The sequence below is a fragment of the Microbacterium sp. BH-3-3-3 genome (genome assembly GCF_007679045.1).
In the GTDB taxonomy this organism is placed as follows: domain Bacteria; phylum Actinomycetota; class Actinomycetes; order Actinomycetales; family Microbacteriaceae; genus Microbacterium; species Microbacterium algihabitans.
This window is the reverse complement of the sequence record NZ_VEFS01000004.1, coordinates 56138-167562: the sequence shown is the minus strand read 5'-3', so window position 1 is coordinate 167562 and position 111425 is coordinate 56138. Positions and strand designations below refer to the sequence as shown.

General features: G+C 69.9%; 116 protein-coding genes, 2 tRNA genes and 1 pseudogene (2 of these 119 running past the window's edge). 40 read left to right on the top strand and 79 right to left on the bottom strand.

Going from position 1 to position 111425, the window contains the following annotated elements; genetic code table 11:
• From FS769_RS13085 to FS769_RS12930, 33 genes are all read right to left on the bottom strand, one after another.
• Positions 1–1320, bottom strand: the 5' portion of a protein-coding gene (locus FS769_RS13085) for a hypothetical protein (RefSeq protein ID WP_144834108.1). 780 nt of this gene lie to the left of the window's left edge; the window shows 1320 of its 2100 coding nt (coding positions 1–1320); the start codon lies at positions 1318–1320; its stop codon lies beyond the left edge, outside the window.
• A gap of 356 nt (positions 1321–1676) precedes the next feature.
• On the bottom strand, positions 1677–1961 hold the full coding sequence (locus tag FS769_RS13080; protein WP_144834106.1) for a hypothetical protein: 285 nt from the start codon (positions 1959–1961) through the stop codon (positions 1677–1679).
• A gap of 86 nt (positions 1962–2047) precedes the next feature.
• Positions 2048–2593, bottom strand: coding sequence for a hypothetical protein (locus tag FS769_RS13075; RefSeq protein WP_144834104.1), 546 nt, complete (start codon positions 2591–2593; stop codon positions 2048–2050).
• Positions 2594–2662: 69 nt separating this feature from the next.
• Positions 2663–3061 carry a hypothetical protein gene (locus tag FS769_RS13070; RefSeq protein WP_144834102.1) on the bottom strand — a complete coding sequence of 133 codons (399 nt, stop codon included), beginning with the start codon at positions 3059–3061 and terminating at the stop codon, positions 2663–2665.
• Complete coding sequence (locus FS769_RS13065; protein WP_144834100.1) at positions 3048–3326, bottom strand: hypothetical protein; 279 nt, start codon at positions 3324–3326, stop codon at positions 3048–3050. The genes FS769_RS13070 and FS769_RS13065 overlap by 14 nt, the downstream gene beginning before the upstream one ends.
• On the bottom strand, positions 3326–3631 hold the full coding sequence (locus FS769_RS13060; RefSeq protein WP_144834099.1) for a hypothetical protein: 306 nt from the start codon (positions 3629–3631) through the stop codon (positions 3326–3328). The genes FS769_RS13065 and FS769_RS13060 overlap by 1 nt, the downstream gene beginning before the upstream one ends.
• A complete protein-coding gene (locus FS769_RS13055) occupies positions 3628–4215 on the bottom strand; it encodes a hypothetical protein (RefSeq protein ID WP_144834097.1) in 588 nt (195 codons plus the stop codon). The genes FS769_RS13060 and FS769_RS13055 overlap by 4 nt, the downstream gene beginning before the upstream one ends.
• Before the next feature lie 28 nt (positions 4216–4243).
• Positions 4244–5491, bottom strand: coding sequence for a hypothetical protein (locus tag FS769_RS13050; protein WP_144834095.1), 1248 nt, complete (start codon positions 5489–5491; stop codon positions 4244–4246).
• Between the two features lie 60 nt (positions 5492–5551).
• Entirely contained in the window at positions 5552–6100 is a 549-nt protein-coding gene (locus FS769_RS13045) for a hypothetical protein (RefSeq protein WP_144834093.1), read from the bottom strand.
• Positions 6101–6173: 73 nt separating this feature from the next.
• A complete protein-coding gene (locus tag FS769_RS13040) occupies positions 6174–7013 on the bottom strand; it encodes a hypothetical protein (protein WP_144834091.1) in 840 nt (279 codons plus the stop codon).
• A complete protein-coding gene (locus FS769_RS13035) occupies positions 6994–8334 on the bottom strand; it encodes a phage portal protein (protein WP_186325548.1) in 1341 nt (446 codons plus the stop codon). The genes FS769_RS13040 and FS769_RS13035 overlap by 20 nt, the downstream gene beginning before the upstream one ends.
• Before the next feature lie 10 nt (positions 8335–8344).
• Complete coding sequence (locus FS769_RS16875; protein ID WP_186325547.1) at positions 8345–10033, bottom strand: terminase; 1689 nt, start codon at positions 10031–10033, stop codon at positions 8345–8347.
• Positions 10033–10530, bottom strand: a complete 498-nt coding sequence (locus tag FS769_RS13030; protein ID WP_186325546.1) for a hypothetical protein — start codon at positions 10528–10530, stop codon at positions 10033–10035. The genes FS769_RS16875 and FS769_RS13030 overlap by 1 nt, the downstream gene beginning before the upstream one ends.
• A 936-nt stretch (positions 10531–11466) precedes the next feature.
• A complete protein-coding gene (locus FS769_RS13025; protein WP_144834087.1) occupies positions 11467–11784 on the bottom strand; it encodes a hypothetical protein in 318 nt (105 codons plus the stop codon).
• 778 nt (positions 11785–12562) lie between these two features.
• Positions 12563–13402, bottom strand: a complete 840-nt coding sequence (locus FS769_RS13020; RefSeq protein WP_144834085.1) for a helix-turn-helix domain-containing protein — start codon at positions 13400–13402, stop codon at positions 12563–12565.
• Positions 13395–13709 carry a hypothetical protein gene (locus FS769_RS13015; protein ID WP_144834083.1) on the bottom strand — a complete coding sequence of 105 codons (315 nt, stop codon included), beginning with the start codon at positions 13707–13709 and terminating at the stop codon, positions 13395–13397. The genes FS769_RS13020 and FS769_RS13015 overlap by 8 nt, the downstream gene beginning before the upstream one ends.
• Positions 13687–14241 carry a single-stranded DNA-binding protein gene (gene ssb, locus FS769_RS13010; protein ID WP_260979761.1) on the bottom strand — a complete coding sequence of 185 codons (555 nt, stop codon included), beginning with the start codon at positions 14239–14241 and terminating at the stop codon, positions 13687–13689. The genes FS769_RS13015 and ssb overlap by 23 nt, the downstream gene beginning before the upstream one ends.
• Before the next feature lie 388 nt (positions 14242–14629).
• Complete coding sequence (locus tag FS769_RS13005) at positions 14630–14821, bottom strand: hypothetical protein (protein ID WP_144834081.1); 192 nt, start codon at positions 14819–14821, stop codon at positions 14630–14632.
• Positions 14822–14927: 106 nt separating this feature from the next.
• Entirely contained in the window at positions 14928–15518 is a 591-nt protein-coding gene (locus tag FS769_RS13000; protein ID WP_144834079.1) for a hypothetical protein, read from the bottom strand.
• Positions 15519–15908: 390 nt separating this feature from the next.
• The gene (locus FS769_RS12995) at positions 15909–16625 is read right to left on the bottom strand and encodes a hypothetical protein (protein WP_222123938.1); all 717 of its coding nucleotides are present in this window, start codon (positions 16623–16625) and stop codon (positions 15909–15911) included.
• The gene (locus FS769_RS12990; RefSeq protein WP_144834075.1) at positions 16622–17032 is read right to left on the bottom strand and encodes a hypothetical protein; all 411 of its coding nucleotides are present in this window, start codon (positions 17030–17032) and stop codon (positions 16622–16624) included. Before FS769_RS12990 ends, FS769_RS12995 begins: the two co-directional genes overlap by 4 nt.
• Positions 17029–17988: a site-specific DNA-methyltransferase gene (locus FS769_RS12985; protein ID WP_144834073.1), complete on the bottom strand. Its 960-nt coding sequence runs from the start codon at positions 17986–17988 to the stop codon at positions 17029–17031. Before FS769_RS12985 ends, FS769_RS12990 begins: the two co-directional genes overlap by 4 nt.
• Positions 17985–18635: a hypothetical protein gene (locus tag FS769_RS12980; protein ID WP_144834071.1), complete on the bottom strand. Its 651-nt coding sequence runs from the start codon at positions 18633–18635 to the stop codon at positions 17985–17987. Before FS769_RS12980 ends, FS769_RS12985 begins: the two co-directional genes overlap by 4 nt.
• Positions 18632–19489, bottom strand: coding sequence for a PD-(D/E)XK nuclease-like domain-containing protein (locus FS769_RS12975; RefSeq protein WP_260979766.1), 858 nt, complete (start codon positions 19487–19489; stop codon positions 18632–18634). Before FS769_RS12975 ends, FS769_RS12980 begins: the two co-directional genes overlap by 4 nt.
• Positions 19489–19683, bottom strand: coding sequence for a hypothetical protein (locus FS769_RS12970; protein ID WP_144834067.1), 195 nt, complete (start codon positions 19681–19683; stop codon positions 19489–19491). Before FS769_RS12970 ends, FS769_RS12975 begins: the two co-directional genes overlap by 1 nt.
• Entirely contained in the window at positions 19680–20030 is a 351-nt protein-coding gene (locus FS769_RS12965) for a hypothetical protein (protein ID WP_144834065.1), read from the bottom strand. The genes FS769_RS12970 and FS769_RS12965 overlap by 4 nt, the downstream gene beginning before the upstream one ends.
• Positions 20027–20536, bottom strand: a complete 510-nt coding sequence (locus FS769_RS12960) for a hypothetical protein (RefSeq protein WP_144834063.1) — start codon at positions 20534–20536, stop codon at positions 20027–20029. The genes FS769_RS12965 and FS769_RS12960 overlap by 4 nt, the downstream gene beginning before the upstream one ends.
• Positions 20533–20949 (bottom strand): hypothetical protein, encoded by a 417-nt coding sequence (locus FS769_RS12955; RefSeq protein WP_144834061.1) that lies wholly within the window; start codon positions 20947–20949, stop codon positions 20533–20535. Before FS769_RS12955 ends, FS769_RS12960 begins: the two co-directional genes overlap by 4 nt.
• Before the next feature lie 54 nt (positions 20950–21003).
• A complete protein-coding gene (locus FS769_RS12950; RefSeq protein ID WP_144834059.1) occupies positions 21004–21207 on the bottom strand; it encodes a hypothetical protein in 204 nt (67 codons plus the stop codon).
• Positions 21204–21776, bottom strand: coding sequence for a hypothetical protein (locus FS769_RS12945; protein ID WP_144834057.1), 573 nt, complete (start codon positions 21774–21776; stop codon positions 21204–21206). Before FS769_RS12945 ends, FS769_RS12950 begins: the two co-directional genes overlap by 4 nt.
• A complete protein-coding gene (locus tag FS769_RS12940) occupies positions 21773–22537 on the bottom strand; it encodes a phage antirepressor KilAC domain-containing protein (protein ID WP_144834055.1) in 765 nt (254 codons plus the stop codon). Before FS769_RS12940 ends, FS769_RS12945 begins: the two co-directional genes overlap by 4 nt.
• Positions 22537–22770 carry an AlpA family transcriptional regulator gene (locus FS769_RS12935; RefSeq protein WP_144834054.1) on the bottom strand — a complete coding sequence of 78 codons (234 nt, stop codon included), beginning with the start codon at positions 22768–22770 and terminating at the stop codon, positions 22537–22539. The genes FS769_RS12940 and FS769_RS12935 overlap by 1 nt, the downstream gene beginning before the upstream one ends.
• A complete protein-coding gene (locus FS769_RS12930) occupies positions 22767–23045 on the bottom strand; it encodes a helix-turn-helix transcriptional regulator (RefSeq protein WP_144834052.1) in 279 nt (92 codons plus the stop codon). Before FS769_RS12930 ends, FS769_RS12935 begins: the two co-directional genes overlap by 4 nt.
• 137 nt (positions 23046–23182) lie before the next feature.
• Between FS769_RS12930 and FS769_RS12925 the strand changes: the two genes are divergently transcribed.
• Genes FS769_RS12925 through FS769_RS12915 form a run of 3 tightly spaced genes read left to right on the top strand, consistent with a single transcriptional unit; the run spans position 23183 to position 25417 of the window.
• Positions 23183–23842 carry a helix-turn-helix transcriptional regulator gene (locus FS769_RS12925; protein WP_144834050.1) on the top strand — a complete coding sequence of 220 codons (660 nt, stop codon included), beginning with the start codon at positions 23183–23185 and terminating at the stop codon, positions 23840–23842.
• Between the two features lie 56 nt (positions 23843–23898).
• The gene (locus FS769_RS12920; RefSeq protein ID WP_186325544.1) at positions 23899–24294 is read left to right on the top strand and encodes an ImmA/IrrE family metallo-endopeptidase; all 396 of its coding nucleotides are present in this window, start codon (positions 23899–23901) and stop codon (positions 24292–24294) included.
• Positions 24295–24304: 10 nt separating this feature from the next.
• Positions 24305–25417: a site-specific integrase gene (locus FS769_RS12915; protein ID WP_144834047.1), complete on the top strand. Its 1113-nt coding sequence runs from the start codon at positions 24305–24307 to the stop codon at positions 25415–25417.
• Positions 25418–25734: 317 nt separating this feature from the next.
• Here FS769_RS12915 and nrdF read toward each other — a convergent pair whose 3' ends face one another.
• Genes nrdF through nrdH form a run of 4 tightly spaced genes read right to left on the bottom strand, consistent with a single transcriptional unit; the run spans position 25735 to position 29588 of the window.
• The gene (nrdF, locus tag FS769_RS12910) at positions 25735–26709 is read right to left on the bottom strand and encodes a class 1b ribonucleoside-diphosphate reductase subunit beta (protein ID WP_144834045.1); all 975 of its coding nucleotides are present in this window, start codon (positions 26707–26709) and stop codon (positions 25735–25737) included.
• A 38-nt stretch (positions 26710–26747) separates the two neighbouring features.
• Positions 26748–28904: a class 1b ribonucleoside-diphosphate reductase subunit alpha gene (gene nrdE / locus FS769_RS12905; RefSeq protein ID WP_144834043.1), complete on the bottom strand. Its 2157-nt coding sequence runs from the start codon at positions 28902–28904 to the stop codon at positions 26748–26750.
• Entirely contained in the window at positions 28886–29326 is a 441-nt protein-coding gene (nrdI, locus tag FS769_RS12900; protein ID WP_186325543.1) for a class Ib ribonucleoside-diphosphate reductase assembly flavoprotein NrdI, read from the bottom strand. Before nrdI ends, nrdE begins: the two co-directional genes overlap by 19 nt.
• 28 nt (positions 29327–29354) lie before the next feature.
• On the bottom strand, positions 29355–29588 hold the full coding sequence (nrdH, locus tag FS769_RS12895) for a glutaredoxin-like protein NrdH (protein WP_055838040.1): 234 nt from the start codon (positions 29586–29588) through the stop codon (positions 29355–29357).
• Positions 29589–29974: 386 nt separating this feature from the next.
• Here nrdH and FS769_RS12890 point away from each other — a divergent pair, with 386 nt between their 5' ends.
• Complete coding sequence (locus FS769_RS12890) at positions 29975–31180, top strand: MFS transporter (protein WP_144834041.1); 1206 nt, start codon at positions 29975–29977, stop codon at positions 31178–31180.
• A gap of 48 nt (positions 31181–31228) precedes the next feature.
• Here FS769_RS12890 and FS769_RS12885 read toward each other — a convergent pair whose 3' ends face one another.
• The gene (locus tag FS769_RS12885) at positions 31229–31633 is read right to left on the bottom strand and encodes a pilus assembly protein CpaE (protein WP_144834324.1); all 405 of its coding nucleotides are present in this window, start codon (positions 31631–31633) and stop codon (positions 31229–31231) included.
• 112 nt (positions 31634–31745) lie between these two features.
• Here FS769_RS12885 and FS769_RS12880 point away from each other — a divergent pair, with 112 nt between their 5' ends.
• From FS769_RS12880 to FS769_RS12860, 5 genes are all read left to right on the top strand, one after another.
• Positions 31746–32906 (top strand): acyl-CoA dehydrogenase family protein, encoded by a 1161-nt coding sequence (locus FS769_RS12880; protein WP_144834039.1) that lies wholly within the window; start codon positions 31746–31748, stop codon positions 32904–32906.
• Positions 32906–34180: a DUF445 domain-containing protein gene (locus FS769_RS12875; RefSeq protein WP_144834037.1), complete on the top strand. Its 1275-nt coding sequence runs from the start codon at positions 32906–32908 to the stop codon at positions 34178–34180. The genes FS769_RS12880 and FS769_RS12875 overlap by 1 nt, the downstream gene beginning before the upstream one ends.
• Before the next feature lie 77 nt (positions 34181–34257).
• Positions 34258–34623, top strand: coding sequence for a gamma-glutamylcyclotransferase family protein (locus FS769_RS12870; protein WP_144834036.1), 366 nt, complete (start codon positions 34258–34260; stop codon positions 34621–34623).
• Complete coding sequence (locus tag FS769_RS12865) at positions 34620–35525, top strand: arginase family protein (protein WP_144834033.1); 906 nt, start codon at positions 34620–34622, stop codon at positions 35523–35525. The genes FS769_RS12870 and FS769_RS12865 overlap by 4 nt, the downstream gene beginning before the upstream one ends.
• Entirely contained in the window at positions 35522–35986 is a 465-nt protein-coding gene (locus FS769_RS12860) for a histidine phosphatase family protein (RefSeq protein WP_144834032.1), read from the top strand. Before FS769_RS12865 ends, FS769_RS12860 begins: the two co-directional genes overlap by 4 nt.
• 337 nt (positions 35987–36323) lie before the next feature.
• Here FS769_RS12860 and hutI read toward each other — a convergent pair whose 3' ends face one another.
• The 3 genes from hutI to hutH are packed head-to-tail and all read right to left on the bottom strand — an operon-like array spanning position 36324 to position 40956.
• Complete coding sequence (gene hutI, locus FS769_RS12855; protein WP_260979759.1) at positions 36324–37511, bottom strand: imidazolonepropionase; 1188 nt, start codon at positions 37509–37511, stop codon at positions 36324–36326.
• Entirely contained in the window at positions 37505–39358 is a 1854-nt protein-coding gene (locus tag FS769_RS12850) for a urocanate hydratase (RefSeq protein WP_144834030.1), read from the bottom strand. The genes hutI and FS769_RS12850 overlap by 7 nt, the downstream gene beginning before the upstream one ends.
• Before the next feature lie 29 nt (positions 39359–39387).
• Positions 39388–40956, bottom strand: a complete 1569-nt coding sequence (gene hutH / locus FS769_RS12845) for a histidine ammonia-lyase (RefSeq protein WP_144834028.1) — start codon at positions 40954–40956, stop codon at positions 39388–39390.
• 61 nt (positions 40957–41017) lie between these two features.
• On the opposite strand from hutH, the gene FS769_RS12840 reads away from it, so the two are divergent.
• Positions 41018–41791, top strand: a complete 774-nt coding sequence (locus FS769_RS12840) for an IclR family transcriptional regulator (RefSeq protein ID WP_144834026.1) — start codon at positions 41018–41020, stop codon at positions 41789–41791.
• A gap of 104 nt (positions 41792–41895) precedes the next feature.
• Here the strand turns inward: FS769_RS12840 and FS769_RS12835 are convergent, their stop codons facing one another.
• The gene (locus FS769_RS12835) at positions 41896–42894 is read right to left on the bottom strand and encodes a LacI family DNA-binding transcriptional regulator (RefSeq protein WP_144834024.1); all 999 of its coding nucleotides are present in this window, start codon (positions 42892–42894) and stop codon (positions 41896–41898) included.
• A 245-nt stretch (positions 42895–43139) separates the two neighbouring features.
• Between FS769_RS12835 and FS769_RS12830 the strand changes: the two genes are divergently transcribed.
• The 4 genes from FS769_RS12830 (at position 43140) to FS769_RS12815 (ending at position 48350) form a co-directional block, all read left to right on the top strand.
• Complete coding sequence (locus FS769_RS12830; protein WP_144834022.1) at positions 43140–44378, top strand: extracellular solute-binding protein; 1239 nt, start codon at positions 43140–43142, stop codon at positions 44376–44378.
• A gap of 2 nt (positions 44379–44380) precedes the next feature.
• A complete protein-coding gene (locus tag FS769_RS12825) occupies positions 44381–45490 on the top strand; it encodes a carbohydrate ABC transporter permease (protein WP_144834020.1) in 1110 nt (369 codons plus the stop codon).
• A gap of 77 nt (positions 45491–45567) precedes the next feature.
• Complete coding sequence (locus FS769_RS12820; protein ID WP_396652424.1) at positions 45568–46401, top strand: carbohydrate ABC transporter permease; 834 nt, start codon at positions 45568–45570, stop codon at positions 46399–46401.
• Positions 46398–48350 carry a glycogen debranching N-terminal domain-containing protein gene (locus FS769_RS12815; RefSeq protein WP_144834016.1) on the top strand — a complete coding sequence of 651 codons (1953 nt, stop codon included), beginning with the start codon at positions 46398–46400 and terminating at the stop codon, positions 48348–48350. The genes FS769_RS12820 and FS769_RS12815 overlap by 4 nt, the downstream gene beginning before the upstream one ends.
• 528 nt (positions 48351–48878) lie before the next feature.
• Here FS769_RS12815 and FS769_RS12810 read toward each other — a convergent pair.
• On the bottom strand, positions 48879–49355 hold the full coding sequence (locus FS769_RS12810) for a YbaK/EbsC family protein (protein ID WP_144834014.1): 477 nt from the start codon (positions 49353–49355) through the stop codon (positions 48879–48881).
• A 172-nt stretch (positions 49356–49527) separates the two neighbouring features.
• Between FS769_RS12810 and FS769_RS12805 the strand changes: the two genes are divergently transcribed.
• Complete coding sequence (locus tag FS769_RS12805; RefSeq protein ID WP_144834012.1) at positions 49528–50601, top strand: Glu/Leu/Phe/Val dehydrogenase family protein; 1074 nt, start codon at positions 49528–49530, stop codon at positions 50599–50601.
• A 90-nt stretch (positions 50602–50691) separates the two neighbouring features.
• On the opposite strand, the gene FS769_RS12800 is transcribed toward FS769_RS12805, so the two are convergent.
• Positions 50692–51030: an Lsr2 family protein gene (locus FS769_RS12800; RefSeq protein ID WP_144834010.1), complete on the bottom strand. Its 339-nt coding sequence runs from the start codon at positions 51028–51030 to the stop codon at positions 50692–50694.
• 220 nt (positions 51031–51250) lie between these two features.
• The gene (locus FS769_RS12795; protein WP_308071721.1) at positions 51251–51592 is read right to left on the bottom strand and encodes an Lsr2 family protein; all 342 of its coding nucleotides are present in this window, start codon (positions 51590–51592) and stop codon (positions 51251–51253) included.
• 179 nt (positions 51593–51771) lie between these two features.
• On the opposite strand from FS769_RS12795, the gene FS769_RS12790 reads away from it, so the two are divergent.
• Positions 51772–53271 (top strand): amino acid permease, encoded by a 1500-nt coding sequence (locus FS769_RS12790; protein ID WP_144834006.1) that lies wholly within the window; start codon positions 51772–51774, stop codon positions 53269–53271.
• 65 nt (positions 53272–53336) lie between these two features.
• Here FS769_RS12790 and FS769_RS12785 read toward each other — a convergent pair whose 3' ends face one another.
• A complete protein-coding gene (locus tag FS769_RS12785) occupies positions 53337–54182 on the bottom strand; it encodes a helix-turn-helix transcriptional regulator (RefSeq protein WP_144834004.1) in 846 nt (281 codons plus the stop codon).
• Between the two features lie 100 nt (positions 54183–54282).
• Here FS769_RS12785 and FS769_RS12780 point away from each other — a divergent pair, with 100 nt between their 5' ends.
• The 10 genes and pseudogenes from FS769_RS12780 to FS769_RS12735 all read left to right on the top strand — a co-directional run bounded on the left by FS769_RS12780 (position 54283) and on the right by FS769_RS12735 (position 63161).
• Entirely contained in the window at positions 54283–55041 is a 759-nt protein-coding gene (locus FS769_RS12780) for an SDR family oxidoreductase (RefSeq protein WP_144834002.1), read from the top strand.
• Positions 55042–55176: 135 nt separating this feature from the next.
• Entirely contained in the window at positions 55177–56196 is a 1020-nt protein-coding gene (locus FS769_RS12775) for an efflux RND transporter periplasmic adaptor subunit (protein WP_144834000.1), read from the top strand.
• Positions 56193–57011 (top strand): ABC transporter ATP-binding protein, encoded by an 819-nt coding sequence (locus FS769_RS12770; RefSeq protein WP_144833998.1) that lies wholly within the window; start codon positions 56193–56195, stop codon positions 57009–57011. The genes FS769_RS12775 and FS769_RS12770 overlap by 4 nt, the downstream gene beginning before the upstream one ends.
• Positions 57011–58300: an ABC transporter permease gene (locus FS769_RS12765; RefSeq protein ID WP_144833996.1), complete on the top strand. Its 1290-nt coding sequence runs from the start codon at positions 57011–57013 to the stop codon at positions 58298–58300. Before FS769_RS12770 ends, FS769_RS12765 begins: the two co-directional genes overlap by 1 nt.
• 157 nt (positions 58301–58457) lie before the next feature.
• The gene (locus tag FS769_RS12760; protein WP_144834321.1) at positions 58458–59201 is read left to right on the top strand and encodes an ABC transporter ATP-binding protein; all 744 of its coding nucleotides are present in this window, start codon (positions 58458–58460) and stop codon (positions 59199–59201) included.
• Positions 59183–60769, top strand: coding sequence for a hypothetical protein (locus FS769_RS12755; protein ID WP_144833994.1), 1587 nt, complete (start codon positions 59183–59185; stop codon positions 60767–60769). The genes FS769_RS12760 and FS769_RS12755 overlap by 19 nt, the downstream gene beginning before the upstream one ends.
• A gap of 173 nt (positions 60770–60942) precedes the next feature.
• Positions 60943–61326 (top strand): VOC family protein, encoded by a 384-nt coding sequence (locus FS769_RS12750; RefSeq protein ID WP_144834319.1) that lies wholly within the window; start codon positions 60943–60945, stop codon positions 61324–61326.
• A 225-nt stretch (positions 61327–61551) separates the two neighbouring features.
• On the top strand, positions 61552–62187 hold the full coding sequence (locus FS769_RS12745) for a DedA family protein (RefSeq protein ID WP_144834318.1): 636 nt from the start codon (positions 61552–61554) through the stop codon (positions 62185–62187).
• Positions 62188–62245: 58 nt separating this feature from the next.
• Positions 62246–62365 (top strand): annotated as a pseudogene (locus FS769_RS17245) (LysR family transcriptional regulator); the annotation flags it as partial.
• A 46-nt stretch (positions 62366–62411) separates the two neighbouring features.
• Positions 62412–63161: a LysR substrate-binding domain-containing protein gene (locus tag FS769_RS12735; RefSeq protein ID WP_144833992.1), complete on the top strand. Its 750-nt coding sequence runs from the start codon at positions 62412–62414 to the stop codon at positions 63159–63161.
• Positions 63162–63215: 54 nt separating this feature from the next.
• Here FS769_RS12735 and FS769_RS12730 read toward each other — a convergent pair.
• From FS769_RS12730 to galU, 4 genes are all read right to left on the bottom strand, one after another.
• A tRNA-Ala gene (locus FS769_RS12730) sits at positions 63216–63288 on the bottom strand.
• A 157-nt stretch (positions 63289–63445) separates the two neighbouring features.
• Positions 63446–64510: a large exoprotein gene (locus FS769_RS12725; protein ID WP_144833990.1), complete on the bottom strand. Its 1065-nt coding sequence runs from the start codon at positions 64508–64510 to the stop codon at positions 63446–63448.
• 99 nt (positions 64511–64609) lie between these two features.
• Positions 64610–65233 (bottom strand): GNAT family N-acetyltransferase, encoded by a 624-nt coding sequence (locus tag FS769_RS12720; protein ID WP_144833988.1) that lies wholly within the window; start codon positions 65231–65233, stop codon positions 64610–64612.
• Between the two features lie 14 nt (positions 65234–65247).
• On the bottom strand, positions 65248–66141 hold the full coding sequence (gene galU / locus FS769_RS12715) for a UTP--glucose-1-phosphate uridylyltransferase GalU (protein WP_144833987.1): 894 nt from the start codon (positions 66139–66141) through the stop codon (positions 65248–65250).
• A gap of 62 nt (positions 66142–66203) precedes the next feature.
• On the opposite strand from galU, the gene FS769_RS12710 reads away from it, so the two are divergent.
• The 3 genes from FS769_RS12710 to mscL are packed head-to-tail and all read left to right on the top strand — an operon-like array spanning position 66204 to position 67544.
• The gene (locus tag FS769_RS12710; RefSeq protein WP_144833985.1) at positions 66204–66800 is read left to right on the top strand and encodes a 5-formyltetrahydrofolate cyclo-ligase; all 597 of its coding nucleotides are present in this window, start codon (positions 66204–66206) and stop codon (positions 66798–66800) included.
• Positions 66801–66817: 17 nt separating this feature from the next.
• A complete protein-coding gene (locus tag FS769_RS12705) occupies positions 66818–67087 on the top strand; it encodes an FmdB family zinc ribbon protein (RefSeq protein ID WP_144833983.1) in 270 nt (89 codons plus the stop codon).
• 34 nt (positions 67088–67121) lie between these two features.
• Complete coding sequence (mscL, locus tag FS769_RS12700; protein WP_144833981.1) at positions 67122–67544, top strand: large conductance mechanosensitive channel protein MscL; 423 nt, start codon at positions 67122–67124, stop codon at positions 67542–67544.
• Between the two features lie 68 nt (positions 67545–67612).
• On the opposite strand, the gene FS769_RS12695 is transcribed toward mscL, so the two are convergent.
• Positions 67613–67846, bottom strand: coding sequence for a hypothetical protein (locus FS769_RS12695; RefSeq protein ID WP_144833979.1), 234 nt, complete (start codon positions 67844–67846; stop codon positions 67613–67615).
• A 202-nt stretch (positions 67847–68048) separates the two neighbouring features.
• Complete coding sequence (locus tag FS769_RS12690; RefSeq protein WP_186325542.1) at positions 68049–71768, bottom strand: AAA family ATPase; 3720 nt, start codon at positions 71766–71768, stop codon at positions 68049–68051.
• 199 nt (positions 71769–71967) lie between these two features.
• Between FS769_RS12690 and FS769_RS12685 the strand changes: the two genes are divergently transcribed.
• Complete coding sequence (locus FS769_RS12685) at positions 71968–72519, top strand: methylated-DNA--[protein]-cysteine S-methyltransferase (protein WP_144833977.1); 552 nt, start codon at positions 71968–71970, stop codon at positions 72517–72519.
• A 140-nt stretch (positions 72520–72659) separates the two neighbouring features.
• On the opposite strand, the gene FS769_RS12680 is transcribed toward FS769_RS12685, so the two are convergent.
• Entirely contained in the window at positions 72660–74276 is a 1617-nt protein-coding gene (locus tag FS769_RS12680; RefSeq protein WP_186325541.1) for a cation acetate symporter, read from the bottom strand.
• On the bottom strand, positions 74273–74626 hold the full coding sequence (locus FS769_RS12675) for a DUF485 domain-containing protein (RefSeq protein WP_144833975.1): 354 nt from the start codon (positions 74624–74626) through the stop codon (positions 74273–74275). Before FS769_RS12675 ends, FS769_RS12680 begins: the two co-directional genes overlap by 4 nt.
• A 139-nt stretch (positions 74627–74765) precedes the next feature.
• On the opposite strand from FS769_RS12675, the gene FS769_RS12670 reads away from it, so the two are divergent.
• Both FS769_RS12670 and FS769_RS12665 read left to right on the top strand, forming a co-directional pair.
• Positions 74766–75617, top strand: coding sequence for a LuxR C-terminal-related transcriptional regulator (locus FS769_RS12670; protein ID WP_144833973.1), 852 nt, complete (start codon positions 74766–74768; stop codon positions 75615–75617).
• Between the two features lie 113 nt (positions 75618–75730).
• The gene (locus FS769_RS12665; protein WP_144833972.1) at positions 75731–76018 is read left to right on the top strand and encodes a Fe-S cluster assembly protein HesB; all 288 of its coding nucleotides are present in this window, start codon (positions 75731–75733) and stop codon (positions 76016–76018) included.
• A gap of 262 nt (positions 76019–76280) precedes the next feature.
• On the opposite strand, the gene FS769_RS12660 is transcribed toward FS769_RS12665, so the two are convergent.
• The 7 genes from FS769_RS12660 to paaA form a co-directional block, all read right to left on the bottom strand.
• Complete coding sequence (locus FS769_RS12660; protein WP_144833970.1) at positions 76281–77018, bottom strand: hypothetical protein; 738 nt, start codon at positions 77016–77018, stop codon at positions 76281–76283.
• Between the two features lie 70 nt (positions 77019–77088).
• On the bottom strand, positions 77089–77859 hold the full coding sequence (locus tag FS769_RS12655; RefSeq protein WP_144834313.1) for an enoyl-CoA hydratase/isomerase family protein: 771 nt from the start codon (positions 77857–77859) through the stop codon (positions 77089–77091).
• Positions 77860–77864: 5 nt separating this feature from the next.
• On the bottom strand, positions 77865–79001 hold the full coding sequence (paaE, locus tag FS769_RS12650; RefSeq protein ID WP_144785650.1) for a 1,2-phenylacetyl-CoA epoxidase subunit PaaE: 1137 nt from the start codon (positions 78999–79001) through the stop codon (positions 77865–77867).
• Positions 79001–79483: a 1,2-phenylacetyl-CoA epoxidase subunit PaaD gene (gene paaD / locus FS769_RS12645; RefSeq protein WP_144833969.1), complete on the bottom strand. Its 483-nt coding sequence runs from the start codon at positions 79481–79483 to the stop codon at positions 79001–79003. The genes paaE and paaD overlap by 1 nt, the downstream gene beginning before the upstream one ends.
• Positions 79480–80307, bottom strand: a complete 828-nt coding sequence (gene paaC, locus FS769_RS12640; RefSeq protein WP_144833966.1) for a 1,2-phenylacetyl-CoA epoxidase subunit PaaC — start codon at positions 80305–80307, stop codon at positions 79480–79482. The genes paaD and paaC overlap by 4 nt, the downstream gene beginning before the upstream one ends.
• A gap of 191 nt (positions 80308–80498) precedes the next feature.
• Positions 80499–80804, bottom strand: a complete 306-nt coding sequence (gene paaB, locus FS769_RS12635) for a 1,2-phenylacetyl-CoA epoxidase subunit PaaB (protein ID WP_055838158.1) — start codon at positions 80802–80804, stop codon at positions 80499–80501.
• Positions 80804–81775, bottom strand: a complete 972-nt coding sequence (gene paaA, locus FS769_RS12630; protein WP_144833965.1) for a 1,2-phenylacetyl-CoA epoxidase subunit PaaA — start codon at positions 81773–81775, stop codon at positions 80804–80806. The genes paaB and paaA overlap by 1 nt, the downstream gene beginning before the upstream one ends.
• A 104-nt stretch (positions 81776–81879) precedes the next feature.
• Here paaA and FS769_RS12625 point away from each other — a divergent pair, with 104 nt between their 5' ends.
• Entirely contained in the window at positions 81880–82542 is a 663-nt protein-coding gene (locus tag FS769_RS12625; protein ID WP_144833963.1) for an HAD family hydrolase, read from the top strand.
• Positions 82543–82869: 327 nt separating this feature from the next.
• Here the strand turns inward: FS769_RS12625 and FS769_RS12620 are convergent, their stop codons facing one another.
• The 8 genes from FS769_RS12620 to FS769_RS12585 form a co-directional block, all read right to left on the bottom strand.
• Entirely contained in the window at positions 82870–84180 is a 1311-nt protein-coding gene (locus tag FS769_RS12620; RefSeq protein WP_144833961.1) for an AMP-binding protein, read from the bottom strand.
• Positions 84177–84863 (bottom strand): hydroxyphenylacetyl-CoA thioesterase PaaI, encoded by a 687-nt coding sequence (gene paaI / locus FS769_RS17185; protein WP_144833959.1) that lies wholly within the window; start codon positions 84861–84863, stop codon positions 84177–84179. The genes FS769_RS12620 and paaI overlap by 4 nt, the downstream gene beginning before the upstream one ends.
• Complete coding sequence (paaZ, locus tag FS769_RS12610; RefSeq protein ID WP_144833957.1) at positions 84860–86905, bottom strand: phenylacetic acid degradation bifunctional protein PaaZ; 2046 nt, start codon at positions 86903–86905, stop codon at positions 84860–84862. The genes paaI and paaZ overlap by 4 nt, the downstream gene beginning before the upstream one ends.
• Positions 86902–87822: a 3-hydroxyacyl-CoA dehydrogenase family protein gene (locus tag FS769_RS12605; protein ID WP_396652422.1), complete on the bottom strand. Its 921-nt coding sequence runs from the start codon at positions 87820–87822 to the stop codon at positions 86902–86904. Before FS769_RS12605 ends, paaZ begins: the two co-directional genes overlap by 4 nt.
• Positions 87819–88538: an enoyl-CoA hydratase/isomerase family protein gene (locus FS769_RS12600; RefSeq protein ID WP_144834309.1), complete on the bottom strand. Its 720-nt coding sequence runs from the start codon at positions 88536–88538 to the stop codon at positions 87819–87821. The genes FS769_RS12605 and FS769_RS12600 overlap by 4 nt, the downstream gene beginning before the upstream one ends.
• A 337-nt stretch (positions 88539–88875) precedes the next feature.
• Positions 88876–90066: an acetyl-CoA C-acyltransferase gene (locus FS769_RS12595; RefSeq protein WP_144833955.1), complete on the bottom strand. Its 1191-nt coding sequence runs from the start codon at positions 90064–90066 to the stop codon at positions 88876–88878.
• 349 nt (positions 90067–90415) lie between these two features.
• Positions 90416–90488, bottom strand: a tRNA-Arg gene (locus FS769_RS12590).
• Positions 90489–90502: 14 nt separating this feature from the next.
• The gene (locus FS769_RS12585) at positions 90503–91288 is read right to left on the bottom strand and encodes an NRDE family protein (protein WP_144833953.1); all 786 of its coding nucleotides are present in this window, start codon (positions 91286–91288) and stop codon (positions 90503–90505) included.
• A gap of 222 nt (positions 91289–91510) precedes the next feature.
• Between FS769_RS12585 and coaBC the strand changes: the two genes are divergently transcribed.
• Positions 91511–92731 carry a bifunctional phosphopantothenoylcysteine decarboxylase/phosphopantothenate--cysteine ligase CoaBC gene (gene coaBC / locus FS769_RS12580; protein WP_144833951.1) on the top strand — a complete coding sequence of 407 codons (1221 nt, stop codon included), beginning with the start codon at positions 91511–91513 and terminating at the stop codon, positions 92729–92731.
• Positions 92732–92871: 140 nt separating this feature from the next.
• Here the strand turns inward: coaBC and FS769_RS12575 are convergent, their stop codons facing one another.
• The 5 genes from FS769_RS12575 to FS769_RS12555 form a co-directional block, all read right to left on the bottom strand.
• Positions 92872–94323, bottom strand: coding sequence for a DUF2510 domain-containing protein (locus FS769_RS12575; RefSeq protein WP_144833949.1), 1452 nt, complete (start codon positions 94321–94323; stop codon positions 92872–92874).
• Positions 94324–94387: 64 nt separating this feature from the next.
• Positions 94388–97906: an error-prone DNA polymerase gene (locus FS769_RS12570; RefSeq protein ID WP_144833947.1), complete on the bottom strand. Its 3519-nt coding sequence runs from the start codon at positions 97904–97906 to the stop codon at positions 94388–94390.
• 66 nt (positions 97907–97972) lie between these two features.
• The gene (locus FS769_RS12565; protein ID WP_144833945.1) at positions 97973–99517 is read right to left on the bottom strand and encodes a DNA polymerase Y family protein; all 1545 of its coding nucleotides are present in this window, start codon (positions 99515–99517) and stop codon (positions 97973–97975) included.
• Positions 99517–100233 carry a hypothetical protein gene (locus FS769_RS12560; RefSeq protein WP_144833943.1) on the bottom strand — a complete coding sequence of 239 codons (717 nt, stop codon included), beginning with the start codon at positions 100231–100233 and terminating at the stop codon, positions 99517–99519. The genes FS769_RS12565 and FS769_RS12560 overlap by 1 nt, the downstream gene beginning before the upstream one ends.
• A gap of 127 nt (positions 100234–100360) precedes the next feature.
• Positions 100361–101041 carry an SDR family NAD(P)-dependent oxidoreductase gene (locus FS769_RS12555; protein ID WP_144833941.1) on the bottom strand — a complete coding sequence of 227 codons (681 nt, stop codon included), beginning with the start codon at positions 101039–101041 and terminating at the stop codon, positions 100361–100363.
• A 101-nt stretch (positions 101042–101142) separates the two neighbouring features.
• On the opposite strand from FS769_RS12555, the gene FS769_RS12550 reads away from it, so the two are divergent.
• Positions 101143–101982, top strand: coding sequence for a helix-turn-helix domain-containing protein (locus FS769_RS12550; RefSeq protein ID WP_144833939.1), 840 nt, complete (start codon positions 101143–101145; stop codon positions 101980–101982).
• A gap of 34 nt (positions 101983–102016) precedes the next feature.
• Here FS769_RS12550 and FS769_RS12545 read toward each other — a convergent pair whose 3' ends face one another.
• The 3 genes from FS769_RS12545 to FS769_RS12535 form a co-directional block, all read right to left on the bottom strand.
• Positions 102017–102514: an HNH endonuclease gene (locus FS769_RS12545; RefSeq protein WP_144833937.1), complete on the bottom strand. Its 498-nt coding sequence runs from the start codon at positions 102512–102514 to the stop codon at positions 102017–102019.
• A gap of 341 nt (positions 102515–102855) precedes the next feature.
• On the bottom strand, positions 102856–103791 hold the full coding sequence (locus FS769_RS12540; RefSeq protein ID WP_186325540.1) for a M23 family metallopeptidase: 936 nt from the start codon (positions 103789–103791) through the stop codon (positions 102856–102858).
• 240 nt (positions 103792–104031) lie between these two features.
• Positions 104032–104730, bottom strand: a complete 699-nt coding sequence (locus FS769_RS12535) for a metal-dependent transcriptional regulator (RefSeq protein WP_144833935.1) — start codon at positions 104728–104730, stop codon at positions 104032–104034.
• A gap of 99 nt (positions 104731–104829) precedes the next feature.
• Here FS769_RS12535 and serC point away from each other — a divergent pair, with 99 nt between their 5' ends.
• Positions 104830–105951, top strand: a complete 1122-nt coding sequence (serC, locus tag FS769_RS12530; protein ID WP_144833933.1) for a phosphoserine transaminase — start codon at positions 104830–104832, stop codon at positions 105949–105951.
• Positions 105952–106009: 58 nt separating this feature from the next.
• On the opposite strand, the gene FS769_RS12525 is transcribed toward serC, so the two are convergent.
• Positions 106010–106603, bottom strand: a complete 594-nt coding sequence (locus tag FS769_RS12525) for a DUF3027 domain-containing protein (RefSeq protein ID WP_144833931.1) — start codon at positions 106601–106603, stop codon at positions 106010–106012.
• Entirely contained in the window at positions 106587–106970 is a 384-nt protein-coding gene (locus FS769_RS12520) for a cold-shock protein (protein WP_144833929.1), read from the bottom strand. Before FS769_RS12520 ends, FS769_RS12525 begins: the two co-directional genes overlap by 17 nt.
• Before the next feature lie 107 nt (positions 106971–107077).
• On the opposite strand from FS769_RS12520, the gene FS769_RS12515 reads away from it, so the two are divergent.
• From FS769_RS12515 to FS769_RS12500, 4 genes are all read left to right on the top strand, one after another.
• Positions 107078–107362: a multidrug ABC transporter ATPase gene (locus FS769_RS12515; RefSeq protein WP_144833926.1), complete on the top strand. Its 285-nt coding sequence runs from the start codon at positions 107078–107080 to the stop codon at positions 107360–107362.
• Between the two features lies 1 nt (position 107363).
• Positions 107364–109100 (top strand): helicase-associated domain-containing protein, encoded by a 1737-nt coding sequence (locus FS769_RS12510; protein WP_144833924.1) that lies wholly within the window; start codon positions 107364–107366, stop codon positions 109098–109100.
• Between the two features lie 58 nt (positions 109101–109158).
• Positions 109159–110808 carry a DNA repair helicase XPB gene (locus FS769_RS12505; RefSeq protein WP_144833922.1) on the top strand — a complete coding sequence of 550 codons (1650 nt, stop codon included), beginning with the start codon at positions 109159–109161 and terminating at the stop codon, positions 110806–110808.
• 69 nt (positions 110809–110877) lie between these two features.
• Positions 110878–111425, top strand: partial view of a response regulator transcription factor gene (locus tag FS769_RS12500; protein WP_055838218.1) — the 5' portion only. It continues 145 nt past the right edge of the window; the window shows 548 of its 693 coding nt (coding positions 1–548); the start codon lies at positions 110878–110880; the stop codon falls past the right edge of the window.

The window sequence follows — 111425 nt, the reverse complement described above, 5'->3', positions numbered from 1 at the left end:
GTTGACCAACGCCATGAACACCGTGATGGCGCCGTTGATCAGCAGCGGGATCATCGTGATCAGCGCGTTGATGATCACCGGGATCAGCCCGATGACCGCGGTCACCAGCATGGGGATGAGTGTCCCCACCGCGGTGAGCAACCCCGTCAGCAACTGCACGGCACCGGACACCAGCAACGGGATCGCGGTGACGAGCGCGTTGACAATGAGCGGCACAGCCGCGACCACTGCCGCGACAATGTCCGGCACGATGCCGACGATCGTCGCGATCAGCGACGACATGCCATCCACCACGACCGGGATCAGCGCCGGCAGCGCCTCCGCCACCGACTTGATCAAGTTGTCCCGCAGGTCGAACAGCACACCGATGCCGGCGTTGTCCTCCTCGAGCCCGAGAGCTGCGAACAGGCCACCGTCGTAGTCACCCTGGAACAGGATCTTCAGCGCCCCGACGACACCGCTCACGGCAGGCAGGACGGAGTTGTTCAAGAAGCCGACGGCCTGCGTCGCGATCGGGAGGAACAGCTGCCCAATGGCAGTGACCACCGACTCCCACCCCGCGGTGAGCCGCTTCAACTGACCATCGAAGGTCCCCGCCTCGCGGGCCGCCTGACCCTGCGCATCCGTCGTCTGCGCGAGGATCTCCGCCTGCGCGGCGAGCACCCTCTGCTGCTGAGTTAGAGACCCGGTGCCGTCGAAGATGCCCATCTCCATGGCGCGCGCCTTCAGCGTCGCGTCATCGAGCAGCACACCGTACTGACGGAGCGGTTCCGACTCACCACGGAGGCCGGCGCTGACCGCGTCGAGCGCGGTCTGCACGTCGCCGCCGTAGAACGCCGCCAGGTCGGCACCGAGACCGCCGAGCTCGTTCGAGAAGCCGGCCAGCTCCGGCCCGGTCAGGCCCGCGGCCTTCCCAAACACACCGAACATCTGCGACGCCTCGAGCGCCTGCTGCTGGGTGATGCCGAGACCCTGGACGGCGTCCTTGGCGAACTTCTCCACGTCTCCCGACGCGTCACCGAACACCGTCCGGATGGCGGAGACGGTCTGGTCCAGGTCGTTGGCCTGGAGGATTCCGTCCTTGATGGTGGAGCCGATGGCCTCACCGAGCTTCAGCGCACCGAACGCCGCAACCAGCGGGCCACCGATGCGACCGATCGCCCCGAGCATCCCGCTCTGGACGCCCTTGCCTGCATCTTCACCGCCGCGGCGCCCGGCGGGCTCGAGCGCGTCCTTGAACCCCTTGTCGACCTTGCGGCCGAAGCCGGAGAAGTCGGGCGCGATCTCGGCCCACGCCGTGTAGAACGCCTTGTCTGCCACGGCACCTCCCGGTTATTCGGGAGGTGTCTCCCGGGGTCGGCGCAGCAGGTCGCGCACCTCGGCAAGGGTGCGGCGGCGGCTGGAACCGCCGAGACGTGTGCGCTTCGTGGTCGGCCTCGGGTACGGCCGGGAGCGCCGCTTCGATGCCTTGGCTCGTTGCAGGTCGTACAGGTCAGCGAGGATGAGCCATTCGTAACTGACCGGCCGCTCCCAACCCTGCTCAGCGGCGGTGTACCGCGACTCGGGGTTCGACCCGAGTTGATGCATCAGCAGGTACACCTCGCGCAGCGGGATGCCGTAGAGGGAGCAGTGGTAGATGGTTCGGAAGTCGGCGACGACCTCCGGCAGACGCCGGGTTACTCGTCGCCGGAGGTCTGCGATTCCCCCGGCGTGATACCGACCCAGTCGCGGATGAGTTCGATCACCTTGCGCGGCGGCAGGCTCATCACCGCGTCAGCGGTGCGCTTGTCCGACTTCGCGTGGATCAGGTCGCGGATTCCCTCTACGCCCTTCTCGACGTCCTCCTTGAGCAGATCCTGCAGGCGTGACGCCCGCTCGACGTCGGCGAACCCGACCTCCTGGATCATGTACGTCTTGTCGCCGATCTGGAACTGGAACGGGTCGCCTGCGTAGTTCTTCATGGGAGATGCCTTTCGATGTGCGGGAGAGGTGGGAGGGAAACCGGGTGGCCGTCGTCTCCCGTCGACGACCACCCGGGGTCAGGGGGTCAGGCCTCGTCGAGGGCGCTGTACCACTTCTTCACGGCGCCGCCGAGGGTCTCGTTGTACGAGCACTCGACGGTGACCTCGTAGCCGATGGCTTCGCCGTTGGAGTACACCTGGTCGCCGACCTCGACGACCTGCGCCTCCGGCGCGTACGCACGGATCGAGTTGTCGCCGTCGATGACGTCGAGGTTGAACGCGATGGTGGGACGCTCGCGGTTCGGGTTGACGATGATCGAGCCGTCCGGCTGCACGGTGCCGCCGTAGTACAGGGCGACGGTGTCCGCGTTCGTCTGGATGAGGCGGAACTGGTACCGCACCGACCCTTCCTCGACGATCGTGCGGACACGCTTGCGGTTCTGCCACGCGCGCAGCGGCGTGGTCGACTGCTCCGTGGTCTCGGTGACGCCGTCCTCGGACACGTAGCCGACGTCTTCCCAGTCAGGGTCGAGCGTGCTGACTGCGGACGTCGGGGCCTCGGCGGTGCCGAATGCGCCGACCGACACGATTCCATCGAGGGCCACGTAGACCTCTTCGATGTTTTTACCCATGGGGTTCTCCTTCAGAGGGTTGGTGGCCAGTCGGCCGGTTGACCCCCGCGCGGGAGAACGCGGGACAGTTCAGAGGTTGAGGGCGCGGACGGGGATTACCGCGGACAAGAAGTAGTGCGTGAGCGGCTTCGCGCCGATTAGGGTGCGCTCGTCGGTGTCGTCGGTCACATCGACCGGGTCTGACACCTCGAGCGCGCGGAACACCTTGCGGCATCCGTCGGCGACGGCTATCGCGAGGTTCTGCGCGTCCACCGGAGTGTCGGCCCAGATGTTGAACCCGTGCCGGCGGCGAGACACCCCGTCACGCCCGGTTCCGCCGTCGTCGCGGACGGTCACCATCCGCGCGGTCGGCTTCCCGCTCCGCTTCGGGGTGACGCTCACACCCGACCACTCCGGCGCGAGGTATTCGCGCATCCCGTGGACGATGGGCCCGACGGTGGGCGGGTAGGTGATGTCATTCGCCTGCACGGCTGATCGCCCTCCCCAGGGTTCCGCGCTTCGCCTCGACGGCTGCGCCGAGTGCGGGCGCGGCTGTCACGTTGGCCGTGACGCGACCGAGCCGACCGCCACTGCGATACGCCTTCAGCTCGAGGGAGTCGACGTACTCCGAATTGGGGTCGCCCTGTGCTGCAGCTATGACGGGCCCGGCGAGCTTCATCACGACGGCTTCGAGCTCGTTCGAGACGGCGATCTCGCGAATGGGGCGGAGTCGCTTGTACCCGTAGGTGGCCATCACGACCCCCGCTTCACGCTCAGGACCACTCCCGCGTCATCCCACTGCTGCGGCTCACCGTCGGCCACGTAGAGTTCGTCGCGGATCCGGATGAGGTCGGAGTGGAGGAATACGGCGTCGTTTGGGGCGTAGAGCGTGCCGTCGGAGTCGGTACGGGCGCCGAACGTTGCTGACGCTTCTGCCGAGGGGCCGGGGGCGAACTTGCAGTCCGGCACGTCGATCTCTGACGTTGATTTGATGGGGTTCCCCATGGAGTCTTCGCCGTCCGGCTCGCTCCGGATGATGGTCACGGTTTCGCCGATCACGTGTGCCCCGGCTGCGAGTAGGTGCCTCCGAGGCGCTGTGCGCGAAAGCTGCGTGCAACCGCGATGTCGGCGGGTGATAGTCCCACCTGACCTCCGACCGCCCACGAGGCGAACGTGCCACCTTCGCTGAACGGCCCTTTGGCTTCCTGGAACTGCGTCATTCCTGCGCGGGCGCGCTTGTCGATGTCGAAGGCTCCGGCAACCGCGGCGGCGACGGTGGTGCGGACAATCTCGGGAACCTCGTTGCTGCCGAAGATGTAGTCGACGCGGACGAACTGCGTCGCTGTGTCGGACAGGGTGAGCACTGAGTCGAAGCGGGTGTATTGGATTGGGTATCCGTTGTCGTCGGTGACGCTGACGACGTCGGTCACGGGCTTTTCCGGGAGGCGAACCTCTCCCGCGTGCGACCGCAGCCGGTTCTTCCGCCGTCCGGTGGTGAACGTCCGCTGCGCTTCGCTGCGGAACAGTTCGGACGCTTTGATGAGTGCGTCGTCGACGCGGTTTGCCTCGGAGGAGGTCAGCGCACGGCCGAGAGCGTTCTCCACATCGCCACTGTCGGCGAGGGGTGGGTATTCGCTTGCCATGTCTGACCTCCTCCTCGGTGTGCGGGTGTTACGCCGCGGTGATGGCGGGCGAGGTGCCGCCGGTGAACGCGCCGGACGTCGTGAGGGTGCCGATGCGCTCGTTGAAGGTGACGGTCTTGGCGTTGCCGGGGAAGGCGTTGCCGGAGACCTTGGCGCCGGAGACGCCGGTGAGCTCGTTGAGCTCCTTGGCGATGTCGGCGTTGGAGGCGTTGTATGCGATCGCGTCGGTGGTCTGGCCATCGACGGTGAGCGTGAACGTGCCGCCGGTGGGTGCGCCGGTGATGGTCAGCGTGTAGCTGGCCTTCTCGGAGCCGCCCGCACCGAAGGTGACCTTGATCGCGCGCTGGAACTTGAGGGCGACCTCGTCGTTCTCGTCGCGGATGATCGCACCGGTGTCGGCGTCCTGCTCGGGGTCGAGCACCGCCGTGGCGCCGGCGAAGGCGTGCACGATGGAGCGGTCCTTGAGGTGGTCGCTGTCGTAGTCCCACAGCTGGGTGACTGCGAGCCCGTTGCCGGCCGCGACGCCGCCGCCCTTCGCGACACCGTTGGGAACGGCAGGTGCGACGGTGGCGATGGCGATCGCGGTCTCGTGCACGAAGTACGACTCGTCGTCGCCCAGCGCGTCCAGCTCGACGATCGTCCAGCCGCCGAGGCGACCGACGACACCTTCGCGCAGTGCCTCCGGGAGCCCGGCGGCGTCCACCTCGAGGAGCTTGTCGTGTGTGGCGATGGCCTCGGACACGTTCGCGCCGACGAGCCAGTAGCGACCGGTGAGCGGCCAGTGCCCCTTCTGTGCGAGCTTGCGCGCGCGGACGGCGACCTTGCGGGCGTCGCTCTCGATGGCGTTGCCGGAGGCGGGGTTGAACGTCACACCGAAGACGAACGACGCTACACGCAGCGCGCCGACGACGATGTTCTCGAAGAAGTCGAGGATCGCCTGCACCTGCGGCGCCTGGACGTCGCGGACGTAGTCGACCTCGTCCAGGGTCTCTTCCTCCGGCGACAGCGCCACGGCGCTGTAGATGTGGCGATTGAGCTTGACCTGGATCTTCGAGTTGGCGAGGCGGTCGACGACGATCGCGTCGTCACCTCGCCACGGCTTCTCGCGCGCGACGAGCACGGCGGGGCGCTTGATGTTGACGACGTCGCCCTCGGCGCCCTTGAAGTCGGAGATGCCGAACTTGTAGGTGAACAGGCCGGGGGCCTTCACCTGGCGGCGGAGCAGAGCGAGCGCGGTTGCCGCGAGCTTCTGCCCCTTGACGAAGATATTTGCCACGGTTCCTCCTCAGGATGGTTGATGGCCCGTGAGCGTTCGTGGCGAACGTCTCCGGGGGTGTCAGCGGGCGGTTGCCGCGTTGACGATGTCGTCGGCCGACATGTCGCCGTCGCCGATCTGCTCGCCGTCGCCCTGTCCGTCGGCCGACGGCGCGGCGGGCTTCTTCGGCATGAGCTCGAGCAGCTCGTCGGCGTGCGCCTCGAGCTCCTCGCGGGTGGACCCGCGCAGCGCGGACGCCGGAACGCCCTTTGCCTTCGCGACTTCCGCTGCCGTTGCGGCCGCGGCGTCCATCGCTTCTCGTTCGGCGATGCGCTTCTCGGCGGCTTCGGCCCGGGCGAGGAGTTTCTCCTGCTCGGTCTTGTTCGCCTCTTCGAGTTCGTCGAACTTCTTGGCCTTCTCGGCGTTGGCCTTGGCCTGCTCCTCGTTCTTGCGGGAAAGGGCCTTCCACTTCTCGGCTTCGGCGCGCGCCTTCTCGAGGTCGCTGTCGCCGCCCGTTTCGGGCTTCTTGTCGCCGTCGCCTGCCCCCTGGTCGCCATCGATGTAGCGCAGGAAGGGGCGGTGCCAGCTCGGGGCCGGCAGCGGGCCGAGGGTGGGTCGGATGTCGGACATGGTGTTGATCCCCGTTTCGGAGTGGTGGAGGCAGCCCCGTTTCGGGGCGCCGGTTACCCGCGGGTGCGGGTGGTCAGGTGAGGTCGTCGGGCCCGGTGAAGCGGTCCTGACGCCAGGTGAGTGTGGGGCCGAGCTCGCCGTGCTCGCGGGTGACGATGAGGTCGGTGAAGTCGCTGATGCGGCGTCCCTTGGCGTCGGTCTTCCCCCGCCCGAGATCGACGCCGCTGCGGTCGAACCTGTCGAGCTGCTCCCAGATCGAAGAGTGAATGTCTTCGACCATCTCGCGGTCGATGACCTGTCCCGGGTCCGCTGACGCGTTCACTCCCCGCTCGCCGCAGTCGCATCCGGGGTGGATGGGTTGCAGCCCGCCCGCGTGATATCGCTGTGTCGCGGCGATCACGCAGAGGGCACAGTTCTCACTTCCGGACAGAACGCGGATCGTGTACTCGAAACCCGATGCGCCGTACGCGCTCTGCGATTGCCGATTGCGTGACTGCTGCAGGTCTGTGGCGACCATCGACAGGAGCCTGTTCCGGCCCATGTCCCGCGCTCTTGAGTAGGGCTCCCCGGCAGCGAGGGCGGAATACGCCGTGACAGCCGGGCGACGGTAGACCTCGTCTGCGGGAACGCCTCGGTACCCGATCACCGCATCCCGGTCCACGGCAAGGGCGGGCGCTTCGAGCCCCTCCATCAGCGCGAGGCGCTGCACGAACGCCGCGGCCAGGGTGGCCGCCTGCAGCTGCCCTGCCTGCACCGTCGGCAGGATGAGGCGGATGATCTCCTTCACGTCCTCGTCGCGCAGCGACGGGGAACCGTCCCACACCGCACGCACGTACGCGAGGACACGCGCCCGAATGGACGCGTTCTGACGCATGTAGGCGTCGGTCAGGATGTCAGGCGTCAGCTCCGCCACTGTTGATCGCTCCCGTCAGCGCGAACGCCTGCAGCTGCTCAGCAGAACGGTTCGTCTCTTCGCGGTCGATCTCGTCCGGCGACATGCCCCAGATCTTCTCGTCGATCCACCGTTGCGATTTGCCCGCTCCCTTCGCGGCGAGGGCTGCGGCAGCCTTCTCCGTGAGGGATACGTGCTCGGGCGACTCAAAGGTGACCTCGATAGTCTCCCCTTCGTCCAGCCCGAGGATGCGGAGCGCGGCGAGCAGGGATGCTTCCATCGGCGCGCGTGACCGGTTGATACGATCGCGCGCTTTCTGGATCTCGCCCTTGTGCGCGTTCGCGGCGCCGGCTGCGGACTGGTTCTGCCCTTCCGGGATGAACACGTCGATCGGCGTGCGCATCACGGCGGCGAAGTCGCGGGCGTCTGTCTTCTCCCCCTCGAGCAGGGGGCGGATGTCGACCGCTTCCGACTCCCACACATCGATTCCCTCGGGGAGGTCGATGAGTGCCCCGGGTGCGAAGTCGAGGCGCTTGCCCCAGTCGATGGCGTTGCCGTCGTCGTCCGTGTCGGGGAGATTCTTCAGCGCGCGCGCCTTGAACGCCTGGTAAGCCGTCACGACGAGGCGCTGCAGCTTGCCCAGGTTGATGCGGTCGATGACGTCGATGTGCGGTTCGAACTCGGCGATACCGTCTTCGTTCTCCATCGCGAACACCGGGACCGGCCCGTCGTAAAGCTCGGGGTCTCCGTCGAGGACCCATCCCTCCGCGATGGTGCCGCGGATGGTGCCACTGTCGGTTTTGACGTCGCGGACGAAGCGCTGGCGCACGCCAGGTACCCACACCTGCGCGTAGTCCTTCTCGGCGTCGTTGTCGCGCCACGCGCGCAGTGCCGCTCGAGCGCGCCACGGCTGCGAGGGGTCCGGGGCGGTGATGACCTTCTCGGGCGGCTCTGTCGTGATCACGGGCTCACCGTCACGGATACCCGTGATGAGATACGACACTCGTACTGACAGCATTGTGCGGATCGCATCCGCGAACACGACCGACAGTCGGTTGTCACGCCAGACGCGTCGCAGCGCGGTCACCGCGGGGTTCGTGCGGGACGTGCCCACGCTCACCCCGGTGGGCACGATACGACCGGCGAGCGACTGGCACGCCAGGCCCGCGTAGTTGGTGCGGGCCTTCTTCTGGAATGCTTTCCACGAGGCCTTCGTGTTCTGACCCATCTCGGGCATCGGGGCGTTCCCGGAGGCGTACGCGCGCAGCTCTGCGATCTTGGGAGCCCGGTAGTCCATCCGCTTTGCCAGAATTGGCAGCCACTCTTCCGGTGTGCTGGCCACTGGCCACCCCCTATCTGAGCTGTCGCGGCATGCGGCTACGCGAGCTCGCGGTGACGCCCTTACCGATCGCGTCATTGCCGGCGGCGAATGCGAACGCCGCCCCGTAGGTCGCGTCGATCTTGCCGTAGTCCTGGTTGTCGTCGGCCTTCTTCAGCACGTACCCCGCACGACGCGGATCGCGGCGCGCGTTGAGGAAGTGCCGCAGCACGGCCGGGTGCCCGTCGAAGGTCACCTCGACCTGCCTGATGGCGGAGTACAGCTGGTCGAATGTCTCGCAGGTGCGTGTGACGTCTTTCTGCTTCCACCGGATCGGCTCGGCGACACTCATCTTCGCCTTGAGGCGCTTGTGGTGCGCGGCTTCCCACGTCTTTACCTCGCCTGCCCACCCGGCGGATGGGTCGGCGTAGAACCCGACGACGTTGTAGTCGCGGAACGCCTTGCTCACGGCCTGCTCGATCTCGAGCTTTGGTGGCCTCCACCCTTCGCCGGACGGCCCGTCGGGCTGTTCCCACACACCGATGACGAAAAAATGCCGTTGCGTGACGGAGTAGCCGATGAGAACCGTGGAGTCGGCGAGGTGCTTGTCCTTGCGTCCCTCAGATCCGTCGAAGCCGAGTGTCACCGGCTCAGACTTGCCCACCTTCTTGGAGGCGCCGGCATCGATACAGGCGCGCATCTCCGGATCGGTCACGTACGCATCACGGGCCGCGTCGATCTGGTTGAGGAAGTCGGCGCGCATGACGGCGGGGTCGTTCGCGGTGTCGAAGAAGTCCAGGGCGCCGCGGTGCACGTCAAACCATCCCGGCGCGCACGGCGGGTCGTGCAGCAGGCACCCGTCGGCGTGCTTCGCGGAGTCGCCGTACGCGACGCGCAGGCCGTGCACGAGGGAGTCCATGTCGTCGATCTCGGTGTCCGCCGGCGCGGGCCGGTGGTCGAAGTAGATCGACTGCACGTCCTCAAGGTTCTTGTACTTGCCGGACTGAATGTCATCCCAGAACTCGAACGACTGCTCCGCCACCGAGCGCTCACCGAGGGTGTACGCGTTGGGCGTCTCGATCGTCACGCCGCCGAGCTTGGTGGCGTTGTTGCGGAGGGTCTGAGCAAGCTTGATACCACCGTTCGAGCGCAGCCACGTCTCCGTCTGGTCCATCGACGCGGCCACGGCCTTGAAACCCTTGATCGTCGTCGCCGACGAGGTGATCGGCACGATGCGACCACGTTCGAGTGCGACGAAGGAATCCATCGGGTCGAGATTGAACTCGTCTGCCGCGCGCCCCTGGCGGAGCATCTCGAGCAGCGGCTCCCAGGTGTTCTTCGTCTGCTCCTCCGACACCGCGGCGATCGCGACGTACGGGGTGCGGACTCTCGACCAGGGCTTGCCCACCGGCTGACCGTCAGCGTCCCACCCGTCGGGCACGACGTCGAAGATGCCCTCGGCGATCATGATCGCGCCGACGAACGGCGACTTTCCCCAGCCTCGAGGACGGATCAGCGCCGAGCGGTGCACGACGCGGCGCCCAGTGAACGGGTCGAGACGGTAGAGCTCGTTCAGGAACTCCTGCTGCTCGATCGTCAGAACAAACGGGTCGAAGATCTCGTCGTCACCAGCGTCCGGGCGGCCGAGGTAGGTGGCCATCTGATCCGCGATCGTCCACCCGAGGGTCGGGAAGTCGCCCTCGAACTGCGGCTCCCACGGCATCAGGCAGTCTCCTTCCGCGTGATGCCACGCATGCGGTCCTTCGAGGTCACCGCGCGCTCGACGCGTTCGGCGGACTCGACCTCGGCGGTGGTTGCGAGAGCGAACTGCATCCGCAGGCGAGCCCGATCCTCGGGGGTGAAGCCGTACTTCGCCTCTCGCAGCCGAAGCTCACCGGCCAGCTTGACGTCGCCCTTCCAGAACTGCGCGTGGATCAGCGCCGTCTCTGCGAGGTACGCCCAGTCCATCTCCGTAAACTCGACGGCGAGAGGGTGACGGGTGAGCATGTCCCACCACGACTTCGTCTGCGCCGGCCACGAAAACCGCTTCTTGACGACCGCGGTGTTACCGTCCGCGTCCTTGCCGAGGGCGTCGACGTAGAACGTCGGAAGCTTCGGCTGGACGGTCGGCTGAATCTCGAGCACGCGCAGCTCGACAGCGTCCTTGTTGCGACGAGCACGCTGATTCGCGTTCTTCGGAGCAGGTCCACGTCCAGCCATGTCACACCCCGTTTCGGGTCACCGATGCACCCGTTTCGGGAGCCCGGCACGAGGCTGAATGCCCCTCTCTCGCTGCCAGATCAAGAATCCCCAGACCCGTACACACTGGAAACACCAGCGCCTATCCGCGACGGAGCACCCGGGGGCGGGGGGTCCCCGGGTGGGTCTGGCGGGCCTGTCAGCGGCGTCCTGGGTGTTTCTCGCGGGGGTGGCGTGCTGATGGTCGCCATGCTGCTCGGCGAGCTGTGGCGGCCTCCTGCTGTGTCTCCCTGTTGTGGTGCCAGTGGCACAGCGTGCGGACATCAGCGACGGTGGTGCGTTCGCCTGGTGTCCAGCCGTGCAGGTGCGCGGCTTGCAGGTCGTTCGTCTCAGCGCATCGCGTGCCATCACTTAGGTCAGCGACGCATCGGTAGCCGTCACGCTCGAGGCATGCGGCTCGCACTGCGGTGGGTACGTGGGTGGGGCGGCTGTTCTCCCAGGGCATCAGTTGCTCCCTCGGATGACAGTCGGGTCGTCCTCATCGAGATCCGCCATGAGCACGTCACAGCACACACCCCACGCGGGCTCACCACACACCCCACAGCGAGGCATCAGGCATCCCCTCGAGAGAACAGCCACCACAGGAACCCATGCCACGACCGCCGACCGAACAGCACAGCAGACGCACCCGCCGCCACACACACCGTGCACAGCAGGGCGAGTCTCACAGCGAGCCGCGCACGAGCAGGGACGCCATAATCTCTGCCCCTGATACGAGGCCGAGCCCGACGGGCTTACGGCCATAGGGCCGGGTGGGGCGCTTTGCCGTCTTCACCCATGCGATGCCGGCGCGCTTGCGGGCCTTGCGAGCAGCGTTGCTCACGGGACACCTCCATGAGATTTGCGGTGGGGTGCTCGAGGTCGTCACACCCGAGCACCCCACCCCTCACGTCCGGTCTACTCGTCGGCTCCGTATGCCGCGTCTCGCGCGCGGCGAAGCGTCCTGATCATGTGATTCAGTTCTCGCCGATCCAGACTTTCGGTGTAGATCGCACGCGCCTCGACCACCGAGTTGTCCTGCAGATCCTTCGCAATGGCCATCCACCGTTCACGGCTGAACTCGATCGCGATCTGCACCCGACCCTGCGGATCTCGTGCCCACTCGATGTCCAGCGACGGGGTTACGTCGCTGTACGCGCCTGCGGCTTCTCCGCCCCCGCCAGACAGCTCGTGAATCGGGTAAGACTTGCCGTGCTGTACTCGTTCCCTGGGCATGCTTGCCCCCCTTCGCTCGACCGCGTCACGCGGTCTCACCTCGCATCGCGCGAGGGAGCTTCTCCCGGCGTACCGCCGGTCACGTCTGCGTCTCACACGCACGGGCACAGCTCCACATGCAGAAGGTGGTGCCAGGCGATCCGCTCCGCGGTTAGAGGCGGTCAGCGGTTCCGGCCGCTCGTGCGTCAGATGACAGCGTGCGGCGTGCAAGACGAGATCCCACCCGGGGCACCGGGCGAGAAAATCTGATCGCGACTGTTGCAGCAGCCTCAGCGATCACCTGAGTAGGTATCCCCGGAAACGCAGAAAGCCCCTCTCGCAAACGCGATTCGGGGCTTCCTACGGTCCGTGGACTAGGCGTAAGCCTATCAGCAGGGTGCGAACGAATTACAACGGTGTTATTCCGACACGCCGGGGTCCATTTCGCTCTGTCGGGCCACTCGCAACGGTCCCCACTTTCGCTGCACGTGCTCGAACGAGAACGGCGCGGTCTCACGGGTGTGTAGTAAGCCGTCCTCACCCACCGTCCAGACGTCACCGTGACGATCGCGTAGGCGCAGCTCTTGTGCGCCCCGTCTCGCCGCTGTCGCCTCGCTCGTGAGAACGCACCACTGGCAAGCTCGCGTTCGCGCAAACGGCTGCACCCCGAAGTCGCGTACGTGCTCATCACGTGGAAAGTAGGTCGTGATCTGCACGATGTCTCCGACGCAAATCTGTCCGGGGTGAGCGAACTGGCTGTCGCACCACCCCGGCGTGCGCGTCCAAACGAATCTCCTGCTCACTTCGTGCGCCCATCCGCGTGTTTGGTGGTTCTCTTGCTGTCGATGTCGGAGGTGCGGAAGTAGGTGTGCACGTTCCCGTCCGGGGAACGGAGCTTCGCGACCGGGACGATGTGCCCGTCCTTCGCCCACTTCTGCACCGCCCGCACACCCACACCCGCACGGGCGGCGGCCTGCCTCACGTCGAGGAACGGGTCATGCAACTCCGGGACTGTGACGGGGTCTTCTTCCTCGTCGAACCGGGCGTACGACCCCTCCGGCGCGTTCGGGAGCCGCCCGGGGAACACGTGGCGGTGGGTGTCTTTTCGTTCCACACCCCACCGGTCAACAGCGTCACGAACAGACCACCCCTCACGAACCCCGTCCTCATCCGGGGTGTGGCGGTCCAGGACCAGCGGACCCAACCACGCCATCGCCTCCGCATCATTCGACGAGGTGGCGATGTCCGGGCCGAAGAACCGCACCGCCTCCTCCACCGCATGAATCGCATCGATCAGGTCATCACCGATCGGAGCCGGCGGATGCGGCGACGTCGTGCGGATCACCTCACCCCGATCCCAGTTCCAGCCCGACTTCGACGGATCCCCCAGCGACCGCAGACGGCCCAGCAGGTCAGGCGCATCCGACAGCAGACCCCGCGCCCGGCCGAAGCACTGGTCACAGATCAGCGACCCATCACGACACTCACGAGGAGCACAGCCCTTGCACAGTGGGGCGTAGACCTCACCGGCAGCCTCGGCCCGGGCACGCTCTGCGAGCTCCGATGCCGAGTTGTTGACGCATGTCGCCCAGTGCACATCCCGCGCCGTGCAGCCACGGATGCATACGCGCTCAGACATGCTCACCTCGCAGCATCGCGGCAAGCGACTCCTCGATCCGCGCGGCCTCCGTCTCGTACTCCTCCGCCCACACGAGGTAGCTGTCTGCCACTCTCAGCGCGAAGTGCGTGGGAACCGTGAACGTCCCGTAGTTGACGTAGTTTTCGCCATCGTGCGCGTGGCGGTGCTGATACTTCATCGCCAGGCCGCAGGTCGCGATACCGTACATCTCACGCAGCTGCGCAGCCTGACGACGGGCCTCCTGTGCTCGCCCGCGAGCTTCCTCGTACTTCTGGAACGCACCTTCAGAACGGGGTGTCGTCTCCATAGCTCCCCTCCCCCGACGTCGGGGTGGACCACGCCTCGGAGTCACCCGGCTGACGAGAATCCCACTCGGCCTGCTGACCGGTCTGCTGACGCCCGGACGACGCCGCACGCGTCACCGTCGCCGTGGCGTAACGCATGGACGCCCCGATGTCCTCGAGCGTGACTTCCACCGCGGTGCGTTTGACGCCCTCGCGGTCCTCGAAGTCGCGCTGCGAGATCCGCCCTTGAGCGATAACCCGGGTGCCCTTTCGGATGGACGCAGCCGCGTGCTCGGCGAGCTCGCCCCACAGCGTGCATCGCGCGAACCACACATCCCCGTCGACCCACTCGTTGCGAGCCTTGTCGTACTTGCGGTCTGATACCGCGATGGTCACGTTCCCCACGGGCCTCCCGCCCTGCGTGAACCTCAGGTCGATGTCAGACGTCGTGTTGCCGATCAGCGTCGTAGTGGCGCTCATTTCGATCCCTTCTTGGTGCGATGCCGTTCCCGATTGCAGGTCCGGCAGAAGCGGTAGTTGTTGCGATCGCGCCACGTGTTCGCGTCGGTGTACTCGTGCCCCTGCGGGCAGTGCGTGCGTTCGGCCTGCGTCCCCCTCACGTCCTGCGCGTTTCCCCGTTTCCGGTTGACCTTTCGAGTCACGTCCTCGAGGTGCGCCGGGTTACAGCACGCGCGATGCCGGCACCTGCTCCCGCCCACGCAACCGGAGCCGTTGTGGCATGTGTGATCCGTGTCTCCCTCCGGCATCTGACCGTTCAGCAGGAAGTACGCGAACCGGTGAGCACGGATGCGGCGACTGTCTACGCTTGCAATCCCGTAGCCGCGGTCATTCAGAGCGCCTATCCACGGCCAGCACCCGTTCGCGCCGGCGCTCCGGTCGACGTTTCTCCAGAACCGTTCGACCGCCGTCATCGGCTCGACGGTCATGCTGTCTCCCTCGTCTCTTCGTTCATGTGCTGCTCTCTCACTCCCTGCGCCCACACCGACAGGCGCTCCATGTGCCGCCGGCGTGCCCCTGCGATGAACTTGTCGGCGTCGAGCTCTTGCTCGATCCGCGATCGGGCCACGCGCTGCATGGCGGCCTGGTTCTGCACGTGCACCAGCGCCTGCTTCATCCGGTCCGCCGCGCACCCGGGACGCTCATCACGGACTTGCTCGATCGACGGGAACTGCTCCGCCAGGGCCGCGTCACGGTCGATGACCCAGTCGAACCCGGTTACCTCACCACGCCTCTGTGTCATTGGACCGCTCCCACTGTTCGACGCGTTTCGCGTACCGCTGTTCGGTGAGCCACAGGTCGTGACGTCTTCGTGCGGTACCGCAGGCGCCGCAGTCGAGGGTGAACCGGTTGTGTGGATGCTCCGGGCACCCAATCGGAGGAGCGTCCAACAGCAGGGGCCTCTCCGGCGGGGCGACACTCTCCTGCTCCGCCGCCCACGACGCCCACAACCCCGCACGCTCCGCACCCTCGGCCTGCACACGCTCCCGCGCCCGCTCCCCCGCTCCCCCCATAGCCATGAAGGCTCCGGAAGACTCCGGAACAGGCGGCGCGGGATGCTCCGACACGGTCGGGCGTTGCGTCACCAACGGCCGGGACAGGGCGAACCACGTTGCCCCCGCCACCGTGTAGATCGTCAGGAACCCGGCCTCGTCGAGCATCAGCATCCACGTCTCCACCTCCGACGCGGTGATCGCCGGATCCCCCGGGAACGCTGCCCCCGCGATCAACTCCGGTCTCAACTCCGACCGGCCCTCGTCGTCCACCAGCCCCCACAGGCACATCCCCGTCAACCGGGCCATGTACGACGGCACCCTCAGCAGGCTCGCGTCCGTCCAATGCGACGGCCGGACCTGCCGGATTCTCACCCTGTTCATTCCCTCGTGCGAACCCTTCGAAAATCAGATCGACCGCCAGCTGCAGGTGGTGCTCGGCGACGGCGAAGCACTCCGTGAAACCGCGGCCCATGAACAACAGGCCCTTGGCGTCGTCCTCCGTGCGGAACGCACGCGGGAACCACCGGGCCAGCTCGGCCAGCGCCTCCCGCTCCCACGTGGCATCCGTGCCACGCGCCAGCAGGATCACCAGGCCACCGGAGCGGGTCATCATCTCCACCCGTTGGGACTTCCACGCGCGTCCCACTTTCAGCACTCCCGCGGCTGGCCAGTAGACGACGTAGGTCATCGCGTACTCAGGCATGGCACTCATGCGGCCACCGCCTCGACATGAGCGAGCATCCGTCGGCCGATGTGCTCGGCGTACACGGGCGGGATTGCCTCGCGCAGACCGTCACGAGAGGCCCACGGCATCGACATGATGCGGCGCGCCCGCTCCGGGTCCGTGAAGTTCCCCACGATGTGCATGAACTCGCCCTCGACAGGTCGGCGGCCCATCTTGGTGTTCCGGAAGATGTGCACGGGGTGCTCCGGAGCCTCGACCTCGAAGTTCGTCTCGAACAGACGGTGCCGATACGTCTCGATGCCGAACATGGCGCCGCACAGCATCATCGGGTCGATCAGCGGGTCGGGGTCGGTGTCTGCGTTCTCCGGCACGACGTTCTCGATGACGTAGGGCAGACCTGCCTTGATCAGCAGGTCCCGCGTCGGCGCGATGAGGTTCGGGTGCTCGTTGCCCCGGATCTTCTGCGCCTTCGTGCGCGCCTGGCACGGCGGTGATGCGTGCGCTGCGGTAATGTCGCTCAGCCACAGGTGCTGCACCTGCCCGTCAGGGTCGACGAACGGAAGCGAGTCGCCCCTGACGAGCGTTGCCATGGCTTCGATCGCATCGCCCTGGTGGAACGGGAACGGGTACCGCGGCTGCGGGTCGATGTCGATCCCGACCGGCGACCATCCGGCGTCCGCGTAGCCGCGGGATGCGCCACCCTGGCAGCAGTACAGGTCGAGCAGGATCGGGGCGCTCATGCTGCGGTCTCCCATCCGCCGGCGTCATCAAGACGCACCCACCCGAACGTGGCGTGGAACAGAGGCACTTCAGCCGGACGCGCAACGCCCAGACGGGACACGGTGAAGCCCCAGGAGGGGTCCACGTTGTCGCGGTGGTGCTCGACGTCGCCGTGGCACCCGGTGGTACCGGTTCCGCACAGCAGCACACCGTTCGATGGGAGTACGAGGTGGGGGCGGTCGCTGTTGCGCTTCACACCGCCGCGGCCGCGAGCCTCGCGATGCTGCACCGACCAGCCGCCGAACGGTTCGGCGCGACGCTCACGCACCAGCACAGGCGACTGGCACCCGGGCATCGCACACCGGCCCCGGTCGCGGTCCCAGATCAGCTGCACCGTGGCAGGAGAGAACTCACCAGGCTTGGTCATGCTGCACCCCCGGTCATGTCGAGCACGGGCTGCTGGAACCGCGTCCGCAGGCTCAGGTCGAGGTAGTCGGCGCTCAGGTCGATACCGACAAATCGGCGTCCCTCTTGCGTCGCGACCATGCCCGTGGTCCCTGACCCCGAGAACGGGTCGAGCACAGTGTCACCGCGGCGGCTTCCGGCGATGATGCACGGGCGGATGAGCTCGGGCGGGTAGACCGCAAAGTGCGACTCGGGGAATGGAGTAGTCGGGACGGTCCAGACGTCGCGCTTGTTTCGTCCCTCACCGTTCCGCCCGGATGCCTTCCGCAGCCCGCCGTGCGCTGACATGAGCCCGCCAGACGGCTCGAGTGACGCCTGACCGCTCAGAACAGAACGGGCGTGGTCTTGTCCCGCGTCGGGTTCCTGGATTGCCTCAGCGTCGTAGACGTAGCGCGGCGACTTCGCCAGCAAGAACAGGTGCTCATGCGACTTGGTGGGTCGATCCGTGACGCTCTCCGGCATCGGGTTCGGCTTCGCCCAGATGATCTCGGAGCGCAGAATCCATCCATCAGCCTGCAGCGCGAATGCCACGCGCCACGGAACCCCCAGCATCTGCTTCACGCCGAGTCCGGACGAGGTGTTTTTGCGACCTGTCATGGCCACGGCGCGGTCGCGGCGAAATGTCGCCGCCGCGGCCGCGTCCGCACGGCCCGAGTAGCTATCCCCGAGGTTGAGCCACAGTGTCCCGTCATCCGCAAGCACGCGGCGGAGTTCGGCGAACAGTGCCACGAGCGCGGATACGTACTCATCAACCGTCTCCTCTGCGCCGATCTGCCCGTCCTGGCCGTAGTCCCGTAGCCCGAAGTAAGGCGGTGACGTCACGATCGTCTGCACGGACGCCGTGGGCAGCGTCTTCGCGACGTCGAGCGCATGGCCGTGGTGCAGCGTGATGAGGTTGTCGGAGTAGTGGACGCTCATGCTGCACCTCCGTGGAGGCGCGGGATGTGTGCGGACGGCGGGTGAGGCACCGGCGCCGCGTCGTTCACGATGCCGCGGTCGCGACGGTGCGTCTCCGCCGGCTCCCAGGGCAGGGCGGCGACGGCCGCGTCGACCTCAGCCGCCTGCTCAGGGGTGACCGGCGGTGCGGGCTCACCCTCAACGGGTTCGGTGGGTCGGGGGACGCGGGGCTTGCCCATGTCGAAGCGGTCGCCGATGACGTCGGGGTAGGCGCGGGCGAGAGCTGCGCGGAGGACGTACGACTCGAACCGTTCGGTCTGATTCTCGAGCCAGATGTCCTGCCAGCGGCGGCCGGTGTCGGTGAGGGCTTCCTCGCCGGGGAGGGCTTCGACCCAGCGGCGGATGACGATCGTCTCGACACCGTCTCGGCGGACGGTGGCTCTCGCGCCGGCGGGGGGTTCGTCGTTCAGCCACAGCGGCACCCACACGACACCGTCGGCGGTGAACTCGACGGGGTCGATCTCGAGGCGGGCCCCGGTGGATAGGGCGACGCGGGTGTACTCGGCGAGGGTCTGGGCGACGTCGTCCACCGGGATAGGTGCGACTGCGGGCGCCGGGCGGCGGATGCGCGACGGGCGGTCGTCGGTCGGCAGGGCAATGTCGGTCATGCTGCCTTCTCCTCAGAATCCTGGTGGTCGTAGATGGCCCACATCGGGGGTCGGGCGATCTGAATCTCGCCCGGGTAGCCGGGCCACACGCCTGTCTCCTTGCCGATGGCGAACAGTTCCCGGGCACGCTTCGCGCGGGCGGTGCCGATCTCGCGGAAGTCCTGGTCGAGGACGATCACCGCGGTGAGGAACGGGGGTTCCTTCTCGACGACGACGAACGCGAACGCGTCGTACTCGATCCCCACGAACCCGGCTGTGGCTTCGTAGTGGGCGTCCTGGACGTGGTAGCCGTGGTCGGCGACGGTCTTCGCGAACGCGACCGGTGTCGCCTCGGCACGGTCCGTCTTCAGATCGACGGCAACGCGCCGCCCGCCGCCCATGGGGAGCAGGTCGAACCGGGCGCGGCAGTCCGCCCCCGTTTCCGGGTCGGTTCCGAACACGGACGCCTCACGGATGCCGTCCTGCTCAAGCAGCAGGCGCGCCATCGGGTTCGACAGAATGGCCTCCGCCATCGCATCGACCTGGGCGATCTCATGCGCCTTCAACGGTGTCTGACCGGCGGCGCGAGCGGTGGCGATGAACCCGCGTGCCGCTTCCGTCCCGATCGTGCCCGTCTTCGACAACACGCTCCCCGGGATCTCGACCGTGCCCGCACCGACACCCAGCACCTTCGAATGCACCGCCGTGCCCGCGTCGTACGCCTTCTTGTGCGGCGACGGGTGAGACAGGAAGTACTCGAACTTCGCCGGCGCCTTCAGCAACTGCCGTGCACCCGTCGACGACAGGGCAGGGTGTGCGTGGTAGACCTCCTCGTCCAGGTTGGGGACGAGTCCGGAAAGAGTGTTCGTGGTCATCACGCGGCCTCTCTGGGGATCTTCTTCAGGGTTTCGATGTCGGTGTTCCACTTGATGCCGTGGTTAGTCGTGGACAGGGCGCGCATGACCACCTGGGGCCGCGCCTTCTTGTCGATCTGCTCGATGCGCCAGCGGGTGCCGTTCACGACGAGCGCGTCACCCACCTCCCACGGCTTCGTCTTGGTCTTTGTCATGGCTTGGGCCTTCCGTCGCGGCAACCGCACGTCTGGCGGTTGCAAGGGAGCAGGTATCCGTGCGGCTCGTGGTGGCAGGCAGCGCACTCACGGATCACGTACTGGGCGGACATGTTCGGGGTCACCCCGCGCGGGGCCGTGCCCGGCGTCACGGGTTCGGCGCACGCCTCCCGGCGCAGCTGGTCGCGCTCGTTGGCGGCGCGGATCAGCAGGTCGAGTTCGTCGACGGTGACGGTGACGGAATCGCGACCGTGCTTCCTGAGCTCGAATGGGAGCACCCGCAACTCGCGGAGCATCTTCGCTTCGATCTCGGCATCCGTGGACTCACGGACCGCCTCGACAGTCACGAGCCCACCTCGCACGAGGCGTGGAATGCTTCCCACTGACCCGCTTCCTGCGCGCTGCGGCGTCGGATCAGGTGGCAGTTCATCCCGCAGGTGTCGAGGTCCGCGCGGGCGGCATCCAGTGATGAGCGGACCAGATCGGTGGGCCAGCCGTCCACGGCGACGTGACGAACTCCGTACTCCCACTCGGCGTCGGTGACCGTCCCGCGCGGGCGGACCTCGAACGTGGCAAGGATCGTGTCTGCGGCTCGGTAGTCGCGCTCCAACGGCGGAAAGCCCTCCGGCCGGGGGAAGCTCGGGTGCGCTTTGGCATCAGCGATGACACTTGCCAGCGCTTCGCGTACGTCGTCGGCGGGCGGGGCCGACAGGGCGTCGAGCAGCTTCTCGAGCGACGTTGACACCATGTCCAGGTGCTCACTCACCTCCGTCGCGATGTGAGGTCGCGGCCAGGCATCCGCCCGTTCAAGGTCGCGGCGAGCCGTTGAGACGGCTTCGCTGATCGCGCTCATGCGTCCACCACCATGGGTGCGTAGACACGGGTGAGCATGTCCAGACCGGTGACGAACAGCACCCCATCGGAGGGGATCCACTGGACGTGCCCGGAGACGCCGTTCGTGTCGACCGCCCGGTCGCCGAACGTGTCGCGGGCGATGCGGTGGAGGGTGGGTTCGTCGAGGAACGGGACGAGGCGCGCGATGACCTCCGCGTGCATCTCGTCGGTGAGGGGGCGGCCACCGTCGCCGGCGAACTCAGCCCACAAGGCGTAGGCGTGGTCGTGTGCGTCCTCGGGGGTGATGTCTCGGGTGTAGTTCCCGAGGATGCCGAGGAGGGTTTTCGCGGTGGCGGTGCGGGTGCGCGCCTCCACCATGGTGAGGATGTTGAGGGCGGCCTGGCGGCGCTCCTCGTCGGTTCTGGGATCCACGAACGTGCCCTTTCGTGCGGAAGGTGAAATGAGGGGTGGGACGCGGGTGGTGCGTCAGGAATCGGGGTCGGGGTCATCCCCGACCACCCATGCGGCGAAACGACCCGTCTCCCGCATCGCGGCGGTCAGCAGCCCGGCGATCGTCAGAGCGACCAGCAACGCCAGCCACGGGTTCACCGCGATCAGCAACATCAGGCCCACCAACAGGGCGAACGCACCAGCGGTCACCAAGTAGGGACGGAACACGGGGTCAGTCACGACGACACCTCCGGGAAGATGCGGTGGCCCGCCGAGATCACAGGAGCCTTGGTGCCGAGAGTCACGGCGTTCACCTCGTGGGTGGGGAAGAACCGGATGTAGACGTCGTTCTGCCCCGTGGACGCGATCGACGCGTAGGTGCGCGTCACGCCCTCGACGGTGAGCTCCCACAGCTCGCCAGCTTCGGCCTGCTGCCACGGCTTCGGCTCCGGGTGAGCATCGAAGTAGGCGCGCGCAGCAGGGCATCCCTCGGCGTTCGGGAACCTACTCACGGTCAGACGTGTGAGGAGACTGGTCGACTGCCCGGTCGATTCATCCATCGCGACGACGTCGCCGTCCTCGTCCGGATAGAGCACCCACTGCGGGTTCTGGGGCCAGCGCCACCGGCCGAGGCGTTCGTCAGCCTCCGCCTGGAAGAACTCACGCAGAGCTGCAGTCGTGTCCGGACTGAACGAGGACACAGACGATCCGAAGACAATCCGGTTGCCCTTCGGGTTCAGGTTGAGCTGAGAGAACCCGTCCGGCGTGATGCCGACCTCTATCCCGTTGGAGGCGGTGAAGTACTTCATGACGCCACCTCCACAGCGGAGAGGACACCGAGGCGGATGCGGAGCCGCTCGAGTCCGCGAATGGTGACGCGCACCTGCGGCGGGTCGAGGACCAGTTCGCCCGTGCGGGGGTGGTGGTGCGACTGCGGCCGCTCCGTCAGGTACCCGTCGTTGACGGCGGACTGGTACGCCTCCCACTTGCCCTGCGAACCACGGTGGATCCACTTGATCGCGGCGAGCTGGTCGAAGAGACGGTTCTGGCCGGTGGCGACGCCGGCGCGGGCGAGGATCTTCGCGGCATCGGCGACCTTGAAGTCACCCTCGGCCGAGGCGAGGTCATCCCACGCCTCCGCACGCGGTGCCAGGGCGGCGATCTGCTCGTCCTTGCGCTCGATGACACCCTGAGCGGTGACGAGCGCTCTCGCCATCAGCTGCTCGGGCGACTCCTGCACAGGGGCGACGTACTGGCCCGTGCGGCGCACGGTGGGCAGCACCTCCTCGAACACCCACTGTTCGAACCGCTCAGCCTCGGGGAGGTTGCTGCTGATGATGAGGCGGAGGACGTCGGGCTCCGCGAGGATGCGGACCTCCTGCACGCCGCCGGGGGTGTGAAGGGGGTAGCGTTTCGCGACCCCCCTGGTGTGACGGCGGAGAGCGTCGGCCGCGTTCGCGTAACCGAGCACGCGGGCCACGTCGTTCCCGACGAACCACGGCTCCCCGTCGATGACGACCGTGCGAACATCAGCACCGTCAAAACGGAAGATCGAAAGAGCGGCGGTCATCACTGCCCCTCCCCGCGAGTCTGCACGCGGGTGGCAGCCACCCACGCATCGATCTCGGACTCGAGGTAGACGACGGTGCGAAGGCTGGGCTTGTAGTACGCCGGGCCGCGGCGGTCCTCACGCAGGTCAGCAAGGATCGCCGGCGTCATACCCGGGACCCGTTCGCACACCTGCGCGGGCGACAGCCACACGGGCTGAGCCGCGGGCTTACGAAGAGCGGTGACGTTGGTCATGCTCCGGCCTCACCGGAGCGAGCGTCCTCAGCGGTGCGAAGGACGAAGAGCGAGTCGAACGAAGCGTGCGGGAATGCCGCGGCGAGCTTCGCGAGGAACTCGTTCGACGCGACGGTCGCGCCCGTCCGCACTCTGCGGAGGGTGGAGTCGTCAACGCCGATGAGACGCGCGAACTCAGCATCGGTCTGGATGCCATGCGCGTCTCTCAGCTTGTCGAGCCGCACGGGATCGACGGAGAGAAAGTGGGTTCTTGCACCCGCGTTAGTGGCTTGCATGCCTGTCACCGTAGCCCACGTCTGCCACGCATGCAAGCACCGTGCGCGACTGTTAGATACTTCGCAGACTCCCATGGGGTCGCTCGTGTGCGCGCAGGTCGCGTGCATGCACGCAAGTACCCGTGTAGCGTTGTCCCGTGAGTAACGAGAGCGGCTGGGCGAACTACGTCCGCACCAACAGCAACGGCGAAAACAACGCCGCGATCGCAGCGAAGGTCGGCGTCGCCGGCGCAACCGCAGGCCGATGGGTCAACGGCGAGACCGTGGCCCAACCGCAGCAGGTCATCGCCTTCGCCCGCGCCTACGGCCTGAGCCCCATCCCCGGCCTCATCGCCGCAGGACACATCACCATCGAAGACATCCCAGACGACATCGTCATCGAGCAATCAGACGGCCTCGAGAGCATCGCCACACGCACACTGGTCGACGAGCTCGCACGACGCATCGACGCCATGTCCGACTACGCCGAATGGGTCGACGCCATCGTCAACGGCGCCCGCTCCCGCGCGCAGCTGGGAGCTGCCACCCTGCGCTACCTCGACCCGCGCCGCCCGCCCGCCGCCGTCCGCGGAGAGGACTTCGCTGAAGCCCTCGCCCCGCACGTCACGCAGGTCACCACCCACGGCGACAACGCCGTCTTCAGCGTCGGCGACGACCTATCCGCCGCCCGCCGGCGCCGCAATGTCGGAACCCCCACACAAGATGAAGAGGCACCGATCAAACAGCCACCCGCAAAGCAGCGGACAGCAGCCAAGAAGGGCACACGAAAGGCAGATCGGGCACCACACGCCGACTGAATGGGGGAACCGGGGTGAAGGCACTACTGCAATACGCAGCGGCACGAGGAATCCGCGTGCACGCCGCCCACCTCGAGCCCGGAGTCCTCGGCGAGTGGTACGCCGACGAGAACGAGATCTACTTCGACCTGAGCCTCACACCGAACGAAGCCCTCTCCGTCGTCGCTCACGAACTCGGCCACGCCCACCACGGACACGCATGCGAGGACGACGACGGCGACGAGGCACAGGCGGACGAATACGCCGCACGCCTCCTGATCGACCCCCACCGCCTCGCACAGCTCGAACGCGACGGCGCCAGCGTGCACGACATGGCCGAAGAGCTGCAAGTCACCGAAGAGCTCGTCGACGTCTTCCTCTCCCGCTGCCTCACCCGCGTCCGCGGCATCACCTACACCCACGCACGAATGGGCGCCGGCCAATGGGCCCATCGCGTCCAGTTCGTCAGCTAGCGAGACCCCCATGGCTGGATCAATTGAGGCATACGACACCGCGAAAGGTCGTCGGTATCGCGTCCGATACACCACCCCCAGCGGCAAACGAACCGACAAACGCGGCTTCAAGACCAAGCGTGAGGCTGAGATCTTCCGCGCTGAGGTCACCGTCTCCGTCGCTTCGAACACTTTCCTCGACCCCACGCTCGGCAAGAAGACCGTCACGATGTTCGGCGAGCAATGGAAGACCGGCCGCCTGGCGCGCCTGAAGCCGTCCAGCCGCAACACCATGGAGACCTCCTGGCGCGTCCACGTCCAGCCCCAATGGGGCTCACGAGGCGTCGCCAGCATCCGCGCATCCGAGGTCGAAGACTGGGTGAGCGCCCTTCTCTCCCCGACCCCAGACCGTAAAGCGCTGAGCGCTCAGACAGTTCGCCGCTGCGTCTTCGTCCTCTCAAGCGTCCTCGCGATCGCCGAGCGGGACGGTGTCATCCGCGCTTCCCCCACCAAAGGCGTCGCGCTACCCGCGAAGCACGCCAAGCCGAAGCGCTACCTCACCCACGCCCAGGTCGAATGCCTCGCCGAGTCCGCGCCAGGTCGCGAGACCCTGATGCTCCTCCTCGCGTACACGGGACTCCGGTGGGGTGAAGTATCGGCGTTGCGAGTGCGCCACCTCGACATGCTCCGCCGGCGGATGCTGATCGAAGAGAATGCCGTCCTTGTGAAAGGCGTCTACGAGATCGGGACCCCGAAGCACGGCAGCTCCCGCGAAGTACCCATCCCGGTGTTCCTGGTCGCGCCCATCGCTCGACTTTGCGAGGCCAAGACGAGGGACGCCTTTGTCTTTTCCGACGGCGCCGCACCCATGACCTACCCGCACCGCACCTCAGGGTGGTTCGTCAAGGCCGTCGCAGCTTCGCAGGCGTCCGACCGTACCTTCCCGACCATCAGTCTTCACGACCTCCGCCACACGGCCGCCTCGCTTGCCATCTCCGCTGGCGCAAACGTGAAAGCGGTGCAGCGGATGCTCGGCCACGCGTCAGCGGCCATGACGCTGGACGTCTACGCTGATCTATTCGACGACGATCTGGAATCCGTTGCCACGAAGATGGCCGATGCTCGAGCGGCAGCAGTGTCGTGACGGGTAACGTGGAACACGGCAGAGCTGGACTGGTACTCCACACTCTGCCGTGCCCCACTGGGTGGTTACTTACCTGACTTCTTGGTGGGCTTCTCTACAACGGTCGTCCGCGGATTGCGGGCGGCCGTTGTTGCTTTCACAAAGCGGCCCGTAATCGCGCTGCGTGCGCGTCCTTTACCTGGCATCTCTCATCACCCCCTCCCGCGTCTGTGGGCAAAACGTGGGCAAGCCCCCACTTCGCTTGGCCATACGGGCCACGGCGAGGTGGGGGCTTGCGACCGCAACGCGGTGCGCATTTGCATTGCGATCAGGCATTATCAGAAGTCCCAGTCGTCGTCTTCGGTCGCCTCGGCCTTGCCGATGACGTACGACGAGCCCGACCCCGAGAAGAAGTCGTGGTTCTCGTCGGCGTTCGGCGACAGGGCCGACAGGATCGCGGGGTTCACGTTCGTGACCGACGCGGGGAACATCGCCTCGTAGCCGAGGTTCATCAGCGCCTTGTTCGCGTTGTAGTGAAGGAACTTCTTCACGTCTTCGCTCAGTCCGACCGAGTCATACAGGCTCTGCGTGTAGCCCACCTCGTTGTCGTAGAGCTCGTACATCAACGAGAACGTGTAGTCCTTGATGTCGTCGCGACGGGCCTGGTCGACCGTCTCGAGACCACGCTGGAACTTGTAGCCGATGTAGTACCCGTGCACGGCCTCGTCGCGGATGATGAGGCGGATCAGGTCGGCCGTGTTGGTGAGCTTGGCGCGGCTCGACCAGTGCATCGGCAGGTAGAAGCCCGAGTAGAAGAGGAACGACTCGAGCAGGGTCGAGGCGACCTTGCGCTTGAGCGGGTCGTCGCCACGGTAGTAGTCCATGACGATGCGCGCCTTCTTCTGAAGGAACTCGTTCTCGCTCGACCAGCGGAACGCCTCGTCGATCTCCTTCGTGGAGCACAGCGTCGAGAAGATCGACGAGTAGCTCTTGGCGTGGACCGACTCCATGAACGCGATGTTCGTGTAAACGGCCTCTTCGTGCGGGGTGATCGCGTCGGGGATGAGCGAGACCGCACCGACCGTGCCCTGGATGGTGTCGAGGAGCGTGAGCCCCGTGAACACGCGCATCGTGAGCGTCTGCTCCTCGGGGGTGAGCGTGTTCCACGACTGGATGTCGTTCGACAGCGGCACCTTCTCGGGCAGCCAGAAGTTGTTCACCAGACGGTTCCAGACCTCGAGGTCTTTGTCGTCCTGGATGCGGTTCCAGTTGATGGCCTGCACGTGGTTCAGCAACTGCAGCTTCTCAGCCATGTCGTTCCTGTGTCCTTGATCGATGAGGGGTCAGCGGCTCAGAGCATGCACGAGACGCACTCGGTCATGTCGGTGCCCTCGAGCGCCAGCTGACGCAGACGGATGTAGTAGATGGTCTTGATGCCCTTGCGCCACGCGTAGATCTGCGCCTTGTTGATGTCGCGGGTGGTGACGGTGTCCTTGAAGAACAGCGTCAGCGACAGGCCCTGGTCGACGTGCTGCGTGGCCGCGGCGTACGTGTCGATGACCTTCTCGTAGCCGATCTCGTACGCGTCCTGGTAGTAGTCCAGGTTCTCGTTCGTCATGAACGGAGCCGGGTAGTAGACGCGACCGAGCTTGCCTTCCTTGCGGATCTCGATCTTCGAGGCGATCGGGTGGATCGAGCTCGTGGAGTTGTTGATGTACGAGATCGAACCGGTCGGGGGCACCGCCTGCAGGTTCTGGTTGTAGATGCCGTGGGCCTGCACCGACGCCTTCAGCTCGCGCCAGTCGTCCTGCGTGGGGATCTGGATGCCGGCGAACAGCTCCTTGGCCTTGGCCGTCTCGGGCTCCCACACCTGGTCGGTGTACTTGTCGAAGAACTCGCCCGACGCGTACGTCGAGTTCTCGAAGCCGTCGAAGGCCGCGCCGCGCTCGATCGCGAGGCGGTTCGACGCCCGCAGCGCGTGGAAGAGCACCGTGTAGAAGTAGATGTTCGTGAAGTCGATGCCCTCTTCGGAGCCGTAGTACACGTGCTCACGAGCGAGGTAGCCGTGCAGGTTCATCTGGCCGAGGCCGATGGCGTGCGAGCGGTCGTTGCCGTCTTCGATCGAACGCACCGAGGCGATGTGGCTCTGCACGCTCACCGCGGTGAGGGCGCGGATCGCGGTCTCGACCGTGAGGCCGAGGTCGCCACCGTCCATCGCCAGCGCGATGTTCATCGAGCCGAGGTTGCAGGAGATGTCCTTGCCGATGGTGTCGTACGAGAGGTCTTCGTTGTACGTCGTCGGGGTGTTGACCTGCAGGATCTCCGAGCACAGGTTCGACATGTTGATGCGACCGGCGATCGGGTTGGCCTTGTTCACCGTGTCTTCGAACATGATGTACGGGTAGCCCGACTCGAACTGGATCTCGGCGAGGGTCTGGAAGAACTCGCGCGCGTTGATCTTCGTCTTCTTGATGCGCGGGTCGTCGACCATCTCGCGGTACTTCTCGGTGACCGAGATGTCGCCGAAGGGCTTCTTGTAGACCTTCTCGACGTCGTACGGCGAGAAGAGGTACATGTCCTCGCCGTTCTTGGCGAGCTCGAACGTGATGTCGGGGATGACGACACCCAGCGACAGCGTCTTGATGCGGATCTTCTCGTCGGCGTTCTCGCGCTTGGTGTCGAGGAAGCGCAGGATGTCGGGGTGGTGCGCGTTGAGGTACACCGCACCGGCGCCCTGACGCGCGCCGAGCTGGTTGGCGTAGCTGAAGCTGTCTTCGAGCAGCTTCATCACGGGGATGATGCCCGACGACTGGTTCTCGATCTGCTTGATCGGCGCACCCGCCTCGCGGATGTTCGACAGCAGCAGGGCCACGCCGCCGCCGCGCTTCGACAGCTGCAGGGCGGAGTTGATGCCGCGGGCGATCGACTCCATGTTGTCTTCGATGCGCAGGAGGAAGCACGACACGAGCTCGCCGCGCTGCGCCTTGCCGGCGTTGAGGAACGTGGGGGTCGCGGGCTGGAAGCGACCCGAGATGATCTCGTCAACCAGCTGCACGGCGAGACGCTGGTCGCCGTCGGCGAGGGCGAGGGCGGTCATGACGACACGGTCTTCGAAGCGCTCGAGGTAGCGCTTTCCGTCGAAGGTCTTGAGCGTGTAGCTCGTGTAGTACTTGAACGCACCGAGGAAGGTCTCAAAACGGAACTTCGCACCGTAGGCGCGGTCGTTGAGCTCCTGGATGAAGTCCATCGAGTACTTCGCGAGCACGGTGGGCTCGTAGTACTCCTTCTCGACGAGGTAGTCGAGGCGCTCCTTGAGCGAGTGGAAGAACACGGTGTTCTGGTTGACGTGCTGCAGGAAGTACTCCCGCGCCGCCCGCTTGTCGGCGTCGAACTGGATGTTGCCGTCGGCGTCGTACAGGTTCAGCATCGCGTTGAGGGCGTGGTAATCCATTCCCTCGAATCGCGCCTCGGTCTTCACGTCCACGTCGGTCAGCTCAACTTCCACCATCGTTCCAATCCCTCGGTGACCCGCTCGACATCGTCGGGGGTGCCGAAAACTTCCAGCCGGTATAGGTGCGGCACCGCGCATTTGCGCGCGATGATGTCTCCGGCGAGGCAGAAGGCGTCGCCGAAGTTCGTGTTGCCCGCGGAGATGACCCCGCGGATGTTGCGTCGGTTCCGCTCCTCGTTGAGGAACCGGATGACCTGCTTGGGGACCGCGCCCTTCTCGACGCCCCGGCCGGCACCCCCACCGTAAGTGGGAGTGACCAGCACGAAGGGCTCGTCGACGTGAAGGGGCGGATCGGTCGGCCGGAGCGGGATGCGCACGGCCCGCTTGCCGAGCTTCTCGATGAAACGCGCGGTGTTGCCCGACACGCTCGAGAAGTAGACCAGCAGCGGAGCCTCGGTCGCCGACATGACATCGCTCATGACGAAGGTCTGAGAGCGTGTCGTTGGATCAGGCGAGGCGCGAAGCGAGCTCGTCGATCTTGTCGGGACGGAAGCCCGACCAGTGGTCCTCGTCGGTGATGACGACGGGGGCCTGAAGGTACCCGAGCGACTTGACCTGCTCGAGGGCCGACGGGTCTTCGGACAGGTCGAGCACGTTGTACTCGATGCCCTTCGAATCGAGTGCGCGGTACGTCGCCGTGCACTGGACGCAGGACGGCTTGGTGTAGACCGTGATCGCCATGTCGTTCTCTCTCTCCCCTGGAAAATCTTCGTCCGGGCGGGCAGGGCTCGCCGGGACCTCAATACTACATATGGGGACGGACATCAGAAGGCACCACAAGGGGTAGTAGTTACATCGATGTGATTTTCCACCGTCTCTCCCCATGTACAACACAGGTTGTCCACGATTTCATCCACAGATCGACCCCCTCTCCTCGCTCTGTCAACAGGCGCGATTCCGCGGTTCTCGCGTCGTCGTCCGCCGTCTGTCCACAGATCGGACGCTAGACGGGGGTTCCGACATCGCACAGGCGGTGGAATCTCGACTCCGGCGTGTCGCGGCGTGTCGCGGCATCCGTCGATCCGGACCGCTCGGCGGGTGTCGGAGGTCGGCGGTAGCGTTGTGCGGTGGCCGGCTACCGCGAACTCCTCAGAACCCCTGGCGTGGGGCGCATCATCGCCGCGCAGCTGACCGCGCGCTTCCCCAACGGCATGACGAGCCTGGCCGTCCTGCTGCACATCGAGCACGTCACGGGCTCGTACGGTGCCGCCGGTCTCGTGCTGGCCGCCACGAGCCTCGGGCAGGCCGTCGCGGGCCCCGTCACCAGCCGCTGGATGGGCCGCTGGGGCATGCGTCGTGTGCTGTCAGTCACGCTCCTCGTGTGCGCGGCGGCGATCGCGACCCTGGCGCTGATCGAGATGCCGCTCCCCCTCTACATGGCGCTCGGCCTGATCGCCGGCCTGTCCACGCCCCCGGTGCAGTCGGCCGTGCGCACGATCTACCCGAAGATGGTCCCCTCGAAGCAGCTCACGCCGCTGTACTCGCTCGACGCCTCTCTGCAAGAGATCATCTGGGTGCTCGCGCCCGTGCTCATCACCCTCGTCGCGACACAGATCGGCACGGTGCCGGGGCTCCTGCTCGTCGTCGTCATCCTCATCGGCGGCGGCGCGTGGTTCATCCTCAGCCCCGAGGTCGGGCGCGTGCGCATCCCGCGCAGCCGCCGGGGTCTCGGTCGCGTGCTTACGAAGCCGCCGGTCATCCTCGCCACGGCCACCGGGTTCCTGCTCATCGGCGCGTGCTCGGCCGTCGAGGCCGGTGTCGTGGCCACGTTCGACCACGGCGGTCTCGAGGCGGGGCTCATCCTCGCCGTCTTCGCCGTGGGCAGCCTCGCGGGCGGCCTCTCGTTCGGGCACATCCCGATCGGCCGCTGGGCGATGGCCCGTCGCTTCGCGATCGTGGCGGTCGGGCTCTCGCTCACCGTCTTCTCGCTGAACGCGTGGTGGATCGGTGCGACCCTCCTCGTCGCGGGCGCCGGCATCGCCCCCGCGCTCGCCGTGATGTTCGCCATGACCTCCGCGAGCGTGCGCTTCAGCGAGACCGCCGAGGCCTACGGATGGATCGGCACCGGGCAGCTGATCGGCGCGGCCGCCGGGTCCGCCGTGGCCGGCTTCCTCGTCGACGGCGTCGGCCCGACCGGCGCGTACGTGGCGGCGGCGGGCTTCGCCGTGGCCGGGTTCATCGTGTCGGTGATCTTCGTGCGCGGGTTCCCCGACCTGCGCCACCGCGACGCCAGCCCCATCCCCGACACCGAGCCGGTTCCCACCATCACCTGAGCGGATGCCGGAGTGCCTGGCATCCGGAACATGTCCGGCGGCGGCGGCTCAGTGCGTACGACGCAGCAACTCGAGCACGGCGAGCGCGTAGGCGTCGGCGGGTTCGGGGTGATCGAACACGATCGTGGATCCGCCGACCGCGATCTCGACCTCGTAGGTGTCGGAGAGGCGGCGGAGCGAGCGGAAGGTGGAGCGCAGCAGTTCGCGCAGCTGCGACTCCGACGGCAGCCACAGGGCGTCCTCGGTCGCGACCGAGTCGAGCGCCCACTCGGTGGTGCCGTTGAACGCGAGGATGCGCCCCGTCGGATAATCGCGCGGCTCGACGGTCATCTCGCTCACGGTGAAGACGTCGGCGTCGAACTCCGGCTCGTCGAGCTGGAAGCGATCCCCCGAGCGCGGATGCCACACGAGTCCGGCTTCGCGGAGGGCCAGGGCCATCTCGGTCGAGATCATGGCATCCATTCTGGGGGCCGTCGGGGCGATCGGGCGGACATCGCCCGAAGCGGTTCGGGTGCCGGACGCCACCCCCGCCCCGATGTCGGTGGTCCCGAGCACAATGGATGCCATGACCTCGTTCGATCCGGCTCGGTTCCTGCCCGATGACCTGCTGGTCCGCATCCGCGAGCGAGCCGTGGTGCACGACCACGAGAACACCTTCCCGCACGACGACCTCGACGAGTTGCGCGCGGCCGGCTACCTCAGCATCCTGGTGTCGACCGAGCACGGCGGCGCGGGTCTGAGCCTCGCCGAGGCCTCGGTGCTGCAGCAGCGGCTCGCGGGGGCGGCCCCGGCGACGGCGCTCGCGATCAACATGCACCTCGTGTGGACGGGCGTCGCGAAGGTGCTGCGCGATCGGGGCATCGACGATCTGGCCTTCGTCGAAGAGGGGGCCGTCGCGGGCGACGTGTTCGCCTTCGGCATCAGCGAGGCCGGCAACGACCTCGTGCTGGCCGGGAGCGACACCGTGGCGCTTCCCGACGGCGAGGGCGGCTACACGTTCACGGGGACGAAGATCTTCACCTCGCTGTCGCCGGTGTGGAACCACCTCGGCGTGCACGGTCTCGACACCGAGTCGCCCGACGGCCCGAAGACGGTGTTCGCCTTCCTCGACCGCACCGACGAGGTCGTCACGCGCGACGACTGGGACACCCTCGGCATGCGCGGCACGCAGAGCCGCACTACGCAGCTCCGCGGGGCGCACGCCCCCGCCGACCGCGTCGTGCGCCGGATCGACCCGGGTCCCACGCCCGATCCGCTCGTGTTCGGCATCTTCGCCGTCTTCGAGATCCTGCTCGCGTCGGTGTACACCGGCATCGCGCGGCGCGCACTCGACCTCGCGGTCGAGGCCGCCACCTCGCGCACCTCGAAGAAGACCGGCACGATCTACGCCAACGACCCCGACATCCGCTGGCGCATCGCCGATATGGCCCTCGCCTACGACGCGATGCCTCCCCAGCTCGCCGCCCTCGCGAACGACGTCGACTCCCTCGCCGACCACGGGCCACGGTGGTTCTCGCTGCTCTCGGGCGTGAAGTACCGCGCCGTGGCGATGGCGAAAGAGGTGGTCGACGACGCCGTCCTCGTCGGCGGGGGCGCGGCGTACTTCTCGCGTCACGAGCTGAGCCGCCTGTACCGCGACGTGCTGGCCGGCATGTTCCACCCGTCCGACGCCGAGTCGGCGCACGCGACGACCGCCACGGCGTGGCTCGGACCGGTGACCTCCTGATGGCGCGCACGCCCACGCGCGCTCTGAGCCCGGCCGATCAGGAGCGCCGTCGCGCCCTGCGCGTCATGAAGGGGGTCGCCCTCGGTGCGCTGGTGGCGATGGCCATCGTCTTCGCCGTGTCGTTCTCGCTCCAGCGCGAGGTGGAGTGGTTGCAGTACGTGCGCGCGGCCGCCGAGGGCGGGATGGTCGGCGCCCTGGCCGACTGGTTCGCCGTCACCGCCTTGTTCCGGCACCCCTTGGGTCTGCCGATCCCCCACACGGCGATCATCCCGCGCCGCAAAGACGAGATCGGTCGCCAACTGGGCGAGTTCGTCGAGACGAACTTCCTCGAGGGCGACGTCGTCCGCACCAAGCTCGAGTCGACACCGCTCTCGGCTCGCGCCGGTGCCTGGCTGGCCGAGCCCGCCCACGCCGAACGCGTCGCCGCCGAGGGGGCGACCCTCGCGTCGAGCGTGCTCACTGCGCTGAGCGACGACGACGTGCAGGGCCTCATCGAAGACCTCGCCCGCGAGCACCTCCTTTCGCCCGACTGGGGCCCCTCGATCGGAGGGTGGCTCGAACGGGTCGTGTCGTCGGGAGCGCACCACGGGGCGGTCGACCTCGCCCTCGACAACATCGCCGTGTGGCTGGGTAACAACCGCGACACCTTCCAGGGCCTCGTGTCCCGACGCCTGCCGGCGTGGGTGCCGAGCATGGCGGCGCGCCTCGTCGACGACACGGTCTATCGCGAAGCGGTGCAGTTCGTCGACGCCGTGCGCGCCGACCCCCGCCATCAGGCGCGTGGAGCGATCGACGGCTACCTCGGGCGTCTCGCCGACAACCTGCAGCACGATCCGTCGACGATGGTGCGCCTCGAAGAAGCGAAGGCCGCGGTGTTCGACAGCCCGCGCGTGCGTCAGCTCGCCGCCGATGCGTGGAACACCGCGAAGGCCGGGCTGCTCCGCTCGCTCGGCGACCCCGACAGCGCCCTGCGGCGCCGCGCCACGGCTGCACTCGCCGAGGTCGGCGAGCGCCTGCAGCGCGACGAGGTCCTGCAGAAGCGCGTCGACGGCTGGGTCACCGACGCGGCCGTGTTCGTGGTGGGCCGCTATCGCCACGACATCGCCTCGATCATCACCGACACCGTCGAGCGGTGGGACGCCGAAGAGACCACCGAGAAGATCGAGCTGATGGTCGGACGCGACCTGCAGTACATCCGCCTCAACGGAACGATCGTCGGCGCGCTCGCGGGGCTCGTGATCTTCACCGTCGCCCACGTGATCTGGGGTTCGTGAGCGCTCTCAGGGCGGCGCGCCGAAATCCGTCGCGTCGCACCGCCCTGCGGCGTAGCCGGGTGAGTAGCCTGGGGCGCGTGAGTGACGGAACCGACGCCGAGTCGCTCTTCACGTACGGCACGCTGCAGTCGCCCGACGTGCAACTCGACACGTTCGGTCGCCGTGTCGACGGCGACGACGACGCACTGACCGGTTTCCGTCTCGAATGGATCGACGCCACCGGCGTCCACGATCCGGGCGGTGTCGACACCGCCTCCGCTCTGGCTGATCGTCACCGGGCTCTCAGGCGTACCGACGACCCGCGCGATCGCGTGTTCGGCAGCGTGCTGCAGCTCACGGCAGACGAACTCGACGCGGCCGACGAGTACATGGCGACCGTCTCGCGGCGCACGCGGGTCACGCTATCGAGCGGTGACGAGGCATGGGTCTACGTCGCCGTATGACCGCCCTGTCCGTCGACCCGCTCTGGCCCCGCGCCGGTGACTGGCCCGCGCCCTCGCCCAACGAGATTCCGGATGCCGCTCTGCTCGGTGTCCCCGCCTGGCGCACGTCGCTCTCGCCCACGTGCGCCGGCGAAACCCCCGCGGCGGTTCGCGCCGCTCTCCGCCGCTTCTCGCCCACGCTGATGGGTCCGCCCCCGGTCTCGCTCGACGACGTGCTGCGCATCGTCGATGCCGGCGACGTCACCGAACCCGACGGTCGCGAGGGCGAACAGCGCGTGCGCGACGCCGTCGCCGAGCTCAGCGCCGCGCGCATGGTGATCGCCCTCGGCGGCGACAACTCCGCGACCTACGCGGTCGCGCAAGGACGCCGCGCCCGCGGGCTCATCACCCTCGACGCCCACTTCGACCTGCGCGACGGCGAATCGAACGGATCCCCCGTACGCCGGCTCATCGCCGACGGGCTCGACCCCTCGCGCATCGTGCAGATCGGCATCGCCGACTTCGCGAACTCCGCAGCCTACGCGCAGCGCGCCCACGAGGCGGGCATCACCGTCATCACCCTCGACGAGCTCCGCAGTCGCGGCATCGACACGGTGATCGCCGACGCCCTGCGCATCGCCGGAGCGGGCTCCGCGTCGGCCGATGCCGGCGGCATCCATCTCGATGTCGACGTCGACGTCTGCGACCGCTCGGTCGCACCGGGGTGCCCGGCGAGCGTTCCCGGAGGCCTCGCCGCGTGGGAGTTGCGCGCTCTCGTGCGCGGCCTCTCCCGCGACTCCGGCGTGATCAGCGCCGACATCGTCGAGGTGGATGCCACGGCAGACACCGCCGACGCCCGCACGGTGCGTCTGGCTGCGCTGTGCGTTCTGGAGATCCTGGCAGGAATGGCGGAAAGACGATGATCCAACTCATCCTCGCGCGGCACGCGAAATCGGACTGGGCCGACGAAGGTCTCGACGATCACGAGCGTCCGCTCAACGATCGCGGTCGCCGCGACGCACCGGCGATGGCGCGGATGGTCGTGCGCAAGGGCGTGCGACCGGAGACGGTGCTGTCGAGCACGGCCGTGCGCGCGAAAGAGACGGCGCAGTTCTTCGCGAAGGCCTTCGACGCCGAAGTCACCGAGCTCTCCGAGCTGTACCTGGCCGATCCCGCGCAGATTCTGGCGTCCGCGCGCGCCGTGGGGGTCGACGAGCTGATGGTCGTCGCGCACGACCCCGGCATGAGCGCCCTCGTCTCGCGTCTCGCCGACCGCGACGAGCGCATGGTCACGTGCGCCGTGGCGATCTTCACCTGGCACGACGGCACGTGGGACGACGTCGACGCGACCCCTCCCGACGAGTTCGAGCTGCTGACGCCCTGAGGCCGGCCTGGGCCGTCCGGCCCCGGGTTGCCTCACCTCTTCGCCGCGTCGCCGTCGTGCGGACCTCAGCCCCGACACGCCGTCCCGCCCGACCCGACACCCGGCGTGTCCCCCGCGGCATCCGCACGACGGCACACTCGGGCGGGACCCCGCCGACCGGCCGTGCCCCCGACCCGCCGTGACCCGCCGTGCCCCGCCGACCCGCCGTCCCGCGGACCTCACCCCCGACACGCCGTCCCGCGCGACCCGACACCCGGCGTGTCGCCCGCGGCATCCGCACGACGGTCCAGCCCGGCCCGACGACCGGCCCGGCCGTGCCCCCGACCCGCGCGATGCCTCAGACCTCGGCCCCGTCCTTCCACACCGCCCGCACGAGGGGCGCGCCCGGCCGGTAGGCGAGGTGCACGCGGGTCGGGGCCTCCAGCAGCACGAGGTCGGCGCGCGCGCCGGGCCGGATCACTCCCACGTCGGTGCGGCGCAGCGCGCGGGCACCTCCCGCGGTCGCCGCCCACACGGCCTCGGCGACCGTCATGCCCATCTCGCGCACGGCCAGGGCGATCATGAGCGGCATCGAACTGGTGAAGCTCGATCCGGGGTTGCAGTCGCTCGCGAGAGCGACGGTCACGCCCGCGTCCATCAGCCGTCGTGCGTCGGGGTACGGCTGCCGCGTCGAGAACTCCACCCCCGGCAGCAGCGTCGCCACGGTGTCCGAGCCGGCGAGCGCGGCGACGTCGTCGTCGCTGAGGTACGTGCAGTGGTCCACCGCCGCGGCGCCGAGCTCGACGGCGAGGGCCGCTCCCCCGCCGAAGCCGAGCTGGTTCCCGTGCACCCGGATGCCGAGACCCGCGGCACGGCCCGCCTCGAGCACCCGGCGGCTCTGGGTCGGCGTGAACGCGCCCTCCTCGCAGAACACGTCGATCCACCGCGCGTGCGGAGCCACTGCGTCGAGCATGTCGCCGACGACGAGCTCGACGTAGTCGTCGCCCCGCCCGGCGAACTCCGCGGGCACGACGTGCGCGCCGAGGAAGGTGACCTCGGCGGTGACCTCGCTCGCGAGCCGCGCGAGACGCGTCTCGGTCTCGACGTCGAGCCCGTAGCCGGTCTTGATCTCGAGGGTGGTCGTCCCCTGGGCTCGGCACTCCCCGACCAGGGCTGCGAGACGAGCCCGCAGTTCATCGTCGGAGGCCGCTCGGGTCGCGGCGACAGTGGTGCGGATTCCCCCCGCGGCATACGACTCACCGGCCATCCGGGCCGCGAACTCCGCAGCCCGGTCGCCGCCGAAGACCAGATGGGTGTGGCTGTCGACGAAGCCGGGGATGACGGCGCGACCCTCGGCATTCACCACCGGAACGTCGGTCGGAGCGGCATCCGCCGACCCCACCCACTCGACGCGTCCGTCCCGCACGAGCACGGCGGCGTCGCGCAGGGTTCCGCAGGCATCGCCCGGGGCCGCGACGTTCGTCGTCAGCTCCCCGATGTTCGTCAGTAGGAACGCGCGTCCGGCCCGCCCGGAACCGCTCACCACATCGGCACCGTCAGGCCGCGCTCGGCCGCCACCTCGCGGGCGCGGTCGTAGCCGGCATCCACGTGGCGCATGACTCCGGTGCCGGGGTCGTTGACGAGCACGCGCGCGAGCTTCTCGGCGGCGAGCTCGGTGCCGTCGGCAACGCACACCTGTCCCGCGTGGATGCTGCGGCCGATCCCCACCCCTCCGCCGTGGTGGATCGACACCCACGACGCTCCGCTCGCGGTGTTCAGCAGGGCGTTGAGCAGGGGCCAGTCGGCGATGGCGTCCGAGCCGTCGGCCATGGCCTCGGTCTCGCGGTAGGGCGAGGCGACGGATCCCGCATCGAGGTGGTCGCGACCGATCACGACGGGTCCCGACAGCTCGCCGGAGGCCACCATCTCGTTGAACTTCAGGCCCGCGAGGTGGCGCTCCTGGTAGCCGAGCCAGCAGATGCGCGCGGGCAGCCCCTCGAAGTGCACCTGCTTTCCCGCCTTGTCGAGCCAGCGGTGGAGAGCTGCGTCTTCGGGGAAGAGCTCGGCCACGGCGCGGTCGGTCTTGGCGATGTCTTCCGGGTCTCCCGAGAGAGCGACCCAGCGGAACGGTCCCTTGCCCTCGGCGAAGAGCGGGCGGATGTACGCCGGCACGAAGCCGGGGAACGCGAACGCGCGGTCGTACCCGCCGAGTTCGGCCTCGCGACGGATCGAGTTGCCGTAGTCGAACACCGCCGCCCCGGCATCCTGGAACCCCACCATCGCCTTCACGTGGGCCGCCATGCTCTCGCGCGCGCGGCGGGTGAAATCCTCGGGGTCACGGGCGGCTTCGGCCTGCCACTGGTCGACCGACACACCGATCGGCAGGTACGACAACGGGTCGTGCGCGCTCGTCTGGTCGGTGACGATGTCGATCCGGATGCCGCGGGCCAGCAGCTCCGGGAACATCTCGGCCGCGTTTCCCTCGACGCCGACCGACAGCGCCTCGCCCGCCTCGCGTGCGGCGCTCACCCGTTCGATGGCCGCGTCGAGATCGGGGGCGACCTCGTCGAGGTACCCGTGGGCGACGCGGCGGTCGAGGCGCGTGCGATCGACGTCGACGATGAGCACCGCTCCCCCGTTCATCGTGACGGCGAGCGGCTGCGCCCCGCCCATGCCGCCGCACCCGGCGGTGAGGGTGAGGGTTCCTCTCAGGTCGCCCGCGGGAGCCGCCGGCCCGGTGGCTGACGGCTCGGTGGCTGCCGCCCCGGTGGCTGAGCCTGTCGAAGCCCCGCCGAGCGAGCGCGCGACGGCCGCGAACGTCTCGTACGTGCCCTGCAGAATGCCTTGCGTGCCGATGTAGATCCACGACCCGGCCGTCATCTGGCCGTACATGGTGAGCCCGAGCTCTTCGAGCTTGCGGAACTCGGGCCACGTCGCCCAGTCGCCCACGAGGTTCGAGTTGGCGATGAGCACGCGCGGCGCCCACTCGTGCGTGCGGAACACGCCGACCGGCTTGCCCGACTGCACGAGCAACGTCTCGTCGGGCTCCAGCTCGTCGAGGGTCCGCACGATCGCGTCGTACGCCGCCCACGATCGCGCGGCCCTGCCCGTGCCGCCGTAGACGACGAGGTCGTCGGGGCGCTCGGCGACCTCGGCGTCGAGGTTGTTCATGAGCATGCGCTTCGCGGCTTCGGCTCCCCAGCTCTTCGCGGTGCGCTCGGAGCCGCGCGCCGCGCGGATCGGAGAGCGGGGAGCGGATGCCGGGACCCCGGCGGTCGATGCGGCCGCGGCAGCCGTACCACGACCCGCAGCCGTTGCGACCTCCGGTGCCGGGGCGGCGGCTTCGGGCGTCGTGTCGACCGGTGCCGCGCCGGTCGTGGTGGTGTCGGTCATGGCGGATCTCCTTTGATCGGGGCGCGAGGTCAGGCGGTGTGTACGGGAGTGGAGAGCGTGTGGGCGGAATCCGTCCGAGCGAGCGCGACCCGCGCCACCGCGCCCGAGGCGACGAGCTCGGTCACGGCCTCGATCTCGGGCGAGACGAAGCGGTCGGGGCCGGGGCCTTCGACACGCGTGCGGATGAGGTCGCGCACGGCGCCGGTGGCCGCCGCGGGCTCGAGGGGAGCGCGCAGGTCGAGGGCGCGGCATCCGGTCAGCACTTCGATCGCCAGCACGCGGGCGAGCCCATCGATCGAGCGACGGAGCTTGCGGGCACCCGCCCAGCCCATCGACACGTGATCCTCCTGCATGGCGCTCGAGGGGATCGAGTCGACCGAGGCGGGGGCGGCGAGGCGCTTGAGCTCCGACACGATTCCGGCGGCGGCGTACTGCGCGATCATCAGGCCCGAGTCGACCCCCGCCTCGTCGGCCAGGAACGGCGGCAGCCCGTTGCTGCGGGCGACGTCGAGCGCACGGTCGGTGCGGCGCTCCGACATCGAGGCCACGTCGGCGACCGCGATCGCGAGGAAGTCGAGCACGTACGCGACGGGGGCGCCGTGGAAGTTGCCGTTCGACTCGACGCGCCCGTCGACGGTGACGACGGGGTTGTCGACGGCGGATGCCAGCTCGCGCTCGGCGACCCGCGCCGCGTGGGTCATCGTGTCACGCGCGGCGCCGTGCACCTGGGGAGCGCAACGCAGGGAGTAGGCATCCTGCACGCGGGTGCACTCGGGGCCGCGGTGGCTCGCGACGATGGGCGAGCCGGCGAGGAACGCGCGGAGGTTCGCCGCGGATACCGCCTGCCCCAGCTGCGGGCGAAGCGCCATGAGGTCGGCCGCGAAGACGGCATCCGTCCCCAACTGCGATTCGATCGAGATCGCCGCCGAGACGTCGGCCGTGGTGAGTAGCATCTCGAGGTCGTGCAGGGCCAGCAGCAGCATGCCGAGCATGCCGTCGGTGCCGTTGATGAGGGCGAGGCCCTCCTTCTCGCGCAGGGCGACCGGGGCGATCCCGGCGGCGGCGAGCGCGTCGGCGGCGGATCGCCGATCGCCGGCGGCGTCGCGTACCTCGCCCTCGCCCATCACCGCGAGGGCCACGTGCGACAGCGGCGCGAGGTCGCCCGAGCAGCCGAGCGAGCCGTATTCGCGCACGACCGGGGTGATCCCGGCGTTCAGCAGGGCGGCGTAGGTCTCGACCACGACGGGGCGCACCCCGGTGCGACCGGTGGACAGGGTCTGCAGCCGCAGCAGCATGAGGGCGCGCACGACCTCGCGCTCGACCTCGGCCCCGGTGCCGGCGGCGTGCGAGCGGATGAGGCTCGCCTGCAGCTGAGCGCGCCGGTCCTCGGCGATGAACGTCGTCGCCAGCGCCCCGAAGCCGGTCGAGATGCCGTAGTGCGGCTGCGGGTCGTCGGCGAGCGCCTCGATGAGGGCGCGGGTGTCGGCCACGCGCTGCAGGGCGTCGTCGTCCACCGTCACCTGCGCGTCGTGGCGCGCGACGGCGACCACATCCTGAGGGGTGAGGGGCCGGGATCCGACGGTGACGCTCGCGTTCATACGCCGATTCCATCGCGCGCACTGTCGCGCGACGACGGGGTTCTGGCATCCTGTGTCTGTCATGCCAGACATTCCCCGCCCGCAAGTTCCCGCCGCCGGTCAGACGCTGCGGATCCTCTCGCTGCTCGCGCGCCAGCCCGGCCCGATGGCCGCGCAGTCGATCGCGACGACCCTCGGCATCCCGCGCTCGAGCGTCTATCACCTGCTCGCCACCCTCGAGCAGCACGGCTACGTCGTGCACCTGCCCGGCGACCGTCGCTGGGGCCTCGGCACCGCGGCGTTCGAGCTCGGCGGCGGATACGCCCGGCAGCAACCCCTCGCCCGCCTCGGGCGGCCGCTGCTGGCCGGGCTCTCCGACCGGGTCGGCGAATCTGCCCACCTCGCCGTGCTGGCCGGCCGAGATGTGCTGTACATCGTCGAAGAGCGCGCTCCGCGCCGCCCCGCGCTCGTGACCGACGTCGGCGTGCGCCTCCCCGCACACCTGACGGCGACGGGGCGGGCCATGCTCGCGGCGCTCCCCCGCGAGCAAGTGCGGGCGTTGTTCCCGGATGCCACGGCCCTCACCCAGCGCCACAGTGCGGGCCCCGCGACCCCGCGCGAGCTGCGTGAGGTGCTCCGCCTCGTGCGGGCCGACGGCCACGCGAGCGAGAACGGCGAGGTCACGCCCGGATTCCGCTCCGTCGCCGCCGCGGTGCTGGATCACGCCGGGTGGCCCGCCGCGGCCGTGGCGATCACGTGGCCGGCCGACGGACCCCCGCGCGATGCCGAGGCGCTGGCGTCAGCGGCATCCGGAACCGCCGCCGAGCTCGCCCGCCGCATCGGCCGGCCGGCCTGACGCGCGTTCGGGGCGAGTTTCGTCGTTCGGGGCGTGAAATTCTCGCCCCAATCGACGGATCCCGCCCCAAACTCCCCGGGCGCCGCCCCGCCCACCCCCGCGCCTCAGCGCACGACGAGCCGCGGCTCCACCAGCACGTGCGCCGCTCCGGCCGTCGGTGCGCGGGGGGCGACGACCGTGCCGTTCTCGCCCATGAGCAGGTCGAGGGCTCCGGATGCCACCTTCTCGGGCAACTGCTCGACGCTCGACAGGCCGAGCGCCTCAACCGCGGGGGTGTTGTCGAAGCCGATGACCGTGATGTCGCTCCGGCCGGCGAGGGTGACGGCGAGGTGCGCGCCGATCGCGAGGGAGTCGCTCGCGCATACGATGCCCGTCACGCCCGGGTCGGCGGCGAGGCCGGCGGCGACCACGTCGCGGGCCGCCGAGACGTTCTCTTCGACGACCCATCGCGGTCCCGAGGCCGCGCTCTCGCGCCACCCGCGCTCGCGTTCGTCGCCGGTGCCCGACCCGGCGGGCCACCCGAGGAAGGCGATGCGCTGGCCGTCCTGGGCCAGCAGGTGCGCGGTCGCGGCGCGCGTGCCCGCCGCTCCGTCGACGTCGACCCAGAGGTGCGCGGGGGCTTCGACGTCGTCTTCGCCCCACGGCCGTCCGAACGACACGAACGGCAGGGCGCGGTCGAGCAGCCACCCCGTGCGCGGGTCGCCGTGGAAGGTTCCGGTGATGACGACGGCATCCACTTCTCCCCCCTCGAGCAGATCGCCGAGGCGGGCGATCTCCTCTTCGGGCGTGCGCGCGGCGTACAGCAGCACGCGCATGTCGCGCTCGCCCGCGCGTTCGGTGAGGGCGTGCACGAAGCGGTCGAGCACCACGCCCGAGATTCCCCCGGCGTACGGATCGAGATGGATGCCGATGGTCGAGCTCCGACGCGTGCGCAGGCGGCGCGCGGCGGCGTGAGGGCGGTAGCCGAGCTCGGCGATCGCGGCTTCGACGCGCAGGCGGGTGGCCTCGCGCACGATGTCGGGGGTGTTCACGACGTTCGACACGGTCTGCCGCGAGACGCCGGCGACGCGTGCGACGTCGTCGACGGTGGGCGTCTTCGCCATGTCTCGTCTCCCCCGTGCCGTGGCCGGTGCCCCGCGGCATCCGGTTTTCGATCCTCCGGCGCCTGCGCGCTCCGCGACGGCGGGTGCAGGCCGGACGGCCAGACCGACAGCCTAAGCGGGCGGGCAACCGCTTGACAGGAAACACCGCCGTTCCTTACCGTTGTCGAACCGTCATTTGAACGATCAAACCGACGGCCCTCCGAGCACCCGGAGGGGTCGCATGCCTCATCGAAGGAGAGAGACACATGACACGGCACACTGCCCGGAACTGGCTCGCCGCCGGCGCACTTCTCGCCACCGGAGCCCTCGCGCTCACCGCGTGCGGCTCCGGATTCAACGACACCCCCGGCGAATCCCAGGCCTCGGGCTCGGGAAAGCTCAGCATCCTCATCGGCTCCTCGGGCGACGCCGAGACCACCGCCGTCACCGACGCCGTCGCCGCCTGGAGCGAGCAGTCGGGCGTGCAGGCCGAGGTGCAGACCGCCAACGACCTCCCCCAGCAGCTCTCGCAGGGTTTCGCGGCCGGCTCGCCGCCCGATCTGTTCTACCTCGCCCCCGAGGCCCTGGCCGGCTACGCGGCGAACGGCTCGATCGCGGCGTACGGCGACGACCTGGCGAACAAGGACGACTTCTACCCCTCGCTCGTCGACAACTTCACCGTCGACGGCAAGTTCTACTGCGCGCCCAAGGACTTCTCGACCCTGGCCCTCATCATCAACACCGACCTGTGGTCGGCGGCAGGGCTGACGGATGCCGATGTCCCCACGACCTGGGACCAGTTGGCATCCGTCGCCCAGAAGCTCACCACCGACGGCCGCGTCGGTCTCGCGTTCGGCGCCGAGTACCAGCGCGTCGGTGCCTTCATGGCCGAGGCCGGAGGCGGACTCGTCTCCGACGGCACGGCCACGGCCGACAGCTCCGCCAACGTCGAGGCGCTGAACTACGTCAAGACGCACCTGAACGACGGCACCTTCGCCTTCGCGTCGGATGTGGGCGCGGGCTGGGGCGGCGAGGCGTTCGGCACCCAGAAGGCCGCGATGGTCATGGAGGGCAACTGGATCACCGGCGCCATGTCGGCCGACTACCCCGACGTGAAGTACCAGGTCGCCGAGCTGCCCGCGGGCCCCGGCGGCAAGGGCACGCTGCAATTCACCAACTGCTGGGGCATGGCCGCCGACAGCGGCAACCAGGAGCAGGCCCGCTCTCTCGTCGAGTACCTGACGAGCACCGACCAGCAGCTGGCGTTCTCGAAGGCCTTCGGCCCGATGCCCTCGATCCAGTCGGCCGCCGACGCGTGGAGCACCGCGAACCCCGACCTCACGGCGTTCCTCTCCGGAGCCGAGTACGCGCAGTTCCCGCCGAACATGGCCGGTGCCGCCGACGTCATCACCGACTTCAACGCCCAGCTGGAGTCGCTGAAGACGGGTGACCCGCAGGCGCTGCTGCAGACGGCGCAGTCCAACCTCGAGGCCATCACCAAGTAGCCATGAGTGCTCTCACCTCAGCGCCGCGTCGCGCCGGATCCTCCTCCCCGGGGATCCGGCGCGGCGAGGCCGCCGCCGGCTGGCTTTTCACCGCCCCCGTGCTGATCATCCTGGGCGTGTTCCTGCTCGTCCCCGTGCTCATGGCGCTGTGGGTGAGCTTCTCCGACTGGACCGGGCGCGGCAGCCCCTTCTCGTCCAACGTCGGCTTCGTCGGTCTCGACAATTACGCCGCCGTCACCACCGGCGGCGGTCTCGCCGAACGTGACTTCGGCACGGCGCTGCGCAACAACGCCTGGTACGTGCTGCTGGTCGTGCCGCTGCAGACGGCCCTGTCGCTCTTCCTCGCCGTTCTCGTCAACCGCGCAATCCTGCGCGGGCGCGGTCTGTTCCGCACCGCCTTCTACTTCCCCTCGGTCACGAGCTCGGTGGCCATCACCGTGCTGTGGCTCTTCCTCTTCTCGGCATCCGGTGCCGTCAACCAGGCGCTGTCGTGGTTCGGCATCAACGGACCGAACTGGTTCAGCGATCCGTCCGGCGTCGTGCACAACCTGCTCGGAGCCGTGGGCATCACCAGCGGCCCGGCTTTCCTCACCGGCAACACGATGCTCGGCGTCTCGTGGTGGGACTGGCTCGCCGGCCCCTCGGTCGCGATGTCGGCCTTCATCCTCATGGCCGTGTTCACCACCTCGGGCACCTTCATGCTGCTGTTCATCGCCGGCCTGCAGAACATCGGCGCCGACGTGCAGGAGGCCGCGATGATGGACGGCGCGACCGGCTGGCACCGCTTCTGGCGCGTGACCCTGCCGCAGCTCAAGCCCGTGCTGTTCACGGTGCTGACCCTCGGCCTCATCGGCACGTGGCAGGTGTTCGACCAGATCTACACCGGCACGCAGGGCGGCCCCGGAAAGACCACGCTGACCCCCGCCTACCTCAGCTACTCCTCGGCGTTCCTGTCGCAGCAGTGGGGTCAGGGTGCGGCGATCGCCTTCGTGCTCTTCGTCATCATCGTGGCGCTCACGATCCTGCAGCGCTTCGTGCTGCGCGACCGCCCGGTCTCGCGCCGACGCCTGCGTCAATACGAGGTGCGCGCACAGAAGGGAGCGAAGCGATGACCGCCACGGCCTCGCCCCAGACCACCGTTCTCGCCGAGCAGCGCATCGACGGGCCCGGTCGGCCCGCGAAGCACCGCATGTCGGGCAAGGCCCTGCGCTGGCAGATCGGTCTCTACGTCCTGCTGATCGTTCTCGCGGTCATCTACATCTATCCGTTCCTCGTGCAGGTGGCGACGTCGTTCAAGACGGATGCCGCGGCGGCGGCCGACCCGATCTCGCTCGCGCCCCAACCGTTCACGTGGGCGGCCTACGAGCGGTTGTTCCTGAACTCCGACTTCCCCGTGTGGTTCGGCAACTCGGTCGTGGTGACCCTGTTCGTCACCGCCGGCCGGGTGTTCTTCAACTCCCTCGCCGGGTACGCCCTCGCGCGCCTGCAGTTCCGCGGGCGCGGGGTGGTGTTCGCCGCCCTGATCGCCGTGATGGCCGTGCCCTCGGTGGTGCTGCTGATCCCGAAGTTCCTCGTGATCAACCAGCTCGGCATGTACGACTCGTACGCGGGCATGATCCTGCCGTTGCTGGTCGATGCCGCGGGCGTGTTCATCATGAAGAACTTCTTCGAGTCGATCCCCCCCTCGGTCGAGGAGCAGGCCCGCATCGACGGAGCCGGCACGTTCCGCATCTTCTGGTCGGTCGTGCTGCCGATGGCCCGGCCCGCGCTCATCACGATCGTGATCCTGTCGTTCCAGGGATCGTGGAACGAGCTGAGCCACTTCGTCATCTCCACCCAGTCGCCCGAACTCACCACCCTGACCAAGGGCGTGGCGGCGCTGGCGAGCGGTCAGCTCAGCCAGGGCAGCCAATTCCCCCTCAAACTCGCGGCCGCGGCCATCATGACGATCCCGGTCGCCGTGGTGTTCTTCATCTTCCAGCGCCGCATCATGAACGCCAGCGAAGGAGCCGTCAAAGAATGACCACCGCCCCCACCACCTCGCCTGCCGGGACGACGGTCGACACCCCTCCCCTGCAACCGCTGCTCAGCGATGCGCTCATCGTGCTGCGGGCCCCCACCCAGGTGTGGTCCGACGGCACGGGAGACATGGGCGCGGCCGCGGTGCACGGTGTCTACCACGGCGACGTGCGGCACGTGCGCTCGCTCACCGCGAGCTGCGACGGCTCACCGATCGAGTGGATCTCGACCGCCCCCGACGGCGCCTCGCGCGTGGTCTTCGGCGGACTGCTGCGCGGGCTCGACGACACCACGCCCGACCCGAAGGTGCGGCTGCTGCGCGACCGCCGCGTCGCCGACGGCGTGGTGAGCGAGTCGTGGACCGTGCACTCGCGCGTCGACCACCCCCTCCGCACCACGCTGCGGCTGACCCTCGCGCCGGAGTTCGCCCAGCTGCACGAGGTGAAGTCGGGTCACGCAGCCGCGCGCGACGCCGACACCGTGATCGAGGGAGACGAAGCCCGAGTGGATGCCGGTGCCCAGGGCCTCGACCTCGTCGCGCCGGGCGCCCGCGTGGCGTCGACCGGTCACGAGGTCGAGGCCGAGTGGGACGTCGAGATCGCTCCCTTCGGCTCCGCCGAGATCGGGTGGACGCTGACGCTCCGCGACGACACCCTCGTCGTGGGCTCGGCCACGGCTCCCGCCCGGTGGGATGCCGCTGCCCTCGCCGCGACCGCCCCCGACCCGCGCCTGTCGCGATGGCTGCGCACGGCGCTCGACGACCTCGACGCCCTGCGGCTCGTGCTCCCCGATCACCCCGACGACGAGTTCTTCGCCGCGGGAGCGCCGTGGTTCTTCACGCTCTTCGGCCGCGACTCGATCTGGGCCGCGCGGCTCGCGCTCCCGCTCGACTGCGAGATCGCGGCATCCACTCTGCGTGTCCTCGCCCGCCTGCAGGGCGCCGACGACGACGCGCAGACCGCGCAGGAACCGGGCAAGATCCTGCACGAGCTGCGGGCCTCGGCGCTCGAGATCCCCGGTGAGGGCATCGTGCTGCCGCCGAAGTACTACGGCAGCGTCGACTCGACCCCGCTGTGGATCTGCCTGCTCGCCGACGCCTGGCGCGGCGGCATGCCCGAGGCCGAGGTGCGCGCGCTGCTCCCCACGCTCCGCGGCGCCCTCGGCTGGATCCGCGACAGCGGCGACAGCGACGGAGACGGCTTCCTCGACTACATCGACCGCATGGGCACGGGCCTGTCGAACCAGGGGTGGAAGGACTCGGGCGACTCCATCCAGTGGCGCGACGGCCGCCTCGCCGAGGGTCCGATCGCCCTGTGCGAGGTGCAGGCGTACGCGTACGAGGCCGCCCTCGCCGGAGCCGACCTGCTCGAGCAGTTCGGTGAGGGGGCGGATGCCGATGACGTCGCGTTCTGGCGCGCCTGGGCCGCCGACCTCAAGGAGCGTTTCGCCGCGACCTACTGGGTCGAGACGCCCGAGGGCCGCTACCCCGCCGTCGCCCTCGACCGCGACAAGCGCCCGGTCGACACGCTGACCAGCAACATCGGGCACCTGCTCGGCACCGGCATCCTCTCCCCCGCCGAAGAGGCGCACGTCGCCCAGCTGTTGCTGGGCGAGAGCATGTCGAGTGGATACGGCATCCGCACCATGTCGACCGGCGCCGCCGGATACTGGCCGCTGTCGTATCACGGGGGCAGCGTCTGGGTGCACGACACCGCGATCGCCGCGTACGGCATGCTGCGTGCGGGCCTGCACGACCAGGCGCGCGCGGTGGTCGACGGCCTGCTCGATGCCGCCGAGGGCTTCGCGTACCGCGTGCCCGAGCTGCACGCGGGCGACCCGCGTACCCACTCGTCGGTGCCGACGCCCTACCCCGCCGCCTGCCGTCCGCAGGCGTGGTCGGCCGCCGCTGCGGTGGTCTGCCTCACAGCCCTCACACCCGCCCCCGGGGTGTGAGCCCGCCGGGCGGCGCCGCCCCGACCCGCCGCCGCCCGGCCCTTCCCCTTCCTGAGCCCGTCGAAGGGCCCGGAAATTCGCAGAACCGAGGTCCCTGAGCCTGTCGAAGGGACCGCAACCCGCGGACCCCCAGGTCCCTGAGCCTGTCGAAGGGACCGCAACCCACAGAACCGAGGTCCCTGAGCCCGTCGAAGGGACCGCAACCCACAGAACCCAGGTCCCTGAGCCTGTCGAAGGGACCGCAACCCGCGGACCCCAGGTCCCTGAGCCCGTCGAAGGGACCGCAACCCACAGAACCCAGGTCCCTGAGCCCGTCGAAGGGACCGGAAACCCGCAGAACCCAGGTCCCTGAGCCTGTCGAAGGGACCGGAGACCCGCGAACCCCAGGTCCCTGAGCCTGTCGAAGGGACCGGAACCCGCGGACCCCCGGTGACTTCGACAAGCTCAGCCACCTCACGTCGCACCACCCCACGCCCCGCGAACCCCCGGTGACTTCGACAAGCTCAGCCACCTGACGATCGCACCCGCTCAGGCGACCCGCGTCACCGTGCCGCCGGTCAGCCGCACCAGCTCGTCGAACGTCAGCGGAAACACCGTGTGCGGCGTGCCGCCCGCGGCCCAGATCTCGGGGAAGGCCGCGAGGTCTTCGTCGACCACCGTGGTCAGGGGCGCGGGGTGTCCGGTCGGGGCCACTCCCCCGATGGGCTGGCCGGTCGCGGTGAGCACCTGCTCGGGGGTCGCCCGACGGATGCCGCCGCGTCCGAGCCGCTCGGCGAGAGCCGTCGTGTCGACCCGATGCGCACCGCTGGTCATGACGAGCAGAGGCTCGTCGTCGCTCCAGAACACGAGGCTGTTGGCGATCGCGCCGACCTCGACACCGAGGGCGGCCGCGGCAAGCGCAGCCGTCGACGCGGCATCCGGCAGCACGACGATGCGGCCGGCGATGCCCGCCTCCTCGAGGGCGGCAGCGACCAGGCGACTACGGGTGGGGAGGGCGTCGGTCATGCCCGACAGCCTAGAGCGAGCCCCGCCACCGGCCGGGCGCGAACGCGCACGGGCGACCCGCGAACGTGCGCTCGCGTGACGCCCGGCGACGCGTCAGAATGGATTCCGGATGCCGCAACGCCGCGGCATCCGGGAAGTGCCGCCCACAAGGCGGCCGACGACAAGGAACGCGATGACCCACGCCCTGCCCCTGCCCGATTTCACCCACGAGCGCGTGGAGGTGATCACGGGGCGGCGCAGCGGCCTCTTCATCGCCGTCGCGCTGCACTCCTCGGTTCTCGGTTCCGCCCTCGGCGGCGCCCGCCTGTGGACCTACCCCTCGTGGACCGACGCCCTCGGCGACGCGCTGCGCCTGTCGGCCGCGATGACGCTCAAGAACGCCGCCGCCGGCCTCGACGCCGGCGGAGGCAAGTCGGTGGTCGGTCTGCCCCCGGGCACCGTTCTCGACGCCGACCGCCGCCGCGCCGCGTTCCTCGACCTCGGCGATGCGGTCGAGAGCCTCGGCGGGCTGTACCGCACCGCCGAAGACGTGGGCTCGACCACCGAAGACATGCTCGTCGTCAGCGAGCGCACCGCGCACGTCGTGGGTCTGCCCGACTCCGTCGGCGGCTCCGGCGAACCGGCCGGCCCCACCAGTCTCGGCGTCTACACCTCCCTCGTGGCGACGCTCGAGCGGGCCGTGGGCACCGGCGACGTCGCCGGTCGCCGGATCACGATCGCCGGTCTCGGCCAGGTCGGCGGCCGTCTCGCCGAGCGCCTCGCCGCCGAGGGCGCCGTGCTGACCGTCACCGACGTCAACCCCGCCAAGCGCTCCGCCGCCGCGGAGCTCGGCGCCGCGTGGGTCGAGCCGAGCGAGGCGCACCTCGTGCCCGCCGACGTCTTCGTACCCGCGGGCATCGGGGGCGTGCTGACCGACGACGTCATCGACGCCCTCGATGCGCGCAGCGTGTGCGGGCCCGCCAACAACCCCCTCGCTGACCGCGCCGGAGCCGACCGGTTGGCCGCCCGCGGCATCCTGTACGCGCCCGACTTCGTGGTCAACGCGGGCGGCGTGATCTACCTCGACGGCGTCGCGAAGGAGCAGGGCACGCTCGAGCAGATCATGGGTCGAGTGGCGGGCATCGGCGACACCATCCGCCGCGTCTTCGACGAGGCCGCCGTGCGCGGGGTCACCCCGCTGGCCGCGGCCGAGGGTCTCGCCGCCGAGCGCCTCGCCGCCGGCGCCGGGCGCACCGCCCTGGTCTGACCCATCAGCACTGCCCCGACGCAGAAGAGACCGGATGCCGCTCAGCGGGGCATCCGGTCTCTTCGACGCGGGCGAGGCGAGGCGACGCGGTTAATGCGCGGCGTCGTAGGCCTCGAGGACGGCGGAAGAGATGCGACCGCGCTCGTTGATGGCGTAGCCGTTCTCGTGCGCCCACGTGCGGACGTCGGTGAGGTCGCGAGTGGGGATCGCCCGGCCGCGCGGAGTACGTCGCACTGTCGTGGCCGTGGATCCGGCGACACGCGCGGCCGAGATGAACGGGTGAAATGCGTCGTGGAGTCTCGCGGCATTGGCATGTGAAAGATCGATTTCATATGCCCGGCCTTCGAGCGAGAACGTGAGGGTCGTTCCGTCTTCGATGATGCGCCCGTCGAGATCGTCGATCATCTGCGTGATGTGCTTTTTCGCCATGACGCGACGATAAGGCCCACGTGTAAGCCATTCCCCGCGACGGATTGCAAATTCACCCGCACCTTCGTCAGCTTTCACCGCATCCGCGGAAAGTGTCGAGGTGCTCTCGCCGGGGAACCCCCGTCGCCACACGGTCGAGCACCACCACGGCGAACGCTGCCGTGGTGGTGCTCAAGGTCGGTGCCCGCGCGGAACGCAGGTCACCGCAGGGGGAACGCGATCAGGAATTCGCTTCCGCGTACGCGTCGAGCACAGTGCCCGGAACGCGACCGCGGTCGCTCACGGTGTGCCCGTTGGCGCGTGCCCATTCGCGCACGGCGCCGAGATCGACGTCGCTCGAACGACGCGTGGTGCGCGTGCGACGGGCGGTCGTGGTGCCGCGCGAAACCGATCGGGCGGCGTCGACGAAGGGGGCGATCGCCGAATAGAACTTGTCGGCGTTGCGGTCGGAGAGGTCGATTTCATAAGCCCGACCCTCGACGGAGAAGGTGATCTGCTTTCCCTGCCCGTCTTCGAGGACGGAACCGTCGAGATCGTCGACGAGGTGCGTGATGTGCTTCATAGCCATAATACGAAAAACCTTACACCTGTAATCGATGAATTACCCGCATGACAATTCCATCTGCTATTCGAGTGCCGTCGGGCGGCTTCGCAAGCGATGGATGGGGGTGCGCGCGAGGGACTATCCTCCACGGGTGGTGTTCGCTCCTGGGACATCACCAGAGACAGAGGAAGCGTTCCGTGAGCCTTTTCCGTACCAAGTCGGTGGAGCAGTCCATCGCCGACACCGATGAGCCCGAATTCCGGCTCAAGAAGTCCCTCAGCGCACTCGACCTGACGGTGTTCGGTGTGGGCGTCGTCATCGGCGCCGGCATCTTCACCCTCACCGGTCGCGCCGCCCACGACGTCGCGGGCCCTGCCGTGGTCATCAGCTTCATCATCGCCGCGATCGCGTGCGGCCTCGCGGCGATGTGCTACGCCGAGTTCGCCTCGACCGTGCCCGTATCGGGCTCGGCCTACACCTTCTCGTACGCGTCGCTCGGCGAGCTGTTCGCGTGGATCATCGGCTGGGACCTCATCCTCGAGATGTTCCTCGGCGCGAGCGTGGTCGCCCAGGGATGGAGCGCGTATCTCGGCACCTTCCTGCAGCAGCTCGGCATCACCCTGCCCGAGGCCATCTCGTACGGCGGCGTGGTCGACGTGCCCGCGATTCTGCTGGTGCTCGTGCTCGGCGGTTTGATGACCGTCGGCATCAAGGAGTCGCTGCGCGTGAACCTCGTGCTCGTCGCCGTGAAGCTGTTCATCGTGCTGTTCGTCATCATCGCCGGCATCCTGTTCATCAACCCCGCGAACTACAACCCGTTCATCCCCGACTCCGTGCCGACCGAGTCGGCCTCGGGTCTCACCCAGCCGCTGCTGCAGTTCCTCTCGGGACTGGAGCCCGCGACGTTCGGCGTCGGCGGCATCCTCGCCGGTGCCGCCCTGGTGTTCTTCGCCTACATCGGCTTCGACGTCGTGGCCACCACCGCCGAAGAGACCAAGCGCCCGCAGCGCGACCTGCCGATCGGCATCATCGCCTCGCTCATCATCTGCACGATCTTGTACTGCGCGGTCGCCATCGTCGTGACCGGCATGGTGCCCTACTCCGAGCTCAACCCCGCCGCGGCCCTCGCCAACGCCTTCGCCTTCCACGGACAGACGTGGATGGCCACGGTCATCGCCGCCGGCGCGGTCGCGGGTCTGACCACCGTCGTGCTCACCCTGCTGATCGGCGCGACGCGCATCATCTTCGCGATGTCGCGCGACCGCCTGCTCCCGGGCTCCCTCGCCAAGGTGCACCCGCGCTTCCGCACCCCGTGGGTGATCTCGATCATCGTCACCGTGATCGTGGCGATCGTCGCGGGGGTGACCCCGATCGGCGTCCTCGAAGAGATGGTGAACATCGGCACCCTGTCGGCGTTCGTGCTCGTGTCGATCGGCGTGATCGTGCTGCGCCGCAAGCGCCCCGACCTCAAGCGCGGCTTCCGCGTGCCGTTCAACCCGGTTCTGCCGATCCTCTCGGCGCTGATCTGCACCTACCTCATGCTCAACCTGTCGGTCGAGACGTGGCTGCGCTTCCTCATCTGGCTGGCCATCGGCTTCGCGATCTACTTCGCGTACTCGCGTCGCCACGCCCGTGTCGGCACGGGGGCGCGCCTCGACCCGACGTCCCCGCGGGTGGTGTCTCCTCCCGCGGAGTGATCCGAGCAGATCCCGGATGCCACGACCCCACCGCTCGCGCGGCCCGGGGTCGTGGCATCCGTCGTTCAGGTCGTGGTGAAGCGTTGCGTGCCGAGCACACCCAGCACGCGAATCTTCTCCTCGGCCTCGCTGCGCGGTTCGGGGGTGAGCACGAGCAGGGCCTGCGCGCGATCCTCGGTGAAGAGCACCTGGCAGTCGACCTCGATCTCGCCGAGTTCGGGGTGGATCAGCACCTTGTGATCGGCGAAGCGCTGGGCGACCTCCTGCCGCTGCCAGAGTTCGGCGAACTCCGCGCTGCGCCCCTCGAGCTCGGCGGCGAGCTCGCCCGCGGTCGACGCGGGTCCGAGTACGCCCACGGCGGCGCGCAGGCCGGCGACGATCGCTCGGCTTTGACGGTCGCGATCGTCGGCGGGGTACTTGGCGCGCTCGGTCTCGGGTCTCACGAACCACCGCCACGCCTCGAATCGCTCCCATCCGCGCGCCCCGACGTGATCGCCCAGGAGGGCGGCCGCGAGCTCGTTCTGCAGCAGCGTCTCGCCCAGATGCGAGATGACCAGGGCGGGGGTGTCCGACAGGCGCGCGAACACCCGTTGCAGCGAGGGGGCGACATGGTCGGCGCGGCCGAGACGGTCGGGCACGGCGTGGCCGGCCAAGCGGTAGAGGTAGTCGCGCTCGTCGACGCTCAGGCGCAGGGCCCGAGCGAGCGCCGACAACATCTGCGGGCTCGGCTGCGGTCCGCGCGCCTGCTCAAGGCGCGTGTAGTAGTCGGTCGACATCGCGGCCGCCTGAGCGACCTCCTCGCGGCGCAGGCCCGCCGTGCGTCGTCGGGCGCCGGGTCGCAGGCCAAGGTCCTCCGGGCGCAGGGCCTCGCGCCGCGCCCGTAGGAACTCCCCCATCGCCGTGCGATCCATTCCTCCATCCTGGTCGGTAGGCGCCGCGGCATCCAGGGATCGCCGCTCCCCCGATCCACGAGGCCTGGATGCCCCGGGGCCGACGCCGAACACTGGGAGCATGCACATCACCGGAAACACCGTCTTCATCCCCGGCGCCACGAGCGGTATCGGTCTCGCCCTCGCCGAGCGCCTGCACTCCGCGGGCAACACCGTCATCGTCGGCGGTCGCCGAGCGGAACTGCTCACCGAGATCGCCGCGACGCACCCCGGCATCGACACCGTCCGCATCGACACGGCCGACGAGGACTCGATCCGCGGGGCCGTCGACGACGTGCTCGAGCGCCACCCGAACCTGAACGTGCTCGTCACGATGGCGGGCGTCATGCGGGTCGAGGACTGGACGCAGGGCCCCGCCGTGCTCGCGACGGCCGAGGAGACCGTCGTGACCAACGTGCTCGGCCCCCTGCGTCTGATCGCGCACCTGCTCCCCCACCTGCAGGCGCAGACGGATGCCACGATCATGACCGTGTCGTCGGGTCTGGCGTTCGTGCCCCTGCGCGCCACCCCCACCTACAACGCGACGAAGGCGGCCGTGCATCTGTTCAGCGAGTCGCTCCGTCTGCAGCTCGAGGGCACGAGCGTGTCGGTGATCGAGCTCGAGCCGCCGTCGGTCGCCACCGACCTGCTACCGGGCCAGCGCGAGAGCTCGTTCGCCATGGATTTGGATGAATTCGCGGACGAAGTGTTCGACATCCTGCGCGACCGGCCCGACGCGACCGAGGTGCAGGTGAGCCGGGTCGGCTTCCTCCGACACGCCGAGGCCGAGGGCCGTTACGCCGAGACGGTGCGCCGGTTGAACGCCGCCGATCCGCACTGACAGGGCGGCCGGCGCCCTCGTGCGCGATACATCGGCGATATCGGCCGCCCCCTAGGGTGAGGAACGTTCGACGACGATTCCATTCCGGGGGGTTTCATGGGGATCGCACGCACGTGGGTCTTTCCGATTCTGCGCATGCTTCTGGTCGCCATCGTGGCGGCCGCACTCATCAAGTTGGCGTTCTTCCCCGACCGGCCGGTCGACGACTCGCCGGCCATGCCGACGGGGAGCATCGTCGAACCGCGAGCGGTCGCCACCCTCGGCACGATCACGAACGACGTGGTGATCAAGGCCACCGTCGCGGCCGACGCCGCCGTGCCGATGAAGGTGACCGCCACCGGCACGGTCAACCGCATCTTCGTCGCGCAGGGCGCCGCCGTCGCCGCGGGCGACGTCGTCTTCGACGTCAAGGTGCCCATAGAGCGCGACCCCGCCGACAGCGTCGACGCCGAGGGCAAGGCCAAGCCCGCGATCTTCCGCTACGCCGACGTCACCGCGCCCGCCGCCGGCACGCTGAGCTCGCTGTCGGTCATCGCCGGGCAGGAGGTCGCGATCGGCGCGAGCGCCGGCACGGTCGCGCCGCCGACCTTCTCGGTCTCGGGCTCGCTCGAGCCCGCGCAGCAGTACCGCCTGCTGAACCGTCCGACCGACGCGACGGTGACCATCACCGGTGGCCCCGCCGCATTCACCTGCACCGGGCTGCGCATCACGACTCCCCTCGCCGGAAGCACCGGCGAGAGCCCCTCCGGCGGGGCGGGCGAGGCCTCGAGCACGGGCGGAGCGGGCAGTAGCGGCGGTGGCTCCGGCACGACCGCCACCTGCAGCGTGCCGGGCGACGTGACGGTGTTCGCCGGGCTCGCGGCCGAGATGACGATCGCTGGCGGTCGCGCCGAGAACGTGCTCCTCGTGCCCACCACCGCGGTGCGCGGAGCCGCGCAGAGCGGCACCGTGTGGGTCACCACCGCCGACGGCGCCACCGAAGAGCGCGCGGTCGCACTCGGGCTCACCGACGGCACGCAGGTGCAGGTCACCGACGGCCTCACCGAGGGCGAGGAGCTCCTCGAGTTCGCGCCGGGCGCGATGGCCGTACCCGACGACGGGTGCACCGTGTACCCCGACGGCTCGATGTTCTGCCAACAGGCGCCCGCGTCGTGAGCCTGCTCGAGCTGCGCGAGGTCACCCGCACGGTGATCCCGCAGGATCAGCCCGCGCTGACCATCCTCAACGGCATCGACCTCACCATCGAGCCGGGCGACCACGTGTCGATCGTCGGCCGCTCGGGCTCGGGCAAGTCGACCCTGCTCAACATGCTGGGGCTGCTCGATCTGCCCACCAGCGGCGAGATCACCTTCGACGACCGGCCCGTGCGCAGTTACAGCTCGGCCGCTCGCGACAGGTTGCGCGGGGCCGGGATCGGCTTCGTCTTCCAGCAGTTCAACCTGCTGCCCGGGCGCACGGCCCTTGAGAACGTCACCATGCCGTTGTTGTACTCGTCGGGGCGCACCTTCTGGCGGCGCAAGAAGATCGCCGCCGAGATGCTCGAGCTCGTCGGGCTCGAGCACCGGCTGTCGAGCCTGCCCGACCGCCTGTCCGGTGGCGAGCAGCAACGCGTGGCCATCGCCCGCTCGCTCGTGCGCGGACCCCGGCTGATCCTCGCCGACGAACCCACCGGCGCGCTCGACCTCGACACCGGTCAGAGCGTCATGGAGCTGATCGACGAGGTGGCGACCCGCACCGGTGCCGCCCAGGTCACCATCACCCACGACCCGACCATCGCGCGCCGCGCCCGCCGGCACTTCCGGCTCGACCGCGGAGTGCTCACCGCGGTCGACGATCCCTCGCTCGAACCGCTGACCCGTCGCGACCGGCGTGAGATGGCCCCCGCCGACGATGACCCGGCTGTCCTCGCCGCGCGGGGGTTCGGCGCGGACCCGACCGAGGATGCCGCCCTCGAGCGAGGAGACGCCTGATGCGCGCGCTCACCTCCCTCGTCGGCGCGATGCTCGAGGCGTGGCAGGAGGTCCGCGTGCACCGCATGCGCGTGCTCCTCTCGCTGGTGGGAGTCGCCGTCGCCGTGTGCTCGCTCACCACCGTCGTCGCCCTGGGGGCGATCGTGCAGCAGTCCACGCAGGAGCAGAACGAGCGCATGTCGGGGCGTCCGGCGACGCTGAACGTCTCGGCGTACCGCACCGATGGAGCGACTCCGGATGCCGCAGCCACCGACGCCGCGTGGCGCAGCATCGTCGAGCGGTACCAGGTGACGTACGCGACGCGCATGCTCAGCACCTCGCAGCTCGTGCCGTTCGCCGACGGAGCGATCCAGGTCGGAACCCAGGCCGTCGATCAGCCCTACGGCGAGATGCACCGCGTGCAGATGGCGGAGGGCGAGTGGTTCACGGCCGACGACGCCGCGCAGCTCGCGCCGCGATTGATCGTGAACGAGGTGTTCTGGCACCGCATGGGCGACCCACCGCTCGAGTCGCACCCGGTGGTCGCCCTCGGCGGGCAGGGCGTGCCGGGAGCGGCATCCGGAATCTCCGCCGGAGGCGTGACCGCCGTGGTGGTGGGCGTCACCCCGTCGCCGAACTGGGAGTCCGAGCCCTCGATGTTCATGCTCGCCGACCACCTGCAGGCGATGCAGGACGCCACCGCCGGCGAGCGCGGATCCGCGCCTGTCGCGTTCGACCCCTACGGCGGCGGCGGGCAGACGCAGTACGAGATGTGGGTGCCGCCCGAGCTCGCCGATCAGCTCACCCCGCTCATCGAACGCGATCTCGCCGCTGCCCTGGGCGACGGGGTCGAGGTCAGCGTCAACCGCCAGGACTGGGGCACGTGGGAGGGCGATCCGCTCCTGGTGACCAAGATGGTCGTCATCGGCATCGCAGTGCTCGTCCTGCTGCTCGGAGCCCTCGGCCTGGTCAACATCGCCCTCGTCACCGTGAAGCAGCGCGTGCGCGAGATCGGAATCCGCCGCAGTTTCGGCGCGACAGCGGGCCGGGTGTTCTTCGCCGTGATGATGGAGAGCGTGGTCGCCACCGTCGTCGCCGGTGCCGCGGGCGTGGCCGTGTCGATCATCGTGGTGCAGTCCCCGTGGCTGCGCGACGTCATCGGGCAGGGCATGGTCAGCGACTTCCCGCCGTTCCCGATCGACGCCGCCGTGATCGGTCTGATCGCCGCGACCGTCGTCGGAGCGATCGCGGGTCTGCTGCCCGCGCTGGTCGCGGTCCGCGTGAAGGTGATCGATGCGATCCGGTACTGAGAACGCAGCGAGCGGACGAGTCGGGCACGAACGCTGGGTGGCGGCGCCCGCGCGCCGCTAGGTTCGAGGCGTGACCGACATTCCTCGCGACGTCCCCCCGCCGTCCGCCCTGCCCGATGCGGTCGCTCCCCCGACCTCCGACGACTCGCTGCCCGCGATGCAGATCACCGGCCTCGTGAAGCGGTTCGGTCAGAAGACCGCCGTCGCCGGGCTCGACCTCGAGGTGCCCTCCGGCTCGTTCTACGGGCTGGTCGGCCCCAACGGCGCCGGCAAGACGACCACGCTGTCGATGGCGACGGGCCTGCTGCGCCCCGACGCGGGGGCCGTCCGCATCCACGGCGTCGACGTGTGGACGCAGCCGGTCGAGGCGAAGAGACTCATCGGCAACCTCGCCGACGGCGTGCGGCTGTTCGATCGCCTCACGGGCGAGCAGTTGGTCACCTACACCGGCATGATGTTCGGTCTCGCGCGCGAAGACGTCGCCGCGCGCACCGCCGACCTGCTGCGCATCATGGACCTGCAGGAGGCGGCGGGCACGCCCGTGGTCGACTACTCGGCCGGTATGACCAAGAAGGTCGCCCTCGCGTGCGCCCTCGTGCACGCGCCGCGTCTGCTCGTGCTCGACGAGCCGTTCGAATCGGTCGACCCGGTGTCGGCGGCGAACATCGAGGACATCCTGCGCGGTTACACCGCGTCGGGTGGCACGGTCATCGTCTCGAGCCACTCCATGGACCTCGTGCAGCGCATGTGCGACCACGTCGCCGTCATCGCGCAGGGCCGCCTCCTGGCATCCGGAACCGTCGACCAGGTACGCGCGGGCCAGACCCTCCAGGACCGCTTCGTCGAGCTCGTCGGCGGCCGGCACCACGCGGAGGGGCCGCAGTGGTTGCGACAGTCCTGAAGATCCGGTTCCGCGTCCTCGGCAACACCCTGACGCGGAGCCCCATGCAGCTCGTGGGCTTCACCTTCGGCGTGATCGGTGCGCTGTGGATGCTCGCCCTGGTCGCGATCGGCCTCTTCTTCGTCGGCACCCTCGACTTCGACATCGCCCGCGCGACCGTCACGGCCGCGGGAGCCGCGCTGCTGCTGGGGTGGGTGATCGGCCCGATCTTCGCGGCGGGGATCGACACCACCCTCGACCCGGCGAAACTCGCGCCCTTCCCGATGACCACGCGTCAGATGATGATCGCGATCACCGCGGGCGGGCTGACGGGTGTGCCGGGGATTGCGACGACCCTCGGCGTGCTCGCGACGTTCTTCGTGTGGGCCCGCCAGCCCGTCGCCGTGATCGCGGCGCTCGTGTGCGTGCCGCTGGGGCTGTTGACCTGCGTCGTCGCCTCGCGCGCCGTCGCCGCACTGGCCGGCGGACTCGGCGGAGGGCGACGCACGCGCGAGCTCATCGGACTGATCGGCTTCGTGCTGATCATCTTCGCCAGCCCTCTCGTCATCGGTCTCCTGAACGCCCTCGATGCCGCCAGCACCGGCGGAGTGAACCTGCAGGTGCTCGTCACCGGGATCTCCTGGACGCCCCTCGGCGCCGCGTGGGCCGTGCCCGGCGAGCTGGCCGCGGGCGCCTGGCTGACGGGGCTCGCCAAGTTCGTCATCGCCGTCGCCACCCTCGCGGTGCTGTGGCTGCTGTGGTCGCGGAGCCTGTCGGCATCCGTCATCGCTCCCCCGACGCGGTCGACGACCGCGCGCCGGTCGGGATCGCTCGGGCTGTTCGGCATCATGGCCTCGACTCCGGTGGGTGCCACCTGGGCGCGGTCGCTCACGTCGTGGACGCGCGACTTCCGCTATCTGCGGCAGTTGCTGCTGATCCCCTTCGCTCCCGTGCTCGTGCTCGTCTATTCGCGGGGCGATCTCGACGGACCGTTCTTCGCCGCCTCGGGCCTGCTGGTCGGGTTCTTCGCCGGGGTCCTGGCGTACACCGACATCTCGTACGACGGCACCGCCTTCGCGACCGTCCTGCAGACCGGCATCCGAGGGCGCGCCGACCGCCTCGGGCGCATGCTGGGTTGTGCGACCGTGAGCGTGCCGCTCGTCCTCGTGGCGGATGCCGTGACCCTCGCGATCGTCGGCAGGTGGGAGCTGCTGCCCGCGGTCGTCGGCGGGTCGATCGGTCTCACCCTCGTCGGCCTGGGGGTCAGCGCCGTCAGCTCGGCGATCATCGTCATTCCGACGCCTGCCCCGGGCGACTCTCCGTTCAAGCGGGTGCCGGGGTCGACGTTCGCGATGTTCCTGGCGTTCCTGCTGTGCTGGGGGCTCACGGCCGTGCTCGCTCTGCCCGCCGTGATCCCGGCGGTGATGGCCCTCTTCTTCGGCGTGACGGGGGCCGGATGGGTGTCCGTCGCGCTCGGTCTCGTGTGGGGCGTCGTGGTCTTCGCGATCGGCGTGCTCATCGGTGGGCGGCGCTTCGACGCCGATGCTCCCCGCCTGCTTGCGCAGCTGCGCACGTACCAGGGGGCCTGAGCCGTCGGCATCCACTCTTCCCGCTCGCCTGGCTCGGGTCTCGGGTGAGCGCCACACGACCCCGCCGGCGACCGACCCGTGGGGCGTGGCGTGCATGTTCGACATCGCCGCCCCCGGCGGGTGGGCCGAGGGCGACTGAGCGATGCGGCCTGCATTAGCGTGAGCGCGTGAGCATGCGCCTCGAGCTGGTCCCCCTGTCCGTGTCCGACGTCGACCGGAGCATCTCGTTCTACCGCGACGTCGTCGGCTTCGTGCTCGACCACGACGTCTCCCCCGGAAACGGGATGCGGGTCGTCCAGCTCACCCCGCCCGGCTCCTCGTGCTCGATCGCCTTCGGCGTCGGCATGGGTGCGGGAGCGCCCGTGTCGAACCTCCACCTGGTCGTCGACGACCTCGAGAGCGTCCGCGCCCGGCTCATGGCGAACGGCCTCGACGTGTCGCCGGTGCAGGACATGGGCGGCGGGGTGCATTACGCCTTCTTCGCCGACCCCGACGGCAATTCCTGGGCCCTGCAGGAGATCCGCGCGGGAGCCGCGCTTCCCGACCCCGCGTCGTGAGCCGCGGCGACGTTCGCGCAGGGAGGCCCCACAGTCGCCCTCGTCGAAAGGTTCCGGATGCCGTGCCGCCCGGCATCGCATCGGCCTCGGCGCACGGCCCGTGGATTCTTGGCGACTCCTGAGAGCGCGTGCGTTAGCGTCGCCCCCGGACCCCGGTGCCCGCGACCCCGCGCGCACCGGAACGAATCGGGGAGCGAACCTGCCGTGAACATCCACTCCGTCGCCATGGCGACCGGAATCCTGCCCGATGCGGCGTCGATCCTCCACGCCTTCGGACCGTGGGTGCTCGGCGGCATCGCCCTGCTCATCTTCATCGAGTCGGGCGTGCTGTTCCCCTTCCTGCCCGGCGACTCCCTGCTGGTGACCGCGGCGGTGCTGGCCGGCCCCCTCGGCATCCAGCCCTGGCAGGTGCTGCTGGTCGGCATCCCCGCCGCGATCCTCGGCGACCAGGTCGGATACTGGCTCGGTCGCCGCTTCGGTCGGCGCTTGTTCCGCGATGGTGCCCGCGTGCTGCGACCCGAGCGTCTGCACGACGCCGAGCGCTTCTTCGAGCGGTACGGCGGCGGCTCTCTCGTGCTCGGACGCTTCGTGCCGATCGTGCGGACGTACGTGCCGGTGGCCGCCGGGACGGCGCACATGCCCTACCGCCGGTTCCTGGTGTGGAACACCCTGGGGGCGACGCTGTGGGTCGTGGCGATGACCCTCATCGGCCTGCTGCTGGGCGGCATCCCGTTCATCGTGAACAACATCGACGTGCTGATGATCGTCATCGTGCTGATCTCGGTGCTCCCCGTCGTCGTCGCGATCGTGCGCAAGACGCTCGCCTCGCGTCGAGCCCGTGCGGCCACCGAGACGGACTGACACGTCGCATAGATCGTGCCCGCCGGGCGCGGCGGGGGCCGGAAGCGAGGATCGCGACATGGACGTGCCCATCCACGCGATCCGCTACTTCTGCGTCTTAGCGAAAGAACTGCACTTCGGACGGGCCTCCGAACGTCTGAGCATCACTCCCCCGTCGCTGAGCCAGCAGATCAGCAAGCTCGCAGAAGCTCGGCGTCAAGCTCTTCGAACGCACTCCCCGCAAGGTGGAGCTGACCAGCTACGGGCGCGATCTGCTCCCCCTCGCTCGGCGCCTGCGCGACGACCACGATCTGATCGTCGCGTGGGGCAGGTCGGTGCAGCGCGACATCGCTGCGCCGCACCTGCGCGTCGGCGTCGTCGCCGCGGGGGCCGGAGCCCTCACCACCGCGGCCATCAGCACGACCCTGCAGAAGGTGCCGAACGCACGCATCGAGATGCGGAGACTGGGGTTCTTCGACGTGGCAGGCGACCTCGAGGCCGGGCTCGTCGACGTGGTGTTCGCCCCGTGGCCCCTGCGGCTCGCCCCGCGTGTGCGCACCGAGCCGCTCTGGCGCGAGCAGCGGGTTCTCGTCGTGCCGCACGGACACCACCTGGCCGAACGGGAGTCGGTCTCGATCCTCGACACGAAGGACGAGATCTTCGTCGCGGCCAGTGGCGGTGCACCCGAGGTGATCGACTGGTGGCTCGTCGACCCGCGCCCCGACGGCTCGCGCCCGCAGCGCGGGCCGACAGCCGACAGCATCGAGGGGCTACCGGAGCTCGTCGCGGTCGGCGCCGGGGTGAACATCGCCGGCGAATCGGCCTCGCGGCGCTACCAGCGCGAGGAGCTCGCCTACGTGCCGATCGACGACATCGAGCCCGCCACCGTGGTGCTGTGCAGCCTGTCCGACACCCTGAACCCGATGGTGCAGGTGTTCCACGAGGCAGCCCTGGAGCTGTCACCCATCGTCGGCGGGGCGAGGCATTCCGAGTGAGGCACACGCAGAACAGCGCCGCACCCCGTGAGGGATGCGGCGCTGTGTTTTCGGTGGACCTGAGGGGATTCGAACCCCTGACCTCCTCGATGCGAACGAGGCGCGCTACCAACTGCGCCACAGGCCCGGAAACCTCGTAAACACTATCACGACACCTCCCCGTCACCCGACGCGGGGCGCACCCCGGGCGCGCCGTGCATCGACGGATGAGGGCGACGGATGCCGCTGCGTCGGCGATGCCGTCGGCGGCGACGCCCCGCGGTCGGTGGCGTCGTCGGCGGGGCTTACTGGCCCGACGCGCGACGCTCGAGCAGACGACGCACGTGGTCGTCGATCTCGCCGTCGTCGACGTAGCCCATGGCCGCGTACTTCGACGGCACGGGAGCGGCGGCAGGCGTCTCGACCGGGCGAGCGGTCTCGATGGGCGTGGGGGCCTGAGTGGCCGCGATGTGGCGGGCCGCCTCTTCGCGAGCGGCTGCGCGCAGCGCCTCGCGGGCGACCTGCTCGTCGACGACGGCGGCTGCGCGTGAGCCGGCCGATGCGACCAGCGGACGCGGCAGTTCGCGCGGCGTCCAGGTCGGGCGCGGCTCGGGCAGGAGAGCGACGTCCTGCACCTCGGCCGCAGCGCGAGCCGTCGCCTCGACCGCGGGACGCACCTGGGTGCGGGCCGCGATCACGGACAGTCGGCGAAGCACGACGAGCGAGGCCAGCACGACGGTGACCCCGATGATCAGCACGACGGGGGCTGCTCCCGCGACGACCTGGATCGCACCGACGAGGGCGGCGACGACACCGACCAGCGCGGTCGCCGTCGTGGCCAGGCGGAAGCGACGGCGGGCACGCGCCCGGCGAGCCTCGGGACGGGCGACCGCCGCGGCGCGCTCCGCGTGGGCGCGCTCGAGGGCGGCGGCGCGCTCGGCGCGGGTCTTCTCGAGGGCTGCGGCGCGCTCGGCGCGGGCCACCTCGACCGCGGCGGCGCGCTCGGCGCGGGCGACGTCGAGAGCGGCGGCGCGCTGCTCCTTCACGACGTCACGATCGCGCGCGGTTTCGAGACGAGCGACCTCGAGGCGCGCTTTGGCGGCCGCGAGCTCGATCTGGGCTTTCTGCGCCTGCACCTGCCGCGCGAGCTTCTGCTGCTGGTGGGCGGTGCGGGTGGTGAGCTCGAGGTGCACCTCGCGCGGCGTCTCGGCCGTCTCGGCGAGCACGCGCAGCGCCTGATTGAGGCGGACGGCGTTGCGTTCGACCGAGGTGAACCGGTGTCGGCTCTGCCACGACGGAAGGAGGTACACCAGCCAGAGCGCGACGGCGACGAAGACGATCACGCCACCGCTGAGAACCTGCCCACCCATGGCATAAAGGTAGGCCACCGAGAGATCACACCTCGGCATCCCCCCGCGTGTCGTGCCCAGACTTCTGCACATGGGGCGCAAGCACCCCGGGGAGCGCGCTTAAATGCGGTCGGCGGGCGGAACGCGAGCGGCATCCGGGGGCACCTGGCCCCGCTGCCAGCGGTCGAGCACACCGTGCGGCACCTCTTCGCGCACCAGGGCGAACGCGTAGTGATCGCGCCAGTCGCCGTCGATGTGGATGTAGCGACGACGCAGGCCCTCGTACCGGAAGCCGAGCTTCTCGACCACACGCAGGCTCGCGTGGTTCTCGGGCCGGATGCAGATCTCGACGCGGTGCAGGTTGAGCTCGGTGAAGCACAGGTCGGTCGCCATCGCCACGCTCACCGTGGTGATGTTGCGGCCGGCGAACTCCTCGGCCACCCAGTAGCCGATCGTCGCCGAGCCCAGGGAACCGCGCGAGACGCCCCACACGTTCAGCTGTCCGGCGACGTCGTCGTCCCACGCCATCACGAGGGGGACGCCGACGCCGTCGCGGTACTGCTGCAGGAGGCGACGGATGCCGAGGCGCATGTCGAACGACACGGGGCCGTCGGGACTCGTCGCCTCCCACGGACGCAACCACGGACGATTGTCGATCAGCTGCTGCTGGAGGACGCGCGCGTCGCGATTGCGGATGAGACGGATCGACACCTGGCCGTGCCGCCTCGGAATCGAAAGATCCATTGCACCCCGCGGGGTCAGAGACCCTTGGCGAACTCCTTGAACCAAGGACGCAGCGCCGGGCCCAGGTCGTCGCGGTCGGCCGCGAGCTGGACGATCGCCTTGATGTAGTCGACCCGGTCGCCGGTGTCGTAGCGACGGCCGCGGAACACGACGCCGTAGACGCCGCCGCCGTCGCCGCCACCGGTGGCGAGCTCTTCGAGCGCGTCGGTCAGCTGGATCTCGCCGCCCTTGCCGGGCTCGGTGCGCTCGAGGATGTCGAACACGTCGGGGCCGAGCACGTAACGACCGATGATCGCGAGGTTCGAGGGGGCGTCTTCGGCCTTGGGCTTCTCGACGAGCTGCGTGACCTTGACGACGTCGTCTTCGTCGGTGGCCTCGACGGCGGCGACACCGTAGAGGTGGATGTGCTCGGGGTCGACTTCCATGAGGGCGATGACCGTGGCACCGCCGCGCTTGTCGTACTCCTCCATCATCTTGGTGAGCAGAGCGTCGCGCTCGTCGATGAGGTCGTCGCCCAGGAGGACGGCGAAGGGGTGGTCGCCGACGTGGCTGCGGGCGCGCAGCACCGCGTGGCCGAGGCCCTTGGGCTCGCCCTGACGCACCATGTGGATGTCGGCGAGGTCGGACGAGTGCTCGACCTTGGCGAGCTTGTCGCTGTCGCCCTTCTCGCGCAGCTTGGCCTCGAGCTCGGGCATCGAGTCGAAGTGGTTGGCGATGTTGTTCTTGTTGCGACCGATGATGATGAGCACATCGTCGATACCGGCCGAAGTGGCCTCTTCGACCACGTACTGGATGGCCGGCTTGTCGACGACCGGGAGCATCTCCTTCGGCATCGCCTTGGTGGCGGGAAGGAAGCGCGTACCGAGTCCGGCGGCCGGGATCACGGCCTTGAAGGGCTTATGAGGCATGGGCATACCTTATAGGCAGCCGGCGACACCGCCGTTACATGCGCGCACGTAGACTTACCGGCATGCCGGATCGCATCGAGCAGGCCAAGCGCGCACTGCGCGCCGATCTGCGCGAACGCCGCCAGACCGTTTCGGCGCACGCGCGCGAGGTGGCCGAGGCCGGCGTCAAAGAGCAGCTCGACGCCCTCGTCGATCGCCTCGGTGCGCGCAGCATCTCGTGCTTCCTGTCGACGCCCACCGAGCCCGGCACGCACGCCTTCGTCAGCGGGGCGGTGGCACGCGGCATCCGGGTGCTTCTTCCGATCACGCGCGAAGACGGCCTTCTCGACTGGAGCGTCGCGACGCCCGAGACCGAGATCACCGAGGGACTGTTCGGCCTGCCGGAACCTGTGGGCGACGTGCTCGGGCCCATCGCCGTCAACGACGTCGACCTGCTGGTGATCCCCGCCGCCGCCGTCGACCAGGGCGGCATGCGCCTCGGCTGGGGCCGCGGCTACTTCGACAAGACCCTCGGCTCGATGGAGAAGTGCCCGCCGGTGTACGCGGTCATCTTCGACTCCGAGCTCATCGACGACGTGCCCCGCGACGTGCACGACCAACCCGTCTCGGGCGTGGTCACCCCCACCCGCACGGTCAAGATCACCGCACGCACCCCCTGAATACCCGAAGGAACCCGATGCCCACCTACTCCTACGCCTGCAAGCAGTGCGGACACCGCTTCGACACCGTGCAGTCCTTCTCGGATGCCGCTCTCACCGAGTGCCCCGAGTGCGGCGGCGAGGTGCGCAAGCAGTACGGCTCGATCGGGGTGACCTTCAACGGTTCCGGGTTCTACCGCACCGACTCCCGCTCCTCCACCCCGAGCGGGTCCGGTAGCGGCTCGGGCGGTTCTTCGACATCATCGAAGTCGGAAACGAAGACGTCCGCCCCGTCCTCGGCCTCCTAGCCCCGGTCGGCGCGGCCAGAATGGGAGCCTGCGCATGATCAAAGGATTCAAGGAGTTCATCCTCCGAGGCAATGTCATCGACCTCGCCGTCGCGGTGGTCATCGGCGCGGCGTTCACGGCGGTCGTCAACGCCATCGTCGCTGCGGTCATCACCCCGCTGATCGAGGTGTTCTACAAGCCTGCGGAGAACGGCGAGATCGGACCGTCGATCACGGGCATCTACGGGCAGGAAGTGGTCTTCCCCCTTCCCACCCTGCTCTCGGCGGTCATCAGCTTCTTCGCCGTGGCGATCGTGGTCTACCTCGTGTTCGTCTACCCGATGAACCGGTGGAAGGCCATCGCCGCCGCTCGCGCCGGGGTGAACGAGCCCGCCACCGACGAGCCGAAGCTGCCCACCGAGCAGGAGCTGCTCGTGCAGATCCGCGATCTGCTGGAGCGCCAGAACGACAAGGCCTGACGGACCGACGGAGCCCACGGCATCCGTGCCCCTCTCGAGAGACGGGCGGATGCCGTGGGCTTCGTCGTTCAGTAGTGCGGGGGCACCTCGCGCAGCATGCGCGCGTCGTTCGGCCCGGATGCCGCGGGGCGCGAGCCAGCACCTCTGGCGGGGTCGTCGGCGGGTGCCGGCTCGGCCGACGTGCCGGGTGCGGGCATCAGGCGTGCGCGGCGCGCGCCGCGCACGCGGACCACGGGCTGTCGGACGTCGTCCGCGCCCTGCGCCACCGAGGTCCCTGAGCCTGTCGAAGGGACCGGACTCATCGCTGCATCGGAGGCGTCGACGGGCTCAGCCGGGGACGACGGCGCAGCCGAGGTCCCTGAGCCTGTCGAAGGGACCGGACTCACGCGCCCGTCGTGAGTTCCGACAGCCTCAGCAGCCGAGGTCCCTGAGCCTGTCGAAGGGACCGGACTCACCGCCGCAGCGCCGAAGCCGGTCTCGTCCGGATTCTCGGTCATCGCCGGCTCAGCCGGGCAGGTCGAGCTGTTCGGTGCTCGTGTCGGGACCCGCACCGTCGACGGGCGCGACACCGAGCAGCCCGGCGATGCGTGCGGCGACGCCCGCAGGGTCGCTGTAGAGGTCGAAGGCGTGCACGCGCACGTAGTGCCACCCGAGTCGCCGCAGAATCTGCGGGCGCAGACGCAGCGTCTCGCGCAGAGACTCGCCGATCGTCTCGGGGTCGCTCTCGGCGACGACGGCCTTGCCCTGGTAGCGCGCGACCAGCGGCAGCAGTCCGCGGTAGTCCACGTCGACCTCGACGCCGAGCTGCCGCAGCTCGCGCGCGAGCGCGCGGGTGAGGGGGTCGGCGAGGTCTTCGAGGCGGCTCTCGCGTCCGCGCGCGGCGACGTTGCCGAGGATGCCCATGAGCGTCGCGGCTCCGTGCTCGAGGCGTCCGTCGTCGAAGGCGGAGGGCCGGATCGACGACACGATCACCATCGAGCGACGAGCACGGGTCATACCGACCGTGAGCAGCCGCTCGCCGTCGGGCGTCGACAGGTCGCCGAAGTCGCTCAGCACGCGCCCGTGACGGGTCAGGCCGAAACCGAGCGAGAAGACGACGCGGTCGCGGCTCTCGGCCACCGACTCTTCGAGCGTGAGCACCGCGAAGGGCTCCGCCGCGTCGCGCGAGACGAACTCGGCGATGTCGGACCGCCCGGCCAGCGCCGCGACGACCGAGGCGCGCACGCGCTCGGCGTGCTTGCGGCTGGCGGTGACGACCATGAGCGACTCGGAGGCGCGGTTGACGGCGTGCTCGATCACGAGGGTCACCACGCGGGCGACCTCGGCGTCGGGGCTCTCGACCGCACCGCTGACCGGGTCGGGCGCGCCGACTCCGCCCTCGACGTAGTCGACGCTCAGGCTGCCTCGTCCGAGGTACGAACCCGCCCACGGCAGCGACACGATCTCGCCGCCGTAGAAGGCGTCGTTGACGAGCTGCGAGAGGTCTTCTCCCCCGGCTCGGTAGCTGCGGGTGAGGGTCTCGACCGGCAGCAGCTCGGCCACGCGCTCGAACACCGACCGGTCGTCGAACGGCACCTCGTCGCCTTCGACGCCGTCTTCGTCGTCGAGAGTGGGAGCGATCGCCGCGCTCACGCGGAACGGGGTCGGCTTCTGCACGACCGGGTCGCCGAAGAGCACCACCTGACGCGCCCGACGCAGGGCCGGAGTGGCCTCGGCGAGGCACAGGGCCGCGGCATCCGCGATGATCACGACATCGAAGGCCAGATCCCACGGCACATCGGGCACCTCGTAGGGCGACGCCAACCACACCGGCGCGAGCGTGCGCAGCAGGGTGGGCGCGGCATCCGAGATCTCCTGCGCGGTGTGCAGGCCGTCTTTCAGCGCGTGCTTGAGGGCCGTGGCCTCGTCGGCATGATCGACGATGCCGATGCGCCACTGGGTCGCGAGCTGCGCCGCGAGAAGCGGACCCGCCGCCGCTGCGTGCGCCTCGTCGACGAGACGGAAGTCGCGCTCGAGACGGTCGACGACGCTGGTGTTCGCGCCGAGCAGGGCGCGATCGCTGCGCAGCAGGTGCTCGAGAGCCGACTGCCACCACGCGAACTCGAGCTCGGCGCCGACCCGCTCTTCGGGGACGTGGCGCACCGACAGCTCGACGAGGAGCTGCTCGAGGCCGAGACGGGCGAGTTCGGAACGCAGCTGCGCGCGCTCGACGAGGTTGTCGAAGAACTCCGATTCGGCGGCGAGGCCCGCGAGCGTGCGCACCAGGCGCTGCACGGGAAGGGTCGCCAGACGCTCCGAGCCCTGTCGACCGAGGATCTGATCGAGCTCTCCGAGCAGGGCGTCGGTGCGCTGCCACGCCACGTGCACGTCGGCGAGGCCGAGGGGCACCTCGGGGGCGACGCCGGCCTCGACGAGGCGGTGCCACTCGGTGCGCTGCTGCTGGATGCGCATGAGCGCCTCGTACATGTCGGGCACGTGCACGCCTGGGCGCACGTACTCCTTCGACAGGCGCTTGAGGCGACGACGGTTCGGACCGCTCATCGCGGAGCCGTCGCGGCGCGGCGAGTGCGCGTCGATCAGTTCGCCGATGGGGCGCTCGAACACGCTGGGGCTGAAGCGGTCGAGCGACTCGCGGATGCCCTGCAGCAGTTTGAGGTACGAACCCAGCTCCGACACGGTCTGGAACGGACGCATGCGCGTCTGCGCGATGAGCTCGTATCCGCGCTCGATGAGACGCGGCACGTCGGAGGAGTGGAGCTTGCCGGCCAGGTCGTGCGCGGCCCGCGCGTCTTCGGTGCGGGTGAAGCTGACGCCGTACCAGGGAGAGTCGTCGGGGCCGAAGCGGAACTCGCCCAGTCGTGCGGCCATCGCCAGAGCCCGCGCGGCCGCGTCGCGGCGACCCGACAGACGCTCGAGCGTGGCCACGTCGAAGCGCGCCGCGGTCGAGGGAGGCGGAGAGACGGATGCCAGCTTGGTGAGCTCGCGCAGCACGTCGAGCGCCGAGACGCCCAGGGCCAGGTGCGGCTCGGTCACCGCCGAGCGGTAGTCGCGCAGCACGGTGCGCAGGCGCACCAGCGCGTCGTCGATCTCGGCGACTTTGGGCTGCTCGGCCTTCTCGTTGCGGCCGATCGCGCGGATGAGATCGCGGCGAACGTGGTGCGGCGAGACGGCGAGTCCGGTGAGACCGACGCCGGCGAGGCGGTGCCGGATGCCGTCGAGCGTCGACCGACGCGCACTGACGACGAGCACGCGCTTGTTGTCGTGCACGAGCTGGCCGATCGCGTTGATGACCGTCTGCGTGCCGCCCGTGCCGGGGAGCGTGTGGACCGCGAGGGAGTGGCCGGCGGAGATGCGCGCGAGGACGCGCTCCTGCTCGGCGTCGGCGTCGAGGAGGAGGGTGTCGGCGGCGGGCGGGCGCTCGTCGGGCCCGACGACGGCCGGCTCGGCGCGGCGCACGGTGATGCGCGCGCGGTCGTCGGCGTGACCGGCGAGGGCGTTCAACAGCGTGTCGTCGAGGTCGTGCGTGTCGCGCGCCATGCCCGAACCGACGTCGGCGAACGACGAGATGATCAGGCGGGGATGCACGACGAAGGTCGGCACGTGCGTCGTCAGGCGACGGATGTGGTCGATCACCGGCTGCGGCTTGAACACGCCCTGGTCGTAGGCGAGACCGGCGAGGGCCGCGCTGTCGATCTGGATGCCGAGGTGGGTGCGGAACGCACGCGCCAGCTCGGGGTTCATCACGAACGCGCCGTGCAGCTTGAGCTCGAAGTCGCCGTGGTGGCGGCGGATGGCGAGCGGACGCAGCAGCACGGGGGCCGACCACTCCACTCCCCCGATCTTCCACGCCGACAGGCCCACGGCCAGGTGCACGGGCTCGAGGCCGCGCGCGGTGCGCAGTTCGACGTTCTTGGCGGTGATGCGTTCTGCGGCCATCCGCGCCGTGCGCAGGGCGACCTCGTCGCGGAAGAGGTTGCTGAGCATGGTGGCGCGACCCGTGATGAATTGCGGGAGGGAGCCCGGGTGCGCCTTGGTGATGTCGATGCCGGCGTCGCGCGCGTCGTCGAACCGCAGCAGCGTCGAGCGCCCGCCGAGCACCGCGGCCTCGGCCCTGATGCGGTCGCGTTCGGGGTCGGCGACGTGACGAACGACGATGCCGGGTTCCGACAGTCGCAGCTCGCCCGGATCGACGGACGTCGATTCGTCTCCGTCGGTACCGATCACGGTCCCGTCCTCAGCTCGCCACACACCTGCCAGACTAAGCCGGTCGATGCGGGATCCCGCGCAGCGGGGGCGAGTTTCGCGGGAATAGACGACACGCCGCACGATCGGCGCTTCCTCCACAGGCGGCGAGTCGAGCGGATCGTCCCCATTCCCGGCATCCGCCGCAGCACGAGATCGACGCGGTCGTGAGGATGAGCGCATGAACAGAGTCACCAGCACCGATTACGACAGCCCGGTGGGGCCGGTCCTGCTCACGTTCGTCGACGACGCCCTCGTGCGCCTCGACGTCGCGCACGACGGTCTCGACCTCGCCCGCGAGAGCATCGCCCATCGACTGGGGGTCATGGCCGAGCCGGATTCCGCAGTGGGGGCGTCGCTCGTGGCGCAGCTCGACGAGTACTTCGACGGCGCGCGCCGGGAGTTCGACGTGCCGCTCGACTTCCGCCTCGTGCGCGGGTTCACCCGGGCGGCGCTCGAGGCGACGTGCGAGATCCCCTATGGCGAGGTGGCGTCGTACGGCGAGGTCGCGCGGATGGCCGGCGTCGATCGCGCCGCTCGCGCCGTGGGCACCGCGTGCGCGTCGAGCCCGTTCTCGATCGTCGTGCCGGTGCACCGCGTCGTGCGCTCCGACGGATCGATCGGCGAGTACGGCGGTCACCCCGAGGTGAAGCGGTTCCTGCTGACGCTGGAGGCCGAGGCGCTGCTGGGCGGATCCCTCCCCGTCTCTGAGGCGGACCGCGCCTCCGTGTGAGCGCCTGGGCCTCTCCGATCCTCCTAGGGGACGCGCCGTGGGAGGAGAGGCACGGATGCCGACGGCCCTCGCATCTGCGGTCGCCCGACGCCCGGCCCCGCCGAAGCGAGGACCGGGCGCCGGGCGACCGCAGCGGGCCGCTAGTGGTTCGAGGCCTTCTCCGCTCCGAAGCCGGTGAGCGAGCGCACGTCCATCTCGGCGGCCTTGCGCCGATCCTCCGCGACGCGCGAGGTCACCGACCCGAGCCAGCCGAGGAAGAACCCGAGCGGGATCGAGACGATGCCCGGGTTGTTCAACGGCCAGATCGCCACTCCCGTGTTGACGAACACGCTCGTGGGGGTCCCCCAGAACACCGGCGAGAGGAAGATCAGCAGCAGAGCCGAGCCCAGCCCGCCGTACATGCTCCACACCGCACCGCGCGTCGTGAATCGACGCCAGAACAGCGAGAAGAGGATTGTCGGCAGGTTCGCCGACGCCGCGACGGCGAAGGCCAGGGCGACCAGGAAGGCCACGTTCTGTCCCTGCACGCCGATGCCACCCAGGATCGCGAGCACGCCGATCACGATCACCGTGCGCCGCGCCACCTTGACCTCTCCGTCGGGCGGGACGTCGCCCTTCTTCACGACGTTCGCGTAGATGTCGTGGGCGAACGACGCGGCCGCGGTGATCGTGAGACCCGCGACCACCGCCAGGATCGTCGCGAACGCGACCGCCGAGATGAAGCCGAGCAGCAGCGGTCCGCCGAGCGCGAAGGCGAGGAGGGGGGCTGCGGCGTTGACGCCGCCGGGCGCCGCGAGGATGGCCTCCGAGCCCACGAGGGCACCCGCGCCGTAACCGAGCACGAGGGTGAGGATGTAGAAGAGGCCGATCAGCCAGATCGCCCACACCACCGAGCGACGGGCCTCTTTCGCGGTGGGCACCGTGTAGAAGCGCATCAGCACGTGCGGAAGACCCGCGGTGCCGAGTACGAGGGCGAGCGCGAGCGAGATGAAGTCCCACGGGTTCTTGCCGTACTGCAGACCCGGGGCCAACACGGCATCACCCTTGGGCGAGGCGGCGACGGCGCTCTCGAGCAGGGTGTTGAGGCTGAAGCCGTTGATCGCGAGCACCCACACCGTCATGACGACCGCGCCGCCGATGAGCAGGAACGCCTTGACGATTTGCACCCACGTGGTGCCCTTCATGCCGCCGATGAGCACGTACACGATCATCAGGATGCCGACGACGGCCACGACGATCGACTGCCCCACCCGCTCGGTGATGCCCAGCAGCAACGACACCAGTCCGCCGGCGCCCGCCATCTGCGCGAGCAGATAGAAGAAGCACACCGCGAGGGTCGTGATGGCCGCGGCCATCCGCACCGGGCGCTCCTTGAGCCGGAACGACAGCACGTCGGCCATCGTGAACTTGCCGGTGTTGCGCATGAGCTCGGCCACGAGCAGCAGAGCCACCAGCCACGCCACCAGGAAGCCGATCGAGTAGAGGAAGCCGTCGTAGCCGTTGATCGCGATCGCCCCGACGATGCCGAGGAACGACGCCGCCGAGAGGTAGTCGCCCGCGATCGCGAAGCCGTTCTGCGGTCCCGTGAACGACCGGCCCGCCGCGTAGTAGTCGGCCGCCGTCTTGCTGTTGCGGCTGGCCCGGATCACGATGAACAGCGTCACGGCGACGAACGCACCGAAGATCGAGATGTTCAGCACCGGGTTGTTCTCGACCGTCTGCACGGCCGCATCGATGGAGGCGAGCACGTCGTTCACGAGCGACCCTCCTCAGCGCGCTCGAGCTCGGAGCGCAGCTGCTCGGCACCCGGGTCGAGGCGGCGGTTGGCGTACGCGACGTAGCCCATGGTGATGGCGAACGTGGTCACGAACTGGCCGAGCCCGAAGAGCAGCCCGACGGTGATGGCGCCGCTGACCGGCTGCGCCATGAACTCCGGCGCGAACGACGACAGCAGAACGTAGACGAAGTACCAGACGAGGAACGCCACCGCGAGCGGGAAGACGAAGCTGCGTTGCCGCCGCTTCAGCTCCCGGAACGGGGCGGACTCCTCGACCGCGATGTAGTCGACGCCGCTGGTGTGCGCGTCGTCGATCCGACGATCCGTCATGTGGCCTCCTTGCCTCATGCGTCCGGCGCAACGCTGCGCCGATCGGGGAAAAGTCCGGGTCGGCGTCAGCTTTCCCGGTGATACAGTCGACGCTACGAAACGCGGCGATGAAGCCGTCACCCCCGGAAGTAGGTAGTGCGTGGCTGCACCCTCCGCACTTCGAGACGATGCGACGCTCGTGTCGCACGCGGTCGTCGAACTCGCCCGACGCACGCATTTCCCCGTCGCCTTCGGCGGCCTCGAGCACGACGGCGCCGTGCACGTGTCGAGCATCGTCGGCGCCCGCACGCGCAGCATCGAGGGGCTCGTCGTGCACGCCTCGCGGGGTCTCGGCGGACGAGCGCTCGTCGAGCGACGCCCCCGCATGACGCTCGACTACCGCACCTCGCGCTCGATCACCCACGACTACGACCGCGCCATCCTCGGCGAGGGCATCGCGACCCTCTTCGCCGTGCCCGTGCTCGTGGGCGGCACCGCGCGCGGCGTGCTCTACTGCGGCTCGTGGGCCCAGGCGCCGGTCGGCGAGGTCGAAGCGCGCCCCGCGTTCGACGTCGCCGGAGAGCTCGGCACCGAACTGCGCGTGCGCGCCGAGGTCGAGCGCCGCCTGCAGTCGGCGCCCACCCCCGAGGGCGGGCTCAGCGCCGGAGCGCGGGAAGAGATCCGCGAGAGCTACGCCCAACTGCGCAGCATCGCCGCCACTGTCGGCGACGACAGCGTGCGCCGCCGCCTCGAAGACGTCGAGGGCCGGCTCGCCGCCCTCACCGGCGACACCCCCGTGACCACACCCGACCCCGACGTGCACCTCTCGCGCCGCGAGATCGACGTGCTCGCGTGCGCGGCGGTCGGGTCGACGAACGGCGAGATCGCGACCACCTTGCAGCTGCGCGAGACCACCGTGAAGTCGTACCTCGCCTCGGCGATGGCCAAGCTCGACGCCTCGACGCGGCACGCCGCGGTCACCCGCGCACGCCGCGCGGGACTGCTCCCCTGACGCCTGGACGGCCGGTGAGAAAGCCCTGGCAATGACCGTTTGAGGTTGAGAGCCGCGCGGATTCTCGGCATCGTGGCTGACTCCTGTCGTCGATCAGAGAAAGAGAGTCGCCCATGCTGACGCTCACCGAAGAGGCCACGACCGCCGTCAAGACCATCACCGCCCAGATCCCCGACGCCCCGCACAGCGGCATCCGGATCGAGGGCGCCGGTTCCCCCGAGTCGCAGTTCAAGCTGAGCGTCGTCGACGCCCCCGCCACCGGCGACGCCGTCGTCGAGAACGGCGGAGCGCGCGTCTTCCTCGACAGCGACGCCGCAGCGGTGCTCGACGACCGCGTGCTCGACGCGCAGGTCGACCCCGAGCAGGGCTCGGTGCAGTTCGCGGTGACCAACGCCGCCTGACGCGCTGACGCTTCCGATCGATGCCCCGGCCGCGCGCCGGGGCATCGTCGTGTGCGGGGGTATCCCGTCGAGGTGCTCTTACGTTCGGCGGATCCGTCCCGGGGCCGCGAGTGTCCCCAGAGTGCCCGAGACTGCAACTCGCTGACATCCCCGCGTCAGGCTGCAACGGAGTTGTCGGCGAGATGAAGTCTCGCGATGCGTGCGGGCCGCGAGCGGCGCAGGGCGCGGCGATCGCACGAGAAACGGGGCGGATGCCGTTACCTCAGCCCCGGAAGACCACGACCTCGTCGTTCGGGGCGTCGTAGACGAACTGCAGGGCGGTGCCGGGAGGCAGATCGGTCGCCCGGATCTCGGCGGAGTCCTCGGTGAGCTGCAGCACTCCCTCGGCCGGGAAGATCCCCGCTCCGCACGAATCCAGGAACAGGCGCCCGTCGTAGGAGAATCCACCGTTGGAGACCTCGAGCAGCTCGGGCTGCCACACCGTCATGCATCGGGCTGCGTTCTCGTCGGCCTCGAACGGGGCATAGGTGATGACGCGAAAGCCCTCGAACTCTTCGTATGCCGTCACCGCGCTTGTGACGCCCCGTGTCAACGATGCCGGAACGTCGAAGTCCGGATCGGCGGCGAGACGCGCGATCTGCGTCGCCCCGACCTGCAGCGGGTCGGTCTGCACGCGCTGCACCAGCACGAGCGCCGTCGCCGCGCACACGACGACCAGGGCGGCCGCGGTCAGCAGGATCGTCGTGGAACGCCGCAGGCGCGGCATCCGGAACCTCCGACGCGGCGGCTCGGATGCCACGGGCGGCTCCCCCGCATCGCTCGGCCCGCTCGGCTCGTCGGCGGCCTCCGGCACGGGCGGAGCGGGGTCGTCGGCGACGTCGCGGCTTTCGAGTTCGATGAGTCGGCGCAGCGCCGCCGGGTCGGCGGAGATGTCCGCCCCGGGGGCGTAGGCCCGTCGGCGGAGGGCGGAGAGTTCGTCATCATCGTCGATGCGCGGCATGGTCCGATTCAATCAGCGATGCCGCCGCGACCCGCGGACGATTCGCGCACGCGGGGGTCGGATCGCGTGCTCAGCGGCCGGTGAACTCCGGTCGACGCTTCGCCTGGAACGCAGCGAACCCCTCGCGGTAGTCCGCCGTGGCGGCCAGGGCGGCCTGCGCGCGGTTCTCCAGGGCCATCGCCTCCCACAGCCCGAGGCGCTCGTCGCGCACCGCCGCCACGATGCGCTTGCTCGCGCGGAACGCCGCCGTCGGACCCGCCGCCGCCGTACGGGCGGCCAGCGCCGTGGCATCCGTCACCTCGTCGGCCGGGAATACCCGGGAGAACAGCCCCGCGCGCACCGCCTCGTCGCCCGACATCAGGCGCCCGGTGTAGATGAGGTCGAGGGTCGCATGGATGCCGAGGCGCTCGGCGAACAGCGCATGACCGCCCGAGTCGAGGGTCGCCCCGAGGGCGGCGAAGGGCGAGCCGAGCTTGGCGGTGTCGGCGACGTAGACGACGTCGGTGGCGATCAGCAGGCCGAGTCCCACGCCGAGGCACGCGCCGTGCGCGACGGCGAAGGTCGGTGCGGGGAACATCGCCATGCGTCGCAGCAGCGGGGTGAGCGTGTCGTCGAGGTAACCGGCGACGTCGTCGGTCGCGGGATCGACGCCCGAAATGTCGCGGCCGGCGCAGAACGACGGTCCCTCTCCGCGCAGCAGCACGGCGCGGGCGCCGTCGGCCTCGGCGCGGTCGTACGCGGCGGCGAGCTCGTGCAGGTCGTCGAGGCCGAGGGCGTTGCGCCGAGCGGGCGCGTTCAGCACGATCTCGGCGACGCCCTCGTCGAAGCGGTAGTCGATCATCGCGCTCACCCGTCGTAGTCGACGCGGACGGCGTCGGTGCTCGGGTGCGACTGACAGGTGAGCACGTACCCGCGTTCGATCTCATCGGGCTCGAGGGCGTAGTTCTCGGTCATCGACACGGCGCCCTCGATCACGCGGGCGCGGCAGGTTCCGCACACGCCTCCCGCGCACGCGAACGGCACGTCGGGTCGGACGCGTAGTGCTGCGGCGAGGATCGTCTCGTTCGCGGCGACCGGGCTGTCGACCGAAGCCGACTGCCCGTCGAGCGTGAAGTCGATGCGGCGGACCGGTTCGTCCTGGCGCACGCGCACCGGGCGTGCTCCCCCGGTCTGCGCGGGGGCATCGCCCTCGCCCGCGGTGAACAGCTCGAAGCGCACGCGCTCGCGCGGCACGCCGACCTCGGCGAGCACCTGGCGGCACAGCTCGACGAGGGCGAACGGCCCGCACAGGAACCATTCGTCGACGGATGCCGGATCGATGAGCCGCGACAGGATCAGCCGCAGCCGCTCGTCGTCGATACGCCCCGAGAACACCGGCGCCGCGCGCTGCTCGCGAGACAGCACGTGGTGCAGCGTGAGGCGGGACGGGTAGCGGTCCTTGAGGTCGGCGAGTTCGTCGACGAACATCACGTCGGTCGACGACCGGTTGGCGTAGACGATGGTCATGCGACTGTCGGCGGACCGCTCGAGAACGTCGGCGGCGAGCGCCATGATCGGCGTGATGCCCGAGCCCGCGGCGATCGCGACGACGTGGCCCGTCGCGGTCGAGGCCTTCGAGACGAAGGTGCCCTGGGGGCTCATCACGTCGACCTCGTCGCCGGGGCGCAGACCCTCGTGCGCCCACGTCGAGAAGCGGCCGTCGGGGTCGCGCTTGATGCCCACGCTGATCGAGCCGCGCGCCGGCGGTCGGCAGATCGAGTACGAGCGGCGCAGCTCCTCGCCGTCGACACGGGCACGGAGCGCGACGTACTGCCCGGGCGCGTAGTCGAACGCGTCAGCGAGGTCGTCGGGCACCGCGAAGGTCACCTCGATCGCGGTCGGGGTGAGCGGGCGCACGTCGGCGACACGCAGGGTGTGGAAGCGGGCGCGGGCGCGCGGGGTTCCGGGAGTGGCTGCCGGGTTCACGGCATCCGTCATCGTCATCAGAGGGCCTTGAAGTGATCGAAGGGCTCGAGGCACGCGCGGCACTCCCAGTGCGACTTGCACGAGGTGGAGCCGAAGCGCGAGACCTCGCGGGTGTTCAACGAACCGCAGCGGGGGCACGCGACGCTGAGCGTCACGCGGATGGGTCCCGCGGGCGCGCGGCCGGTCGGCGGGGCGATGCCGTACTCGGTGAGCTTGCGCTTGCCGTCGTCGCTCATCCAGTCGGTCGTCCACGCGGGGGTGAGCGTCGTCTTGACCACGGCGTGGTCGAAACCGGCCGCGGTGAGCGCGAGCACGATGTCATCGCGGATCGCGTCGACCGCGGGGCAGCCCGAGTAGGTCGGGGTGATCGTGACGGTCACCGTGTCGCCGTCGAGGCGCACGTCGCGGAGCACGCCGAGGTCGTCGATCGTGAGCACCGGCACCTCGGGGTCGACGACGGCCGCGACGACCTCCCGCGCGTGCTCGAGGGCCGCGGTCACCACGTCGCCCCCGGATGCCGGCGGGCCAGCACCTGCATCTCGGCGAGCAACGGCCCGAACGAGGGGTGGTGGGCGCCGCGACGACCCCCCGCGGAGGAGCCAGGAATCGAGGGGACGGGCACGTCCTCTTCGGCCAGGACGGCGGCGAGCACGTCGTCGACGCGACCGCGCAGCGACGACGGGCGCACCGCGATCGCCTCGAGACGGTCGTGCAGCGGCTCGTCGCGGAACAGCTCGTCGAGGTAGGGCCACACGTCGTCGAGGGCGACGAGGAAGCGCTGACGCGACTCGTCGGTGCCGCCGGCGAGACGCAGCGTCCACTGCACCGCGTGGTCGAGGTGGTAGTCCACCTCTTTCTCGGCCTTCGCCGCGACCGCGGAGATCACCGGATCGGCGGATGCCGCGAGGTCGCGGTACAGCTCGAGCAGATACGCGGATGCCAGGAGCTGACGGGCGATCGTGTGCGCGAAGTCGCCGTTCGGGAGCTCGAACAGCCAGACGCTGCGGAACTCGGGCTCGTCGCGCCAGTAGGCGAGGTCGTCTTCGCTGCGGCCGTCGTACGACCCCGCGTAACGCAGCAGCGAGCGGGCGTGGCCGAGCAGGTCGAGGGCGATGTTGCCGAGGGCGACGTCTTCCTCGAGCTCGGGGGCACGGGCGATCCAGCCGCAGAGGTTCTGCGACAGGATCAGGGCGTCGTCGCCGAGGCGCAGGGCGTAGGCGGCGACGTCGGGGTCGGTCGCGCGGTCTTCTCCCCCGGCCAACTCGGCCGAGAGCTCGCGCACGTCGAGCGAGACGTCGCCGTGCGGGTCGTGGGCGTCGCTCACCGCAGGTCCCTGAGCCTGTCGAAGGGACCGGTCCCCCGCGCCCGCGTCAGGTCCCTGAGCCTGTCGAAGGGACCGGTCCCCCGCGTCGGGCTCAGCCACCGTCGCCGCATCAGGTCCCTGAGCCTGTCGAAGGGACCGGTCCCCCGCGATCGCCTCCGCCGCCGGCGCTGCGCCGTGATCGGTCGAGGTGCTCACAGGTGCGGCACCCCCTCTGACGCGGTGTAGTACACCGCGTGCCGGTAGTTCTTGCCCGCGGGCGACTCGAAGAACGCGCCCTTGGCTCCCGGGTCGCTCGTGGTCACGGCATCCGAGGGCACGACCCACACCGAGACGCCCTCGCCGCGACGGGTGTAGAGGTCGCGGGCGTTGCGCACCGCGAGCTCGGCGTCGGGCGCGTGGAGGGAGCCGACGTGCACATGGCTCAGACCGCGGTTCGCGCGCACGAAGACCTCCCACAGGGGCCAGGTCTCGGCGGGGCTGCCGCCGGGGGTGGCCATCAGGCGGCCGCCGTCTCGGTGCGGGCGGCGCTCTTCTTGGCGGCATACGCCGCCGCGGCCTCTCGCACCCACGCACCCTCTTCGTGCGCGGCGCGACGGTTCTGCAGGCGCTGGCGGTTGAGCGGTCCCCGACCCGCGAGAACCTCCTGGAACTCGGTCCAGTCGATCTCGCCCATGTCGTACTGGCCCGTCTCGTCGTTGAAGCGCAGCTCGGGGTCGGGCAGGGTCACGCCCAGCACCGCGGCCTGCGGCACGAGCATCGAGACGAAGCGCTGGCGCAGGTCGTCGTTGCTGAAGCGCTTGATGTTCCACGCCATCGACTGCGCCGAGTTGGGCGAGTCGTCATCGGGGGGTCCGAACATCATCAGGCTCGGCCAGTACCACCGGTCCACGGCATCCTGAGCCATCTTCCGCTGCTCGTCGGTGCCCTGCATGAGCGTCAGCAGGATCTCGAACCCCTGGCGCTGGTGGAACGACTCCTCCTTGCAGATGCGCACCATCGCGCGGCCGTAGGGTCCGTAGGACGCACGGCACAGAGGCACCTGGTTGCAGATCGCGGCGCCGTCGACGAGCCAGCCGATCGCGCCCATGTCGGCCCACGTCGGGGTCGGGTAGTTGAAGATCGACGAGTACCGCGCCTTGCCGTCGACCAGCTGCTGCGTCATCTCGTCGCGCGTGATGCCGAGCGTCTGCGCGGCGGAGTACAGGTAAAGACCGTGCCCGGCCTCGTCCTGCACCTTCGCGAGCAGGATCGACTTGCGCTTGAGGCTCGGGGCCCGGGTGATCCACGCCCCCTCGGGCTGCATGCCGATGATCTCGGAGTGCGCGTGCTGCGAGATCTGGCGGATGAGCGTGCGCCGGTAGCCGTCGGGCATCCAGTCGCGCGGCTCGATGCGTCCGTCGGCCTCGATCAGGGCGTCGAACATCGCCTCGCCGTCGAGGGCCTCCGTCGTGGGGGCGGTCATCGTCATCGTCGACTCCTTTTACAGACCGATCGTTCAGTAAAAGTGTAGCCGGGGTGCGCACGAGCCGCAACGGCCGTGACCCTCGATCTGCGACCGGATGGAGTGAGGACATGGCCGATACTGCGATCTTCGACGTCGACGGCACCCTCGTCGACACCAACTACCAGCACGCACTCGCGTGGTACCGCGCGTTCCGGCGCTTCGACCTCGTCCTGCCGGTCTGGCGGATTCACCGCTCGATCGGCAAGGGCGGCGACCAGCTCGTCCCCGCACTCGTGGGCGACGCCGTCGAGCGCGAGCACGGCGATGCCCTGCGCGGTGCCTGGAGCCAGGAGATCTCCCCCATGATCGACGAGGTCCGCCCGTTCGACGGCGCGCACGACCTGCTGCTGGCCGTCAAAGAGCGGGGCTTCCGCGTCGTGCTGGCGAGCTCGGGCAAGAAGGACCACGTCGAGCACTTCCTCGATCTGCTCGACGCGCGCGAGCTCGCGGACGCGTGGACGACGTCCGACGACGTGGAGGCCAGCAAGCCCGCGCCGGATCTGGTGCAGACCGCGCTCGCGCGCGTCTCGGGCGCCCACGGCGTCATGATCGGCGACTCCCCCTGGGATGCGATCGCCGCCTCGAAGGCATCCGTCCCCACGATCGCGGTACGAACCGGCGGCTTCTCCCGAGAAGAGCTGACGGATGCCGGGGCCGAGAGCGTCTTCGACAGCCTCCGCGACCTCATCGACGGGCTCGACGGCACGCCCCTCGCGCGCGCGGGGGCCTGAGGCGCCGCGCGGCCCCCGCCGCATTCGCGAGACCGCACGCGGTCGTCGAGGACGCACCCGATTGCAGCCCGACGGGTGCGTCCTCGACGAAGCGGTGCGTCCTCGACGCGCGGGCGCGAGGCCCCTTCGTCGAGCCGCGTCGGGGAGGCCGCATCGCGGGCCGGGCCACACCGCGGGCCGGGCCGCACCGCAGGAGAACCGGCGGCGCGGCGAACCCGATCCCCTCAATCCGGCGGGCGACTCGAGCGGGGCCTCCCCGATCTCCTGCGTTGTGCGCGAGAGGCGCGGCGCATCCCGCCCGACCCGCCCGGCCGGCGCGCCCGGCCCTCAGCGCAGGTCGTACACCCGCTTGTACTTGCCCTCGCTGCGGGGCAGCACGCCCGGTTCCTCGACGCGCACGTCGACGGTCGTGCCGATCAGCACCTTGATGCGCTGCTGCAGCACGACGCCGGCGGCCTCGCACACCTCGCGGTCGAGGGCCGGATGCCGCTCGATGCGCACGGTCATGGCATCCATTCGTCCTTCTCGACGCAGCTCGAGCACGAAGTGCGGAGTGAGCTTCTCGATGCCCAGCACGATCTCCTCGATCTGCGTCGGGAAGAGGTTCACACCGCGCAGGATGATCATGTCGTCGTTGCGGCCGGTGATCTTCTCGATGCGCCGCATCGCCGGGAACGCCGAGCCGGGCTGCAGCCGGGTGAGGTCGCGGGTGCGGTAGCGGATGACCGGGAACGCCTCCTTCGTGAGCGAGGTGAACACCAGCTCGCCCAGCTCGCCGTCGCCGACGGGCTCTCCGCTCTCGCCGTCGATCGTCTCGGGGAGGAAGTGGTCTTCCCAGATGTGCGGACCGTCCTTGGTGAGGGCGCTCTCGGATGCCACGCCCGGGCCCATCACCTCGCTCAGGCCGTAGATGTCGACCGCGACGAGGTCGAGGCGACGCTCGATCTCGTGGCGCATCTCGTTCGTCCACGGCTCCGCGCCGAGCACCGCGACCTTCAGCGAGGTCGAGCGCGGGTCGACGCCGGACGCCTCGAGGGCGTCGGCGATCGTCAGGAGGTAGCTGGGCGTGCACAGGATGGCATCCGGCTCGAAATCCTGGATGAGCTGCGCCTGTCGCGCGGTCTGCCCGCCCGACATCGGGATCACGGTCGCGCCGAGGCGCTCGATGCCCGCGTGGGCTCCGAGGCCGCCGGTGAACAGGCCGTAGCCGTAGGCGTTGTGCACGCGATCCCCGGCACGGATGCCGGCGGCGCTCAGCGAACGCGCGACGAGATCGGCCCACCGGTCGAGGTCACCCGCGGTGTAGCCGACGACGGTGGGGCGCCCGGTCGTGCCCGACGAGGCGTGGATGCGGCGGACGTCGGCCATCCGCACCGCGAACATGCCGAAGGGGTAGGTCTCGCGCAGATCGCCCTTGGTCGTGAAGGGCAGCAGGCGGATGTCGTCGAGGCTGCGGATGTCGTCGGGGCCGACCCCGGCCTCGTCGAACTTGCGTCGGTACAGCGCGACGTTCTCGTAGGCGTGGCGCACGGTCCACTGCAGCCGCTCGAGCTGCAGCGCCCGCAGGCTCTCGAGCGGGATGGCGGTCGGATCGACGGATGCCAGGAAGTCGGGGCGCGATGCGGCGGTCAGGGTCATCGGGACACCTCCGTGGTCGTGAGCGCCTCGTCGCGCTCGGGGGCGGGGTCGTGCAGTGCGCGGGGGCCGGGGGCTTCGACAGGCTCAGCCACCGGCGCCGCCTCGCTCCCGCGCGAAACCGAGGTCCCTGAGCCTGTCGAAGGGACCGGGCCACGCTGAACGCCCGCGGCTTCGACAGGCTCAGCCACCGGCGCCGCCTCGCTCCCGCGCGAAACTGAGGTCCCTGAGCCTGTCGAAGGGACCGGGCCACGCTGAACGCCCGAGGCGTCGACAGGCTCAGCCACCGGCGCCGGCGGCCGGCGATCCGTCGTGATGCTGCGGCCGCGCACCTCGGCGACGAGGTCGCCCGTCTCATCGGTCACGCGGATGTCGTACAGGCCCGTGCGCCCGCTGCGCGCGCGGCGGGCGGCGGTCGCGGTGAGCGTCTGCCCCGCGGTGGTCGACTTCAAGAACGTGATGTCAGCGCCACCGGCGACCGTGACCCGCTCGTCTTCGTTGCACGCGATCGCGAACGCGGTGTCGGCGAGGGTGAAGACGAGCCCGCCGTGGGTGATGGCGAAACCGTTGAGCATGTCGTCGCGCACGGTCATCGAGACGCGGGACTCCCCCGGCGCGTCGTGCTCGACGACCATGCCGAGCATGCGCGAGGCGTTGTCGTTGCGCATCATCGGCCGCAGGGTCATGCCGGCACCGCCACGGGAGCCCACGTCTTGGCCACGAGTGTGAGCACGTCGTACTGCGCGACGATCTCGTCATTCTGGTTGCGGATCACGGCATCCCACCGCACCTCGCCGTACTCGTCGGTCTCGCGCGGGGTGATCTGCTTCGCCGTCAGGGCGACGCGGATGCGGTCGCCGGGTGAGACCGGGGTGACGAAGCGCAGGTTCTCGAGCCCCGAGTTCGCCAGCACCGGGCCGGGCGCGGGGTCGACGAACAGTCCGGCCGCCCACGACACGAGCAGGTAGCCGTGCGCGACGCGGCCCGGGAAGAAGGGGTTCGCGGCCGCGGACTCCTCGTCCATGTGCGCGTAGAACGTGTCGCCGGTGAAGTTCGCGAACACCTCGATGTCGTCGAGGGCGACTTCGCGTTCGGCCGATTCGACGGCATCCCCGATCCGAAGATCCGAGAGGGGTTTGCGGAACGGGTGGACACCGGCGGAGTCGGTCTCAGCTCCCGGATGCCACACCCCGGTCAACGCGGTGAGCATGCGGGGCGAGCCCTGGATCGCGGTGCGCTGCATGTAGTGGAGCACCGAGCGGATGCCGCCGAGCTCCTCGCCGCCGCCGGCGCGGCCGGGTCCGCCGTGCACGAGGTGCGGCACAGGGGCGCCGTGCCCGGTCGAGGTGCGGGCGTCGTCGCGGTCGAGGAAGAGCACGCGTCCGTTCATCGCGCCCATGCGGGTGAGCAGCTCGGTCGCGACGTCGGGGTCGTGGGTGGCGACGCTGGTGACGAGCGATCCCCCGCCGCGGCCCACGATGGTGGCGGCCTCGGCGACGTCGGCGTACTCGACGATGCTGGCGACCGGGCCGAACGCCTCGATGTCGTTGACGGCCGGGGTCGCGGCATCCGCGAAGGCGAGCAGCATCGGCTGAAGGAACGCGCCGTCGGCGGACGCTCCCTCGGGCGCCTCGGCGGATCCGACCACGAAGCGCCCACCGGCGTCGGTGAGGGCGCGGACCTGCCGCAGCACCTCGTCGCGCTGGGCGATCGAGACGACCGGCCCCATCGTCACGCCCTCGACGCGCGGGTCGCCGATGACCACGCGCTCGGCGATCTTGTCGCGCAGCGCCCGGGCCACGGCATCCGTCATGCCCGTCGGCACGATCGCGCGGCGGATCGCCGTGCACTTCTGACCCGCCTTGGTCGTGAGCTCGACCAGCAGCTGCTTCACGTAGGCGTCGAACTCGGGGGTACCGGGGGTGGCGTCGGGGCCGAGGATCGAGGCGTTGATCGAGTCGGTCTCGCTCGTGAACCGCACGCCGGGCTTCGCCTGAGCGCGCAGGCGCTCGGCGGTCGAGGCGCTTCCGGTGAACCCGACCGTGTCGCCCAGGTCGAGCAGGTCGAACAGGCCCGGAACGCTCCCGCTCACCAGCTGCAGCGCTCCCTCGGGCAGCAGACCGGTCTCGACGACCATGCGCACCCACGCCTCGGCGACGTAGGCCGTCGGGGTTGCGGGCTTGACGATCGTAGGGAGCCCGGCGAGGAAGGCCGGGGCGAACTTCTCGAGCGCACCCCACATCGGGAAGTTGAAAGCGTTGATCTGCACCGCGACGCCCGGCAGGCGCGTGTAGACGTGCCGGCCGAGGAACGAGCCGTCCTTCGACAGCGGCTCGATGGGTCCGTCGAGCACGACCTTGCCGGCGGGCAGCTCGCGCCGCGCCTTCGACGAGAAGGTGAACAGCACGCCGATGCCGCCGTCGACGTCGCTGAGCGAGTCGCGGCGGGTCGAGCCGGAGCGCTCCGAGAGGGCGTAGAGCTCTTCGCGGCGCTCGTTCAGCGCGATCGCGAGGTTCTTCAGCACCATCGCGCGCTGGTGGAAGGTCAGCGCGCCGATGCTCTTCTGCCCCGTCTCACGGGCGAAGGCGACGACTCCCGCGAGATCGAGCCCGCGCGTGCTGACGCGCACGATCTCGTCACCCGTCGAGGCGTCGCGCACGATCGCCGCATCGGGGTCGCTCTCGGGGGCCCACCAGGCGCCGTTCACGTAGCTGGGGAGGAAGGTCATGAGGCGCTCCATTCGTAGAATCCGCGGCCGGTCTTGCGGCCCAGGTGCCCCTGGGCGACGAGGTCGCGCAGCAAAGCGGGCGGGGTGAAACGCGCGCCGAACGCGCGCTCGAGTTCTTCGGCGATGCCGAGGCGCACATCGAGTCCGACGATGTCGGTGGTGCGGAGGGGCCCCATCGGATGCCGGTAGCCCAGCTCCATCGCGGTGTCGATGTCGTGCGCGGTGGCCACGCCCTCCTCGAGCATGCGGATCGCCTCGAGCCCGAGTGCGACCCCCAGGCGGCTCGATGCGAAGCCCGGCGCGTCGCGGACGACCACGGCGGTCTTGCCGATCGCCTCGACCCACTGGGTCGCTCGCGTGACGACCGCGGCGGTGGTGGCATCGCCGGTCACCACCTCGACGAGGGCCGAGGCGGGCACGGGGTTGAAGAAGTGCAGCCCGAGGAACCTGTCGGGGCGGGCGAGCGAGGCGGCGAGCGCGTCGATCGAGATGGAGGAGGTGTTGGATGCCACGACCGCGTCGCCCCGCACAGCTTCCTCGATCCGCGCCAGAGCGTCGAGCTTGAGGTCGCGATCCTCGGGCACGGCCTCGATCACGAGGCCCGCCTCGGCGAACGCTTCTGCGTCGACGCCGGTGGTGAGGGAGTCGGCATCCGGAATCTGCGTCCCCCTCTCCGCAGAGCGGGCCAGGGCGGTCTCGACGCGCTCCCGCGCCTGGGCGGCGGCGGCCTCGTCACGCTCGACGACATGCACGCGGGCTCCGGCGAGCAGGAACGCGTGCGCGATCCCGGCGCCCATGCGGCCTCCGCCGAGCACGCCGACGACGGCGGGGACGGATGCCGTGGCTTCGACGGCCGTGGAGTCGGGCGCGCCGGCGGTACCGGCGCGGGAGGGAGACGTGGTCTCGGGAAGGGTCACTTCTTCTTCCTCTCGAGGAACGCGGTCATGCGGGCGCGCTTGTCGGCGCTGTCGAAGAGCTCGGCCTGCAACTCGCCGTCGATTGCGGGGTGGTCGGCGCGGGGCGCGAGCAGCGCGCGCTTGGTCAGGATCGTCGCGCGCACGGAGTTCGCCGCGATGCGATCGGCGACCGCGTGCGCGGCGGGCAGCAGGTCGTCGGGCTCGTGCACTCTCGACAGCAGCCCCCAGGAGAGGGCCTCGTCGGCGTCGATCACGCGCGCGGTGAGCAGCAGCTCACTCGCGCGGGCGTGGCCGACGATCTCGGGCAGACGCCACGAGGCGCCGGCGGCGGCGATGATGCCGAGGCCCGGCTCGGGATTACCGAAGCGCACGCGCGGGGTGCCGAGGCGGATGTCGGCCGCATAGGCGAGTTCGGCTCCCCCGCCGAGGGCGAAGCCGTCGACGGCGGCGATCACCGGCATCGGGAGGTGCCGGATGCGATCGAACACCGTCGCATTGATGCCGCGACGCGCGTCGTCGCCCGTGCGCTCGCGCAGCTGGGCGATGTCGGCTCCGGCGGCGAAGATCCCGCCCGCACCGGTGACGATGAGCGTGCGGGGATCCGCCTCGAGTTCGGCGCACAAGGCGTGCAACTCGTCGACCATGGCCTGGTCGATCGCGTTGCGCACGTCGGGGCGGTCGAGGGTCGCGACGACGCGGTCGTCGCCGGTCTCGATGCGGAGGCGCGCTGACCCCGGCGCGCCGGTGGCCGAGCCTGAGGCGCCGGCGGCTGAGCCGCGTGCGCCGGTGGCTGAGCCTGTCGAAGCCCCCGGCCCCCGGGCTTCCCGGGTACCGGTCCCGTCGACAGGCTCAGGGACCTGGGTGGGCTCAGGGACCTGGGTGGGCTCAGGGACCTGGGTGGGCTCAGGGGCCGGCGTGACGGAGGTGGCTGAACCCGGCGCGCCGGTGGCTGAGCCTGTCGAAGCCCCCGGCCCCCGGGCTTCGCGGGTACCGGTCCCTTCGACAGGCTCAGGGACCTGGGTGGGCTCAGGGACCTGGGCCGACGTGCGCGGCTCAGCCATCGATCCGCTCCACGATCATCGCGGTGCCCTGGCCGACGCCGACGCACATCGTCGCGAGGCCGTACCGCGCGCTCTCGCGTTCGAGGCGCCCGAGCAGCGTCACGAGGAGCCGCGACCCGCTCGAGCCCAGCGGATGCCCCAACGCGATAGCCCCTCCGTCGGCGTTGACGATCTCGGGGTCGAGCCCGAGGCGCCGCATGCACGCGAGCGACTGCGAGGCGAAGGCCTCGTTGAGTTCGACGGCGCCGAGGTCGGATGCCGAGAGCCCGGCCTTCGCGAGGGCCTTCTCGGTCGCCGGCACGGGGCCGAGCCCCATGATCTCGGGAGCGAGAGCCGCGGAGGCGTTCGCGACGATCCGCGCCCGCGGCCGGAGCCCGTACCGCTCGACGGCTGCGGCGCTCGCGACGAGGAGGGCCGAGGCCCCGTCGTTGAGCGAGCTGGAGTTGCCCGCGGTGACGACCTCGCCGTCCTTCACGACCGGCTTGAGCCTCGCCAGCGCGTCGATCGAGGTGTCGCGGCGCGGACCTTCGTCGGTGTCGACGATGCCCCGACCGGTGTCGACGGCGACGATCTCGCTCGCGAAGCGACCGGCATCCTGGGCTGCGATGGCACGCTCGTGGCTGCGCAGCGCAAAGGCGTCGGTATCCGCCCGCGAGATCCCGTCTAGGCGAGCGACCTCTTCGGCCGTCTCGGGCATCGAGAACGTGGCCTTCTCACGCGCGGCGAGACGCGGGTTAATGAAGCGCCAGCCGATCGACGTGTCGAACGCCGCCCCGGGCTTCGCCCACGCCTTCTCGGGCTTCGCCTGCACCCAGGGTGCGCGTGTCATCGACTCGACGCCGCCGGCCACGATGAGGTCGGCGTCTCCCGCGCGCACGGCCTGCGCGGCGAGCGCGATCGCGCTCATGCCCGAGGCGCAGAGGCGGTTGACGGTGAGACCGGGGATGATGTCGGGAAGCCCCGCGAGCAGCACGGCCATGCGGGCGACGTTGCGGTTGTCCTCGCCCGCCTGGTTCGCGGCACCGAGGATCACTTCGTCGATCGCCTCACCGGGAACGCCAGCGCGGGCCACCGCCTCGACGACGACGAGGGCCGCGAGGTCGTCGGGACGAACGGAGGCCAGAGCCCCGCCGTACCGCCCGACCGGGGTGCGCGCACCGCCGATGAGAAACGCGTCCGCCATCGTTTTCCTCTCCCCCGCCGACTCTGGCGGGGCCCGTCCACCTCACCTGCGAGGTTTTCCGACCGATCGTTCAGTAATCATGCCACGACGGAGCGGGAGGAGGCAACGGGCGGGTGCCGAGAGGTGACGCGGGGGCGGCCGTCGTGATCGACACGCGCGCTCATCCGACCGCGGCACGTCCCCGGCGCCCGCGCGGCGGCCCGTGGGGGCAGTTCGGGCGGCGGAGGATGATCGGGCACAGGAGGACCTACCCGGCCCGCGAGATCCTCCGCCGATCGGATCTCCTCCCGCGGCGCGACCGCGCAGACGACGCCGGCGACGAGCGCCCGCGCGCGGCGAGGAAAAACGGTGCCCCCGACAGGATTCGAACCTGCGACGCCCGCGTTAGGAGTGCGGCGCTCTATCCCCTGAGCTACGGAGGCGGGGCTTTTCCAGCCTACTGCGCGGTGCGGGGCGAGGCCGTCGCACGCGATCCGGCGCCCGCGTCGTCGGAAGAGAGCGGGTGGATGCCGTGCCGCAGGCCCTCGATGAGACCGTCGTCCCAGGTCCCCGGCTCGGCGGGGGTCGCCTGGCTCAGCTCGACGCCGGCCGGACCGATCGTCGCCGCGCACACCAACAGCGACTCGAGCACGTGCCCGTCGTGCTCGTCGCGGCGCAGCACCGATGCCGACGGATCGACGGTGGAGGCCTCGACGACGTCGAGCCACGGCATCCACCATTCCGATCCCTCGGCAAGGCCCGCATCGCGGAACGCCTCGAGCCAGCGCGCGATGCGCGGGGTGCCAGGGTCGTCGACCGCGTGGTGGGCGATCATGTGGGTCCCGGGGGCGAGGGTCGTTCGTCGCGCGATAAGGCCGTCCCACTCGACGAGGTGCGCACCGTCAGCGTCGACCTCGACGAGGTTGAAGCCGCGCGTGCGAGGAGCGTCCGGGATGCCGGCGCCGACCGCATCGAGGGGGATGCTCCCCCGGCTCACCACCTCGTCGTCGCGGCGGGCCGAGAGGTCTTCGCGGTTCAGGAGCACCGCGAGTCGCCCGGCGTCGGGGTCGACGGCCAGCCAGGCGCCGCCGGCGCGGTCGTCGCGCACGCCGAGCACGCCGGGACGCTCGGGCCACCAGGCGCCGAGGCCGCGCCACGGACGGTCGCGGTCCTCGTCACGGACGGCGAGGAGACGCACGGGCTCACCCGCGCGGTGGGGGACGTCGATCACGACCGTGCACATTGCGTCAACGCTACTCGCGGGCGGAGGGGCGGGGCCGTTCGCGCTTGAGCCTCAGACGTAAGCGCCACCCTCGTGCGTCGCCGCTCACGCCACCCGCAACGTCACGAGAACAGGAGGAGTCACCGGAACAGGACGATCGGCGCTCTATCAGCCTGTTTCCGTCACATCTCCTGTTCTGGTGACGCGCCACCGGCCGCGTGCACGACCTGGGAGACTGGGGCGATGTTCGTCGTCGTCGGAGTCACCGGGGGAATCGCCGCCTACAAGACCGTGAGCCTCGTGCGGCTGTTGGTGAAGGCCGGGCACGACGTGCACGTGGTCCCCACCGCCGATGCGCTGCGCTTCGTCGGGCTGCCGACGTGGGAGGCGCTGAGCCGCAATCCCGTGACCACCTCGGTGCACGACGACGTCGCGAAGGTGCGGCACGTGTCGCTCGGCCAATCGGCCGACCTCGTCATCGTCGCCCCCGCGACCGCGAACACCCTGGCGTCGATGGCGGCGGGATTGGCATCCGACCTTCTCGGCACGACGCTGCTGGCGACGACCGCTCCCGTCGTGGTGGCGCCGGCGATGCACACCGAGATGTGGCGGCACCCGGCGACCGTGCACAACATGGAGGTGCTGCGCGCGCGGGGTGTCCACGTCGTGGGGCCCGCCGACGGCCTGCTCACGGGAGGCGACTCGGGTCCGGGTCGCATGTCGGAGCCCGAAGAGATCGCCTCGGCCGCCCTCGCCCTCGTCGCGCGGTCGGGCGACCTCGAGGGTCTGGCGGTCGTCGTGAGCGCGGGCGGCACTCGCGAGCCGATCGACCCCGTGCGTTTCCTCGGCAATCGGTCGAGTGGTCGCCAGGGCGTGGCGATCGCCCACGCCGCCGCCGAGCGCGGGGCGCGCGTGACCCTCGTCGCCGCTCATCTCGATGGCGTCGTGCGGCCCGGACCGGGCATCGAGGTCGTCGGTGTGGGTACGGCCGACGAGCTCGGACGGGCGATGGATGCCGCTGCCCCCGACGCCGACGTCATCGTCATGGCGGCCGCGGTCGCGGACTACTCCGTCGCGTCGGTGTCGGACACCAAGTTGCGCAAGCAGGACTCCCCCGGCGCTCTGACCCTCGAGCTGCGCGAGAACCGCGACGTCGTGGCAGGGCTGGTCGCGAACCGCCGCGCGGGGCAGACGATCGTCGCGTTCGCCGCGGAGACCGTCGGCAGTGATGGCGAACTGCTCGATCGTGCCCGGGCGAAGGCCGCACGCAAGGGCGTCGACCTGTTGGCCGCGAACGCGGTCGGGTGGACGCAGGGTTTCGAATCGACGCAGAACGCCCTGGTGATCGTCGACCGTGACGGAACCGTGGCCGCCGAGGTGGCCGGGTCGAAGGACGACACGGCGCACGCTCTGCTCGATGCGGTGCTGGCAGCGCGGGCGGGGCAGACGGGGCTGTCGGGCTGAGCCCGCCCGGTACGCGACCGGGGCCGGTCCGCCGTGCGGCGAAGTGGCGCGCGTGGGGCCGCACGGCACCGAGACCGGGTTCAGACGCAAGCGAGGCCGGGCCCGCCTTTCGACGAGTCCGGCCCCGGGTGCGTGGCGGGTCAGTAGCCGTACATGTATTGCAGCTCCTGAATGACCGCGAACACCTGGCCCAGGATCATGACGAGCCACACGCTGCCGATGATGAGCGTGACGACGGTGACCGCGATGGCCGCCCACACGGGCGCGAGCCCCGATCCGGTGCGACGACGCAGCACGACGCCTCGACCGATGATGTAGACGAGCCCGGTGCCGATGGCGAGGACCGTGAAGCTCCAGGCCCAGTGGAACGGACGGTCCACGCCCCGCGCGCGCAGCTGACGCCAGTCGAGGAAGGCGAACAGCACGTTCAAGGCGGCGAGGACGAGGCTCACGACACTCGCCACGATCGTCACGAGCGAGCCCGCCATCGACGGACCACCCATGCCTCCGGAGGCCAGGTCGGCGTAGACCGAGTCGCGGATGTACGACCCCCAGTCGAAGAGGAACAGGCTGAGGACGCTCACCAGGGGGAGCGCGACGATCAGCCAGATCCAGACGGTGTTGGTCTTGATGTCGCGGCGCGGGGCGGCGTCGTACCCGGCGGGCGTCGAGGCGGGGTAGGCAGGGGCGTTCGGGTATCCGGGTGCGGAGCGGTATGCGGGGGTCGAGCCGTAGGCGGGGGCGGAGGCCGGCGTCGCGCCGTACCCCGTAGTCGCGCCCGAGCCGGCAGCCGCGCCGTATCCGGGTGCGGCGCCCGAACCGGACGCTGCGCCGGAGTCCGTGGAGGAACCGTGGGCCGAAGCGACTCCCGCTGCGGCAGCTCCGCCCACCGCGCCTGCGGCGGCGGCCGCCGCAGCAGAACCACTCGAGCCGTGCGTCTGAGCCGACTCGTGCGCACCCGTCTCGCCCGGCGCCTCGACGGACGCCTGACGGTCGACCGAGCCGAGCGGATCCGGGTTCACCCTGTCGGCATCCGAGTCGTGGGAGTCCGCCGCCACGGAGTGGTCGTCGTGACCGCCAGCGCCGTATGCGGCGGCGTCGAGACCGGCAGCAGCGCCGACCGCGTCGTGTCCAGCGGCATCGTGGCCGCCCGCGTCGTCGTGACCGAGGGCGTCGTCGCCGACAGCATCGTGTTCGACAGGACCGCGCTCGGCGACATCGCCGGCTGCGTCGTGACCGGCGGCGTCGCGCCCGGCTGCGTCGTGCTCGGCGACATAGCCGGCTGCGTCGTGACCGACAGCATCGTGCCCGGCGACATCGCCGGCTGCATCGTGACCGGCGGCGTCGTGACCGGCGGCGTCGTAACCGGCTGCATCGCGCCCGACAGCATCGTGCTCGGCAACATCGCCCCCGACGGCCGCATCCGCGCGGGCGTCGTGCGCGGCGGCATCCGCCCCCTCCGTCGAGGCGCTCGACGCGCCGTCGGCGGAGCGCACCTCGTCGGTCCAGGAGGTGCCGTTCCAGCGGCGCAGCCCGCCGCCGCCGGCGGGGTCGGGGTACCAGCCGTCGGGCGGAGTGGGAGTGTCGGTCATGTCGTTTCCCCTGTCTGGTCGGAACGAACCACGGTGGGCCCGAGTCTAGTGACGCCCTCCGACGTCACCGGAAGTCGCGCGAGGCGTGGGCGACACCGACGCGCAGATCGGTGAATCCGTCGGCCACCACGTTCGTCACCCCCTCGACCGAGCGCTCGAGCATTCCCCGCACGATCAGGGCGGGCGACTCGCGCGCCACGCGGCGGTACCTGTTCCACACCCCGACCGAGCAGATGATGTTCATGAGCCCGTGCTCGTCTTCGAGGTTGAGGAAGGTGATCCCGGATGCCGTGGCCGGCCGCTGACGATGAGTGACGAGCCCGGCCACCTCGATGCGACGATCGGTCTCGAAGGTGCGCAGTTCGCGGGAGGTGAGCACTCCGCGCGCATCGAGGGCGGAACGGAAATGCGTCATCGGATGGTCGTCGGCGGAGAGCCCTGTCGCCCAGAGGTCGGACGCGAGGATCTCGTAGCTCGACGGGTCGGTGAACAGCGGAGGCTGCACGGCCACGAGGGAGTCGGGCAAGAACTCGGGGCGGTCCAGCGCCGCCGAACCCGACAGCCAGATCGCCTCGCGACGCGTGTGCCCGAGGCTCTCGAAAGCGCCTGCCGTGGCGAGGGCCTCGAGTTGGGCGGTGACCAGCCCCGTGCGCCGCACGAGGTCGCGCAGGTCGCGGTACGCGCCGTTTCGCTCGCGCTCGGCGACGATGCGCTGGGCCACCTTGGCGCCGATGCCGGTGACCCCCGCGAGTCCGAGGCGCACGGTGAATCCGCCGTCCCGCCGGTGCGCGAGCGTCTCATCAGGTTCCGACGGATCGAACTCCCCGGTGGGTGGCTGCTCCGCGTGCGCGCACGCGTCGAGCCCGGTCGGTGCGGGCCGGCTGCGGGCGGCGGTACCGCTGATCCCCTCCGACGCCGCTCTCGTCGCGGCATCCGGTTCCGCCTCGAACCGCACCCCCGTGCGAGCGCTCGCCCCCGCGCTCGCCTCCGCCCCGTCGACGGCCTCGAGCGTCGCCTCGACCCCCGAACGCAGCAGGTCGGGGCGGCGCACGATCACGCCGTGTCGACGTGCGTCGGCGGTGAGCGTCGCCGGCGAGTAGAAGCCCATGGGCTGGGCGCGCAGGAGTCCCGCGAGGAAGGCCGCTGGATAGTGCAGCTTGATCCACGAACTGGCGTACACGAGCAGAGCGAACGACAGCGAGTGCGACTCCGCGAAACCGAAGTTCGCGAACGCCTGGATCTTGGCGTACAGCTCGTCGGCGACCTGCCCGACCAGGCCGTTCTCGGCCATGCCGGCGTAGAGCGTCTCGCGCAGGGAGTCGATGCGCTCGAGCCCGCGCTTGGACCCCATCGCCCGCCGCAGCAGGTCGGCGTCTTCGGCCGAGCAGTTGCCGATGGCGACGGCCATCTGCATGAGCTGCTCCTGGAACACCGGCACGCCCATCGTGCGCGCGAGCACCGGTTCGAGCTTGGGGTGCACGTAGGTGATGGGTTCTTGTCCGAGCTTGCGCCGCACGAACGGGTGCACGGCCCCACCCTGGATGGGCCCGGGGCGGATGAGCGCGATCTGCACGACCAGGTCGTAGAACTTTCGCGGCTGCAGGCGCGGCAGCAACCCCATCTGGGCGCGGGACTCCACCTGGAACACCCCGATCGAGTCCGCCCGGCAGAGCATGTCGTACACCGCCTTCTCTTCCTTCGGCAGTGTCGACAGCTCCCAGGACTCGCCCGTGGCGTCGCGGATCAGGTCGAAGCAGTACTGCAGCGCCGCGAGCATGCCCAACCCCAGCAGGTCGAACTTCACCAGCCCCATCCACGCGGCGTCGTCTTTGTCCCACTGGATCACCGTGCGGTTCTCCATGCGGGCGTGCTCGATGGGCACGACCTCGCCCACCGGACGATCGGTCAGCACCATGCCCCCGGAATGGATGCCGAGATGTCGGGGGGCCTTGAGCAGTTCGGAGGCGAACTCGATGACCTGGTCGGGGATGTCGTGGTCGGCTCCCGACTCGAGCGTCGCGCCCCAGCGCTCGACCTGCTTCGACCAGGCGTCTTGCTGGCCCGGGGAGTGCCCGAGCGCGCGCGCCATGTCGCGCACCGCGTTCTTGGGGCGGTACTGGATGACGTTCGCGACCTGTGCCGCCCGCTCGCGTCCGTACTCGCCGTAGACCCACTGGATGATCTCTTCGCGACGGTCGGAGTCGAAGTCGACGTCGATGTCGGGCTCCTCGTCGCGCAGGCTCGACAGGAACCGTTCGAACGGCAGCTTGTAGAAGATCGAGTCGACGGCGGTGATGTCGAGCAGGTAGCAGACGGCGCTGTTGGCCGCCGAGCCGCGGCCCTGGCACAGGATGCCGCGCCGTCGCGCTTCGGCCACGATGCCGTAGACGATGAGGAAGTAGCCCGGGAAGTCCTTCATCTCGATGACCTCGAGCTCGCGCTCGATGCGCCGTCGATCGTCGTCGGACAGGTTCGGGTACTTGCGGGGCACGGCCTCCCACACCAGATGACGCAGCCACGACATGGGCGTGTGCCCCTCGGGCACCTTCTGCTTCGGCAGTGCGGGCTTGGCCCGACGCAGCGGGAAGGCGATCTCGTCGGCGAGCGTCACCGTCCGCGCCACCGCCCCCGGATACCGGGCGAAGCGCGCCGCCATCTCGACCCCCGAGCGCAGATGCGCGCCCGCGTGCGAGGGAAGCCACCCGTCGAGTTCATCGAGGCCCCGATTCGCCCGTACCGCGGCCACCGCTGCGGCGAGCAGCTGCTTCTGCGGGGCCGCGTAGTGCACATTGTTCGTCGCGAGCGTCGGGAGCCCTCTCTCTGCGGCGAGCGCGGCCAGCACGTCGTTGCGACGCGAATCGAGCGGGTCGCCCTGGTCCATGAGCTCGACGTAGACCGACCCGGGGCCGAACAACCGCACCAGGGTGTCGAGCTCGCGGGCGGCACCGGTGGGGCCCTCGGATGCCAGCGCCTGGCGCACCGCGCCCTTGCGGCATCCGGTGAGCACCGCCCACTGCGAATCCTCCGGCCCGCCGGCGCGCGCGGCGAGGTCTTCGAGGTCGTAGACGGGACGCCCCTTCTCGGCACCGGTGAGTTGCGCGTGGGTGATCGCGGCGGCCAGGCGGTGATACCCCTCTTCTCGACGGGCGAGCACGAGCAGGTGGGATCCTTCGGGGTCGGCCTCGCCGTTCTGCGGACCGGTGAGCCCGAGGGAGAGTTCCGCCCCGAACACCGTCTTGACCGCTCGGGCCTCGGCCGCCTCGGCGAAGCGGACGATCCCGTAGAAGCCGTCGTGATCGGTGAGGGCGAGCGCATGCAGGCCGAGGCGCTCGGCCTCTTCGACGAGTTCTTCGGGCGAGGAGGCGCCGTCGAGGAACGAGTACGACGAGTGCACGTGCAACTCGGCGTACGGAACGGCGTCGGCGGGGCGCTCGATCGACGGCGGCACATAGGCGCCGCGCTTGTGCGACCAGGCCGGGCTGTCTCCGCCGTCGCCGTTGGTCGGCGTGCCGGTCGGGCGTCGGGCGTCGCTGAGCATGCGCTCGAGCTCCGACCACTTCACCGGGGGGTTGTTCCAGCCCATCAGCGCACCCCTGCCCCGCGCGTGCACCCGGGCGCGACAGGCGTGACGGCCGGGACGGATCGACCCTCAGTCATAACGCCCCTCCGCTCGCCACTCGCCCTCCTCGACGACCAGCAGCCACGCGCCACCATCGGCGTCGACCACCTGGAAGCGGTGGGCGCGCCGCGCGCGCAGGGGGTCCCACCCGCGTTCGCTGATGGGCCACGGACCTGCCCACTCGCTGATGCGGCGGCGTTGCCCGGCGGTCTCGAGCACCGCCGGCGGAGCGCTGAGCACGTCGCGCTCGCCCACCGTGACGGAGGCGCCGGCGATGTCGGTGACGCCGACCGGTCGGGGTTCGGGGTAGACGACGGCCGGCAGGGGGTCGGGGAGGCTGCCGGGCCACGGCCGGGCGCGGTCTTTCGCGGTGATCGCCCTGTCGCCCCACGGCACGAGCACCTGACGCTCGGCGAGCCAGCGCCCGCCGCCGATGACGGGGGTCACCACCCCGCGATGGCCGAGCATGGCCTGTACACGCGAGAGGGCGTGGTGCACGCGCTCGTCGGGGCCGGCGCCGAACAGCCCCTTGGCGTGATGGGCGGCGGCGTCGACGGCTTCGGGCTCGATGTGCACCCCGGCCACCCCGCTGCCGAAGATGCCCTGGGCGTCTTCGGCCAACTGCCAGCGCACGCGATCGACGACACCGGCGGCGTCGAACGACCCGGGGTGCAGCCATACGCGTTCGCTGCGCTCGCCTCGCTCGCCCGTGAGCACGACCCGCAGTTCGGTGCAGACCAGATCGTGCGCTCCCAACTGCGCGATGAACTCTTCGGCCGCGACGCGCATGCCGAACGCGATCTGGTCGGCGAGCTCGAGCGGGGGTTCGAACGCCACCTCGCGGTGCAGCTCGGGCGGGGGCGTGCGCGGCTGCACCGGTTGGGAGTCGAGCCCCGCGGCCAGGGCGTGCAACCGCACGCCGCGTTCACCGAAGCGCTCACGCACCCGCTCGACGGGCAGGGCCGCGAGAGCGCCCAGCGTGTGCACGCCCAGACGCGAGAGGAGGCTGCCGAATTCGTCGTCGTCGAGCGTGGCGATCGACAGCGGCGCGAGGAACACCCCCGCATCTCCGGGCGCGACGATGCGCACCGGGTCGTCCGCGGCGGCGGACCGGGCCGCGTGCTCGGCCGTGAACACGCCGTCGGCCACGCTCGCCCGCACCCCGGAGAACCCCTCGTCGTCGAGCAGGCGGATGAACATGCGCGCCGCCTCGGCCTCGCCGCCGTAGTACCGCGCCGGTCCTCGGGACCGCAGCGCGCACAGACCGGGCCGCACGATCTGCACGCCGGGCGCCCGCTCTTCGATCCGCGCGACGACGGGGGCGAACGCCCGCGCATCGCGGACGGGATCGGCCGCCACCACCTGCAACGTCGGGCACAGCGCCTGGGCGTCGCGACGCTTCTGCCCGCGGCGCACGCCCTGCGCGCGGGCGGCCCACGAGCAGGCGACGACGAGGTTGTTGGCGAACACCGCCACCGCGGCATCCGGTTTCGGCGGGGTGGTGGCCTCGTGCGCGAACGCCGTGATGGGCCAGTCGGGGAACCACAGCACCAGGCTGCGCGTGGGCGCCTGCATCAGCCGACCGCCCGCGCACGGAAGGCGTCGCGTTCGCGCGAGACGAGCCGCTCGGCGGGGGCGCCCAGCAGTTCGATCGATCCGTCGGCGGCGGGGAGCAGCATGCGGGCCCGCCGCGCGTTCGGCGAACGGCGGCTGCTCACCGACACCGTCAGCTCACGACCCGCCAGGTATCCGTGGCCCTGCCCGAGACCCGACCACCGGGGGTCGGCGACGTCGATGACCGCCTCGGCCTGGGGCCACTCCCCCTGCACGAGCAGCACCGACCCGCGATCGCGCAGACGCGCGGCCAGGCGCGTGGTCTCAGCGCCCCCGCGTGCGGCGGAGGAGCCGGCCGGGGGCCGGACGGCGACGACCGGCAGCACCTCGGTGATCGTCGCCGTCACCGCGAGCCAGCGCGGCCCGGGGTCGGGGATGAACACGAGCCGATCGAGGTCGAGCCCGTACTTCTCCGCCGCCTCGGCGCCGAGCTCGGGCATGCCGATGACCCCGCACCAGGCGCCGTCCTGCGAGGGGCGCGCCATGAGCGCCAAGAGCAGCGACGCCGAGCGGGCGAGGGAGTACGCCGACCCCGACCGGAGCCCTCCGCCGGGCAGCAGCGAGGTGAACGCGGGATGGGTCGGCAGTACCGGGGCGTCCATGCGCCGCCCCTGCATGCGCTCGAGGCGATCGCGCAGCGCATGGATGTCGGGTACGGCCTGTACCTGGTCTCGCATGATCGCCCTCACTCCCACAGGTTAGAACATCTGTTCTATCGCCTCAATCCCTGTGGCTCGAAGATACGATCGACCTCCGACATCGGCCCCGAGCGGGGGTCGCACCCGCCCGGCACCCCGCGTGCCCTCAGTACGCGATCCGCCCGGTGCGGTCGTGGAACTCCCCGCTCGGACCGTCGCGATCGATCAGGGCCAGGGCGACGGTGGCATCCGTCCCTTCGGTGATCGTCTGGTGACCGCCGAATCCGTTGAACGCCGTCGCCGTATAGCCCGGGTCGGAGGCGTTCACCCGCATCTCGGGCAGGTTCTTGGCGTACTGCACCGTCAGGGCGATCACGGCGGCCTTCGACGCCGCATAGGGAATCGACGGGACGCCGAACTCGTCGTGCCCCGGCGTCGTCAGCCACCGGGTGAACCCGACTCCGGACGCCACGTTGACGATGACCGGGTTCGCCGAGCGGCGCAGCAACGGCAGGGCCGCCTGGGTCAGGCGCACCACGGCCATCACGTTCGTGTCGAACACCTCGGTCATCGCCGCGACGTCGAGGTCGTCGACGCCGTGGGAGGTGCCGAGCACGCCCGCGTTGTTCACGAGCACGTCGAGGGCGGGAAGGGTGGCGAACGCGGCATCCACGCTCGCCTGGTCGGTCACGTCGAGCTGCACGGCGTGAGCGCCGAGCGCCCGGACGTCGTCGCCCGTGGCGAGGTCGCGCATGCCGGCGTAGACCGTGTGGCCGGCGTCGATGAGGCGCCGGGCGGTCTCCAGGCCCAGGCTGCGGTTTGCTCCGGTGATGAGTGTCGTCGTCATGACCTCATCCTGCGCCCACCGTCGCGGCCGCCCCAGGTACGGGACGACGGGGGGGCCACCGGTACCAGGATCCCCGGCGCGCACGGGACCATGATGGAGGGATGAGCGAGTTCGCCAGCGTGCTGCGGTCGTGGCGCGAGCGCGTCCGGCCCGAGGAGGTCGGCCTCCCCGCCGGACCCGGGCGCCGCACGCAGGGCCTGCGCCGCGAGGAGCTCGCGGCCCTCGCCGGGGTGAGCGTGGACTACGTCGTGCGGCTCGAGCAGGGGCGGGCGACCCATCCGTCGGGGCAGATGCTCGGCGCCCTCGCGACGGCGCTGCGGCTCACAGCAGCCGAACGCGACCACCTGTTCCGGGTCGCCGGCAGCGCCCCTCCCCCGCGCGGCCTCGTGCCCCGGCACATCACCCCGGGCGTCCAGCGGCTGGTCGACCGCCTCACCGACGTGCCCCTCGCGGTCTTCACCGCCGCGCACGACCTCCTGCTGTGGAACGCCCTCTGGGCCGCGTTCGACGGCGATCCCCTCCGGCGCACCGGGCTCGAGCGCAACGTCGTCTGGCGTCACTTCACCCAGGGCCACGAGGGGATCGCGTGGGATGCCGTGCACGACGAGGAGTTCGCCCGCGACCTCGTGGCCGATCTGCGCTCGGCGCTCGGTCGATATCCCGCCGACCGATCGCTCGTCGACCTCGTCGCGCGCCTGCGCCGCGACTCCCCGGAGTTCGAGCGCCGGTGGGATTCCGCCCACATCGCCGAGCACCGCAGCAGCCGCAAACGCGTGCGCACGGCGGTCGGCGAGATCGAGGTCGACTGCGACGTGCTCAGCGTGCCGGGCAGCGACCTGCGCGTCGTGGTCTACACGGTGGCCCCGGGCACTCCGGATGCCGACCGCCTCGATCTCCTGCGCGTGACCGGTCTGCAAGACCTCGCTCCCCTGCACGCCTGAGCGTTCGGGGAGGGGATGATCCCGGATGCCGTGGTCAGGCCGCCAACGCCAGGTACGGCTCCCACCGCGGGTCGCTCTTGTCGACGCCGCGAACGGTCCACGAAGAGCCGTGCGGGGGCGCCGGAACGAGCCGGAGCTCCCACCGCATCTCTTGCGGGGTGCGGTCGCCCTTGATGTTGTTGCAGGCCAGGCAGCACGCCACGAGGTTCTCCCACGTGTCCTTGCCGCCGCGCGAGCGGGGCATGACGTGGTCGATGGTCGATGCCGCCTTGCCGCAGTATCCGCACCGGTGCGCGTCGCGCCGCAGCACGCCGCGGCGTGTGACGGGGACGCGACGGGCTCCCGGAACCCGCACGTAGCGGGTGAGGATGATCACGGCCGGGCGGTCGTACTCGCCGGCGGCCGCCCAGACGGGGTCCTCCTCGATGCGTTCGACGACGGTGGCCTTCTCGTTCATCACGAGCACGAGGGCTCGCTTGAACGACACGACCGCGAGGGGCTCGTAGCCCGCGTTCAGCACCAGTGTGCGCATTCCGTTTCCTCTCGAATGGCCGAGACGGCTTCTCGGATGTTCGACTCGTGACGAGGAGGGCACTCAGGGGTATGAAAAAAGGCGCTGTCTAGGCAGACAGCGCCTTCGAAGTCGCGGCGAGGCCGCGGCATCCGAACACACGATGCCGAAGAACGAGCAGCCCGAGCGCATCCATGGTGCGGATGCGCGGGCTGGTGTTCATCGGTCTTCCCTTCGGTTCTTCCGACGTCGCTGACAGGCTAACCCACCACGACACGCCCGGGGTCGGCCACTCGGGGAAACAGAAGACGGCGTGTCGGAGAACATCGTCTCCGACACGCCGTCTCGCGTGATGGTGGGGCTCAGCCCGCGTTCTGCTGCAACCAGGCGTAGGGGTCGACGACCGAGCCGTTGATGTGCACCTCGAAGTGCAGGTGGTTGGCGGTCGAGCTGCCGGTCGAGCCGACGAGGCCGATGACCTGGCCTGCGGCGACCGTCTGACCCGCCTGCACCTGACGGGTGCCGTAGGTCATGTGCCCGTAGGTGGTCGAGACCTTCTGGCCGTTGATGACGTGCTCGATGACGATCGCGACGCCGTAGCCGCCGTAGCTCTCCTGCGAGACCTTGACGACGCCGGCGGCGGCGGCGAAGATCGGCTGCCCCTGCGGCGCGAGCAGATCGACGCCCTGGTGGTAGCCGGAGTCCCATAGGCCACGGCCCAGCTTGTAGCTGGTGAGGGGCCAGCGCACCTCGCCGGAGCCCGGTGCGGTCATGTTGAGGTCGACCGACACGGAGCTCGACGAGCTGCTGCTCGACGCCTTCGACGCGTTGGCGGCCAGCTGACGGGCGCGCTCGGCGGCGGCGGCCGCGGCGGCCTCTTGATCCTTCTTCTTCTGGATCTCTTCGGCGGTGGTTGCCGAGTAGCTGCTGCGGTCGAGCGTCGCGGCGGTGGAGTCGGACGCGACGACCAGCGACTGGTTGTCGGGAGCCGACATCTGCTGGAGCGTCACGGTCTCGGCGGCCGGCATGGTCGCGGCGTACGCGGGGATCGCGACCGTCGCGACGAGGCCGGCGACCATCGACAGGATCACGGCACTGCGCACGGGCTTGCCGAACCGGCGCTGCGACGACGCGCTGCGCGCGGGTGCGGTGCGGGCGGCGGGTGCGGCCGCGGTGATCGAGGTGACCACGGGACGCTTCGCCGACGGCACGACGGCAGCGGCACGGGTGCTCTTGCGTGTGGGTCCGGTCGCGGGGACCTCGGGTAGGTCCGCAGCGGGATCGGTGTTTTCAGCCAAAGTTCCTCCGGCGCCTCTGCGCGATCACCCGGGGGCGATCACGCTGGCTCGTCAGCACTCGAATAAGGGGCACGATGTGCGGGCTTCACCCTCTGCAGACGACGAGCCGATGAGGCAAAACTGCGAGGGGTCCGACGGCGGGCTTCTCGCCTGTGGACCTTCGAAGGCTACCCGAAGATAACGAACATGTCACGCTTCAGAAGGCGTGCACGGCGGATGCTCGGGTAAGAGCGCCGCCGATCACGCCTCGGCGACGAGGAAGATGTGCGAGGCCACCTCGACGGGCAGCTCGAGGCCTTCGTCGACGCCGTCCATCTGCACGAGCACGTAGCCCTCGTTGAAGCGGTAGTCGCCGTGGGCTCCGGGCAGGACGCCCGCGGCCTTCAGCTGCTGCAGCAGCTCGGGGTCGACCTGCGCGGGTTCGGCGAGCCGGCGGACCGTGCCCGAGATGGGTCCGCCCGCGTCGGCGAGCTTGCGGACCAGGCCGACCACGCCGTCGTCGAAGGTGACGCTGCTGGCGTCGCCGAGCTGGTCGAGTCCGGGGATGGGGTTGCCGTACGGCGACTCGGTGGGGTGCCCGAGCAGCTCGACGAGGCGACGCTCGACCTGCTCGCTCATGACGTGCTCCCAGCGGCAGGCCTCGTCGTGCACGTAGGCCCAGTCGAGGCCGATCACATCGCTGAGCAGACGCTCGGCGAGACGGTGCTTGCGCATCACGTCGACGGCCTTCTGACGGCCGGCGTCGGTGAGCTCGAGCCGGCGGTCCTCCGACACGACGACCAGACCGTCGCGCTCCATGCGTCCGACCGTCTGCGAGACCGTCGGCCCGGAGTGCCCCAGGCGCTCGGAGATGCGCGCCCGCAGGGGCACGATCTTCTCCTCCTCGAGCTCGAGGATCGTGCGCAGGTACATCTCGGTGGTGTCGATCAGATCGGTCATTCAGGTGTCCTCGATGTCGCGCGGCAAGTCCTCCCAGCCTACCGACCCCCTCCGACATGAGCGCGGGCGGGCCCGGAGGCTCGCCCTAGAATCAGTGCCATGCCGCACGTGGAACTCCCCACCGATCTCCTGCCCGCCGACGGCCGCTTCGGGTGCGGCCCCTCGAAGGTGCGCGGTGCGCAGCTCGAGGCGCTCGTCACCCGCGGGGCGTCGATCCTCGGAACCTCGCACCGTCAGGCGCCCGTGAAGAACCTCGTCGCCAGCACGCGCGAGCGTCTTGCACAGCTGTTCCGCCTGCCCGAGGGCTACGAGATCATCCTCGGCAACGGCGGGTCGACGGCGTTCTGGGACGCCGCGGCGTTCGGCCTGATCGAGAACCGCAGCCAGAACCTCGTGTTCGGCGAGTTCGGCGGCAAGTTCGCTTCGGCCGCCGCGGCGCCGTGGCTGCAGGCGCCCGACGTGCGCCGCGCCGAGCCGGGCACCCGCACGGTCGCCGAGGCCGTCGAGGGCGTCGACGTCTACGCCTGGCCCCACAACGAGACCTCGACGGGCGTCTCGGCCCCCGTCCAGCGCGTGAACGCGGATGCCGGTGCGCTCACCGTCATCGATGCGACCAGCGCCGCGGGCGGCATCGACTTCGACGTCACCCAGGCCGACGTCTACTACTTCGCCCCGCAGAAGAACCTCGGCTCCGACGGAGGCATCTGGTACGCCGCCGTCTCGCCCGCGGCGATCGAGCGCATCGAGAAGATCGCGGCATCCGACCGCTACATCCCCGAGTTCCTCAGCCTGAAGAACGCGGTCGACAACTCCCGCCTGCAGCAGACGCTCAACACCCCCGCCCTGGCGACCCTGCTGCTGCTCGACGAGCAGCTCGGCTGGATCCTCGACAACGGCGGCCTCGAGTGGGCGGCCGCGCGCACGGCGGAGTCGTCCTCCGCGCTGTACGAGTGGGCGGATGCCAGTGCGGTGGCGACCCCCTTCGTCGCCGACGCCGCCGACCGCTCGCCCGTCGTCGTCACGATCGACTTCGACGACAGCATCGATGCGAGCGCGATCGCGAAGAGCCTGCGCGCGAACGGCATCGTCGACACCGAGCCGTACCGCAAGCTGGGCCGCAACCAGCTGCGCGTGGCCACGTTCGTCTCGATCGAGCCCGACGACGTGCGCCGCCTGATCGGCGCCATCGACTACACGATCGAGAACCTGCCCGGCGCCTGACGCCACGAACGACGAAGGCCGTCCCGCATCGCGCGGGACGGCCTTCGTCGTTCAGAGGTCAGTAGCTGCGGTCGCCCTCGTCGCGGTCGTCGTCGTCCGCGTCGTCGGCATCGAGGGTGTCATCGTCATCGTCGTCATCGCCCTCGTCGTCCGCCACAGCGGCCGGAGCGTCGAGCTCGTCGATGTCGACGCCGTCGAGGTCGCCGGCGTGGAAGCGCGCCTTCGGCTCCTCGTCGTCCTCGTCGTCGTCTTCTTCGTCCTCGTCGGGATCGTCGCCGTCGTGATCGTCGTCGTCACCGTGGTCGTCGTCGGTCGCGGCGGCCGCGACCTGCGCCGCCTGGTACTCGGCGAGCCGCGTGGCCCACGGCACCCAGTCGGGAGCGAGCAGCGCTCCGTCGCCGGGCAGCAGTTCGACTTCGAGCACGGTCGGCTCGGAGTCCTCGACGACCGCCACGCTGACGGTCCAGAACCATCCGGGGTACCCCGAGAGGCGCGTGTGGAAGCGCAGCGAGACGACACCGTCGTCTTCGAGCGCGTAGTCGGCGGCGGGGCCGATGGTGTCTGCGGGGGTGATCTCGCGCAACGCGGACAGCGCGAGATCGTGGGCGCCGGTCAGGCGCTCGTCCGCGGCCGACTCAGGCTTCGAAGTCATCGGCGACCTTGCGCAGGACCGCGGCGATCTTCTGGGCGTGCGGGCCGTTGGGGTAGCGACCGCGACGCAGGTCGCCGCCGATGCCGTCGAGCAGCTTCACGAGGTCTTCGACGATGATCGCCATGTCGTCGGCGGGCTTGCGCGAGCGCTTCGACAGGCTGACGGGGGCGTCGAGCACGCGCACCGAGAGCGCCTGCAGACCGCGCTTGCCGTCGGCCACGCCGAACTCGAGGCGGGTCCCGGCCTTCGGGCCCGGGGTTCCGGCGGGCAGAGCCGTGGCGTGCAGGAACACGTCCTGGCCGTCATCGGTGCTGATGAAGCCGAAGCCCTTCTCGTCGTCGTAGAACCTGACCTTGCCGGTGGGCATGGACACCTCGCTGGATGAGTGCGCGGATCGCGCGGCGGAACACGGGAGCCGATCGGATCCCGGTCTTCCAGCCTACGGCACCGCCGCCAGGCAGTAGGCTGAGCCCGATGAGCACCCGCACCTCCGGTGGCAGCACGCCGGGCGACGACATCCCCGTCCGCCGCATCGACCGCATCCTGACTTTCATGTCACTCGGCCTGGTCGTCGTGTCCATCGTGTGCTTCTTCATCGTGATCCTCGCGCAGCCGCTCGGAGTCAGCGACTTCACCCAGGGCGCATGGCCCCTGATCGTCGTCCTCCCGCTGTTCGCCCTTCCCGTCGGCTTCGCGCTCATCATCGCTCTGCTCATCATGAATTTCGTCCGAAAGGGCCGGGCCAACAGGGCCCGATGACGTGGCCGAGACCTCCGCACAACGCGCACTGGCGGTCTCGTTGAGCGCGCTCACCGACACCGAGCTCGGCCGTCTCTTCGACGAGCGGCAGATCTCGCCCTCGAGCACCTGGCGCGACATGTTCGACGCTGCGGAAGCCCTGCTCGAGCCGGCCTCGGTCGCCCGCGGCCTTCCCGCCCTCTCCCGCGACGAGGCCGAGGCGCTCGTGGCCGCCGTCGACGGCGAGGCCGCGACCGGCCGCGTGCGTGCCGACCTCGCATCCCGGGCTCTCGTCGACGACGCGGGCGTCCCCTTCCCCACGGTCGCCGATGCCGTGCGCGAGGCCCGTCCCGACGGTCTCGCCGAGCCGCGCACCGCCGCGCGCGAACCGGGCGCGGCCGAGTCCGCGGCATCCGTCGCCGCTGCCTCCGAGGCCGCCTTCACCAACGCCGCCTCGGTCGCCGACGTGCTCCTGCAGACCCTCGGGTCCCCGCTCGGGCGCATCGGATCGGGTTCGCTGGGCGCGACCGAACGCCGCCGCCTGGTCGACGCGGGAGCCGTGGAGACCCCCGCCGACGCCGATCTGCTGGTCGGACTCGCCGCCTCGGTCGGGCTGCTCGGAGCGAACGACCGTGCCTGGCTCGTCTCGCCCGCCGGTCGCGAGTGGCTCAAGCTGCCGACGCTCGAGCGGTGGCAGCAGACCGCCGTCGCTCTGCGCGACGCCCTCCCCCGTGCCTACCGCTCCGAGAACGGCGGGTGGATCCCCCTGCACCTCTGGGCCGGCGCGACCCCCTTCGACCCCGAGGCACCCGAGCGCGCGGCGCTGTGGACCGAACGCCTGACCCGGTGGGGACTCACGGATGCCGCGGGCCGCATCACACCGTGGGCTCAGCCCCTCGCCGAGGGCGGCGACGTCGACACCTCCGCGCTGCGCGAACTGCTCCCGCCCGAGGTCGACCGCGTGTACCTGCAGAACGACCTCACCGCCATCGCCCCGGGCCCCCTCGCTCCCCACCTCGACGTGCGCCTGCGGTCGATGGCCACGCGCGAGTCGCGCGCCCAGGCCTCGAGCTATCGCTTCAGCGCCGCGACGATCGGTGCCGCGATCACCGCGGGCGAGACCGCTGACTCGTTGCGCGAGTTCCTCTCGGGCATCTCGTTGACGGGCCTCCCCCAGCCGCTCGCGTACGTCATCGAGCGCACCGCGGCGGAGCACGGCCGCGTGCGCGTGATGAGCGAGGCGGCCTCGTCGCTCACGCGGGTCGTCACCGACGACGAGACGCTGCTGCGCTCGATGGAGATCGACCAGTCGCTGCGCTCGATCGCACTCACCCGCACCGACGACGCCCTCGAGTCGCACGTGTCGGCCGACGTGGTGTTCTGGGCCCTGACCGACGCGCACTACCCCGCCGTCGCGGTCGACGAGCAGGGCCGACCGCGGGCCCTCGAGCGCGCGAAGCTCGCCACCGAGCAGACTCCCGGCGCGGATGCCGATGAGACCTACGCTCCGCTGATCGCCCGTCTGCGCGCCGGGGCCGAGGACTCGGATGCCGCGTGGCTCGAACGCGAGCTGGATCAGGCCGTGCGCGCTCGCGCGGTGATCGACGTGACCGTGCGCCTGCCCGACGGCACCGCGCGCGTGTTCCGCCTCGAGGCGACGGGCCTGGGCGGCGGACGCCTCCGCGGACGCGACCGCGGCGCCGACGTCGAACGCACCCTGCCGCTGTCGCACATCGACGGCGTCGCTCCCGTCGCGTGACGCCGCGCGGCGTGCGCGGTCGGCCCGGTGTCGCCCGACCCCGGTAGGATCGAACGTTATGGCTGACGGTCCCCTCATCGTGCAAAGCGACCGCACCGTGCTCCTCGAGGTGGCTCACCCTCAGGCGGAAACGGCGCGGCACGAGCTGGCGGTGTTCGCCGAACTCGAACGCGCGCCCGAGCACATCCACACCTACCGCATCACGCGCCTGGGGCTGTGGAACGCCCGCGCCGCCGGCCACGACGCCGACGCGATGCTCGCGACCCTCGACACCTGGTCGCGCTTCCCGGTGCCCGCCTCGGTCAGCACCGACATCCGCGAGACCGTCAACAGGTACGGCCGCCTCGTGATCGAACGCAACGACGAGGGTGCGCTCGTGCTCCGGTCGACGGATGCCGCGGTGCTCAGCGAGGTCTCGCGCAACAAGCGCATCGCTCCTCTGCTGATCGGGCACCCCAGCCCCGACACCTTCCTCGTCGACGCTTGGGCGCGCGGTCACATCAAGCAGGAACTGCTCAAGATCGGCTGGCCCGCCGAAGACCTCGCGGGCTACACCCCTGGCACGCCCCACCCGATCGATCTCGCCGAAGACGGCTGGAGCCTGCGCCCCTACCAACGCCAGGCGGTCGAGTCGTTCTCCGAGGGCGGGTCCGGCGTCGTCGTGCTCCCCTGCGGCGCGGGCAAGACGCTCGTGGGCGCCGGGGCCATGGCCGACACGCGCACGACCACGCTGATCCTGGTGACCAACACCGTCAGCGCGCGCCAGTGGCGCGACGAGTTGCTGCGGCGCACCAGTCTGACGCCCGAGGAGATCGGCGAGTACTCCGGCCAGGTCAAGGAGATCAAGCCGGTCACCATCGCGACCTACCAGATCCTCACCGCCAAGCGCGGCGGAAAGTACGCCCACCTCGCGCTGCTCGATGCGCTCGACTGGGGCCTCGTCCTGTACGACGAGGTGCACCTGCTGCCCGCACCGGTGTTCAAGCTCACCGCCGACCTGCAGGCGCGCCGACGGCTCGGCCTCACCGCGACGCTCGTGCGCGAAGACGGTCGCGAAGGCGACGTGTTCAGCCTCATCGGCCCCAAGCGGTTCGACGCGCCGTGGAAGGAGATCGAGGCCCAGGGCTTCATCTCCCCCGCCGCCTGCTACGAGGTGCGCATCGACCTCCCCGCCGACGAACGGCTCGAATACGCCGCCGCCGCCGACGAGGACCGCTATCGCCTCGCCGCCACGGCACCCGCGAAGATCGAGGTCGCGCGTCGGCTCGTGCAGCGGCATCCGGGTGAGCGTGTGCTCGTGATCGGTCAGTACCTCGATCAGATCGACGAGCTGGCGCAGGCCCTCGGTGCTCCGCAGATCACCGGCGCGACCCCGATCCCCGAGCGCGAGGAGCTGTTCCAGGGCTTCCGCGACGGCAGCATCCCGCTGCTGGTGGTCTCGAAGGTCGCGAACTTCTCGGTCGACCTGCCCGAGGCCTCCGTCGCCATCCAGGTGTCGGGGTCGTTCGGCTCGCGTCAAGAAGAGGCGCAGCGCCTCGGTCGACTGCTGCGCCCCAAGCAGTCGAACCACACCGCGAGCTTCTACACGCTCATCGCCCGCGACACGGTCGACCAGGATTTCGCGCAGAACCGCCAGCGCTTCCTCGCCGAGCAGGGATACGCGTACACGATCCTCGACGCCGACGGAATCGACGCCGCAGCCGCCTGAGACATACCAGGGTGCGGCTTTCCGAGCCATATCCAGCACTTTGCTGGGTGGGATCACGATAATGAGGGCATGACAGCTCCTCGCATCCTCGTCGTCGACGACGAACCGAACATCCGCGACCTGCTCATCACGAGCCTGCGCTTCGCCGGTTTCCAGGTGCGAGCCGTGGCCAACGGCGCGCAGACGATCTCGGCCGTGCTCGAAGAAGAACCCGACCTCATCGTGCTCGACGTGATGCTGCCCGACATGAACGGCTTCAGCGTCACCAAGCGGCTCCGGGGCGCCGGCTACACCGCGCCGATCCTCTTCCTCACCGCCAAGGACGAGACGGAAGACAAGATCATGGGCCTGAACGCGGGAGGCGACGACTACGTCACCAAGCCGTTCAGCCTCGACGAGATCGTCGCCCGCATCCAGGCGATCCTGCGCCGCACGATGCAGGCCGACGAGGAGTCGATCATCCGCACGGGTGAGCTGACGATGGACCAGGACACGCACGACGTCAGCGTCGGCGACGTCTCGATCGACCTGAGCCCCACCGAGTTCAAGCTGCTGCGCTACCTCATGCTGAACCCCAACCGCGTGCTGTCGAAGGCGCAGATCCTCGACCACGTGTG

Excerpts from the sequence above, each read along its gene's own strand:
- nrdF (WP_144834045.1), bottom strand. The coding sequence starts at position 26,709 with ATGGCTGAGAAGCTGCAGTTGCTGAACCACGTGCAGGCCATCAACTGG.
- FS769_RS12780 (WP_144834002.1), top strand. The coding sequence starts at position 54,283 with ATGCACATCACCGGAAACACCGTCTTCATCCCCGGCGCCACGAGCGGT.
- FS769_RS12595 (WP_144833955.1), bottom strand. The coding sequence starts at position 90,066 with ATGGCGGACGCGTTTCTCATCGGCGGTGCGCGCACCCCGGTCGGGCGG.
- FS769_RS12850 (WP_144834030.1), bottom strand. The coding sequence starts at position 39,358 with ATGACCGACACCACCACGACCGGCGCGGCACCGGTCGACACGACGCCC.
- FS769_RS13080 (WP_144834106.1), bottom strand. The coding sequence starts at position 1,961 with ATGAAGAACTACGCAGGCGACCCGTTCCAGTTCCAGATCGGCGACAAG.
- FS769_RS12980 (WP_144834071.1), bottom strand. The coding sequence starts at position 18,635 with ATGACCGACATTGCCCTGCCGACCGACGACCGCCCGTCGCGCATCCGC.
- FS769_RS12515 (WP_144833926.1), top strand. The coding sequence starts at position 107,078 with ATGAGCACCCGCACCTCCGGTGGCAGCACGCCGGGCGACGACATCCCC.
- FS769_RS12930 (WP_144834052.1), bottom strand. The coding sequence starts at position 23,045 with ATGCAAGCCACTAACGCGGGTGCAAGAACCCACTTTCTCTCCGTCGAT.
- FS769_RS12565 (WP_144833945.1), bottom strand. The coding sequence starts at position 99,517 with ATGCAGGCGCCCACGCGCAGCCTGGTGCTGTGGTTCCCCGACTGGCCC.
- FS769_RS12885 (WP_144834324.1), bottom strand. The coding sequence starts at position 31,633 with ATGATCTCGACCGAGATGGCCCTGGCCCTCCGCGAAGCCGGACTCGTG.
- FS769_RS12830 (WP_144834022.1), top strand. The coding sequence starts at position 43,140 with ATGACACGGCACACTGCCCGGAACTGGCTCGCCGCCGGCGCACTTCTC.
- FS769_RS12860 (WP_144834032.1), top strand. The coding sequence starts at position 35,522 with ATGATCCAACTCATCCTCGCGCGGCACGCGAAATCGGACTGGGCCGAC.
- FS769_RS12560 (WP_144833943.1), bottom strand. The coding sequence starts at position 100,233 with ATGCGAGACCAGGTACAGGCCGTACCCGACATCCATGCGCTGCGCGAT.
- FS769_RS12750 (WP_144834319.1), top strand. The coding sequence starts at position 60,943 with ATGCGCCTCGAGCTGGTCCCCCTGTCCGTGTCCGACGTCGACCGGAGC.
- FS769_RS12685 (WP_144833977.1), top strand. The coding sequence starts at position 71,968 with ATGAACAGAGTCACCAGCACCGATTACGACAGCCCGGTGGGGCCGGTC.
- FS769_RS12835 (WP_144834024.1), bottom strand. The coding sequence starts at position 42,894 with ATGGCGAAGACGCCCACCGTCGACGACGTCGCACGCGTCGCCGGCGTC.
- FS769_RS12665 (WP_144833972.1), top strand. The coding sequence starts at position 75,731 with ATGCTGACGCTCACCGAAGAGGCCACGACCGCCGTCAAGACCATCACC.
- paaB (WP_055838158.1), bottom strand. The coding sequence starts at position 80,804 with ATGGCCACCCCCGGCGGCAGCCCCGCCGAGACCTGGCCCCTGTGGGAG.
- FS769_RS12810 (WP_144834014.1), bottom strand. The coding sequence starts at position 49,355 with ATGACCGACGCCCTCCCCACCCGTAGTCGCCTGGTCGCTGCCGCCCTC.
- FS769_RS12880 (WP_144834039.1), top strand. The coding sequence starts at position 31,746 with ATGACCTCGTTCGATCCGGCTCGGTTCCTGCCCGATGACCTGCTGGTC.
- FS769_RS13065 (WP_144834100.1), bottom strand. The coding sequence starts at position 3,326 with ATGGCCACCTACGGGTACAAGCGACTCCGCCCCATTCGCGAGATCGCC.
- paaI (WP_144833959.1), bottom strand. The coding sequence starts at position 84,863 with ATGACCCTGCGGCCGATGATGCGCAACGACAACGCCTCGCGCATGCTC.
- FS769_RS12705 (WP_144833983.1), top strand. The coding sequence starts at position 66,818 with ATGCCCACCTACTCCTACGCCTGCAAGCAGTGCGGACACCGCTTCGAC.
- FS769_RS13030 (WP_186325546.1), bottom strand. The coding sequence starts at position 10,530 with ATGGCTGGACGTGGACCTGCTCCGAAGAACGCGAATCAGCGTGCTCGT.
- FS769_RS12620 (WP_144833961.1), bottom strand. The coding sequence starts at position 84,180 with ATGACCCTGACCGCCGCATCGCGCCCCGACTTCCTGGCATCCGTCGAT.
- FS769_RS12820 (WP_396652424.1), top strand. The coding sequence starts at position 45,568 with ATGTCGGGCAAGGCCCTGCGCTGGCAGATCGGTCTCTACGTCCTGCTG.
- FS769_RS13075 (WP_144834104.1), bottom strand. The coding sequence starts at position 2,593 with ATGGGTAAAAACATCGAAGAGGTCTACGTGGCCCTCGATGGAATCGTG.
- paaA (WP_144833965.1), bottom strand. The coding sequence starts at position 81,775 with ATGACGATGACCGCCCCCACGACGGAGGCCCTCGACGGCGAGGCGATG.
- FS769_RS12660 (WP_144833970.1), bottom strand. The coding sequence starts at position 77,018 with ATGCCGCGCATCGACGATGATGACGAACTCTCCGCCCTCCGCCGACGG.
- FS769_RS13025 (WP_144834087.1), bottom strand. The coding sequence starts at position 11,784 with ATGCCCAGGGAACGAGTACAGCACGGCAAGTCTTACCCGATTCACGAG.
- FS769_RS12655 (WP_144834313.1), bottom strand. The coding sequence starts at position 77,859 with ATGATCGACTACCGCTTCGACGAGGGCGTCGCCGAGATCGTGCTGAAC.
- FS769_RS12760 (WP_144834321.1), top strand. The coding sequence starts at position 58,458 with ATGCAGATCACCGGCCTCGTGAAGCGGTTCGGTCAGAAGACCGCCGTC.
- FS769_RS12585 (WP_144833953.1), bottom strand. The coding sequence starts at position 91,288 with ATGTGCACGGTCGTGATCGACGTCCCCCACCGCGCGGGTGAGCCCGTG.
- FS769_RS12675 (WP_144833975.1), bottom strand. The coding sequence starts at position 74,626 with ATGACGGATCGTCGGATCGACGACGCGCACACCAGCGGCGTCGACTAC.
- FS769_RS12805 (WP_144834012.1), top strand. The coding sequence starts at position 49,528 with ATGACCCACGCCCTGCCCCTGCCCGATTTCACCCACGAGCGCGTGGAG.
- FS769_RS12875 (WP_144834037.1), top strand. The coding sequence starts at position 32,906 with ATGGCGCGCACGCCCACGCGCGCTCTGAGCCCGGCCGATCAGGAGCGC.
- FS769_RS13015 (WP_144834083.1), bottom strand. The coding sequence starts at position 13,709 with ATGGAGACGACACCCCGTTCTGAAGGTGCGTTCCAGAAGTACGAGGAA.
- FS769_RS12550 (WP_144833939.1), top strand. The coding sequence starts at position 101,143 with ATGAGCGAGTTCGCCAGCGTGCTGCGGTCGTGGCGCGAGCGCGTCCGG.
- nrdE (WP_144834043.1), bottom strand. The coding sequence starts at position 28,904 with ATGGTGGAAGTTGAGCTGACCGACGTGGACGTGAAGACCGAGGCGCGA.
- FS769_RS12990 (WP_144834075.1), bottom strand. The coding sequence starts at position 17,032 with ATGACCAAGCCTGGTGAGTTCTCTCCTGCCACGGTGCAGCTGATCTGG.
- FS769_RS12865 (WP_144834033.1), top strand. The coding sequence starts at position 34,620 with ATGACCGCCCTGTCCGTCGACCCGCTCTGGCCCCGCGCCGGTGACTGG.
- FS769_RS12555 (WP_144833941.1), bottom strand. The coding sequence starts at position 101,041 with ATGACGACGACACTCATCACCGGAGCAAACCGCAGCCTGGGCCTGGAG.
- FS769_RS12575 (WP_144833949.1), bottom strand. The coding sequence starts at position 94,323 with ATGACCGACACTCCCACTCCGCCCGACGGCTGGTACCCCGACCCCGCC.
- FS769_RS12935 (WP_144834054.1), bottom strand. The coding sequence starts at position 22,770 with ATGACCAACGTCACCGCTCTTCGTAAGCCCGCGGCTCAGCCCGTGTGG.
- FS769_RS12720 (WP_144833988.1), bottom strand. The coding sequence starts at position 65,233 with ATGGATCTTTCGATTCCGAGGCGGCACGGCCAGGTGTCGATCCGTCTC.
- FS769_RS12970 (WP_144834067.1), bottom strand. The coding sequence starts at position 19,683 with ATGACAAAGACCAAGACGAAGCCGTGGGAGGTGGGTGACGCGCTCGTC.
- FS769_RS12985 (WP_144834073.1), bottom strand. The coding sequence starts at position 17,988 with ATGAGCGTCCACTACTCCGACAACCTCATCACGCTGCACCACGGCCAT.
- galU (WP_144833987.1), bottom strand. The coding sequence starts at position 66,141 with ATGCCTCATAAGCCCTTCAAGGCCGTGATCCCGGCCGCCGGACTCGGT.
- FS769_RS12940 (WP_144834055.1), bottom strand. The coding sequence starts at position 22,537 with ATGACCGCCGCTCTTTCGATCTTCCGTTTTGACGGTGCTGATGTTCGC.
- FS769_RS12840 (WP_144834026.1), top strand. The coding sequence starts at position 41,018 with ATGCCAGACATTCCCCGCCCGCAAGTTCCCGCCGCCGGTCAGACGCTG.
- FS769_RS12710 (WP_144833985.1), top strand. The coding sequence starts at position 66,204 with ATGCCGGATCGCATCGAGCAGGCCAAGCGCGCACTGCGCGCCGATCTG.
- FS769_RS12975 (WP_260979766.1), bottom strand. The coding sequence starts at position 19,489 with ATGACCACGAACACTCTTTCCGGACTCGTCCCCAACCTGGACGAGGAG.
- FS769_RS12775 (WP_144834000.1), top strand. The coding sequence starts at position 55,177 with ATGCTTCTGGTCGCCATCGTGGCGGCCGCACTCATCAAGTTGGCGTTC.
- mscL (WP_144833981.1), top strand. The coding sequence starts at position 67,122 with ATGATCAAAGGATTCAAGGAGTTCATCCTCCGAGGCAATGTCATCGAC.
- FS769_RS12795 (WP_308071721.1), bottom strand. The coding sequence starts at position 51,592 with ATGAAGCACATCACGCACCTCGTCGACGATCTCGACGGTTCCGTCCTC.
- FS769_RS12785 (WP_144834004.1), bottom strand. The coding sequence starts at position 54,182 with ATGGATCGCACGGCGATGGGGGAGTTCCTACGGGCGCGGCGCGAGGCC.
- FS769_RS12825 (WP_144834020.1), top strand. The coding sequence starts at position 44,381 with ATGAGTGCTCTCACCTCAGCGCCGCGTCGCGCCGGATCCTCCTCCCCG.
- FS769_RS12915 (WP_144834047.1), top strand. The coding sequence starts at position 24,305 with ATGGCTGGATCAATTGAGGCATACGACACCGCGAAAGGTCGTCGGTAT.
- FS769_RS12695 (WP_144833979.1), bottom strand. The coding sequence starts at position 67,846 with ATGAGTCCGGTCCCTTCGACAGGCTCAGGGACCTCGGTGGCGCAGGGC.
- FS769_RS12800 (WP_144834010.1), bottom strand. The coding sequence starts at position 51,030 with ATGGCGAAAAAGCACATCACGCAGATGATCGACGATCTCGACGGGCGC.
- FS769_RS12570 (WP_144833947.1), bottom strand. The coding sequence starts at position 97,906 with ATGGGCTGGAACAACCCCCCGGTGAAGTGGTCGGAGCTCGAGCGCATG.
- FS769_RS13045 (WP_144834093.1), bottom strand. The coding sequence starts at position 6,100 with ATGTCCGACATCCGACCCACCCTCGGCCCGCTGCCGGCCCCGAGCTGG.
- coaBC (WP_144833951.1), top strand. The coding sequence starts at position 91,511 with ATGTTCGTCGTCGTCGGAGTCACCGGGGGAATCGCCGCCTACAAGACC.
- hutH (WP_144834028.1), bottom strand. The coding sequence starts at position 40,956 with ATGAACGCGAGCGTCACCGTCGGATCCCGGCCCCTCACCCCTCAGGAT.
- FS769_RS12535 (WP_144833935.1), bottom strand. The coding sequence starts at position 104,730 with ATGACCGATCTGATCGACACCACCGAGATGTACCTGCGCACGATCCTC.
- nrdH (WP_055838040.1), bottom strand. The coding sequence starts at position 29,588 with ATGGCGATCACGGTCTACACCAAGCCGTCCTGCGTCCAGTGCACGGCG.
- nrdI (WP_186325543.1), bottom strand. The coding sequence starts at position 29,326 with ATGAGCGATGTCATGTCGGCGACCGAGGCTCCGCTGCTGGTCTACTTC.
- FS769_RS12995 (WP_222123938.1), bottom strand. The coding sequence starts at position 16,625 with ATGAGCGCCCCGATCCTGCTCGACCTGTACTGCTGCCAGGGTGGCGCA.
- FS769_RS12960 (WP_144834063.1), bottom strand. The coding sequence starts at position 20,536 with ATGAGCGCGATCAGCGAAGCCGTCTCAACGGCTCGCCGCGACCTTGAA.
- FS769_RS12520 (WP_144833929.1), bottom strand. The coding sequence starts at position 106,970 with ATGCCCACCGGCAAGGTCAGGTTCTACGACGACGAGAAGGGCTTCGGC.
- FS769_RS12725 (WP_144833990.1), bottom strand. The coding sequence starts at position 64,510 with ATGGGTGGGCAGGTTCTCAGCGGTGGCGTGATCGTCTTCGTCGCCGTC.
- serC (WP_144833933.1), top strand. The coding sequence starts at position 104,830 with ATGCCGCACGTGGAACTCCCCACCGATCTCCTGCCCGCCGACGGCCGC.
- FS769_RS12815 (WP_144834016.1), top strand. The coding sequence starts at position 46,398 with ATGACCACCGCCCCCACCACCTCGCCTGCCGGGACGACGGTCGACACC.
- FS769_RS12765 (WP_144833996.1), top strand. The coding sequence starts at position 57,011 with ATGCGCGCGCTCACCTCCCTCGTCGGCGCGATGCTCGAGGCGTGGCAG.
- FS769_RS12625 (WP_144833963.1), top strand. The coding sequence starts at position 81,880 with ATGGCCGATACTGCGATCTTCGACGTCGACGGCACCCTCGTCGACACC.
- FS769_RS12505 (WP_144833922.1), top strand. The coding sequence starts at position 109,159 with ATGGCTGACGGTCCCCTCATCGTGCAAAGCGACCGCACCGTGCTCCTC.
- FS769_RS13020 (WP_144834085.1), bottom strand. The coding sequence starts at position 13,402 with ATGTCTGAGCGCGTATGCATCCGTGGCTGCACGGCGCGGGATGTGCAC.
- FS769_RS13055 (WP_144834097.1), bottom strand. The coding sequence starts at position 4,215 with ATGGCAAGCGAATACCCACCCCTCGCCGACAGTGGCGATGTGGAGAAC.
- FS769_RS12545 (WP_144833937.1), bottom strand. The coding sequence starts at position 102,514 with ATGCGCACACTGGTGCTGAACGCGGGCTACGAGCCCCTCGCGGTCGTG.
- paaE (WP_144785650.1), bottom strand. The coding sequence starts at position 79,001 with ATGACGATGACGGATGCCGTGAACCCGGCAGCCACTCCCGGAACCCCG.
- FS769_RS13005 (WP_144834081.1), bottom strand. The coding sequence starts at position 14,821 with ATGAAGCAGGCGCTGGTGCACGTGCAGAACCAGGCCGCCATGCAGCGC.
- FS769_RS12745 (WP_144834318.1), top strand. The coding sequence starts at position 61,552 with ATGGCGACCGGAATCCTGCCCGATGCGGCGTCGATCCTCCACGCCTTC.
- FS769_RS12525 (WP_144833931.1), bottom strand. The coding sequence starts at position 106,603 with ATGACTTCGAAGCCTGAGTCGGCCGCGGACGAGCGCCTGACCGGCGCC.
- FS769_RS12945 (WP_144834057.1), bottom strand. The coding sequence starts at position 21,776 with ATGAAGTACTTCACCGCCTCCAACGGGATAGAGGTCGGCATCACGCCG.
- FS769_RS16875 (WP_186325547.1), bottom strand. The coding sequence starts at position 10,033 with ATGCCGTGGGAGCCGCAGTTCGAGGGCGACTTCCCGACCCTCGGGTGG.
- paaZ (WP_144833957.1), bottom strand. The coding sequence starts at position 86,905 with ATGACCTTCCTCCCCAGCTACGTGAACGGCGCCTGGTGGGCCCCCGAG.